This is a genomic window from Streptomyces sp. SDr-06 (assembly GCF_003324565.1).
GTDB lineage: Bacteria > Actinomycetota > Actinomycetes > Streptomycetales > Streptomycetaceae > Streptomyces.
In genome coordinates this window covers 1-115,343 of record NZ_QOLA01000012.1, presented here as the reverse complement: position 1 = coordinate 115,343, position 115,343 = coordinate 1, and the positions used below count along the sequence as shown (strand labels likewise).

The window sequence follows — 115,343 nt, the reverse complement described above, 5'->3', positions numbered from 1 at the left end:
CCCGGCGCCAACCGCGCCGTCCAGGCCGCCCGGGTGCCCGACCACCTCGCCTTCGCCGGCCTCCTGGAGCGCACCCTGCGCCCGCTCTCGCTCGACTGGTACGGCGACGACGCGCTCGGCTCGGCCGACCTCAGCCATGCCGCGTCCGGCGGCCGCGCGGCCCTGCCCGGGCTCCTGGCCAAACGCTTCTGCGGGGTCCCGCTCCTGGTCACCGAGTACGGCGTGCAGCTGCGCGCCCAGTACCTCGCCAATGCCCGGCTCTCCGTCCCCGTCCGGGCGTTGCAGGCGGGCTTCCAGCGCCGTCTCGCGGCCGAGGTGTACGCCCGCGCCGAGCTCGTCACCCCGGGCAACACCCACGCCCGCCGCTGGCAGGAGCGCTGCGGAGCCGACCGCGCCAAGCTGCGCACCGTCTACCCCGGCATGTCCGCCGACCGCTTCCACGCCGTGGGGGAAGGCGCCTACGGCGGGGACCCGCACACCCTGGTCTGGGTCGGGCGGATCGAGCCCGCCAAGGACCTCATCGCGCTGCTGCACGCCTTCGCCGAGGTCCGCAGGGCGGAGCCGCAGGCGCGGCTGCGGCTGATCGCCGCGCCCGCCGAGGGCGCCGAGGCGCTCACCTACCTCGCCCACTGCCGGGCCCTGGCCGCCCAGCTCTTCCCCGACGAGGCCGCCGACGCCCACGCGGTGGGCGACAACCCGGTCTCCTTCGAGGAGCTCGGCGGCCCCGAGGCGCCCGAACTCGCCGACGCGTACGCCGCCGGAAGCGTCGTCGTGCTCTCCAGCGTCGTCGAGGGCTTCCCGATCAGCCTCGTCGAGGCCATGTTCTGCGGCCGGGCCACCGTCTCGACCGACACCGGCGCGGTCGTCGAAGTCATCGGCGGCACGGGGCTGGTGGTACCGCCGCGCAACCCGCGCGCGCTCGCCGACGCCTGTGTGGCGCTCCTGCGCGACCCCGAGCGGCGCTCGCGGCTGGGCGCCGCCGCCCGCGCCCGCGCGCTCGAACTGTTCACCGTCGAGCAGAACCTCGCGGCATTTCGCGGCATTTACCTGGAGCTCATGTCGCACAACCCGGTCCACCGCGAGCAGGCCGGTGACACGGTCGGCCCGCAGCCCTTCGCGCACCCCGCCGAGGCCCATGTGCCCGGACGATGGGCGGCCCCGACCGCGGCCCGCCGTCCCGTTAACCCCGTCCCGGCGAAGCCGAGTTGGGCGGGGAGTCCGATCGCCGTGCTGCTCAAGCAGCGTCTCGACGCCGAGGCGGAAGGGGCGGGCGCGTGACCGACCTTCCCTCCGCCCCGGCCACCGGCGCCGCCTGGGACTCCCGCTCCAAGGACGTCCTCGCCCCGGCGTCCCCGAGCGAGCCGGGCCGCACCGCCCCTCCCCGGCGCGGCCCCGCCGACCCGGTCAAGGCGCTCATGCACCGCCACCGCGAACTGTGCGAGCGGGCCGTCGACCCGCTGGAGATCGCGGCGGGCCTCGAAGCGCACGGCGTCACCGACCGCGCCGCGGCCCGCTTCCGCCACCGCGACGTCTTCTCGCTCGCCGAAGAGCTCTACGCCCGGGTGCCGCGCGACACCGAACCCCCGCCGCCCGCGGCCGAGTCGACGCCCCGCGCCATCGGATGGGCGCCGTGGGCGCCGCTGCCCGGCGTCGTCTGCGCCCTCGCCGTCGCGGGGGTCCAGCTCACCACCGGCGGCGTCCGCCTGGCGGCGGGCGCGGTCGGCGCCCTCGCCTTCGTGGTCGTCCTCACCCTGACCCTGCGCCGCGGTCCCCTGCGCGCCGACCCGCGCACCCGGCCCGCCGCCCGCCTCGGCGCCGGCTGGCTCATGGCGTACGCGATCGGCGGCGACGGGCTGCTCACCGAGGCCGTGCACGGCGGCCCCGACGGGGTCTGGCCGCTCAACCCCGCGGCGGCCACCGGCCTCGCGTTCGCCGTCGCCCCCGCGCTGTGGTGCGCGCACCTCTTCTCCGTACAGGCCCGCAGGAAGCTCGCGTCGAGCCGGGGGCTCGCCGAGTTCTCCGGACGGTCCCGGCCGCTGCTCCTGGCCAGCGCCGCCCTCTTCCTCGGCTGCCTCGCGGGATGCCTGGCGACCGCCCAACTCGCCTACGGGGAAGCCGCGTTCGCGGAGGGTCTGGCGCTCGGAGCGCTGCTCTGGCTGGCGCGGCTGCTGACGGCGCACGGGTTCGCCCGCGCCGCCACGAAGACGCTCGCCGCCGCCGCGGGCGCCGAACTGCTCGCCCTGTCCTGCGTGTTCACCGGACGGCTGCCCGGGTGCGCCTTCGTCGGCCGCCCCGTCGAAGCCGTCGTCCAGACCTGGGGGGCCGGGGCGGTGCCCGCCGCCGTGTGCGGCGCCGCCGCCCTCGCCCTGCTCGCCCGAGCCGCCGCCGTGCTGGCCCGCGCCTCGGCCCACTGTGACCAGTGAGGCGCCCGACGACCGGAGCGCCCACCCCACCGAAGCGCCGTCACCGCCCGACCGCAGTACGCAACGGGCGGGACGGCATTGAAGGAGAACGACACATGACCGCCCTGCCACCGGCCTCCCGCCACCCGCACGGAAGGACCGTGCGATGAGGGTGCTGCTGCTCGGAGCCAACGGATACCTCGGCCGGTTCGTCGCCGACCGCCTGCTCGCCGACCCCGCCGTCCAGCTCACCGCCCTCGGGCGCGGCGACGACGCGGACGTACGGTTCGACCTCGCCACCGGCAGCCCGGGAGCCCTGACCCGCTTCCTGGACGCCGTGCACCCCGGGGTCGTCGTCAACTGCGCCGGGGCCACCCGGGGCGGCGCCCGCGAACTGACCCGGCACAACACCGTCGCCGTCGCCACCGTCTGCGAGGCCCTGCGGCGCAGCGGCTGCGGCGCCCGGCTCGTGCAGATCGGCTGCGCCTCGGAGTACGGGCCCTCGCAGCCCGGCTCCTCCACCGCCGAGGACGCGGTGCCGCGCCCCGGCGGTCCGTACGGCGTCTCCAAGCTCGCCGCGACCGAACTCGTCCTCGGCTCCGGGCTCGACGCGATCGTGCTGCGCGTCTTCTCGCCGGTCGGCCCCGGCACACCGGCCGGGTCGCCGCTCGGCCGGCTCGCCGAGGCGATGCGGCGCGCCATGCAGTCCGGCGACGGTGAACTGAAGCTCGGCGGGCTCGGCGTGCAGCGGGACTTCGTCGACGTGCGCGACGTGGCGCGGGCCGTGCACGCCGCGTCGCTCTCGGCGGCGCAGGGCGTGGTCAACATCGGCACCGGACGCTCGGTGAAGCTCCGCGACGCGGCCGCCGTCCTCGCCCGGGTCGCGGGCTACGCGGGCGCCCTGCACGAACTCGACGGCCCCCCCGGCATGCGCCCCGGCATGATCGGCTCCCCGCGCGTGGGCGAGCCCGGCCTCGAACACCTCGCCGCGCCCGCCCCCTACCCCGACGGCTGCGGCAGCTGGCAGCAGGCCGATGTGCGCACCGCCCGCGACCGGCTCGGCTGGCGGCCCCGCATCAACCTGGAGGAGTCCCTCGCGGACATCTGGATGGAGGCGGCATGCCGAATCTGACCCGGCTCCTCGGACAGCGCGCGGCGACCGGCGCCGACCGGCTCGGGCTCGGCGTCCCCGGTTACGCCCATCCGCTGGTCGCCCCCGTCGAATGGGCCGAACTCACCCGCCCCGGAACGCCGTTGCACTGGGCCGTGCTCAACGTGTCCGGCGGCACGCCGGGCGGCCCCGGCAGCCGGCCCGACCCGCACTGCCTCGAAGCCGTCGGGCGGCTGCGCAACGCCGGGATCCGGGTGCTCGGCCACCTCGACACGGCGTACGGGACGCGCTCCTTCGGCGAGCAGATCTCCGAGGCGCACCGCTACCTCGACTGGTACCGGGTCGACGGCTTCCTGCTCCACCGTTGTCCCACAGAGCGAGACGCGCTTCCCGAAATGCGGCGCACCACGGACACGCTCCGGGCCCTGCGGGACGGCGCCCACCTGGTCTTCGGGCACGGCACACACCCGTACCCCGGCTACGCGGAGGCCGCCGACCAGCTGATCACCTACACCGGACCGTGGGCCGACTACCGCTGGTCGCAGGTGGCGGAATGGACCGCCGACTACCCGCCGGAGCGCTTCTGCCACCTGGTGCACGGGGTGCCGAGGACCCATCTGGAGGAAGCCCTGCGGATCGCCCGCTGGCAGGGCGCGGGCACGATCTACTTCACGGACCGCGACGACCGGCCCCGCAAGGGAAACGGGTATATCAACCCATTCGAGACACTGCCCGGCTACTGGGACGAAATCGTCTCGCGGATCGGACCGGGTATCTCGGAATGAGGGGGAGCGTGGCAGTGTTACGGAGAGAGCAACCGTACTGACTTACCGACCAACTGCGTAAATTGAGGTTCTCGTGTCGCTGCCACCCCTGGTCGAGCCAGCAGCTGAGCTCACCGTAGACGAGGTCCGCAGGTATTCGCGCCACCTGATCATTCCCGACGTCGGGATGGACGGGCAGAAGCGGCTGAAGAACGCGAAGGTGCTCGCCGTGGGCGCCGGCGGTCTCGGCTCCCCGGCCCTGATGTACCTGGCGGCCGCCGGTGTCGGCACGCTCGGCATCGTGGAGTTCGACGAGGTCGACGAGTCGAACCTCCAGCGCCAGATCATCCACAGCCAGGCCGACATCGGCCGCTCCAAGGCGGAGTCCGCGCGGGACTCCGTCCTCGGCATCAACCCGTACGTGAACGTGGTCCTGCACGAAGAGCGGCTCGAGGCCGAGAACGTGATGGACATCTTCAGCCAGTACGACCTGATCGTCGACGGCACGGACAACTTCGCCACTCGCTACCTGGTGAACGACGCCTGCGTGCTGCTCAACAAGCCGTACGTGTGGGGCTCGATCTACCGGTTCGACGGTCAGGCCTCGGTCTTCTGGTCCGAGCACGGTCCCTGCTACCGCTGCCTCTACCCCGAGCCCCCGCCGCCGGGCATGGTCCCGAGCTGCGCCGAGGGCGGCGTGCTCGGTGTGCTGTGCGCCTCGATCGGCTCGATCCAGGTCACCGAGGCGATCAAGGTCCTCGCGGGTGTCGGCGAGCCGCTGGTCGGCCGCCTGATGATCTACGACGCCCTGGAGATGCAGTACCGCCAGGTCAAGGTCCGCAAGGACCCCGACTGCGCGGTCTGCGGACCGAACGCGACGGTCACCGAGCTCATCGACTACGAGGCCTTCTGCGGCGTCGTGTCCGAGGAGGCCCAGGAAGCGGCCATGGGCTCGACGATCACTCCCAAGCAGCTCAAGGAGTGGATCGACGCCGACGAGAAGATCGAGATCATCGACGTCCGCGAGCCGAACGAGTACGAGATCGTCTCGATCCCGGGCGCCAAGCTGATCCCGAAGAACGAGTTCCTGATGGGCACGGCCTTGGAGGCGCTGCCCCAGGACAAGCGGATCGTCCTGCACTGCAAGACGGGTGTCCGCTCGGCGGAGGTCCTCGCGGTCCTCAAGTCCGCGGGCTTCTCGGACGCGGTGCACGTGGGCGGCGGCGTGATCGGCTGGGTCAACCAGATCGAGCCGGAGAAGCCGATCTACTGAGCGCCGGGTACTCCGACCGCGGGCCGTCCGTGGCCGCCCGTCCGGTTCCCCCAGCCCCGCCAGGGGCGCGGGGAACCGCGCGACCAGCCACCGGCGGCCCGCGGTCGCACCTGCCCCCCGGCGGACGGGTTCGAAGCGGCGCCGGTCTACTGGCAGACCGTCCCCGCGGAGGGGACCTTTCCGTCCAGCAGATACGCGTTCACCGCGCCCTGCACGCACGTGTCGCCGCTGTTGTACGCCCCGTGGCCCTGGCCCTTGTACGTGAGCTCCACGCCGACGCCCGGGCCCAGCTTCTCCACCATGTTCCGGGCGCCCGCGTACGGGGTCGCCGGGTCGCCCGTGTTGCCGACGACCACGATGGGGGCGGCGCCCGGCGCGCTCACGTCGGGATTGGTCCACTGTCCGGCGACCGGCCACGCGGAACAGCCCATGAGGCCCCAGCCCATGAAGTCGCCGAAGACCGGAGAGGCGGCGCGGAACTCCGGGAGCTTGGCCTTCGTCTGCTCCAGTGAGTAACGCTGTTTGAAGTCGGCGCAGTTGATGGCCGCGTTGGCGGCCTGGATGTTGCTGTAGGTGCCGCCCTTGCCGCGCCCGTTCATCGCGTCCGACAGGGCGAGCAGCAGCGCGCCCTGGCCGCCCTCCGCCTCGTCGACGCCCTGTTCTAGGAGCCGCCAGTACTCCTTCGAGTACAGGGCCTGGGCGATGCCGTTGGTCGCCTGCGTCCGGGTGAGCTGCCGTCCGCTGTTGCCCGCGGGGATCGGCTTCGTGGCGAGCTGGGCGAGCAGCTTGACGACGACGTCCTCGACCTCCTTGACGTTGGCGCCGCGCAGCAGGCACTTGTCGCCGCGGTTCACGCAGTCCTGGGCGAAGTTGTCGAGGGCGAGCTGGAAGCCCTTGGCCTGGCCGAGCGCGCCCTGCTCGACGTCGTTCGTGGGGTCGACGACGGCGTCGAAGACGGCCCGCCCGACGTTCTTGGGGAACAGATGGGCGTAGACGCCGCCGAGCTCGGTCCCGTACGAAATCCCCATGTAGTGCAGCTTCTGGTCGCCGAGGACCTGGCGCAGGAGGTCCATGTCGCGGGCGGCCTCGGTGGTGCCGACGTGGGGGAGCACCCGGCCGGAGTTGTCCTGGCAGGCGACGGCGAACGACTTGAGGCCCTCGATGTAGGCCTTCTCCTTGGCGGGGTCCTCGGGGGTCGCGTCCTGGGCGAAGTACGCGTCGAGCTGGGTGTCGTTCTCGCAGCGCACCGGCGCGCTGGCGCCGACCCCGCGCGGATCGAAGCTGACCAGGTCGTAGCGGGCGCGCAGGGCCTCGTAGTCGCTCGCAGCCGACGGCAGGGTGGTCACGCCGGAGCCGCCCGGACCGCCGAAGTTGAACACCAGCGAGCCGATGCGCCGGGCCCGGTCGGTGGCCTCGGTCCGGATGAGGGCGAGGTCGAGCGTGCCCGCCTTGGGGTCGGCGTAGTCGAGCGGCACCTTCATGGTGGCGCACTTCCACTGGGCGCCGCCGGGCAGCGGGGAGGGGGCGGAGCCCGCGCCCTCCGCCGCGGTGGGCGCGGAGCACGCCTTCCAGTCCAGCTTCTGCGTGGCGAGCTTGGCCGCGTCGGCCGTGCCGGAGCCGAGCCCGTTGTCGTCCTTGCCGCCGCTCGAACAGCCGGCGGCGGCGATCAGTACGGCGGCGGCGCTGAACGCGGCGGCCCGGGTCCGCTTGCGCGGGGCACGGTGGTGTTCCATCCCCCCATCCTGCGGCGGGCAGGCGGGGGGTGCGCCAGCGGGGCGGCCCATCGGGGTGGCTCCCGGCCCGGTCCCGGCCGCCGGTCAGGCCACGCGGTCCGCCGCCGTGAACCCCGTCGCGACGCAGGCCGCGATGCCCACGCCCGCGTAGGCCGCGCCGCACACTTCGAGGCCCGGCAGGCGGGCGACGTCCTCGTGGACCCGCGCCATACGGGCGGCGTGGCCCACCGTGTACTGGGGCAGGCCCCGCTCCCAGCGGGTGACGCGGGCCGCGACGGGCTCGCCGATCGGACCGGCCGCGTGGTGCAGGTCGGTCAGGGCCGTGCGGATGAGATGGCGGTCGGGCCGCTCCAGGAGGTGCTCCTCGCCGGCCCGGCCGATGGAGGCGCGCAGCAGAAAGAGGTCGGGGGCCGCGTCGGCCTGCCAGCGCCACTTGTTGGAGAGGAACGTCGCCGCCTTCACGGTGTGGCCGTCCACGGGCGGCACGAGGAAGCCGTTGCCGGACGGCAGCCCGCCGAGCCCGGCCCGGTCGCGGGCGAACGCCATCGTCACCACGGCCGTGCTCGCGTACGGGATCGCGGCCAGCTCGCGGGCGGCGGTCGCCGCGTGCGGGCGCAGCAGGGTGGCCGCCGCGAAGGCGGGCAGCGCGAGGACGACCGCGTCGGCGGCCAGCAGCAGCGGGCCGTCGGCGGTGCTCGCCTCGACCCGCCAGGTGCCGGACGCGGTGCGCTCCAGGGCCGCCGCGGTGGTCCCGGTCAGGACGCGGGCGCCGCTCGCCCGCGCCACAGCGAGCGGCAGCTGCCCGGTGCCGCCCGCGATGCCGCGTACGGGGGAGCCCTCCGGGCGGGGGCGGCCGTGCAGTGCGCTCAGCAGCGGCTCGCCGCGCTCGGCGATGCCCGCGACGCCCGGCATCGCCGAGCGAAGCGACAGCTGGTCGGTGCTGCCCGCGTACACGCCGCCGAGCAGCGGTTCCACCAGGCGGTCCACGGCCTCGCGGCCGATGCGGTCCCCCAGATAGGCGGCGATCGACACGTCCTCGGTGACCGGGGCGGCCGGTCGCGCCCCCTCCTCGCGCAGCCGCGCCAGGCCCGCGTCCGACAGGAGGCCGGTCCCGGCCAGCGCCGCCGGGTCGGACGGGATGCCGAGCACATGGCCCGCGGGCATCGGCCGCAGCGCACCCCGCGTCCACACGGTGACCGGGGCGGGCGCAGGGTCGGCCAGGGCCGGGCCGAGGCCGACCGCCTCGGCCAGCTCGACCGCCTCGGGTCGCAGCGCCATCACGGACTCGGCGCCCTCGTCGACCGCGACCCCGGCGAGCGTGCCGGTGCGCAGCTTGCCGCCGACCCGGGCCCCGCTCTCCAGGACCGTGACCTCGGCCCGCCCGCGCAGCCGCCAGGCGGCGGCGAGGCCGCTGATGCCCGCGCCGATGACGACGACCGATCGCTTCGACGTCATGGAACCAGCTCTCGGAGGTCGTCCTGATGGGGGAAGCTGCCGGGCTCGTACGCACACCACGGGTCGGCGGCGAGCACGTCGCCGGTCAGCCCGTACGCCCGTGAACGCGATCCGCCGCAGACGGAGTTGAACTCGCAGCGCCCGCACCTGCCGCGCAGCAGGGCGGGGTCGCGGAGCGTCGCGAACAGGGCCGAGCCGCGGTAGATGTCGGCGAGCGGATGGTGTTTCACATTGCCCGCCGAGACGGGCAGGAAGCCGCTGGGATGGACCTCGCCGGTGTGCGAGACGAAGACGAAGCCCCGGCCCGACGACACGTCCATCGGCGGCCTGCGCACCGGCCGCCCCTCGCCCGCGAAGAGGCCCAACTCCTGGGCGCGCTCGGTGAGTTGCCGGTGCAGAGGGCCCAGTTCCGGCTGTTCGCCGTGCCGGGCCAGGATGGCGCGCTGGAGGGCGACGCGGCGGAAGTGGTGGCCCTCCGTCGTCTTCGTGGCGATGACGGAGCCGCAGTCGTACAGGAAGTGCAGAACGTCCTCGGTCTCGTCCGGGGTGAGGGCGTCGAGTCCCGCGCCGCGTCCGGTCGGCACCAGGACGAACCCCGACCAGAGCATCGCGCCCTCGCGCTTGACCAGGGCCGCGATGTCGGCGAGGTCGGGCAGGGCGGCGCGGGTGACGGTGGTGTTGACCTGAACCTTGAGGCCGAGCTCGCGCGCGGTGCGCCAGCCCTCCAGGGTCCAGTCGAAGACCCCGTCGACGCCCCGGAAGGCGTCGTGCCGGGCGGCGGTCGAGCCGTCGAGCGACAGGGAGAGCGCCACGGCGCCCGCGTCCCGCACCGCCGTGAGGTTGGCGCGGGTCAGGGTGGGGGTGCCGGACGGTGACACCGCCACCCGCAGCCCGAGTGAAGTCCCGTACCGCACCAGGTCGTTGAGGTCGGCGCGCTGGAACGGGTCGCCGCCGGTGATCACGAACAGCGGGCTCGGCTTCCCGAACGCGGCGATCTGGTCCATCAGGCGCCGGGCGTCCACCCCGTCGAGCTCGCCCGGGTCGCGGTCCGGCCGCGCCTCGGCCCGGCAGTGCAGACAGGCCAGCGGACAGGCCCGGGTGGCCTCCCAGATGACGATGAAGGGCCGGTCCGCCACCGCGTGCCGGGGCCTGCGCACCGGCGTCCGCGCGCTCATCGCACCCGCTCCCAGCCGCGCCGCGCCGCCCGGTTGGCGGTGAGCCCCGGATCGCGGCGCCGGTAGACGACGTACGGGCGGAACAGGTACTGCACGGGGGCGCTGAACATGTGGACCAGGCGCGAGTACGGGATCAGCGCGAACAGCGTGAAGCCGAACAGGATGTGCAGCTTGAAGACCAGCGGGGCCGCGCCCATCAAGGTGTAGTCCGGCTGGAAGGTGAACAGCGAGCGGAACCAGAGGGAGACGCCCTCGCGGTAGTTGTAGTCGCCGGTGGCGCCGGCCGAGCTCATCACCGTCGCGGTCAGGCCGAGGAGGAGCGCGCCGAGCAGGAACGTGTACATCAGGTGGTCGCCGCGCAGGGTCGCCCGGCGCACGGCGGTGACGGTGAACCGCCGGTAGACCAGGATCGCGATGCCGCAGGCCGCCGCGAGCCCCGCGACCGCGCCCGTGGACAGGGCCACCAGGTGGTAGGCGTGGTCGCTCACCCCGGCCGCGTCCGTCCAGCTCCGCGGGATCACCAGACCCACCACGTGGCCGAGCACGACGAAGAGCATCCCGAAGTGGAAGAGCGGCGAACCGACGCGGAGCAGCCGCGACTCGTGGACCTGGGTGGATCGCGTGGTCCAGCCGAACCGGTCGTAGCGGGCCCGCCAGACGGTGCCCGCGACCAGCAGGGCGATCGACACATAGGGCAGCACGCCCCACAGGAGCAGGTCCATCAGGACGCCCCCCTCTCGGGGAAGCCGGGCCAGGGGAGTTCGACGCCGGGCCCGAAGGGCTCGATTCCCACCGTCTCGCGCGGCGGGCCCGCCTTGGCCAGCGCCTTCGCCTCGGCCTTCGTGGTGGGCGAGGTCCCGGGCAGCGTCGCGCAGACCGCGTCGAGGACGTCGGCGTACGGGGTGGCCGCCTCGGTCAGGGCGAGGCGCAGCAGTTCGAGGCCCGCGCGGTGCTCCTGGAGCAGCGCGGTGCCGGACTCCTCGTGGCGCCCGGCGAATTCGAGGGCGGCCGGGAGGAAGTCGGGGAGCTCCTCGTGGCTGAACTCCAGGCCGTGGTCGCGGTAGATCCGCTTGAGGCGGACCAGCGAGAGGCCGCGACGCCGGGTGTCGCCGTCGGTCCACCACGTCAGGTACAGGCAGCGGCGGTTGCGGGTGTCGAACGTGGAGGTGTAGTGCGCGGCCAGGTCCAGCGGATCGGTGGCCCCCGCCACGTCGAGGAAGGACCGGAGCCGCTCGGCGGCCGACCCGGGGGATTCGCGCAACGCCGCGTGAAGGAGCGGGAGTTGGGCGAAGAAGACGTCGTCGGGATAGCGCAGGCAGCGGGCCGCGACCAGGCGCGGGACGGCCGGACTCTCGGGGTTCATGCGCTCCTCCGGGTGGTGGAGAGGTTCAGCAGGACACGCCCCGGGGCCGCTTCGCCGACCGGGCAGGCGTCGTCGAGCGGGTGGGCTTCGGCCAGGGCGTCCGCGTCGGCGCGGGCCGCGCTCGGCACCACGTAGCGGTCCTCGTACTTGGCGACGGCGAGCAGCCGGAACAGGTCCTCCATCTCGGCGCCCGTCAGGCCCACGGCGGCGGCGATGGACTCCTCGCGCTCCTCGCCGAGGTTGACCCGCCGCATGTAGGCGCGCATCGCGGCCATCCGGCGCAGGACCGCCTCCACGGGGTAGGTGTCACCGGCCGTGAGCAGCTCGGCCAGGTACTCGACCGGGATCCGCATCGCGTCGATCGCGCCGAACAGGTTCCCGGCGTCCTCGCCGTCGTGGCCGCTCGCCGCGACCGCCTCGACGACCGGCGAGAGCGGCGGCACGTACCAGACCATCGGCATCGTGCGGTACTCCGGGTGCAGCGGAAGCGCGACCTGGTAGGTGGCGATCAGGTCGTACACGGGGGAGCGGCGGGCCGCCTCGATCCACTCGTGGGTGATGCCCGACGCCTTCGCGGCGGCCACGACCGCCGGATCCGACGGGTCGAGGAAGCACTCCAACTGGGCGGGATACAGGTCGTGTTCGTCCTCGACGGCGGCGGCCTCGGCCACCTTGTCGGCGTCGTACAGCATCACGCCGAGGTAGCGCATCCGGCCGACGCAGGTCTCCGAGCAGATCGTCGGCAGGCCCACCTCGATGCGCGGGAAGCAGAAGGTGCACTTCTCGGCCTTGCCGGTGGCGTGGTTGAAGTAGACCTTCTTGTACGGGCAGCCCGTCACGCACATCCGCCAGCCGCGGCAGTCGTCCTGGTCGACCAGGACGATGCCGTCCTCCTCGCGCTTGTACATCGCGCCGGACGGGCACGACGAGACGCACGCCGGGTTCAGGCAGTGCTCGCAGATCCGCGGCAGATAGAACATGAAGCTCTGCTCGAACTCGAAGCGGATCTTCTCGCCGACCTCGTCGCGGATCTTCTGCACGATGGGGTCGAGCGGGGCGTTCTGGGGCGCGCCGCCCAGGTTGTCGTCCCAGTTCGGGCCCCACTCGATGGTGTCGAGCGGCTCACCGGTCAGGCTGGACACGGGCCGCGCCACCGGCAGGTCGTCGCCCGCCGGGGCGTCGATCAGGTTCTTGTACTCGTACGTCCAGGGCTGGTAGTAGTCGTCGATCTCGGGGAGTTCAGGGTTGGCGAAGACCTGGCCGAGCCGCTTGAGGCGGCCGCCGGCGCGCAGGCGCAGCTTGCCGGAGCGGGTGCGCTCCCAGCCGCCCTTCCACTTCTCCTGGTCCTCCCAACGGCGCGGATAGCCCTGGCCGGGGAGGGTCTCGACGTTGTTGAACCAGACGTACTCGGTGCCCTGCCGGTTGGTCCACGCCTGCTTGCAGGTGACCGAGCAGGTGTGGCAGCCGATGCACTTGTCGAGGTTCATGACCATCGCGATCTGTGCCATCACGCGCATCAGTACTGGACCTCCTGGTCGCGGCGGCGGATGACGGTGACCTCGTCGCGCTGGTTGCCGGTCGGGCCGAGGTAGTTGAACGCCCATGTCAACTGGGCGTAGCCGCCGACCAGATGGGTGGGCTTGAGCATGATCCGGGTCAGCGAGTTGTGGATGCCGCCGCGCTTGCCGGTCCGCTGGGTCTTCGGCACGCCGACCGTGCGCTCCTGCGCGTGGTTCATGTAGACCGTGCCGGCGGGCATCTTGTGCGAGACGATGGCGCGCGCGGTGACCACCCCGTTGCGGTTGACCGCCTCGATCCAGTCGTTGTCCGCCACGCCGATCGCGTCGGCGTCCTGCGGCGACATCCAGATGGTCTGGCCGCCCCGGCCCAGCGTCATCATGTGCAGGTTGTCCTGGTACTGGCTGTGGATCGCCCACTTGTTGTGCGGGGTGAGGTAGCGGACGGCGACCTGCTTCCCGTCGGTGGAGCCCAGCTCCGGCTCCCCGTACAGGCGGTGCATGTCGAGCGGCGGCTTGTAGACCGGCAGCGCCTCGCCGACCTCGTGGATCCAGTCGTGGTCCAGGAAGAAGTGCTGGCGGCCCGTCAGGGTGTGCCAGGGCTTGAGGTGCTCGGTGTTGACGGTGAAGGCGGTGTAGCGCCGCCCGCCGGACTCGCTGCCCGACCACTCCGGCGAGGTGATCACCGGGACCGGCCGGGCCTGGGTGTCCGCGAACGTGATCCGCTTGCCCTCGGCCTCGGCGGCGAGGTGCGCCATGTGCTGCCCGGTCCGCCGCTCCAGCGTCTCGAAACCCTGCGTCGCCAGGCGCCCGTTGGAGGTGCCGGACAGCGACAGGATCGCCTCGCAGGCGCGCTGGGCGGTGTCCAGGCGCGGGCGGCCCTCGGCCACCCCCTCGCGCACGAGACCGTTCTTCTCGCCCAGGTACGCCACCTCCTCGGCGACGTCGAAGGTGATCGCCTTCGTGGTGACGCCGAGCCGGTCCACGAGGGGGCCGAGCGCCGCGAACTTCTCGCCGACCGCGCCGTAGTCCCGCTCGACGACCGCCAGGTTGTACATGGTCCGGCCGGGTACGGGCTCGCACTCGCCCTTCGACCAGTCGAGCGCGACCCCGCCGGGCTGGGCCATCTCGCCGCCCGGGGTGTCGTGCTGGAGCGCGGTCGCGACCACGTCCCTGCGCACCCCGAGGTGCTCCTTCGCGAGCTCGCCGAAGCGTACGGCCAGCGCGTGGAAGGCGTCGTAGTCGGAGCGCGCCTGCCACGGCGGGTCCACGGCCGGGGTGAAGGCGTGCAGGAAGGGGTGCATGTCGGTCGAGGACAGGTCGTGCTTCTCGTACCAGGTGGCGGCGGGCAGCACGACATCGCTGAGCAGCGTCGTCGACGTCATGCGGAAGTCCATCGCGAGCAGCAGGTCGAGCTTGCCCTCGACGTCGTCCTGGTGCCAGGCCACGTCGCGCGGGGCGCACCGGGGGCCGTCGTCGGGCAGGTTGGAGTGGGTGCCGAGCAGGTGCTTGAGGAAGTACTCGTTGCCCTTGGAGGAGGAGCCCAGCAGATTGGCGCGCCAGACGTTCAGGACGCGCGGCCAGTTGCGCGGGGCGTCCGGGTCCTCGCCCGCGAAGCCGAGCCGCCCCGCCTTCAACTCGTCCACCACGTGCCGGACGGGGTCCTCCGCCTCGCCGAGTTCGAGCGGGTTGCGGTCGAAGGTCGGGTACGACGGCATCCAGCCCATGCGGGCCGAGGCGGCCAGGCAGTCGGCGCCGGTCATGCCCTCGAAGCGGCCGTCGCCGAGGGGCGAGGCCAGCGTCTCGGTGGGCAGGGTGTCGTAGCGCCACTGGTCGGTGTGGAGGTAGAACCAGCCCGCGCCGATCATGTGCCGGGGCGGCCGGGTCCAGTCGGAGGCGCTCGCGAGGGTGGCCCAGCCGGTGACCGGGCGGCACTTCTCCTGCCCGACGTAGTGCCCCCAGCCACCGCCGTTGCGGCCCTGGCAGCCGGTCAGGGTGAGCAGTGCGAGGAACGCCCGGTAGATCGTCTCGGAGTGGAACCAGTGGTTGGTGCCCGCGCCCATCAGGATCATGCAGCGCCCTTCGGACTGCTCGGCCGTGCGCGCGAACTCCCGTGCCACCCGCGTCACTTGGGCCGCCGGTACCGAGGTGAGGGTCTCCTGCCAGCCCGGGGTGCCGGGGGTGGCCACGTCCTCGTAGGAGGCGGGCCAGGAGCCGGGCAGCCCTTCGCGGCCCACCCCGTACTGGGCGAGCATCAGGTCGTACACGGTGGTGACGGGGCGACCGCCGATGCGCCGGACGGGGACGCCGCGCCGTACGACACCGTCGGCGTCCTCCTCGAAGCGGGGCAGCACGACCTCGGCACTCTCGCCGGAGCCCATCATGCTGAGCCGGGGCACGGTGTCGCCCAGGTCGAGGTTCCACTCGGGTGTCGTGCCCCAGCGGTGGCCCAACGTGCCGTTGGGGACGGTGGTTTCATCCGTGGCGTCGTCGACGAGGACGGGCTTCCACTGGGCGTTCTCGGTGTCCTCGCCGAGATCGGCCGCGGTGACGAACTTGTGCGGGACGAGCCCTTCCCCGGTCTCCTTCAGGGAGACGAGGAACGGCAGATCCGTATAGCTGCGGACGTAATCCGTGAAGAAAGACGTCTGCCGGTCGACGAAGAATTCCTTGAGGATGACATGGCCCATGGCGAGGGCGAGGGCGCCGTCGGTTCCCGGGTGCGGATGCATCCATTCGTCGGCGAACTTGGTGTTGTCCGCGAAATCCGGGGAAACGGTGACGACCTTCTGCCCGCGGTAGCGTGCCTCGGTCATCCAGTGCGCGTCGGGCGTGCGGGTGACGGGGACGTTGGAGCCCCACATCATCAGGTAGGCGGCGTCCCACCAGTCGCCCGACTCCGGCACGTCGGTCTGGTCGCCGAAGACCTGCGGGGAGGCGACCGGCAGGTCCGCGTACCAGTCGTAGAAGGACAGCATCGGGGCGCCGATGAGGGAGTGGAAGCGGGCGCCCGCCGCGTGCGAGGCCATCGACATCGCGGGGATGGGGGAGAAGCCCGCGACCCGGTCCGGTCCGTGCTCCTTGATGGTGTGCACGTGCGCGGCCGCGACGATCTCGAGGGCCTCCTCCCAACTGGCCCGCACCAGGCCGCCCTTGCCGCGCGCCCGCTGGTACCCGCGGCGCCGCTCGGGGTCGCCCTGGATGTCGGCCCAGGCGCGCACGGGGTCGCCGAGCCGCCGCTTCGCCTCCCGGTACATCCGCAGCAGCTCGCCGCGCACGTGCGGGTGGCGGACCCGGGTGGGGGAGTAGCTGTACCAGGAGAAGGAGGCGCCACGGGGGCAGCCGCGGGGCTCGTACTCGGGGCGGTCGGGGCCCACGGAGGGGTAGTCGGTGGCCTGGGTCTCCCAGGTGATGATGCCGTCCTTGACGTACACCTTCCAGCGGCACGAACCGGTGCAGTTCACCCCGTGCGTCGAGTAGACGACCTTGTCGTGGCTCCAGCGGTCCCGGTAGAAGGACTCCGCCTGCCGGTGGCCCGTGCGGTGCACGGTGCGCAGGTCCTCGGAGACCTCGGCGCGGGTGAAGAAGCTGCCCGCCCGCACCAGTGCGTCGGCGACACCGCGAGGGTGCCGCGCCTTTGTCTGCGCCCTGTTCTGCAACGGAAACTCCTCCGGCCCAAAAAAGAATGCGAGCGGGCCTTTCCGGACGGCCTGTCGGGAAATGCGGACGCCTCCGGACGGCCATCAACGACCTTACGCCCGCCGTTTCTTGGAACCCGGGGACTTTGGTCCCATCGGGCGGTGACCTAATTCCGCAAATGTCCCGTCGGGGTGCTGGGAAGCTGGAATGGCCGCCGCATCCATACGGCGTCCAGTACTTTTGGTCATTTCGCGGAAACGGAAAGGCGGGCTGTCGTGAGCCGGAGCGGGTGGCTGCCGAACCAGCACGGGGCGTGGGCGATGCTCGCCGTTCCCTTCGCCGCGGGTACGTTCCTCGGGCACCCCCGCTGGGCGCATCTGCCGCTCCTCGGCGCCTGGCTGCTCGGCTACCTCGCGGCGTACCACGCCCAGCAGTGGCTGCGCCTGAACCGGATCGCGCGCAACCCGAAGGCCCCGCGCCGCCACGTCCGCCCGGCGCTCTGCTTCGCCGCCGGTTCGGCGGCCTGCGGGATCCCGGTCGCGGTGACCCACCCCTGGCTGCTGCTCGCGGCGGCCTGCGCGGCGCCCTTCATCGCCGTCAACACCCTTTACGCGTACCGCAATCGGGAGCGCTCCCTGCTCAACGGTCTCGCCGCCGTGGTCCCGGCCTGCGCGATGCTGCTCGTGGCGCTGCGGCTGGGGGGCGGCGCGTGGGGTACGGGCGTGGCCCCGGCGCTGGCCTGCCTCCTGTACTTCGGGGGGACGGTGCCGTACGTGAAGACGATGATCCGTGAGCGTGACTCCCGGGCCTACTACCGGAGTTCGGTGGCCTACCACGCGGTGGCCGTCGCGCCGGCGGCCTGCCTGAGCCCGTGGCTCGCGATCCCGTTCGCGCTGTACCTGCTACGGGCGGCGGCGCTGCCCGGGCGGGGCCTGACGGTGGGCGTGGTGGGAGCGGTGGAGGTGCTGGGGTCACTGATGCTGCTGGGGACGGTGCTGGCGGCGTTCTAGCGCGCTCCGTCCGCGGGGCGCAGGGGGCTCGGTGCGCAGTTCCCCGCGGCCCTGCGAACCCCGCTTTCGTCTGCGGGCCGCACGTGGCTGCTCGCGCAGTTCCCCGCGCCCCTGAGCGGCATCGGTGCTGGCCAGCAGGAGCATCCTCAGCCCGTCCGGCGATTGAGGACGAGCGGCCTTCAGGCGCGAACGGGGTCTGGGGCGGAGCCCCAGGGCCTTCCACGCGGGGTGGGCTACAACTGGCCCTTGCGGGTCAGGTAGTTGAAGCAGAGCCACCCCGGCAGCACCGGCAGCCAGAACGTCAGCAGCCGGTACAGCAGCACCGCCGACGTCGCCGTCTCCGCGGTCATGCCCGCGATCGTCAACGCCGTGGACAGCGCGAGCTCCACCGCGCCGACACCGCCCGGCGTCGGCGCCGCGGAGCCGAGCGCGTTGGCCGTCAGGAAGACCACCGCCACGCTCGCGTAGCTCAGCGTGTGCTCGCTCCCCGTACCGAAGGCACGGATCGACGCGTCGAGGCACATCACGAACACGCCCGTCAGGAGCAGCATGCCGCCGATCCCGGTGATGAGCTTCTGCGGGCGCTGGAGGACGTCGAGCATGCGCGGCACCACACCGGCGAACAGCGAGCGGACCCGGCTGACCACGAACTTCCGAAGGAACGGGACCGCCGTGACCACCAGGATCAGCACGGCCGCCGTGAGCAGGCCCGCGATCACGGTGCGGGACGGCGACAGTTCCGAGGTCTGCTCGGTACCGGTGACGTACCCGAAGATCAGCAGCAGCGAGATGTGCGAGGCGAGCCCGAAGAGCTGCGACGCGCCGACGCTCGCCACCGCGAGCCCCGGCCGTACCCCCGCGCGCTGGAGGAACCGCGTGTTGAGGGCGACGCCGCCGACCGCGGCCGGCGCCACCAGCTTCACGAAGGAGCCCGCGACCTGTGCGATCACCGCCCGCCAGAACGGCACCCGCTCAGGCACGAAGCCGAGCAGGCTGGCCGCTGCGGCGGGGTAGGACAGCGCCGAGAACAGTACGGCCGCCGCGACCCAGCCCCACTGGGCGTTCGCGATCAGATCGCCGAACTTGATGTTGGTGAGCTGCACCAGGAGGAAGTACGCGGCGAACGCGCCCGCCACGAAACTGATCAGCGTCTTCACCTTGATGCGCTCCAGGCGCACCGGCTCGACGGGGGCCTGCGGGCGGATCAGCAGCACCTGGTGGCGGATCTGGGTGAGCAGATCGTCCTCGTGCGCGTCTTCCAGGGCCTCGTCGATGGCGAGCTTCTCGGCCTTCTTCTCGGCCTTGACCGCCTTGCGGTCGTCGGGGGCGGCGGGCACGGCCTCCGGGTGCGCGGCGGCCTCCTTGGCGGCGGCCGCCTCCGCCGCCTTCGCCTCCTTCGCCGCGTCCGAGGCCTCCAGGACCGCCTCGCGTTCGCGCTGTGCCTGCTCGCGGCCGAGCTTGCGCAGCGTCGCCCGGGTGGAGCGGCTCAGCGCGATGGGCTGGAGCAGCGGGAGGCTGTCGGCGACCGCGTCCGGGCCGAGCACGTCGAGCGCGGAGGCCACCGCGCGCTCGGCGCCGACCCGCAGGCCGAGGGTGGTGAGCAACTGGGCGATGTCCATCCGGAGCACGATGTCGCCGGCCGCGATCTCACCGCCGCGCAGATCGGTCACGATCACCTTGCCGGAACGATCCACCAGGATCGCGTCGCCCGCCAGCCTGCGGTGCGCGATCCGTCGCGACTGGAGCGCCTCCACCTGCCGCCAGGTCTCGCGCAGCAGGTCGTCGGTGATCTCCTTGTCCTCCAGGGAGTCCAGGGAGCGGCCACCGGTGTGCTCGTACACCAGCATCACGGCGTCCGGGCCGAGCTCGGACGTGGCGATCAGTTTGGGCGCGTTGGCCCCGGCCGCGATCGCCGCGTACGCGAGGAGCGCCTCCTGCTCCAGGGCCTGGCGCAGCGACTGGATCGAGCGGCGGGTGGTGATGGAGCGCAGCGTCAGGCGGCGCCAGACGCGGTAGAAGAAGCCCTGGGCCTGCTGTTCGCGGTCGACCACGGTGACGTCGAGGGGCGGCCCGTCCTCCAGCGTGACCAGATAGCGCCGGCCCCGCTCGCCCTGCTCCATCGAGTCGGGCACGTCCTCGGCGCGCAGCGCGCTCACCGGGTTGAAGCCGACGTGGCGAAGGCCCGCGAGCAGGGTCTGCCCGGTGGGCCGCACATTGGGCGAGCCGACCGCGTAGAGCGTGCCGTACGCGACCGTCCAGCCGATCAGGATCGTCACGATGATCGAGAACGGGGTGGTCTGTCTGCCGACGAGCACCGCGAAGGAGTTGAGCAGCAGCACCGCCCACAGCGCCACCCGCCATCTGGGTCTGCGGGCCATGCCGACGGCCGTCATGTAGGCGATCACGGGGGCGAGATAGCCGTGCACGGGGTCGGTGAGGGTGCCCGACGCGGTCTGGCGGGTCAGCGCCTCGGTGATCGAGCCGGGCGCGGACTTCGCGACCCACAGGTCGGTGGCGAGGGCGACACCGTGCGCGAGGACCGCGGCGAGCACGCCGTCCGCGATGCGCAGCCCGTCGCGTTTGATCAGCCGCTCGATGGCGAAGGCGACGGGCAGCACCAGGACGGCGATGCTGGAGGCGAGCCCGGCGAGGCGGATCAGGACGTCGGGGGTGCCGGTGGTGCCCTTGGCGATGTCGTCTTCGAGGCCGGACGTGGTGCCGTGCGCGAACGCGGCGATGGCCAGCACGGCGGCGATGGCGAGCACACCCGTGAGCAGCCGGAGCAGGTCCGAGGGACGGTGCACGCGCGCGGGCAGCAGCGGTTCGTCCACCAGGACGCGCTCGATCGAGCCCGACGGGTCGTCGCACAGGGCCTCGCCGCCCCCGCCGTCCTCCGGGGCGCCGGAGTCCCGGGGGCGGTCGGGGCCTCCGGCGTCCTTCGAGGTGCCGGAGTGCTCGCGGCCCTCGCGGTCCGTGTCGCTGTCGGAGCCTTCCGCCCCGGCGCCGGGAGTTCCCGCCTCGTCCGACGGCTCACCAGCACCGGACGCGGCGGCCTGTCGCCCCGCTCCGGGGGTGCCGCTCGCCGCCGCCTCGGGTGGCTGCACGCCCCGCTCCTTCGCTGACTCGTCCGTCTTGTCTCTGTCTCGTATCACCGCTCACCGCCCGCACGATGGTGGCATGTCCAGAGATCCCAGGGGGGCATCAGGGTGCATTGCCCGGGCGTGCGTGGTGTGAGCCGCGCCCCTCGCGCACTCCGCGGCCGGAGCGCGCCCGGGTACCACCCGGCCCGGGGCGACTGTCGGTGGCGTACGGCAGGATGGAGCGGATGAGCCAGCAGCAGAGGGACCGCCCGGGCGAGCCGCTGCCCGAGATCCCCGCATACGCGGAGCGGGTGCTCGAGGTGACCGAGCACATTCCGCCCGGCCGGGTGATGACGTACGGGGATGTCGCGGAGTGGCTCGGCGAGGGAGGGCCGCGCCAGGTCGGCCGGGTCATGGCGCTCTACGGCGGCGCGGTGCCCTGGTGGCGGGTGGTGCGGTCGGACGGCGCGCTGCTGCCCGGGCACGAGCTGCGCGCCCTGGAGCACTACCGGGACGAGGGCACTCCGCTGCGCGAGGCGGCCCGGTCCGCCGAGGGCCATCTGCCGCGGCTCGACATGGCACGGGCGCGCTGGGACGGCTCCGGCGGCGGCGCGGTCGGCGGCGGGGCGTCTCATACCTGACAGCTTCCGCCATCCGGCGTCGCCCGGGGCGGCCTGAGGACCGTACGGATGACTCGCTGCGTGCCGGGCACGGTTCGGCGTACCGTCGAGGGTCCGCGCCTGCCGCGCAGGCCCCGTCCACACCATCACGACCAGCACACCCACCAGGACCGGCGATCCACGTGAGCTCCTCCTTCTCCACCGGGCGTACGACGTACCAGCAGGCACGTCGGCGGTCCCCGGGCGCGTACCGACTGGTGCGCACACCGCCGGACCCGGTGGATCCCCCTCTCCTTGACGCACCGCAGCGCAGGGTGGTTGACCACGCCTCGGGTCCGCTTCTGGTGCTCGCGGGGCCCGGCACCGGCAAGACCACCACGCTGGTCGAGGCGGTCGCGGCCAGGGTCGCGGCCGGTACGGATCCCGAGCGCGTCCTGGTGCTCACCTTCAGCCGCAAGGCGGCGGTCGAGCTCCGCGACCGCATGGCGCTGCGGCTCGGCGCGGGCGCGAAGAGCCCGCAGGCGACCACGTTCCACTCGTACTGCTACGCGCTGGTCCGGGCGCACCAGGACGCCCAGCTGTTCCGTGAGCCCCTGCGGCTGCTCTCCGGTCCCGAACAGGACGTGGCCGTACGCGACCTGCTGGCCGGCCAGATCGACCTCCAGCGCAGCGGCCTCGCGCACGTGAGCTGGCCCGACGAACTGCGGGCCTGCCTGACCACGCGCGGCTTCGCCGACGAGGTGCGCGCGGTGCTTGCCCGCAGCCGCGAACTCGGCCTCGGCCCCGACGCCCTGGCCCGCTTCGCCCAGCGGGCGGGCCGGCCGGACTGGAAGGCGGCCTCGGCGTTCCTCGCCGAGTACCTCGACGTCCTCGACCTCCAGGGCGTCCTGGACTACGCGGAGCTCGTGCACCGCGCGGTGCTGCTCGCCGAGCGCATCGAGCTGCCCGTCTACGACGCGGTGTTCGTCGACGAGTACCAGGACACCGACCCGGCGCAGGTACGGCTGCTGCGGGCACTCGCGGGCGGCGGACGCACGCTGGTCGCGTTCGGCGACCCCGACCAGTCCATCTACACCTTCCGGGGAGCCGACATCAACGGCATCCTCGACTTCCCCGACACCTTCGCGCGCGTCGACGGAAGCCCGGCGCCGGTCGAGGTGCTCACCACCTCGCGCCGCTCGGGCACCGCGCTCCTGGCCGCCACCCGGCTGCTGACCCGCCGCATGCCGCTGCCGCGCCTTCCCGCCGAGCGGGTCCGCGCGCACCGCGACCTGGCGCCCACCCGCACCGGCGGCCGCGTCGAGACCTACACCTACCCGACGGCCTCCACCGAGCTGGAGAACATCGCGGACCTGCTGCGCCGCGCCCACCTCGAAGAGGGCGTGCCCTGGCAGGAGATGGCCGTCCTGGTCCGCGCGGGCACCCGCACCATCCCGGCGCTGCGCCGCGCCCTGACCACGGCGGGCATCCCCGTCGACACCTCCGGCGCGGACACCCCGCTGCGCGACGAGCCCGCCGCCGCGCCGCTCCTCACCGCGCTGCGGCAGGTGGCGCAGGCGGCGCTCACGAGCGGGGCCGGAGCCCGCGCGACCGGTCGGGTCAGCCTCGTCCACCCGCGCCGCACGCCCCCCGAAGGCCCGGCGGAGCCCCCTTCCTGGCTCGACCCCGAGACCGCGCACACCCTGCTCACCTCGCCGCTGGGCGGCATGGACACGGCCGACCTGCGCCGCCTCGGACGGGCCCTGCGCGACGAGGAGCGGGCCGCGGGCAACCGCGTACCGGCCCCCTCCGACGTGCTGCTCGCCCGCGCCCTCGCCGAACCCGAACGCCTCGTCGCGCACGACCCCTCGTACGCCCGGGGCGCCCAGCGCCTCGCCGCCCTGCTGCGCAAGGCCCGCGAGCTCCTGGAAGGCGGCGGGACGGCCGCCGAGGCGCTGTGGGAGCTGTGGAACGGCACCCCCTGGCCGCAGCGTCTTGAGCGCGCCGCGCTGCGCGGCGGCGCGGGCGGCCGGGCCGCCGACCGCGATCTCGACGCGGTCTGCGCCCTGTTCGACACGGCGGCCCGCGCCGAGGAGCGCACCGGCGGCCGGGGCGCGCTCAACTTCCTCGAAGAGGTCGACGCGCAGGACATAGCGGCCGACACCCTGACCCGCCGGGCCGTCCGCCCGGACGCGGTGCGCGTCATGACCGCCCACCGCTCCAAGGGCCTGGAGTGGAGCCTGGTCGTGGTCGCCGGGGTGCAGGAGGGGCTCTGGCCCGACCTGCGCCGCCGCGGCTCGCTCCTGGAGGCCGACCGCATCGGCCGCGACGGCCTGGCCGAACCGCTCACCCCGGGCGCCCTGCTGGCCGAGGAACGACGCCTCTTCTACGTCGCGGCGACCCGCGCCCGCGACCGCCTGGTGGTGACCGCCGTCAAGGCCCCGGCCGACGACGGCGACCAGCCCTCCCGCTTCCTCACCGAGCTGGGCGTCGAGCCCCGCGACACCACCGGCCGCCCCCGCCGCCCCCTCGCGGTCGCCGCCCTGGTGGCCGAGCTGCGCGCCACCACCGTCGACCCGGAGGCCTCCGACGCGCTGCGCGAAGCGGCCGCCGAACGCCTGGGCCGCCTCGCCGCGCTCACCGACGAGGAGGGCCAGCCGCTGGTCCCGGCCGCCCATCCGCACCGCTGGTGGGGCCTGGAGGAACCGACCCGCTCGCAGGTCCCGCTGCGCGACCGCGCTGTGCCACTCGCGCTGTCCGGCAGCGCCCTGGGCCAGCTCGCCGACACCTGCGCCCTCCAGTGGTTCCTGGGCCGCGAGGTGAAGGCCGACGCGCCCGCCACAGCGGCCCAGGGCTTCGGCAACGTGGTCCACGTACTCGCCGACGAGGTCGCCTCCGGCCGGACGCCCGCCGACCTCGCCGTCCTGATGGAGCGGCTCGACTCGGTCTGGGACGCGCTCGCCTTCGACGCGCCCTGGAAGTCCGTCCAGGAGAAGCAGAACGCGCGTGCCGCCCTGGAACGCTTCCTCCAGTGGCACACCCTGGACCGCGCGGGCCGCACCCCCGTCGCCACGGAGCACGGCTTCGACGTGATCCTGGAGGCGGGCGAGTACGAGGTGCGCATCCGGGGTTCCATGGACCGCGTCGAGCAGGACGTCGAGGGCCGTGCCTACGTGGTCGACTTCAAGACCGGCAAGCAGGCGCCCACCGCCGCCGAGGTCGCCGCCCACCCGCAGCTCGCCGTCTACCAGCTGGCGGTCCGCGAGGGCGCCCTGGACGAGGCCTTCGACGGCCGCCGCCCGGAACCGGGCGGCGCCGAACTGGTCCACCTGCGCCAGCCCGCCCCCCAGCGCGAGGGAGGCGACGCCTACCCCAAGGTGCAGGCCCAGCAGCCCCTGGCGGGCGAGTGGGTGGGTGACCTGCTGGCCACGGCGGCGGGCAAGGTCCTGGACGAACGCTTCACCCCGACCCCGGGGACCCACTGCACCCACTGCACGTTCCGGGCCTCGTGCACGGCCCAGCCGGAGGGACGCCAGGTGGTGGAGTAACCCCCTTGTCAGCGCTCCCCACTACCCTTTCCGACGTGCCCACCCACCTCACCGACCCCGAGCAGCTCAAAGAGCTCCTCGGCATCCCGTTCACCCCGGAGCAGACGGCCTGCATCACCGCCCCGCCCGCCCCGCAGGTCATCGTGGCCGGAGCCGGCTCGGGCAAGACCACCGTCATGGCGGCCCGGGTGGTGTGGCTGGTGGGCACGGGCCAGGTCGCGCCGGAGCAGGTGCTGGGGCTGACCTTCACCAACAAGGCCGCGGGCGAGCTCGCGGAGCGGGTGCGCACCGCGCTGATCAGGGCGGGCATCACCGATCCGGATGCCCCGGAGCCGGAGCAGGGCGAGCCCGGCATCTCCACGTACCACGCCTTCGCGGGACGCCTGCTCACCGACCACGGCCTGCGCATAGGCCTGGAGCCCACCTCGCGGCTGCTCGCCGACGCCACCCGGTTCCAGCTCGCCGCCCGGGTGCTCCGCGAGGCCCCGGGCCCGTACCCGACGCTGACCAAGTCGTTCGCCTCCCTGGTCAGCGACCTGCTCGCGCTCGACGCCGAGCTCGCGGAACACCTCGTACGTCCCGAGCGGCTCGCCGCGTACGACCAGGAGCTGCTGCGCACCCTGGAGGGTGCCAGGCTCAGCAACGCCGAGCTGCGCAAGGTGCCCGAGGCCGCCGCGGCCCGGCTCGAACTGCTCGACCTCACCACGCGCTACCGGGCCGTGAAGAAGAGCCGCGACCTGCTCGACTTCGGCGACCAGATCGCGCTGTCGGCCGAGCTCGCCCTCAGCCACCCCGAGGTCGGCCGGATCCTGCGCGAGGAGTTCAAGGTGGTGCTCCTGGACGAGTACCAGGACACCTCGGTCGCCCAGCGCCGACTGCTCGCCGCGCTGTTCGGCGGCGGCACCGGGCACGCCGTGACCGCCGTCGGCGACCCCTGCCAGGCCATCTACGGCTGGCGCGGCGCGTCGGTCGCCAACCTCGACGACTTCCCCCGCCACTTCCCGTACGCCGACGGTCGCCCCGCCACCCGTCAGGCCCTGTCCGAGAACCGCCGCAGCGGCGGCCGCCTCCTCGATCTCGCCAACTCCCTTGCCGCGCCGCTGCGTTCGATGCACGCCGGGGTGGAGGCACTGCGTCCGGCCCCCGGCGCCGAGCGGGACGGAAGCGTGCGCATCGCCCTGCTCGACACCCACCAGGAGGAGATCGAGTGGCTCGCCGACTCGATCGCCCACCTGGTGCGCACCGGCAAGGCCCCCGGCGAGATCGCCGTCCTGTGCCGCACGGCGGGCGACTTCCCGCAGATCCAGGGCGCGCTGGTGGCCCGCGACGTCCCCGTCGAGGTCGTGGGCCTGTCCGGGCTGCTCCACCTGCCGGAGGTGGCCGACCTGGTGGCGGTCTGCGAGGTCCTCCAGGACCCGGGAGCCAACGCCCCGCTCGTCCGCGTCCTGACCGGCCCGCGCTGGCGCATCGGCCCCCGCGACCTCGCGCTGCTCGGCCGCCGCGCCCGCCAGCTCGTCCGCCGTCCGCCGAGCGACTCCGACGACCCCGACCAGCGCCTCGCCGACGCCGTCGAAGGCGTCGACCCGGCCGAGGTGATCTCGCTCGCCGACGCCCTGGACACCTTCCTCGAAGGCGGCGAGGACGACGGGCTGCCCTTCTCCGCCGAGGCCCGCGTCCGCTTCGCCCGCCTCGCCGCCGAGCTGCGCGACCTGCGCCGCTCGCTGGCCGACCCGCTCATGGACGTCCTGCACCGCGTCCTGACCGTCACCGGTCTCGACGTCGAACTCTCCGCGTCCCCCCACGCGTTGGCGGCCCGCCGCCGCGAGACGCTCTCCGGCTTCCTCGACACCGCGGCGAGCTTCGCCGCGCTCGACGGCGAGGCGTCCCTCCTCGCCTTCCTCGGCTTCCTGCGCACCGCCGCGCAGTACGAGAAGGGCCTGGACAACGCGCTGCCCGGCGGCGAGAACACGGTGAAGGTGCTCACCGCCCACAAGTCCAAGGGCCTGGAGTGGGACGTGGTCGCCGTCCCGGGCCTGGTCACCGGAACGTTCCCGTCCACCCAGGCGCGGGAGGCCTGGACGGCCCAGGCGAAGGTCCTCCCGCACGCGCTGCGCGGCGACGCCCCCACGCTGCCCGTCGTCGAGGAGTGGGACGCGAAGGGCCTCAAGTCCTTCAAGGAGGCGATGAAGGACCACCAGCACACCGAGGAACTGCGCCTGGGATACGTCACGTTCACCCGCCCCCGCTCCCTGCTGCTGGGCTCGGGACACTGGTGGGGCCCGAGCCAGAAGAAGCCCCGGGGGCCCTCCGCGTTCCTGCACGCGCTGTACGACCACTGCGCCGCGGGCCACGGCGAGATCGAGGCCTGGGCGGACGAACCGGCCGAGGGCGCCGAGAACCCGGCCCTCCACGAGTCGGCGACCACCCATGCCTGGCCGCTCCCGCTCGACCCCGAGTCCCTGGCCCGCCGCCGGGCCGCCGCCGAGCGCGTCCTGGCCCATCTGTCGACGGCGGCTCCCCAGGAAGAGGCGCCCCCGCACCCCGAAACGCCCTCCTCTCATGAGGACGCGCCGTACGGGGGCGTGCCCCCGGAGGGCACGCGTCCGGAGGGCGGCCCCTACGAGCACGCCCCGTCCCCGTACGAGCACGCTCCTCACGACGACGAGCCTTTCGCCGGTGAGCCGTACGAGGACGAGCTTTACGGGGGCGAGCCGTACGGGGAGGGCCCCTTCCCTCCGGACGAGGCGTTCCCGCCTCATGAATTCCCCCCTTACGGAGAAGGGGAGTTCGCTCACCCGGCCGACCCCGTTGACGTCGGTTACCCCGCCGACCCCGCCGACTTCGCCGACGACTGGGACCTGCTGACCGGGGAGCGCCCGGCCACCGCGCCGCCCGGCGACGCCCCGACCGGGCCCGCCGAGCACACCCGGAGCGGGCCCGGCAGGGCCCCCCGGGCCCATGAGCACGTTCTCGCTCCCGGCGACATCCCGGCCCCCCGCCTGACCCCCGAGGACCGCCGCACCCTGCACTCCTGGGACCGCGACCTGGAGGCGCTCACCACCGAGCTCCGCCGGGCCCGTGCCACCACCCTCGACGTGCCGGTGCCGGCCTCGCTCACCGCGTCCGAGCTGCTGAGGCTGGCCGCCGACCCCGACGGCTTCGCCCGGGACCTGGCCCGCCCCATGCCGCGCCGCCCGCAGCCCGCCGCGCGCCGGGGCACCCGCTTCCACGCCTGGGTGGAGTCCCGCTTCGAGGAGCTCCCGCTGCCCATGCTCGGCCCCGACGAGCTGCCCGGAGCGGACGACAGCGAGGCCGACATCGCGGACGAGCGCGACCTCGCCGCCCTCAAGGAGGCCTTCGAGCGCACCCCGTACGCGGCCCGCACCCCGTTCCGCACTGAGGCGCCCATCCAGCTGACGCTCGCTGGCCGGGTGATCAGGGGCCGCATCGACGCGGTCTACAAGGAGGGCGAAGGCGCGCTCACCACGTACGAGATCGTCGACTGGAAGACGGGTCGGCAGGCCACCGCGGACCCGCTCCAGCTGGCGGTCTACCGGGTCGCCTGGGCCGAGCAGATGGGCGTGCCGCCGGAGTCGGTCGACGCCGCGTTCGTGTACATACGCACAGGTGAGACGGTCCGCCCGGCCAGCCTGCCGGGCCGGGCCGAGCTGGAGGCGATCCTCCTGGGCCACCGTCCGCAGGGCGGACCGGAGGACCGGCCACCGCCTGCGGCCGGATAGGCTCAAGGGCATGAGCGAGACCCCGGACAGCGCCGTCCAGACCGCCACCGCGACGGTGCGCGCCTACATCGAGCAGCACCGCGCCGCCTTCCTCGACGACCTCGCGGAGTGGCTGCGCATCCCGTCCGTGTCGGCCCAGCCCGGCCACGACGCCGATGTACGGCGCAGCGCCGACTGGCTCGCCGCCAAGCTCCGCGAGACGGGCTTCCCGGTCGCCGAGATCCTGGACACCCCCGGCGCCCCCGCCGTCTACGCCGAGTGGCCCTCGGGCGAGCCGGGCGCGCCCACCGTCCTGGTCTACGGCCACCACGACGTGCAGCCCGCCGCCCGCGAGGACGGCTGGCACACCGACCCCTTCGAGCCGGTGATCACCGACGGCCGGATGTACGGGCGCGGCGCCGCCGACGACAAGGGTCAGGTGTTCTTCCACACCCTCGGCGTCCGCGCGCACCTCGCCGCGACCGGCCGCACCGCGCCCGCCGTCAACCTGAAGCTCCTCATCGAGGGTGAGGAGGAGTCGGGTTCGCCGCACTTCCGGGCCCTGGTCGAGGAGCACGCCGAGCGCCTCGCCGCCGACGCCGTGATCGTGTCCGACACCGGCATGTGGTCCGAGGACACCCCCACCGTGTGCACGGGCATGCGCGGCCTCGCCGAGTGCGAGATCCAGCTGTACGGCCCCGGCCAGGACATCCACTCCGGCTCCTTCGGCGGCGCGGTGCCCAACCCGGCGACCGCCGCGGCCCGCCTCGTCGCGGCCCTGCACGACACCGACGAGCACGTCACCGTCCCGGGCTTCTACGACGGCATCGCCGAGCTGACCGACGCCGAGCGCGAGCTCTTCGCCGAGCTGCCCTTCGACGAGGCGGACTGGCTGGACACCGCCAAGTCGCAGGCGCCGCTGGGCGAGGCCGGTTTCTCCACCCTGGAGCGGATCTGGGCCCGCCCGACCGCCGAGGTCAACGGCATCGGCGGCGGCTACCAGGGCCCCGGCGGCAAGACGATCATCCCGTCCTCGGCGATGGTGAAGCTGTCCTTCCGCCTGGTCGCGGGCCAGGACCCGAAGCACATCGAGAAGCTCGTCACCGACTGGGTCGCCGAGCGGATCCCCGCCGGGATCCGGCACGAGATCGCCTGGAGCGCGGGCACCCGGCCGTGTCTGACCCCGCTCGGCCACCCCGCGCTCCAGTCCGTCGTCCGGGCCATGAGCACGGCCTTCGGCACCAAGGTCCGCTTCACCCGCGAGGGCGGCTCGGGCCCCGCCGCCGACCTCCAGGACGTACTGGCGGCGCCGGTCCTGTTCCTGGGGATCTCGGTCCCCTCCGACGGCTGGCACGCGCCGAACGAGAAGGTCGAACTGGACCTGCTGTTCAAGGGCGTCGAGACCTCCGCCCACCTGTGGAGCGACCTCGCCGCCACGACAGCCTGATCCCTCAGCCCGCGCCACCGGCTGACAGAAATCGCTGAACACACCATCCACCCGGGGGAGTTGGAAGCACCTGTGAGCACCACCAGCAGTGAAGCCGTCACGGACCAGCCGATCGGGCTCGCCACGCCCATCGGTCTCACCGCGCCCAGCGGCATCGACCGGGCCGCGCACCACCGCCTCGACGAGGCCTGGCTCGCGGCTGCCTGGAGCCATCCCACGACCCGGGTCTTCGTGGTCTCCGGGGGACAGGTCCTGATCGACGAACCGGCGGACGGTGGCGACGGGCGCACCGAACTCGTCATGACCCCGGCCTTCGAGGCCCCGGTCACCGAGACCCACCGCTATTTCCTGGGCACCGACGAGGACGGCGTCAGCTACTTCGCCCTGCAGAAGGACGCGCTGCCCGGCCGGATGGACCAGTCGGCCCGGCCCGCCGGGCTGCGCGAGGCCGGCCTGCTCCTGTCGCCGCGCGACGCGAGCCTGATGACGCACGCCGTCGCCCTGGAGAACTGGCAGCGCCTGCACCGCTTCTGCTCCCGCTGCGGCGAGCGCACCGTGATCGCCGCGGCCGGTCACATCCGCCGCTGCCCGGCCTGCGGCGCCGAGCACTACCCGCGCACCGATCCTGCGGTGATCATGCTGGTCACCGACGAGCACGACCGGGCGCTGCTCGGCCGCCAGGTGCACTGGCCCGAGGGCCGCTTCTCCACCCTCGCGGGCTTCGTCGAGCCCGGCGAGTCCATCGAGCAGTCGGTGCGCCGCGAGGTGTTCGAGGAGGCGGGCGTCACGGTCGGCCCGGTCGAGTACGTGGCCAGCCAGCCCTGGCCCTTCCCGTCCAGCCTGATGCTCGGCTTCATGGCCAAGGCCACCTCGTCCGAGATCAACGTGGACGGCGAGGAGATCCACGAGGCCCGCTGGTTCTCCCGCGAGGACCTGGCCGCGGCGTTCGAGTCCGGCGAGGTGCTGCCCCCGTACGGCATCTCGATCGCGGCCCGCCTCATCGAGCTCTGGTACGGCGAGCCGCTGCCGAAGCCGACGCACTGAGCCCGGCCCGCGCCGGGGGGCCGGACCCCGGGCCGGGCACGCGGAAGGCCCCCGTCCACGATCGGACGGGGGCCTTCCGGCTCGGTCGGGCGGATCGCCCGCACGGGCTCGTGCGCGCCGCGCTCAGACGCCGATCTTCTGCTTGACCTGCGCCAGCGAGGGGTTGGTCAGCGTGGACCCGTCGGCGAACAGCACGGTCGGCACCGTCTGGTTGCCGCCGTTGGCCTTCTCCACGAACGCCGCCGAGTCCGGGTCGTGCTCGATGTTCACCTCGTTGTACGCGATGCCCTCGCGGTCCATCTGCTTCTTCAGCCGCTGGCAGTAGCCGCACCAGGTGGTGCTGTACATCGTCACAGTGCCCGGCATGTGTCTCGCGCTCCTCTGTATCGCTGACTGGCGTGCGCGCCCCGCCGAATGCGGTTCCGCAGGGGGTGGAACGTACGGGGGCCGACCACCATTCCCGCGCGGCGCCCCCATGTGACCCAATCGCCACGCCGAGCCTCCGACGACCGCCCGGCCCGGTGTCCCGCGGCCCGCGGGAGGCGGCACGGGCCGCATTAGTACGACTGCGGGCGCCACCTGTGGACAACGCGGCGCACCCGTCCCGGGGGACCTGGCAGCATGGCGGGGTGACATCAGCAACGCACTCCACTCTCTTCCCGCGGGTCCCCGACACGGCCGACGCGGTGCTCGACGGGCTCGACCCCGAGCAGCGCGAGGTCGCCACGGCCCTGCACGGCCCGGTGTGCGTGCTGGCCGGCGCGGGCACCGGCAAGACCCGCGCGATCACCCATCGGATCGCGTACGGGGTGCGGTCCGGGATCCTGCCGCCCGGCGGGGTGCTGGCCGTCACGTTCACCAACCGGGCGGCCGCAGAGATGCGCGGCCGGCTGCGCGAGCTCGGCGTGGGCGGCGTGCAGGCCCGCACCTTCCACTCCGCGGCCCTGCGCCAGCTCCAGTACTTCTGGCCCCGAGCGGTCGGCGGCCAGCACATGCCCCGGCTCGTCGAGCGCAAGGTCCAGCTGGTCGCCGAGGCGGCCGCCCGCTGCCGGCTCCGCCTCGACCGCAACGAGCTGCGCGACGTGACCGGCGAGATCGAGTGGGCGAAGGTCACCCAGACCGTCCCCGGCGACTACCCGGCGGCCGTCGCCAAGTCGCACCGCGAAGCGCCCCGCGACCCGGCCGAGATCGCCCAGGTCTACCGGATGTACGAGCAGCTGAAGCAGGACCGCTCGGTGATCGACTTCGAGGACGTGCTGCTCCTCACGGTCGGCGTGCTCCAGTACCGCGACGACATCGCGCAGGAGGTCCGCCGCCAGTACCAGCACTTCGTGGTGGACGAGTACCAGGACGTCAGCCCCCTCCAGCAGCGCCTGCTCGAACTGTGGCTGGGCGACCGCGACACCCTGTGCGTGGTGGGCGACGCCAGCCAGACCATCTACTCCTTCACCGGCGCCACCCCGGACTACCTGCTCGACTTCCGCACCCGCCACCAGAACGCGACGGTGGTCAAGCTGGTCCGCGACTACCGCTCCACCCCCCAGGTCGTGCACCTGGCCAACGGGCTGCTGAACCAGGCGAGCGGCCGCGCCGCCGAGCACCGGCTCGAACTGGTCTCGCAGCGCGACAAGGGCCCCGACCCGGTCTACACGGAGTACGGCGACGAGCCCGCCGAGGCCGAGGGCGTGGCCCGGCGCATCCGCGACCTCATCCGCTCCGGGGTGCCGGCCGGCGAGATCGCCGTGCTCTACCGCATCAACGCCCAGTCCGAGGTCTACGAGCAGGCTCTCGCGGACGAGGGCGTGCCCTACCAGCTGCGCGGCGCCGAGCGGTTTTTCGAGCGCCCCGAGGTGCTGGAGGCGATGGTCGCCCTCGGCGGCGCCTCCGTGGCGGGCCGCAACGATTCGCTGCTCGACGACGCCGTGGACGTGCCCTCCCAGGTGCGGGCGGTGCTCGGCACCAAGGGCTGGACGGCGCTGCCCCCGACGGGCTCCGGCGCGGTGCGCGACAAGTGGGAGTCGCTGGCCGCGATGGTCCGCCTCGCCGAGGACTACGCACAGGCGAGGCCCGAGGCGAGCCTGGCCGACCTGGTGGCCGAGCTCCACGAGCGCAAGGCCGCCCAGCACGCCCCGACGGTCCAGGGCGTCACCCTCGCCTCGCTGCACGCGGCCAAGGGCCTGGAGTGGGACGCCGTGTTCCTGGTCGGCCTCACCGAGGGCATGCTGCCGATCACGTACGCCAAGACGGACGAGCAGATCGAGGAGGAGCGCCGGCTGCTCTACGTCGGCGTCACCCGGGCCCGGATCCACCTGGGTCTTTCCTGGTCGCTCTCGCGCTCTCCCGGCGGCCGGGCGAGCCGACGCCCCAGCCGCTTCCTGAACGGCCTGCGGCCGGGCTCGGGCTCCCGCGCGGCGCGCCCGGTCGCGGGCGGCTCCGGAGGCGTCGAGCGCGGCCCCGCGGTGCGCAAGCGCGTCCGGCGGGGGCCGGTGCTGTGCCGGGTGTGCGGGAAAACACTCACCGAGGCCGGCGAGATGAAGCTGATGCGCTGCGAGGACTGCCCGTCGGACATGGACGAGGCGCTGTACGAGCGGCTCCGCGACTGGCGCTCCCACCAGGCGAAGGCGCTGGGCATGCCGCCGTACGTCGTCTTCACCGACAAGACGCTGATGGCGATCGCGGAGGCCGTGCCGTCCACCGGGCACGAGCTCGCGGTGATCTCCGGCGTCGGCGCCCGCAAGCTGGACCGCTTCGGCACCGACGTACTGGCCATCTGCGCAGGTGACGAGCCTGGAGGAGTCGACGACGCGGGTTCGTGAAAACTCGTCGAAAAAATAGTTTGCGCCCGCCCCAGGAATCCCCATAGGTTCTTAACCACGGAAACAGGAGCTTCTCCGAAGCCCGGTCTCCGTGCTGTACTTAGCTGTACTTATCCGAATACGCATGGGATCAGGCCGCGAGGCCGAAGTCCCCGAGACGCCGAGAGGAGGCGAGACCAGTGGCCAGCTACATCGAGACCAACACCAGCTTCATCAGCACCAAAGTGACGGACCGCTCGGTCGCCGCCACCTGCACGCTCGGCTCTTCGTTCCAGGGCACCGGTCTGTCCACCGGCGTCTCCGGTCTGGTCGGCTTCTCCGCCGCCGCTCCGGTCTCCCTGGCGAGCCTCCCCGTGCGTGATGAGCGTAATGAGCGACCGATCCAGGCGCCGGGAGCAGCAGTAGCGAAGGGACGGGCCCAGGCCCACGCCTTTGCGGCGACCGGTGCCGGAGCCGAGAAGCAGACGAAGAAGTACCAGCACCACATGATGTGGGCCTTCCGTGGGCTCGAACCCTGGAGTGATCCAGCCTGATCCAGATCAGGCAGGCGCCTTCAGGGCCGCGGAACCCCATCAGGGATCCGCGGCCCTTCTGTTTGTCCCGAACGGGACGGACGGAGTGAAGGGGGCCTCGGTACCAGCCGACGCCCGGCCGACCGGCCGGACCGACACAGCCGAACACACCCGACAAGACGAGGTTGAAACCACCGTGCAACTCGAAGCGCACGCCCCGTCCGTACCGCCCGCCCCGACTCTCCCCCCGCCCGGTCTCACGGAGGACCCCGCCTTGACTCCCCTCACCGCGCTCACCGCGCTCGACGACGCCATCGAGAACCTCGGCGTACCCGTCCCCTGCCGTTCCTTCGACCCGGAGGTCTTCTTCGCCGAGTCGCCGGCCGACGTCGAGTACGCCAAGTCCCTGTGCCAGACCTGCCCCCTGGTGGCCGCCTGCCTCGCGGGCGCCAAGGAGCGGCGCGAGCCGTGGGGCGTCTGGGGCGGCGAGCTCTTCGTCCAGGGTGTGGTCGTGGCCCGCAAGCGGCCGCGTGGCCGTCCGCGCAAGAACCCGGTCGCGGCATGAACCGCCCGGGAACCATCGACCACCCCCGAACGAACGACCCCCAGAAGCAGGCCCCGATGACGACGTCCGCCAGCGAGCCCACCGGCTCCGCGACCCCAGACTTCACCACCACCGGCGCGAACAAGTCGCGCCAGAACAGGACCCTCGAAATGCAACTCATGCCAGAAGCCCTGGCCCGTGCGCATATGCATCAGCGACTGCGGGAAGCCGAGGTGGAGCGCCAGGCCGTACGCATGGTCGCCGCCCGGCGTATGCAGCGGCGCGCCGAGCGCGCGTCGATGCGCGCCCGCCGTGCCCTCGCCATGGCCGTCATGCACTGACAGCCGGCACCGGGCCGGCACGGCCACGGAGCAACAGAAGCACCAGGTAAGACGGCGGGGGCCGGTCCGAACGGACCGGCCCCCGCGGTGCGTTGTGCTCGCGGGTGCCCGGCGCGGCGGTATCGTCGCACGGTGGACGACCAGAATCGGCCCATGGCCGAAACCATCGTGTGCTCCCACTGCGGGACCCCGGCTCCGGCCGAGGGCCCACCGCCGACGTGGACCTACTCGGTCGAGAACGGCACCGGTCACTACTACTGCGAGGCCTGCGCCCGCGCCAACATCAGGGCCATCGAAGGCAGGCTCGACGCCGCCTGGTGGTAGCGCCGCGCCGCCTCAGGCCTCCTCGACCGCCTCCGGCTCGGACTCGTGCGGAACGTCCGCCAGGAAGCCCGGCATCCACTCCTCCAGCTCGTCCCGCATCCGCACCGTCGCGTCCAGCTGGCACAGCACGCCGATGGTGGACAGCGTCACGCGGTGTATCAGCAGATACGACGGCGGCAGATTGAGCTGCTTGCCCAACTGGTGGGCGGGGGAGCGGGGATCGGCGATCCGGGCCGCCTGCCCGCGCATCCAGCCCCGGCTGAAGGTGAACGCGTCGGCCTGGGCCGGCTCGATGATCGGCAGCAGGTAGTCGAGCACCGCGTCCGGATCCAGGTCGATGGACTCCTTGACGAAGCCCTCCCCGCGCAGCACCTCATACACCGCCTCGGCCTCGCCCGCCAGCGTCATCCGCAGGGATTCGCCGATGGTCGCGGGCAGCCCGCCGGGCAGCCGGTCGACCGTGCCGAAGTCCAGGACGCCGAGCCGCCAGACGCCCCCCGGCTTCTCGGGCGGCAGGAGCCGGAAGTTGCCCGGGTGTGGATCCGCGTGGAGCAGGCCGGTCCTGGCCGGGCCGGAGAACAGGAACCGGGTCAGCAGCTGCCCGGCCCGGTCCCGCTGCTCCGGCGTGCCCTCCCTGATCACGTCCGAGAGCGGTATCCCCTCGATCCACTCCGTCACCAGGACCTGGTCGCACTGGTGGACCACATCGGGCACCAGCACATCGGCGTCGCCCGCGAACTCCGCCGCGTGCTCCCGCTGGGCCCGCGCCTCCAGCTCGTAGTCCAGCTCCTCCGAGACCCGGTCGCGCAGCTCGGCGATGAGCGGCTTGATGTCCATGCCCGGAATCAGCGGGCCGAGCAGCCGGGCGAACCGGCTGAGCTGCGTCAGATCCGAGAGAAGTGCGTCGCCGGCGCCCGGATACTGCACCTTGACGGCCACCTCGCGCCCGTCGTGCCAGACCGCGCGGTGGACCTGCCCGATGGAGGCGGCCGCCGCCGGCTTCTCCTCGAACTCCAGGAACAGCTCCCGCCAGTCGGCGCCGATCCGCTCCTCCAGGACGGCGTGGACCGTGCGGGTCGGCATCGGCGGCGCGGCCTCCTGGAGCTTGGTCAGGGCGGCCCGGTAGGGTCCGGCGACCTCCTCCGGCAGGGCCGACTCGAAGACGGACAGCGCCTGCCCGAACTTCATCGCGCCGCCCTTCAGCTCGCCCAGAACCTTGAAGAGCTGTTCGGCGGTGCGCTGCTGGAGCTCGCGGGCCACCAGCTCCGCGGACTTGCCGCCGATCCGCTTGCCCAGGCCCCAGGTGGCCCGGCCCGCGAAGCCAAGTGGCAGCGCGGCCAGCTTGGCGGTCCGGGTGACCGCCTTCCGGGGAAGATCAGACATGCGCCCCTCCAAATCCCAGACAGCAGCGCCCTCGCAGGCGTTACCCGGCCATTGTGTCGTGTGGCCCGACCGCCCCCGAGACCTGCTCCCCCTGAGTGTTCCCGACCGCGCCGCAGAAGCAGTCCCGGTGTGGCTCGATCGGGGTGGAGCGCCAGTCGAGCCGGGGCAGCGAGGCCTCCCAGCGGCTGCCCGTACTGGCCGGGAGATCACCGTCCAGGAACGCCAGGGCGTGGCCCGCCGCGAGACCCGCGACCGCGGTCGCCAGTGCCAGGTCGCAGGCCGGTACGGCGGTGCGCCGGCGCCCCGAGCGCCACTGCGCGAGCAGCCGCGGCCAGCCCGGGTCGCGCTCGGCGCGGCCGAGCGCGAGGCACCCTGCGCATCCGGTGCCGCCGGGTAGCACCAGGGGACCCACCACGCCCGTCGTCTCCACAACTCCCGCGTACAGATGGGGTGTTCCGGACCCGACCCACTCCTCGGCGTCCGCCGTGTCCGGCGCGTACACGTCGAGCGCCTCGCGCGGGGCCACCACGATCAGGGAGAGCGGGGCCTGCTCCTCCTCCCTCCCCTGGCGCGGGGGACCGCCCGGTGCCGTGCGCCGCACCAGCTGGGCCGCCGCCGTCGCGCGCCGCTCGCCCACCGCTCGCTCGGGCAGCCCGCCCGGCGCCACGTCGCCCGGCTGCGCGGTGCCGCCGTCGAGGACGTCGACCCGGCCCACCCCGGAGCCCGAGAGCACCGCGGCGATGGCCGCGCCCACCCGTCCCGCGCCCCGCACTTGAACCCGTATGGCCCTGCGGGCCGCCAGTCGGCGCGCCGCGTCGCCCGGATCCGGATGAATGAGCGAGAGGGACGCCAGATCCGGCCGTAGTCGCTCCAGCGTGTCCGGCCGATTCCGGAGCGCACGGGCCGCCTGGCCGCCCGCCGTCGGATCGTCCACCACGCCCGCCGCCGTCAACCGGGCCACCAGCTCGTCCACTTGGTCCGGCGGCAGGTTCAGGGCCCGGGCCCGCTCGTACAGGATCGGCAGGCCCTGTGTGCCGTCGAGCAGTTCCAGGAAGTGGCCCGTCGCCGGGTCCACCGGCGACACGACGACGGCCTGCGCGGGTGTGATCCCGAACTGCACGGTCTGCCGGTCCCGCCAGGCCCGGCGCAGCGCCGGCTTCAGCATCGGATGCATGGTCGAACCCCCGTTGTCCCACGGCTCCGCGCGTCCCCGGATCCTGCCCGATCGCAGGGCCGTCGCGCGGCATGGGGCCAGAATGCACGGCTGCGTCGGAGGGCGTGAAAAGTTGTCCACAGACGGGGGTTATTAGTCATTCAAATGCTGCACCCCGTCGGATGGATCATGGCTCAACCGTCCCGGAGGCGGGACTTCCCCCACTGACAGCGGGTAACGTCGGGGCGTGCCCGCCGACCCACTGCAGAGTGCCGGAAGCCCGCCGCGCAGCCCGACCAGCCTGCCGCCACGCGGTCCGGCGACGAGCGCGGTCGAGGTCCGCCGCAGCTCCCGGCGCAGCCGAACGGTGTCCGCCTACCGCGAGGGCGACCGCACCATCGTGCTGATCCCCGCCCGGATGTCGGAGGCCGAGGAGCAGCGCTGGGTCACGGTGATGCTGGACAAGCTGGCCGCCCAGGAGAGCAAGCGCATGCTGGGCGACGCGGAGCTCACCGAGCGCGCCGAGCGGCTCTCCGAGCTGTACTTCGAGGGCCGGGCGCGCCCCGCCTCGGTGCGCTGGGTGACCAACCAGAACACCCGCTGGGGCTCCTGCACCCCGGCCGAGGGCAGCATCCGCCTCTCGCACCGGCTCCAGGGCATGCCGGAGTACGTCGTCGACTATGTGCTCGTCCACGAGCTCGCCCACCTCCTGGTGCCCGGTCACGGGCCCCGGTTCTGGGAGCTCCTCGACGCCTATCCGCGCACCGAGCGGGCCCGCGGATACCTCGAAGGCGTGGTGGCCGCCGACCGCCTCCCGCACCTCCCCGCCGCACGCGGAGAGTGACCCTCGACGGTTCTGTACCGAATGTGCAGCGACTTCGCCGATTGTCCGAGGCAGCCGTTAGCCTGGCGCGACGCAATCACCTCGGGATGGGGGACGGTCGGTACGCATGGCCAGGGAATTCCAGCGCGGCCACAAGGCCAAGGTCAGTGATCTCACGGCAGGCACGGATCTGTACGTGGGTGTGCAGGTCGGGGGCCCCGGGCTGACCTTCGACATCAGCTGCTTCGGGCTCGACGCCAACGAGCAGCTGTCCGACGACCGTTACTTCGTCTTCTTCAACCAGCCGAAGTCCCCCGAGGAGTCGATCCAGCTCCTGGGCCCCCAGGCCGGTGACACCGAGTCGTTCCGCGTCACCCTTGACCGCGTCCCGGCCCACATCCACAAGCTCTCCTTCACCGCGACGCTCGACGGCGCCGGCCAGATGTCCCAGGCGGGCCCTGGCTACATCCGGGTCGTGGCCGGAGGCGAGGAAGTGGTCCGGTACTCCTTCACCGGCTCGGAGTTCAGCACCGAGCGGGCCGTCATGCTCGGGGACTTCTACCTGAAGGACGTCTGGCGCTTCGCCGCGGTCGGCCAGGGTTTCGACGGGGGCCTCGAAGCCCTCCTGAAGAACTTCGGCGGCGAGGTCCTGGAGGAGGAGCCCGCAGCGCCGCAGCAGCCGGAGCCGCAGTCGCAGCCGCAGGGTGCCGCCCCCGGCTTCGCCCCGCCGCCCCAAGGCGTCGCGCCCGCCCCGCAGTTCGGCGCCCCGGCGCAGGCCCCACCGCCCGTGCCCTCCTTCGTGACGCCCGCGCCCGCGGCCCAGCACTACGCGCCGCCGCCGCAGGGTTCCACTCCGCCACCGCCCCCCGTGCCCACCCCGCAGATCCACGCGGCCCCGACCATCGCGGCGCCCATGCACCTGGTGCCGGGCACCGTGCCGCCGCCCGCGCCCGCTCCGTACGGACAGCAGCCGCAGCCTCCGTACGGGCAGCAGCCGCCGCAGCCCCGGTTCGGCCAGGTCCCGGGCCAGGTGTCGCCGCCCGGGGCGCCCGCTCCGTACGGACAGCCCGCGCCCCATGGGCAACCCGCGCCCTACGGCCAGCCGCAGGGCGCGCCCCAGGGCGGCGGGCTCCGCGCCGCCATCCAGATGTACAAGGAACTGCCCACCGGCCAGCGCTGGACCTCGCAGAACAAGCAGTTGATCCGGGTCGACCTCGGCGTCGGCGGCCAGCCGGTCCTCGCCCGCCAGGGCAGCATGGTCATGTACCAGGGCAAGGTCGACTTCGGCTACAAGGGCGCCGGTTTCGCGGGCCGGATCGTCGGCAACGCGACCGGCCAGGAGATGCAGTTGATGCGCTGCACCGGCCGCGGCCAGGTCTTCCTCGCCGAGAACAGCGCCTATCTGCACCCCATCGAGCTCCAGGGCGAAGGCATCTGCGTCTCCGCCGACAACGTGCTGGCCTTCGACGAGTCCCTCCAGTACGAAGTCCGTCGCATCGAGGGGCACGGCATCCCCGGCGGCGCCCTGTTCACCATGCTGTTCCAGGGCACCGGCACACTCGTTGTCATGACACACGGCACCCCGGTGGTGCTGCCGGTCACCCCGACCACGTTCGCCGACAGCGACGCGATCGTCGCCTGGTCCGCCGCGTCCCAGGTGATCGTCTCCAGCCAGGTCAGGCTGCGCCGCAATGCCTATCCGGGAGACAGCGGCGAGTCCGTCAATCTCCAGTTCCGGGGCGCCCCCGGCAACTTCATCGTCGTCCAGCCGTACGAGGTCTGAGGGAGCCCGAACCATGAACCAGCAACTTGCGGGCTACGCCCCCACCCCCGTCGCGGCCCGGATGGAGAACCACGGCAGCGCGATGCTCAAGGTGGCCATGTCCACCGGCCAGGACCTGTTCGCGCGGGTCGGTTCGATGGTCGCCTACGAGGGCTTCATCCAGTACGAGCCCAACCCGCCGGCCGTGCGTCAGATGGCCCGGGACTGGATCACCGGCGAGGGCGCGCCGCTCATGAAGTGCACCGGCGACGGCCTGCTCTACCTCGCCGACTACGGGGCCAACGTGGTGATCGTGCACCTCGACAATGACGCGCTCTCCGTCAACGGCACCAATGTGCTGGCCTTCGACGCGAGCCTCCAGTGGGGGGTCGAGCGGGTCAAGGGCCTGGCCAAGTTCGCCGGTCAGGGCCTGTTCAACGTGAAGATCTCCGGCACCGGCTGGGTCGCCCTGACCTCGCGCGGCACCCCGGTCGTCGTCGACTGCGGAAGCGGCGAGGACGAGACGTACGTCGATCCGGACGCGCTGGTGGCCTGGTCCCCGAACCTGAAGGTGAAGGGCAAGCGCAGCTTCAAGGCCTCGGCGCTGATCGGCCGGGGCAGCGGGGAGGCGTTCCAGATGGCCTTCTCGGGCCAGGGCATCGTCGTCGTACAGCCGAGTGAGGACAGCACGGACCGCCTGCGGGCCCGGGGCTGAGGGGGAGAGACACACCATGCAGAGCCCGCTTTTCGGCTACACCGAGCAGCAGTCCCAGGAGCGCTACACGGCGCAGAATCCGCAGTTGCTGCGGGCCGTGCTCACCGGCCATGACGACCTCCTGGCCCGCAAGGGCTCGATGGTCGCCTATCAGGGGCTGATGGAGTTCGACGGCGAGTACCAGTCGAACGGCCAGCAGCGCGCCCGCGCCCACACCGGCGAGGGCCTGGACCTGATGCGCGTCTCGGGCCAGGGCACGGTCTACCTCGCCAACCTGGCCCAGCACGTCCACATCGTGGACGTCGACCGGGACGGGCTGACCGTGGACAGCGGCTACGTCCTGGCGATGGACTCCTCGCTGCACCACGAAGTCATCGCCGTGGACAGCCAGTACGGGGTCTCCGGCACCGGCAAGTACCAGCTCAACATCACCGGCAGCGGCAAGGTCGTCCTGATGACGTCGGGCCAGCCGCTGATGCTCCAGGTCACGCCCGACAAGTACGTGAACGCGGACGCGGACGCGATCGTGGCCTGGTCGACCTCGCTGCGCGTCCAGATGCAGGCGCAGACGCACTCCACCGGCGTGTGGCGGCGGCGCGGCAACACGGGCGAGGGCTGGGAACTGAGCTTCCTGGGCCAGGGTTTCGCCCTCGTCCAGCCCAGCGAGGTGCTGCCGCCGCAGAACGCGTCGATCGGGCAGGGGCTGCGGGCCCAGTACGGCATGGGTCAGCAGGGCGCCCACGCGCAGAACCAGGGCAACGCCTGGAGCTAGCACGGGCCGAAAGCTCGCCCAGAGCATGCGTAAGGGGCGCTCGCTCTGGCGAACGCCCCTTACGCGTACGGCGGTTGAGGCCGTGCGGCGGTCGGGCCCGAGCGGTCGGCTAGAGCCGGGCGCGGGTGGCTTCCAGGAGCCTGACCACCGAGTCGTCGGCGAACTCGGCCACCTCGTCGTAGCCGAACCAGCGCAGGTCGAGGGACTCGTCGCTGATCGCCTCGACCGCGTCGGCCGGGGCGAGGGCCGCGTACTGGACGTCCAGATGCCAGTGGCACGGCGCCGGGATCGGATGCCGGTCGAGGCGGACCGGGCCGCCCGCGAGCAGCGTGAGACCGGCGACACCGGACTCCTCCTCGGCCTCGCGCAGCGCGGCGGCCGCCACCGTGGCATCACCCGGCTCGCAGTGGCCGCCCATCTGGAGCCACATGTTCAGCTTCCTGTGCAGCGTGAGCAGCACCCGCTTCCGCTCCGGGTCGATGACCAGGGCGCTCGCGGTGAGATGCCCGGCCCCGCAGGCCTTCCACATGCCGTCGGGGTGCTCGTCGAGGTGGTCCAGGTAGGCCTGGCGCAGCTCGCTCTGGTCCTCGTACGCCTTCAGTACGAGGACCGCGTCGTCGTGCAGGCTCACTGGTCGGAGCCGTCCTTGCCGTCGGTCTTCGCGTCGCCCTCGTCGCCCTTGTCGCCCGTGTCCTTCTCGAGCGACGGGCCGTTCTGCTCGGCGGCCTCGCCCAGCATCTTGTCCAGCTCCGAGAAGTCCAGGTGCTCGCGGTGCACGAAGCCGTCCGGGTCGTCCAGGTCGGAGGCGGTCGGCAGCATGTCCGGGTGCTCCCACAGGTCGTCCCGGCCGTCCACGCCGCGCGCGTCGGTGAGCGAGGCCCACAGGCGCGAGGCGTCCCGCAGCCGGCGCGGGCGCAGCTCCAGACCGATCAGGGTGGCGAAGGTCTGCTCGGCCGGGCCGCCGGTCGCCCGGCGTCGGCGCAGCATCTCGCGCAGCGCGTCCGCCGAGGTCAGCCGGGGCTTGGCGGCCTCGTGGACCACCGCGTCCACCCACCCCTCGACCAGCGCGAGCGCCGTCTCCAGGCGGGCCAGCGCGGCCTTCTGCTCCGGGGTGTCCTCCGGCTGGAACATGCCCTGCTGGAGGGCCTCCTGCAACTGCTCCGGGTTCGACACGTCGAGCTGGCCGACCGCGTCCTCCAGCTTCGCGGTGTCGACCTTGATGCCGCGCGCGTAGCCCTCGACCGCGCCGAACAGATGCGAGCGCAGCCACGGCACATGGGCGAAGAGCCGCTGGTGGGCGGCCTCGCGCAGGGCAAGGTAGAGCCGGATCTCGTCCTTGGGGACGCCCAGGTCCTTGCCGAACGCCTCGATGTTCAGCGGAAGCAGCGCCGCCTTCCCGGCCGGGCCGAGCGGCAGCCCGATGTCGGTCGAGCCGACCACCTCGCCCGCGAGCACGCCCACGGCCTGCCCGATCTGCTGGCCGAACATGGCGCCGCCCATGGAGCGCATCATGCCGATCAGCGGGCCCGCCATGGCCTGCATCTCCTCGGGCAGGACACCGCCCATGGCCGCGCCGACGCGCTCGGCGACCGGGTCGACCAGTTCCTTCCAGGCGGGCTGGGTGGCCTCGACCCACTCCGCGCGGCTCCAGGCCACGGCGGTGGTGGAGCCCGACGGCAGCGACGTGGCGTCGTCCAGCCACAGATCGGCGAGCCGGACGGCCTCCTGGACGGCGGCGCGCTCGGCGGGGCCGACGCTCTCGTCCTTGGTGCCGTCGGCGGTGCCCTGGGCGACCGTCTGGCGGGCGATCTGCTTGGCCATGTCCCAGTTGACGGGACCGCCCTCGTAGCTGAGCATCTGGCCGAGCTGCTGGAAAGCGGCTCCCAGGTCGTTCGGGTTCATCGAACCGAACATCGCGGCGAACGGGTTGTCCGCGCCGCCCGGGCCCCCGAAACCGAAGGGGTTGCCGCCCTGGCCACCGGCACCCTGACCACCTCCGGCAGGGTCCTTCTTCTTGCCGTCGCCGTTCTCCGGCTCCTCCGGCGGAAGGCCGAATCCGAATGGGGTGTCACTCACGGGTTTCCTCGGCTCGTCAGGCCGCCGGCTGATGCCGACGGCGGCTTCCCCACAACACCACCAGCGTAGACATCCGAACCGGATAAGGGCTCGGTGCTCCGCCGCCTCGTGGCCTGCGGCAGGATGGACGCCACCTGGTCCGTACGCGTCATTAACGTACGTACTGAAGACAACCGCTGGAGACGCCCGGTGAGTTCCCCAGATCCGCAGGTTCGCGCAGCGCGAAACCTCTCAACCTCAACATCGCGCGGTCCCGTCGTCGCCGTGACCGGTGCCGCCTCCGGGATCGGCGCCCTGCTGACCGCGCGGCTCGCCGCGTCCGACGAGGTCAAGCAGGTCGTCGCCATCGACGAGCGCCGGGGCGAGGTCACGGAGGCGACCTGGCACATCCTGGACGTGCGGGACCCGGCGATCGCCGAGAAGCTGCGGGGCGCCGACGTCGTCGTGCACCTGGCGCTCGACCTCGACCTGGAGACCGACCCGGCAGCCCGCACCGCCTACAACGTGCGCGGCACCCAGACCGTGCTGACCGCCGCGGCCGCCGCCGGCGTCCACCGGGTGGTCCTGTGCACCTCGGCCATGGTCTACGGGGCGCTGGCCGACAACGACATCCCGCTCTCCGAGGACGCCGAGCTGCGGGCCACCGCCGAGGCGACCGGCGTCGGCGACCTCCTGGAGATCGAGCGCCTGGGGCGGCGCGCACCCCGCGCCCACCCCGGCCTCAACGTCACGGTGGTGCGACCCGCCGTCCTGGTGGGCGGCACCGACACCGCGCTCACCCGGTACTTCGAGTCGCCGCGCCTCCTGGTGGTCGCCGGATCCCGTCCGACTTGGCAGTTCTGCCACGTCGACGACCTGTGCAGCGCCCTGGAGTACGCCGCTCTGGAGAAGGTCGACGGGGAGTTCGCGGTCGGCTGCGACGGGTGGCTGGAGCAGGAGGAGGTCGAGGAGTTGAGCGGCATCCGCCGCATGGAGCTGCCCTCGGCGGTCGCCCTGGGCGCGGCCGCCCGGCTGCACCGGATCGGCCTGACCCCCTCGCCCGCGGGGGACCTCGCGTACACGATGCACCCGTGGGTCGTCAGCGTCGGGCGGCTGCACGACGCCGGCTGGCGGCCGCGGTGGACCAACGAGGAGGTCCTCGCCGAACTCCTCGAAGAGGTCGCGGGCCGGCGCACCGTCGCGGGCCGCAGGCTCGGCCGCAAGGACGCCACCGCGGCCGGTGCCGCGGGCGCCACCGTCGCGCTCCTCGGCGCCGCCGCCGTGGTCCGCAGGGCCCGCAGGCGCCGGGGCCTGTAGGACCCTCCTACGCGGGCGCGCGCCACCCGGTCGAAAGGGCTATTCCGGGATGCCGGTGCCGTGCGGCACGATGGGACCATGGCACGCACGTACCCCGACCATCCCGGTGAGCAGGCGGCGCAGGACCCGATCCGGCTGCTGGCGATCCGCGACACCCCGCTCTCCGTCGACGAGGTCTTCGCGGCCGCGGGCGACTTCGCGGCGGGCGGCACCGCCCTCTTCGTCGGCACCGTGCGCAACCACGACGGCGGCACCGACGTCGACATGCTGGGGTACTCCTGCCATCCCAGTGCCGAGGCCGAGATGCGCCGGGTCGCCGAGAAGGTCGTTGCCGACCATCCGGTCCGCGCGCTGGCCGCCGTCCACCGGGTGGGCGATCTGGCGGTCGGAGATATCGCGGTCGTCGTCGCGGTGTCCTGTCCGCACCGCGCGGAGGCCTTCGAGGCCTGCCGCAAGCTGATCGACGACCTCAAGCACGAGGTGCCGATCTGGAAGCACCAGAAGTTCTCGGACGGTACGGAGGAGTGGGTCGGAGCCTGCTGACGCGGGCCCCGGATCTGAAACCCCGTCGGATGCCGTGGGCCCCGATTTGCGTAACCGCCCCCCGGGCGTGAGCGTTGGACTGGCGGATGACTAATCTGCTGATCTGTCAGTTGCGGTCGCTCATTGGGGACGGGAGGACGGAATGGCTGCACTCCTGTGGCTGCTGATTCCGCTTTTCGCTGCGGTCGGCGCGGCGATATGGGCGAGCTGGGCCGCCCGCAATCGCACGTCCGGCGATGTGTCCGAACTCGCCGGGTACAGCCGCTTCCGTGAAGCGATGGAGAAGTCCCACTCCGGAACCGACGCCGTCTGAGCGTTCCCGGCCCGCACGCCCGGCCCCCGTTCCGTACGCGTCTGCCAACGCCCCCGTACGGACCGGCCCCACGGGTGGGCGCACAGACCGGTCCCGTACTGTCGTTCCATGCCACGCCGCACCGCGACGATGCTCGCCTCCACCCTCGTGCTGATCGCGCTGCTCTGCGCCGGGGTTCTCATCAAAGTGCCGTACTCCGAGATGTCTCCCGGGCCCACCGTGAACACGCTCGGCGACTCCGGCGGCGAGCCGGTGCTGCGGATCTCCGGCCACAAGACCTACCCGACGACCGGTCACCTCAACATGACGACGGTCCGGGTGACCGGCGCGGACTACCGGATGAACCTCGTCGAGGCCGTCTACGGCTGGCTCGCGCACGACAGCGTGGTCGTCCCGCACGACACGCTGTACCCGGACGGCAAGACCGACGAGCAGTCCAACCAGGAGAACGCCGAGGAGTTCAGCCAGTCCCAGGAGAGCGCCAAGGTGGCGGCCCTGAACGAGCTGGGCATCCCCGTCAAGAGCTGGGTCATCGTCTCCTCGGTGGTCAAGGGCAGCCCGGCCGAGGGCAAGCTGCACGCCGGTGACGCCATCAAGGCCGTCGACGGCACCGCGGTCACCAAGCCGGCCGACGTCGCGGCGCTCGTCACCCAGCACAAGCCCGGCCAGAACGTAGTGTTCACGATCATCCCGGCGAAGGACGCGGAGGCCGCCAAGAAGGCGGGCAAGCAGCCCGAGGGCGGCGAGAAGATCACCATCACCACGGAGAAGGCGCAGGACGGCGACCGGGCCATCGTGGGCATCCAGGCCGGAAACGACCACGCCTTCCCGTTCACGGTCGACATCAAGCTGGCCGACGTCGGCGGGCCCAGCGCGGGGCTCATGTTCTCGCTCGGCATCGTCGACAAGCTGACGCCCGACGACCTGACGGGCGGCAAGTTCGTGGCGGGCACCGGCACGATCGACGACGCCGGCAAGGTCGGCCCGATCGGCGGCATCGAGATGAAGCTGATCGGCGCGCGTCAGGCCGGCGCGCGCTACTTCCTGACGCCCAAGGACAACTGCGCGTCCGCCGCGGCGGACATCCCCTCGGGCCTGACCCTGGTGAAGGTCGACAGCATCCACGACGCCCGGCAGTCCCTGGACAAGATCCGTACGGGGGACACGGCCGGGCTGCCGAGCTGCTCGGCCAAGTGACGCGGGCCGCGTCCCCGCGGACCTAGGCGAAGGTCGCGGCCAGCGCCTCGGCGAGGCCCGGCACCAGGTCGGGGCCGGTCAGGACCTCCGTGGCGGAGTCCTTCTCGCGCAGCCGGATCGCGGACTCGCGGGCGCCGCCGCGCAGCACCGCCACCGTCATCCGCACCTCTTGGCGGTCGGGGTGGGCGGCCACCCACTTGGCGAGCTCCTTGTCGCCGAGGCCCTCGGGCACCGAGGTCTCGGCGGACGGCGGCAGCATCAGGCGCTCCACGGTGATCGCGCAGCCGGCCACCGAGTCGGGCCACTCGATGGTGCCGAGGAACCGGTCCAGCGGCTTGTTCCGCGGGATCTCCTCCTGCTCGATCGGGGTCAGGCCGGAGACCTGGGCGTCGTCGGAGGCGGAGACCAGGCCGGGCGCCTGGGCACGGAGCTTCGCGGTGTCGACGAGCGCGAAGAGGCGGGCCGGCTTGTCCCAGCCCAGACCGGATGCGTACTCGTCGATTTCGAGCACCGCGCGGGTGAGCGGGCTCGCGGCCATCGGGGGACCGGAGGGGGAAACGTTGGACATGGACAACATCCTGCCCTCTTTCACCCCCCGATCGGGAACTGAGTAAAGCCTCAGTAAGTTGCATGAGTGGGCTCTACGATCGCGGGGCCCGCCCATACGACAGCGAACTTCGAGGTGCGCACCTTGGCTTTCCAGATGCCGGACCGCGGCTCAGGCCCGTCCGGGCCACGGATCAGAGTCGGCCGGCCGTCCCGCCGGGCCCGGACCCTGCTGATGACACTGGGCGTTCTGGCCGTGCTGGCCATGGCCTTCGTCATGTTCGCGGGGTTCTGGACCGACTGGCTCTGGTACCGCTCGGTCCACTACTCGTCGGTCTTCACCACGCAGCTGTGGACCAAGATCGGACTGTTCTGCGTCTTCGGGCTGCTGATGGCGGTGGCCGTGGGCCTCAACATCTGGCTGGCGCACCGGCTGCGGCCGCCGCTCAGCGCGATGTCCCTGGAGCAGCAGAGCCTGGACCGCTACCGGATGGGCATCGCCCCGTACAAGAAGTGGATGCTGCTCGGGATCACCGCGATCATCGGGCTCATCGCCGGTGCCTCCGCCTCCGGTCAGTGGCGCACCTGGCTGATGTGGGTCAACGGGGTGCCGTTCGGCCAGAAGGACCCGCAGTTCAAGCTGGACGTGTCGTTCTACGCCTTCGACCTGCCCTGGTACCGCTTCATGCTCGGCTTCGGCTTCGCCGCCGCCGTGCTCTCGCTGATCGCGGCTGCCCTCACGCACTACCTGTACGGCGGTCTGCGCATCACCAGCCCGGGCGCGCGCGCCACGGGCGCGGCCACCGGGCACCTGTCGGTGCTGCTCGGCGTCTTCGTGGTGCTGAAGGCGGTGGCGTACTGGCTGGACCGGTACGGCCTCGCGGTCAAGACCAGTGACTTCAAGGCGACCAACAACTGGACGGGCCTTCGGTACGTCGACGCCAACGCCTACCTCCCGGCGAAGACCATCCTGTTCTGCATCGCGGTCATCTGCGCCGTGCTGTTCTTCGCCACCCTGTGGCGGCGCACCTGGCAGCTGCCCGTCATCGGCTTCGGCCTGATGGTGCTGTCCGCGATCCTGATCGGCGGGCTCTACCCGGCGATCGTGCAGAAGTTCCAGGTCCAGCCCAACGAGCAGGCCAAGGAAGCTCCGTACATCCAGAAGAACATCGACGCCACCCGCAAGGCGTACGGCATCGACAACGCGGACGTGACGGACTACAAGGGCACCACCGACGTCAAGGACGCCCCCAAGCTGCGCGCGGACGCCGACACGGCGGCCAGCTACCGGCTGATCGACCCGAACGTGGTCTCGCCCGCCTTCCAGCAGCTCCAGCAGCAGCGGAAGTACTACCAGTTCCCCTCGACCCTGGACGTGGACCGCTACACGGACAAGGACGGCAAGGAGCAGGACACCGTCATCGGGCTGCGCGAGCTCAACCTCAAGGGCATCGACAAGCGCAACTGGATCAACGACCACTTCACCTACACCCACGGCTTCGGCGCCATCGCGGCCAAGGGCACCAGCGTGGACAACAACGGCGCGCCGGACTTCACCGAGTCGGGCCTGCCCACCAGCGGCCAGCTCGCCTCTGGCTACGAGCAGCGCGTCTACTACGGCGAGAAGACCGACCAGTACTCGATCGTCGGCGGGCCCCAGAAGGAGCTCGACTACGAGAGCGAGGGCAAGGGCCAGGCCACGACGAGCTTCGCGGGCAAGGGCGGGGTGAGCCTGTCCAACCCGTTCAACCGGGCCGCTTACGCCGTCACGTTCAACGAGCCGCAGATCCTCTACTCGGGGGCCATCGGCAAGGGCTCGAAGATCCTCTACAACCGCACCCCGAAGGACCGCGTCGAGGCGGTCGCCCCCTGGCTGACCATCGACGGCGACGCCTACCCGGCGGTCGTCGGCAAGCGCATCCAGTGGGTGGTCGACGCGTACACGACGACCAACGGCTACCCCTACGCCTCGCGCACCACGCTCGGTGAGACGACCACCGATTCGCTGACCGACAACCAGCGCGCGGTGATGGCCCAGCAGAACCAGGTCAACTACATCCGCAACTCGGTGAAGGCGACCGTCGACGCGTACGACGGCACGGTCACGCTGTACCAGTGGGACGACAAGGACCCGGTCCTCAAGACCTGGATGAAGGCGTTCCCCGGCACGGTGAAGGCCAAGTCGCAGATCCCCGGCGAGCTGCTCGCGCACCTGCGCTACCCGCAGGACATGTTCAAGGTCCAGCGCGAGCTGCTGACCCGCTACCACGTGACCAACCCCGCGCAGTTCTACAGCGGCAGTGACGCCTGGCAGGTGCCGGACGACCCGACCAACAAGGACAACAGCGCGGTTCCGCCGTACTACCTGTCCATGAAGGTGCCGGGCGCCGAGGCCGAGGGGAAGAAGTTCTCGCTGACCACGACGTTCACGCCCAACGGCCGGCCCAACCTGGGCGGGTTCATGGCGGTCGACGCGGACGCGGCGAGCAAGGACTACGGCAAGATCAGACTGCTCCGGGTCACCGACAACGTGCAGGGCCCCCAGCAAGTGCAGAGCAAGCTGAACGGTCTGCCGGAGGTCGCCGAGTTCGTACGGAACCTGAGGGGCACCGACTCCGAGATCGACTACGGCAATCTGCTGACCGTGCCGCTCGGCGGGGGCTTCCTCTACATCGAGCCGGTGTACGCCCGGGGCGGCAGCGCCAACTACCCGCTCCTGAAGAAGGTCGGCGTCTCCTACGGCGACAAGACCGTCTTCAAGGACAACCTGGCGGACGCGCTGAGCGCGGTCTTCGGAGCCGACGGGGCCACCCCGCCGCCCACGACGACCCCGCCGACCACACCGCCCACCACCACCCCGCCGGCCCCCGGCAACGCGACGGTGGACCAGGCCATCAAGGATGCCCAGAAGGCGTACGACGACGGCCAGAAGGCGCTCGCCAAGGGTGACTGGAAGACCTACGGCGACGCCCAGAAGGCGCTGCAGGACGCCTTGCAGCGGGCGGCCGACGCGGAGGCGAAGGCGGCGAAGCCCAAGAGCTGACCCGGCGGGAGGAGGCCGGCCCGGACAGCCCGGGCCGGCCGCCGTCCGCTCCGCGCTGGTCCGGGCACCCCTGTGCACCGTGGTAGCGTTCTGTTCACCGACGCGGGGTGGAGCAGCTCGGTAGCTCGCTGGGCTCATAACCCAGAGGTCGCAGGTTCAAATCCTGTCCCCGCTACTCACTGACGAGGGCCCGGATCCTTTCAAGGATCCGGGCCCTCGTCGCGTTCGCGCCGGGTGCCGCGGACTGTCCGATTGCGGTTGGCCGGAACCCGCCGGTGTGAAAGCTGGTCTTGCCAGGGGGAGTTGGGTACAACGGGTTTGGCTTGTCTCTCTGTGGGCATGTCGACAAAACGCTGAAGTGACCTCACTGGCTGCGGTATACCAGGTGTACGCGGGTTGCGGGTGGTGCGACGATGGTATTTATGGGGGACAGGGCAACTCTGTTGGAGACAGGGCGGTTTGTGCAGACACGCTCCGATGAGGACGCTGACACCGCTGACGCCGAGACCGAGGCGCGGCACCGGCGTGCCGCCGACGGCGGCGACGCCGAGTCGATGAGCGTGCTCGGCTCGCTGCTGCTGCGCCGCGGCGACCTCGACAGCGCCGAGCCCTATCTGCGCGGCGCCACCGCCGAGGGCGACCGGGCCGCCGCCAACAACCTGGGTGTCCTGCTCCACCAGCGCGGCTACGCGGACGAGGCGGCCGGATGGTGGCGCATCGCCGCCGTCGCCGGATCCGCCGCCGCCGCGCACGCGCTGGGCCGGCACTACCGCGAGCGCGGCGACGAGCCCGCCGCCGAGTACTGGCTGCGCCAGTCCGCGGAACAGGGCCACGCGCTCGGCGCGTACGCCCTCGCCGACCTCCTGGAGCACCGCAGCGACGTCGGCGCCGAGCGCTGGCTGCGCGCCGCCGCCGAACAGGGCCACCGCGAAGCCGCCTACCGGCTGGCCCGCCTGCTCGACGCGCGCGGTGACGGCGAGGCGGCCGGCGAGGGCCCCGGTGACATCGCTGTCGGCGAGGCGGCCGAGGGCGAGGGCGCGGGCGGGGCCGAGGACGCCGAGCCGTGGTACCGGCAGGCCGCCGCCCGCGGCCACCGCCGGGCCGCCCTGCACCTGGGCGCGATCCTGGAGAAGCGCGGCGAGCTCAAGGAGGCGGGCCGCTGGTACCTGACGTCCGCCAAGGACGGCGAGGCGAGGGCCGCCTGCGCGCTCGGCTTCCTGCTGCGCGACGCGGGCGACGAGGAGAGCGCCGCCGTGTGGTGGCTGCGCGCCGCCCAGGACGGCGACGGCAACGCCGCCAACGCCCTGGGCGCGCTGCACGCGGCACGGGGCGAGCAGCAGACCGCCGAGCGCTGGTACCGGGAGGCGATGAACGCCGGGGACGTGAACGGGGCGTACAACCTGGGGCTGCTCTGCGCCGCCCAGAACCGCACGGCCCAGGCCGAGCAGTGGTACCGCAGAGCCGCCTACTCGGGACACCGCGAGGCCGCCAACGCGCTCGCCATCCTGCTGCTCCAGGCCGGGGACGCGACCGGCGCCGAGCCCTGGTTCTCCAAGGCCGCCGAAGCCGGCAGCGTGGACGCCGCCTTCAACCTCGGCATCCTCTACGCCGGGCGCGACGACGACCGTACGGCCCTGAAGTGGTACGAGCGGGCCGCGGCCGCCGGGCACACCGACGCGGCCCTCCAGGTCGGCATCGCGCTGCTCCGCGACGGCGAGGAGCAGGCCGCCGAGCGCCATCTGCGGTGCGCGGCGGGCGGCGGCAGCGCCGAGGCCGCCTTCCGGCTCGCCACCCTGCTCGACGCGCGCCAGCCCCCGCCGGGCCCGCCCGCGCTCGGCGAGCCGATGGCCGAGAAGACCGAGTGCGAGGAGTGGTACGAGCGGGCCGCGCGGCAGGGCCACCGCCGGGCCCAGGTGCGGGTCGGCATGCTCGCGGCGGCCCGGGGCGACCTGGAGGCGGCCGCGCGCTGGTACGGGGAGGCGGCCGAGGCGGGCAGCCGCAACGGTGCCTTCAACCTCGGGCTGCTGCTCGCCCGTGAGGGGCGCGAGCGCGAGGCGGCCCTGTGGTGGACCCGGGCCGCCCACGCCGGGCACGGGCGGGCCGCGCTGCGCCTCGCGCTGCTCGCCGCCCGCCACGGCGAGCTGACCGAGGGGCAGCGCTGGTGCGCGAAGGCGGTCGAGCTGGGCCCCGCGGAGGTCGCCGAGCGCGCGGCGCGGCTGCGCGAGGCGCTCCACCAGGAGCTCACCGCCTAGTCCTGCGGGGTTTCCCTCGGGCTGGGGAACAGATTTGCGCTGGTCGGCGGCGTCCCGTAAGGTGGTGTTCACCGACGCGGGGTGGAGCAGCTCGGTAGCTCGCTGGGCTCATAACCCAGAGGTCGCAGGTTCAAATCCTGTCCCCGCTACTTGCAGGCTGAGGCCCGAATCCTTTGGGGGATTTGGGCCTCGGTCGTTTTCGGCTCCGGTGGTTCTGGGTGCTGTCCACCCGACACCCGAATCCGCGTGCACGAAGGAGAAGCCCCCGGCCAGTGGCCGGGGGCTTCTCCGTGTTCCGGGGCGGCGGGTCAGGCCGCGGCGCAGTTGGGGCAGGTGCCCCGGTAGGTGACCTCGACGGCGGCGATCGTGAAGCCGAACCGCTCGGCGTCCGGCAGGTCGGCCAGCGGATCGCCCTGCGGGTGGACGTCGCGGATCGCGCCGCACTGGGCACAGACCAGGTGCTGGTGGGGGCGGTGCGCGTTCGGGTCGTAGCGCTTGGCCCGGCGGTCCGTGGAGACCTCCAGGATCTCGCCGAGGGTCACCAGCTCGCCCAGCGTGTTGTACACCGTCGCCCGGGAGATCTCGGGCAGCCGCTCCACCGCTCGCGCGTGCACCTCGTCCGCCGTCAGGTGCACATGGTCGCCGTCGAGGACCTCGGCCACGACGCGCCGCTGTGCGGTCATGCGCCAGCCGCGGCCGCGCAGTCGCTCCAACAGGTCACTCATGACAACCAGCCTAACAGGGGAGGGCCCCCAGTTCCGAACCGGTGTGGCTTTGGATGCTTGCTTGACTTAGACATTGTCCATTGTAGGATCGATTCGGCAGACAACGAGGGACAGGACTTGCAGGACATGACGCAGGAGGCGCACGTGACACAGGGACCGCTCACGACGGAGGCCGGCGCGCCGGTGGCCGACAACCAGAACAGCGAGACCGCGGGCGCCGGCGGTCCGGTCCTGCTCCAGGACCAGGCCCTGCTGGAGAAGCTCGCCCACTTCAACCGCGAGCGCATCCCGGAGCGCATCGTCCACGCGCGTGGCGCGGGCGCCTACGGCACCTTCACGCTCACCCGTGACGTCTCGCAGTGGACGCGCGCCAAGTTCCTCTCGGAGGTCGGCAAGCAGACCGAGGTCTTCCTCCGCTTCTCCACGGTGGCAGGCAACCTCGGCTCCGCCGACGCCGTGCGCGATCCCCGCGGCTTCGCGCTGAAGTTCTACACCGAGGAGGGGAACTACGACCTGGTCGGGAACAACACGCCCGTCTTCTTCATCAAGGACGCCATCAAGTTCCCCGACTTCATCCACACGCAGAAGCGCGACCCCTACACCGGCAGCCAGGAAGCCGACAACGTCTGGGACTTCTGGGGCCTGAGCCCCGAGAGCACCCACCAGGTGACGTGGCTCTTCGGCGACCGCGGCATCCCCGCGACCCTGCGCCACATGGACGGCTTCGGCTCGCACACCTTCCAGTGGAACAACGAGGCCGGCGAGGTCTTCTGGGTCAAGTACCACTTCAAGACCGACCAGGGGATCAAGAACCTCACCCAGGCCGAGGCCAACAAGCTCGCCGGCGAGGACCCCGACAGCCACCAGCGCGACCTGCGCGAGGCCATCGAGCGCGGCGACTTCCCGTCCTGGACCGTGCAGGTGCAGATCATGCCCGCGGCCGAAGCGGCGACCTACCGCTTCAACCCGTTCGACCTCACCAAGGTGTGGCCGCACGCGGACTACCCGCCGATCGAGATCGGCAAGCTGGAGCTCAACCGCAACCCGGAGAACATCTTCGCCGAGGTCGAGCAGTCGATCTTCAGCCCCGCGCACTTCGTCCCCGGCATCGGTCCCTCCCCGGACAAGATGCTCCAGGGCCGCCTCTTCGCCTACGGCGACGCCCACCGCTACCGCGTCGGCATCAACGCCGACCACCTGCCGGTGAACCGCCCGCACGCGACCGAGGCGCGTACCAACTCCCGTGACGGCTACCTGTACGACGGCCGCCACAAGGGGGCCAAGAACTACGAGCCCAACAGCTTCGGCGGTCCCTTCCAGACCGACCGCCCGCTGTGGCAGGGCAGCGCGGTCACCGGGGTCACCGGCAACACCGAGGCGCCGGTGCACGCCGAGGACAACGACTTCGTCCAGGCCGGAAACCTCTACCGGCTGATGTCCGAGGACGAGAAGGTCCGTCTGATCGACAACCTGGCGGGCTTCATCGCCAAGGTGTCGCGCGACGACATCGCCGAGCGCGCGATCAACAACTTCCGCCAGGCGGACGGTGACTTCGGCAAGCGGCTCGAAGCCGCGGTCCAGGCCCTGCGCGGCTGACACGCGGGCCGCTCGCCGAGGATGAACAGAAGGCCGGACTCCCTTCGGGGGCCCGGCCTTCTGGCGTGGTGCGGAGCGTGGGCCCGGTGCTCAGCCGGCCATCGCGGCCTCGCGCCGTGCCGGAGCCCAGCAGCGGATGATGTCGCGGACCGAGACGACGCCGACCGGTCCGTGGTCGTCGAGCACGATCAGATGCCGGAAGCCGCCGTGCGTCATGGCCTCGGCCGCTTCGATGAGGGTCCAGGCCGGCGCCGCGAACACGACGTCGGTGGTGGTGTGCTTGCTCACCGTCTCCTGATCCGGGTCCTGGCCCAGGCCGACGGAGTTGAGGATGTCGCGTTCGGTGAGGATGCCGACGCCGCTGGTGTCGGGGTCGAGGACGATGGCCGCGCCGACCCGGCGTGCGGACATCAGGCGGGCCGCCTGGCGGAGGGTGTGGGCAGGTCCGATGGTGAGGACCATCGTGCTCATGGCGTCACGGACCAGCATGGATGGAGCCACCTCCTTGGTGGATTCGGCTCCCGGCGCGGCCGGACGACACCCGCTCCGGAAGGAATTCACAAATTCACAAGTGGGGGGACTCCTAGAGTCGCATCCGGACCGGCCGTCAACAAGAGGCGGGTAGAGGTCGGCCGAGGGGCGCGTAAAAGTACGACTCACGCCCTTCTGGCGCCTCAGGCGTGGCCCTCGTGGGCCTCCGGAGCCAGAGGAACGGCTCGCCGGGCGGACGTCACGGCTGGGCGGTGTCGCCGAGGTAGCCGAGCAGCTCCTCGTGCAGCAGACCGTTCGACGCCGCCGCGTTGCCGCTGTGCGGGCCGGGCCGGCCGTCGAGACCGGTGAAGACGCCCCCGGCCTCCTGCACCACGATCACGTTCGCCGCCATGTCCCACATCGACAGCTCCGGCTCGGCGCAGAGGTCCACCGCGCCCTCGGCGACCATCATGTAGGGCCAGAAGTCGCCGTACGCCCGGGTGCGCCAGCACTCGCGGGTCAGGTCCAGGAAGTCGTCCAGCTTGCCCCGCTCCTCCCAGCCGCTCAGCGAGGAGTACGAGAACGACGCGTCGGCCAGCTTCGAGACGCTGGAGACCTTCAGCCGCGTCGCCGAGGTCAGGCTGCGGCCGGTGAACGCACCGTGGCCCTTCGCCGCCCACCAGCGCCGGTTGAGGGCGGGCGCCGAGACGACGCCGACCACCGGCTGGAAGCCGTGCTCGCCCGCCTCCATCAGCGAGATCAGGGTCGCCCACACGGGCACGCCCCGGACGTAGTTCTTGGTGCCGTCGATCGGGTCGACCACCCAGCGCCGCGGGCCCGTGCCCTCCAGGCCGTACTCCTCGCCGAGGATCGCGTCGCGTGGCCGCGCCCGTTGCAGATGCCTGCGGATGACCTCCTCGGCCGCCTTGTCGGCCTCGCTCACCGGCGTCATGTCCGGCTTGGTCTCGACCTTCAGGTCGAGGGCCTTGAACCGGTCCATGGTGGCCGCGTCCGCGGCGTCCGCGAGGACGTGGGCGAGACGCAGATCATCGTGATAGTCGGGCATGGTCACCACCGTAGCGATCGCCCGGGGTGCGGACCACAGTGCCCGCACTCCGGACGCCCCGCGCGCCCGCCCCCGGCGCCTATTGACAGTCCCTCCGGGCGCGTCAACTCTGAACTCGGAGCCGCTCGCAAGGCTTCGGGGGCTCGGGAGGCGACCATGCCCACAGCGCGGGAATCCTTGCTGGACGCCGCTGTCTCGGCGCTCGCGGGGCTGCCCTGGTCGGGAGTCCGGATGGTGGACGTGGCGTCCGCGGCCGGAGTCTCGCGGCAGACCCTCTACAACGAGTTCGGAAGCAAAGACGGTCTGGCCCGCGCGCTCGTGCGCCGGGAAGCCGATGTTTATCTGCGCGGCGTCGACAGAGCGCTCGCCGAACACGCCGCCCCCGCCGACCGCCTGGTCCACGTCGCCGAGTGGACGGTCGGCTCGGCCCGCTCCAGCGCCCTGGTGCGGGCCCTGCTCACGGGCTGCTGGGGCGAACGCCTTCCGGCGCCCTCGGTGCGTACCACCGCCGCCGTGTCCGCGGTGCCCGCCCAGCGGCGCGCCGACGCCGGGGTGCCGGGCCCCGCCGAACTCGTGGCCGCGGTACGGGACCGGGCGCTCGCCGCGCTGGAGAGGGAGGTGCCGGGCGCGGACCCGGTCGAGCTCGGCCGGTTCTGCGAGACGGCGGTGCGGCTCGGCCTGTCCTGCGTCGTGGCCCCGCCCGGGCGGCCCGAGGGGCACGCCGGATACATCCGCGCGGTGCTCGCCCGGCTGCCGGTGCGGGCGGTGGGCTGACCGCCCGTGATGTGACGTTCCCTCAACGGGCCGACGGGCGTGGGTCAGTGGGCCGAGCCCGAGATCTGCAGGCCGATCACGCCCACGATCACCAGGGAGATCGACACCAGCTTGAGCGTGGAGACCACGTCGCCGAGGAAGACCATGCCGTAGATCGCCGTGCCGGCCGCCCCGATACCCGTCCACACCGCGTACGCCGGACCGACGTCCAGCTTCTTCAGGGACAGCGTCAGGAGGCCGAACGAGCCGAGCGCGAACGCGGCGAAGGCGATCGTCGGCCAGAGGCGGGTGAAACCGTGCGACAGCTTCAGGCAGACGGCGAAGCCCGTTTCGAGGATTCCCGCCACCACGACCAGCAGCCACGCCATGTCCAGGGCCTCCCACAACGCATCGTCGTCGCTGACTGCATGGTCAACACTTGGTGCGATTATGCAACGGAGGGCATGCACACGCCCCTGGAAACAGGTCAGTCGCCCTCGCGTCGCTCCCGCGTCGCCAGCAGTCGGCGCAACGAGTAGAGCCGCGCGGGATCGGCGTGACCGTCCGCCACCCACTGGTCGAGCGCGCACTCGGCCTCGTCGTGGCTGCACGCGCGCGGACAGTTCTCGGTGCCGGGCACGAGATCGGGGAAGGCCAGGATCACCCGCGAGGGATCCACGTGGTGGAGGCCGAAGGACCGTACGCCGGGAGTGTCGATGACCCAGCCGCCGTCCGCGCTGTCCAGCGGCAGCGCCAGCGCCGAGGTGGTGGTGTGGCGGCCGCGCCCGGTGACCGCGTTGACATGGCCGGTGACGCGCCGCTGCGCCTCCGGGACCAGCGCGTTGACCAGGGTCGTCTTGCCGACGCCGGAGTGGCCGACGAACGCGGTGACCCGGCCGTGCAGTTGCTCGCGCACCCGGTCCGCCGCGTCGCCCTCGTACAGCTCCTCGCGCGAGGTGACCACGTACGGGACGCCCAACGCGCCGTACATCTCCAGGAGTTCGTCGGCCGGGGCCAGGTCCGACTTGGTCAGGACCAGGAGCGGCTCCAGGCCGCCGTCGTACGCCGCCACCAGGCAGCGGTCGATGAGGCGGGGCCGGGGCTCGGGGTCGGCGAGCGCGGTGACGATGGCGAGCTGGTCGGCGTTGGCGACGACCACGCGCTCGTACGGGTCGTCGTCGTCGGCCGTGCGCCGCAGCACCGAGGTGCGCTTGCCGATCCGTACGATCCGGGCGAGCGTGTCCTTCTTGCCGGACAGGTCGCCCACGATGTCCACCCGGTCGCCCACCACGGCCGCCTTGCGGCCCAGCTCGCGGGCCTTCATCGCGGTGATCCTGCGGTCGTCGACCAGGCAGGTCAGCCGCCCGCGGTCGACGGTGAGGACCATGCCTTCGGCGGCGTCCTCGTGCTTGGGGCGGATGCTGGTGCGGGGGCGGTTGCCCTTGGGGTTGGGGCGGACGCGGATGTCGTCCTCGTCCGGGTTCTTGCCGTAGCGGCGCATGATCCTAGGTCCCGCTCAGCTTCCGGACCCTGCCAGCATCGAACGCCACATGTCCGGGAAGTCGGGCAGCGTCTTGGCGGTGGTCGCCACGTTCTCGATCCGCACGCCCTCGACGGCGAGGCCGATGATCGCGCCCGCGGTGGCCATCCGGTGGTCGTCGTAGGTGTGGAAGATCCCGCCGTGCAGCGGGCGCGGCCGGATGTGCAGACCGTCCGCGGTCTCGGTCACGTCGCCGCCGAGCTCGTTGATCTCCTTGGTGAGCGCGGCCAGCCGGTCCGTCTCGTGCAGCCGCAGGTGGGCGACGCCGCGCAGCGTGGACGGCGAGTCGGCGAGCGCCGCGACGGCCGCGATGCCGGGGGTCAGCTCGCCCACCTCGCTCAGGTCCACGTCGATGCCGTGGATGCGACCGGAACCGGTGAACACGAGGCCGCGGTCGGCGAGTTGGCAGGTGCCGCCCATCTCCGTGAAGATCTGGCGCAGCTGGTCGCCGGGCTGGGTGGTGCGCACCGGCCAGTCGGGAATGACGACCGTGCCGCCCGTGACCAGGGCGGCGGCCAGGAACGGCTGCGCGTTGGAGAGGTCGGGCTCGACGGTCAGGTCGCGGCCGAGCAGCGCGGAGTGCGAGACGCGCCACACGTTCGGCTCGCCGCCCGTCTCCGGCTCGTCGACCTGGGCGCCCACGCAGCGCAGCATGTCGACCGTCATCCGGATGTGCGGCAGGGAGGGCAGCCGGCCGCCCACGTGACGCACCTCGACGCCCTGGTTGAAGCGGGGCGCGGAGAGCAGCAGGGCCGAGACGAACTGGGAGCTGGAGGAGGCGTCGATCTCCACCCGGCCGCCTTCCAGGGCGCCGGCGCCGTGCACGGTCATCGGGAGCGCGCCGCGGTTGTCGTCGTCGATGCGGGCGCCGAGCGCGCGCAGGCCGTTGATCACGCCGCCGAGCGGGCGCTCGTAGGAGCGCGGGTCGCCGTCGAAGCGGACCGGGCCGTCGGCGAGGGCCGCGACCGGCGGCAGGAAGCGCATGACGGTGCCGGCGTTGCCGACGTCGACGGTGGCCGGGCCGTGCAGGCCGGCCGGGATCACGCGCCAGGCCTCGCCCGATCCGTCGGGGCCCACGCCCTCCTCGATGCCGACGCCCAGGGTGCGCAGCGCCTCGGCCATGAGCAGGGTGTCGCGGGAGCGCAGGGGGCGGCGCAGCCAGCCGGGCTCGGCGGCCAGCGCGGCCAGGACGAGCCCGCGGTTGGTGACCGATTTCGATCCGGGCACGGTGACCGTCGCGTCGACGGTTTTGCTCGCGAGGGGGGCGGGCCAGAGGGCGGGGTGCACGGGCGTTTCGGTCATGGTCCTCACTTTAGTGGGGCCGTCCGCTAGAGACCGAGCAGCCAGCGGCCGCCGCCGATCAGTGAACAGACAGAAACGGCGTGGAAGAGGAAGAGCCAGAGCGCCGGTGGTACGTGGGTGAGCCGGGCGAGCTGGTCGGCGTCGGAGTCCCCGTCGTTGTACCGACGGCGCTTGCGCTGGAGCTCGAAGGCCGGGCGCACGCCGCCGAGCAGCAGGAACCACACGGCCGTGTAGGCGAAGGCCGACTGGACGTCGGGGTCGGTCAGCCAGGAGATGAGCAGGAAGGCCGCGCCGGTCACCACGACGGTGAGGACGCCGTACGCGTTGCGGATCATCACCAGCATGGCGAGGAGCAGGGCCGTCGCCAGCCAGAGGAGGAGGGTGACGTGGTGGGCGGCGAGCAGCCAGGCGCCGCCGAGCCCGAGGAGCGGGGGAGCGGTGTACCCGGCCGCGGCCGTGAGGATCATGCCGGGGCCGTGCGGCTTGCCGCGGCTCACGGTGAGGCCGCTGGTGTCGGAGTGCAGCCGGATGCCGTCGAGGCGGCGGCCGGTGAGCAGCGCCACCAGGCCGTGGCCGCCCTCGTGGGCGATGGTGATGGCGTTGCGGGACAGCCGCCACAGGCTGTGCGGGACGACGGCGGCGAGCGCGGCTATGCCCGTCGCGACGACCAGCCACGGGGCCGGTGGGCTCTGGGTGCCGAAGAGCTGGAGGTCTTGCAGCGCGGACATTTCTGGGACGGCTCCTCATCGGGTACGGGCGCCGTGGCAGTGTGGCACCCATGTGCGGACGGTATGCAGCGAGTCGCAGGCCCGAGGATCTCGCAGGAGTCTTTGAGGTACAGAAGTGGGATCCGGCCGAGGCCCTGGAGCCCGATTTCAACGTGGCCCCGACCAAGGAGGTCTACGTCGTCCTGGAGCGCCCCCTTAAAGACGCCGAGTCCCCCCGCCCGGTTCGGCAGCTGCGCAAGTTGAAGTGGGGGCTCGTCCCCTCCTGGGCGAAATCGCCCGAGGGTGCGGCCCGGATGATCAACGCGCGGGCCGAGACGATCCACGAGAAGCCGTCGTTCAAGAAGGCCTTCGCCGCCCGCCGCTGCATCATCCCGGCGGACGGCTACTACGAATGGGTCACCGGCGTGGCCGAGCGCGAGCTGGAGGTCGAGGGGAAGAAGAAGCGGCCGCGCAAGCAGCCGTACTTCGTGACCCCCGCGGACGGCTCGGTCTTCGCGATGGCCGGGCTCTACGAGTTCTGGCGCGACCGTACGCTGCCCGACGACCACCCCTCGGCCTGGTGGGTGACCTGCTCGGTGATCACCACCGAGGCCGAGACGGGTCCGCTGGGCGTGGCCCCGGCCGAGGGGCCCGGCTCGCTCGCCGAGATCCACCCCCGGATGCCGCTGATGCTGACGCCGCAGAAGTGGGGCGCCTGGCTCGACCCGTCCCACACGGACCCCGAGTCGCTGCGCGGCCTGCTGGCGCCGCCGCCGGGCGGCCTGATGCGGGCCTACCCGGTGTCGACCGCCGTCAGCAACGTGCGCAACAACGGCCCCGAGCTCCTCAAGGAACTGGAGGGCCCCGAGGAGGGCACCCTGTTCTGACCTGTCTGGTGCGCCGCTCCGGGCGGACCGGCGGCAGGATGGCCCCGTGACCGAGAGCGAGATCGTCGAGACCGGCGCCGGTGCGGCGCGCATCACCTGGCACCCCGCGAGGAAGGCCCGCTGCGTGCTGGCCGTGAGCCACGGCGCTGGCGGCGGCATCGAGGCCCGCGACCTGCGGGCGCTGGCCGGCGCCCTGCCACCGCTCGGGGTGAGCGTGGCCCTGGTGGAGCAGCCCTGGCGGGTGGCGGGCAAGAAGGTGGCCCCGGCGCCGAAGACGCTGGACACCGGCTGGCGCGACCTGTGGCCGGCGGTGGCGAAGAAGGGGCTGCCCGTCGTCGCGGGCGGCCGCAGCGCCGGGGCGCGGGTGGCCTGCCGCACCGCGGCGGAGCTGGGCGCGGCCGCGGTCCTCGCCCTGAGCTTCCCGCTGCACCCGCCGGGCAGGCCGGAGAAGTCCCGGGCGGCGGAGCTGCTGGGGGCGGGCGCGCCCACCCTCGTGGTGCAGGGCGGCGCCGACCCCTTCGGGAAGCCCGCCGAGTTCCCCGAAGGGGCGTACGAGCTGGTGGAAGTGCCCTTCGCCGACCACGGGTTCGCGGTGCCCAAGCGCGCCCCGCTCGGCCAGGAGGAGGCGGTGGAGGTGATCACCGCGGCGGTCGGCACCTGGCTCGGCGCGCTTTCCGTCTGAGGGGCCCCGACGCCGGGAATGCGCGCCGCGGGGCCGCTGTTATGGCCGACGTAAGGCGTACGCAGACCAGATGTGGAGAGGGAGTCCGTCGCATGGGTTCGACCATCTGCCCGAGCCGCGAGGCCGCCGCTGACCTGGAGTGGACGGTGCTTTCCGCGGCCAGGACGGCTCCTATTCGAGCGGCGGGCGGAGTGGATCGTCGTCTATCCTCCGATTCGAGTGGGTCCGCATTCGGGCTCAGCACACCGTTCGAGGAGGTGGGTCCGGTCACAGGGACCGACGACGGCCACGTGGAAGAGACCACCGCCGAGCGCAACGCGCGCTTCGAGCGGGATGCCCTCGGCTACCTCGACCAGATGTACTCGGCCGCCCTGCGCATGACGCGCAATCCGGCCGACGCCGAGGACCTGGTCCAGGAGACGTACGCCAAGGCGTACGGGTCCTTCCACCAGTTCCGCGAGGGCACCAACCTGAAGGCTTGGCTCTACCGGATTCTCACCAACACCTTCATCAACTCCTACCGGAAGAAGCAGCGCGAACCCCAGCGCAGCGCCGCCGAGGAGATCGAGGACTGGCAGCTGGCGCGGGCCGAGTCGCACATGTCGACGGGTCTGCGCTCCGCCGAGTCGCAGGCGCTCGACCACCTGCCGGACTCGGACGTGAAGGCGGCCCTCCAGGCCATTCCGGAAGAGTTCCGCATCGCCGTGTATCTCGCGGACGTAGAGGGCTTTGCGTACAAGGAGATCGCGGACATCATGGGTACACCCATCGGTACAGTGATGTCCCGGTTGCACCGGGGCCGCCGCCAACTGCGCGGAATGCTGGAGGACTACGCCCGTGACCGCGGGCTCGTCCCGGCCGGCGCAGGCGAGTCGGACGAAGCGAAAGGCTCGGGCTCATGAGCTGCGGAGAGCCGCACGAGACGGACTGCTCTGAGGTCCTGGACCATCTCTACGAGTTCCTCGACCACGAGATGCCCCCCACGGACTGCGACAAGTTCGAGGTGCACTTCGAGGAGTGCTCGCCGTGCCTGGAGAAGTACGGGCTGGAGCAGGCCGTGAAGAAGCTGGTGAAGCGCTGCTGCGGCTCGGACGACGTGCCGAGCGACCTGCGCTCCAAGGTGATGGGGCGCATCGACCTCATCCGCTCCGGCCAGGCCGTGCCCGAACAGGACGTCGTCACCGGAGAGGTGCCGACGCTCCGCCCCGAGTGACCGGGACGGCCCGCCGCTGTGACGCGGGCGATCCGGCGCGGATGATCTGAGACGGTGAACTGCCGCCCGCGGCAGGGCGGTTGAGAGCGGCCACGACGACCTGTCGTGGCCGCTCTGCCGTGTCCGCGACCCCAGGGGGCGCCCCACGTCACCCGAAGGTGCTAATCCGGGTGGCTCGAAACCCCCTATTCCGACGATGCGCCTGACCGCCGCCGCGCACGGGCCTATCCTCCCGAAGCTGTACGCAATGGGCTGCCCGGGCGGATGGGGAGGTGGGGGCCATGGCGGAGCCGAGGGGGCTGCGGGACGTTCCGGCGGGGGCGCGCATCGCCGTCCTGGGCGCCGTGGCGAGCGCGGGCGCGTGCGTCCTGCCCGTGCTGCGGCCGGGCGTGCCCTGGGCGGCCGTGTCGCTCCTGGCGGGCCTGTACGCGTTGTGCGAGTGGCCGCCGCGCTGCCCGGTGCTGGCCGGCCGGGTGAGCGTGCCGATCGCCTCCGGCTCCTTCTTCCCGGTGCTGCTCGCCGCCGCCTTCCTGCTCCCGCCCGCCGCCGCGGCCCTCGTCGCGGTGCCGGGCGCGCTGCTCGCGTACGTCGAGGAACAGCCGCGCCGGGTGCGCCGGGCATGGCGGGCCGCCCAGCTGGCCCTCGCGACCTCGGCGGCGGCCTGCGCGCACCAACTGCTGGGCGGGCGCGACGCGTTGGGCGGGCGCGGGACCGCCGCCGCCCCCGACTTCCCGTACGCCCTGCTGCCCGCCGGGGCCGCGGCCCTGGTCTTCTGCCTGGTGCTGACCGCGCTCGACGGCCTCATCCTCGCCACCGCCGAGCGCCGCCCGGCCCGCACGGCCTGGCGCGGGCTGCTGCTGCGCTCACTCGCCCCGCACTGCGTGCACGGGCTCGCGGGCCTGATGATGGCCGTGCTGTGGCGCAGCCGGTTCGGGCCGCCGGCCGCGCTCTTCGTCCTGCTGCCCATGTACATCTCGTGCTGGGTCTTCGCCCAGTACCACCGCGAGCGCGCCGCCCACCAGGCCACCATCCGCGCCCTCGTCCAGGCCGTCGACATCAAGGACCGCTACACCCGCGGCCACAGCGAGCGGGTCGGCCGGGCCTCGGAGATGATCGCGCGCGAACTCGGCATGGCGGAGGGGCGGCTGGAGGTCATCCGGTTCGCCGGGATCCTGCACGACGTCGGGAAGCTCGGGGTGCCCACCCGGGTGCTCCGCAAGGACGGACCGCTCACCCCCGAGGAGCGCGCGGTGATCGAACTGCACCCCGAGTACGGCCACGAGATGGTGCGCGGCATCGGCTTCCTCGGCGAGGCCCGCTCCGCGATCCTGCACCACCACGAGCGGCTCGACGGCAGCGGCTACCCCTACGGGCTCGCGGGCGGCCAGATCCCCGAGGCCGCGCGGGTGGTGGCGGTGGCCGACGCGTTCGACGCGATGACGTCCACCCGCTCCTACCGGCGGGCCCGGCCCGTCGCGGCCGCCGTCGCCGAACTGGAGCGCTGCGCGGGCGCGCAGTTCGATCCGCGGATGGTCGGGGGCCTGGTGCGGGCGCTGGGCCGGTACGGGTGGCACGTGGAGGTCACCGCGGACGAACCGGCATCCACGGCGGCGCGCGGAAACGTGCCTCCACCCCGGCCGGTGCGGGCGCCCGCGGGCGGCCCGTTCCCCGCCGTGCCCCCTCCCGAAGCGGGCCTGCGCCCCTCGAAGTCCCCAGGGGCCTGACATGATCGCCGTCACCCACACGCTCGCCGGGCTGCTGACCGCCTGGGCGCTCGCGGCGACCCTGCGCGACGGGCTCGTCGAACCCGCGACCGCGGCCGCGTTCGGCGCCCTCATCGTGGTGGGGGAGCTCGCCCGCTGGGGGGCCGGGGACGGCGAGCGGGACCCGGCGCCGCTCGCCTCGGCCGGGGCGCTGGGCTACGCGCTGCTCGGCCAGAACGCCGGGCACCCCACCGGACACGGGGTGCTCCAGGTGATCGCCGTGGTCGTGGCGGCGGCCCTGCTCGGCTCCGTACCGCACGTGGCCGCCGGGCGCGGGCCGAGCGCGGACCAGATGGCCCGGCGGGTGCTCACGGTGGCCTTCGCGGCCGTCTGTTTCCAGCCGCTCTACAACTCCGGCCGCCTCGACCACTGGTTCGGGCGCGGGCCGTACTTCGCCCTGGTCCTCCTGCTGCTGCTCGTGCTGACCGCGCTGTGCGACGCGGTGGTGGCCGCCCTGCTCCTGTGCTCCCGCACCCGCTACCCCTTCGGGCCGGTCCTGCGCGACGAGCTGCGCGGGCTGCTCGGCATCGGGTCCGCCGTGTGCGCCACCGGCACCGTGATCGCCCTCGCGGTCGCCGTCGCCGGGCTGTGGGCGCTGCCGGTGTTCTGTGTGCCGCTGCTCCTGACCCAGCTGGCCTTCCGGCGGTACGCGGCCGTGCGGACCACCTACCGCCAGACCATCACCTCGCTGGCCCGCGCCACCGAGGTCGCCGGGTACACGCAGCCGGGCCACGCCCGCAGGGTCGCCGAGCTCAGCCGGGCCGTCGGGCGCGAGCTCGGGCTCAGCGAGAGCGAGCTGACCGTCCTCGAGTACGCGGCGCTCATGCACGACATCGGCCAGCTGTCCCTGCTCGACCCGGTCCCCGCCGGGGCCACCGCCACCCTGCCCGCCGCCGAGCAGCGCCGCATCGCGCTCCTGGGCGGCGCCGTGGTGCGCCAGACCGGGGTGCCGGCCAACGTGGCGGTGATCGTCGAGCGGCAGGCCGACCCCTACCGGGAGCAGCCGCTGCCCGCCGGGATCGTCCGCGCGGTCAACGCGTACGACGATCTCGCGGAGGGCGCCGGGGGCCCCGAAGCGTCACTGAACGCGCTCGAACAGCTGCGCCTGGGCACCGGCCGTGACTACCATCCCCGGGTTGTCGAATCCCTGGCACGCGTGCTGGCCCGGGGCGGTCTGACCCGGGTACCACCTGGGTAACCCAGGAGTAATGAGCGGCCTTCCGGCTGGGCATGGTTGGATGCGAAAAGAACCCAGAAAACTGGGAGACCGTAAGACCGACCCGGTAGTCGGGGCCGGTCTGGGCAGGCGGGAATCGTGAGGATCTTCGGCAAGGGACGGCACCGGCCCTCCGCCTCGTGGCGGCAGGCCACAGACCGTGCGTTCACGCTGATCGGCGACGGTCGGTACGAGGACGCCGGGGCGCTGCTGACGCGCGCCGCGGACCTGGAACCGTGGCTGTCCGAGTCCTGGTTCAACCTGGCGCTGCTGCACAAGTTCCGGCACGACTGGGAGCAGGCGCGGGCCGCGGGGCTGCGCGCCGTGGCCCTGCTGGACAAGGAGACCGGGGCCCCCGACTGGTGGAACGTCGGCATCGCGGCGACCGCGCTGCAGGACTGGCCGCTGGCCCGCCGGGCGTGGCAGGCGTACGGCCTGAAGGTCCCGGGCGAGGCCACCGGCAGCGGCGAGCCCGTCGGTATGGAGCTGGGCAGCGCCGCCGTGCGGCTCTCGCCGGAGGGCGAGGCCGAGGTGGTGTGGGGGCGCCGGCTCGACCCGGCCCGCATGGAGGTCCTCTCCATCCCGCTGCCGTCCTCGGGTCGCCGCTGGGGCGAGGTCGTGCTGCACGACGGCGTCCCGCACGGCGAGCGCACCACCGCGGCGGGCCCGTCCTTCCCGGTCTTCGACGAGATCGAGCTGTGGGCGCCCTCGCCCGTGCCGACCTGGGTGGTCCTCCTGGAGGCCGCCACCGAGGACGACCGGGACGCCCTGGAGCGCCTCGCCGCCGACGCCGGCTTCGCCGCCGAGGACTGGTCCTCCTCCGTACGCCTGCTGTGCCGGGCCTGCTCGGAGTCCCAGATGCCCAGCGACGAGGGCGACGGCGAGCACCTCGACCCGCACGACCACAGCGAGCCCGGCCACCCCGGCCCGCTCGGCCACCGCACCAACGGCGACCTGTGGGTGCCGGAGCGCGAATGCGGCATCGCGGCCCCCGCCGGACTGGTGCGCGGCCTGCTCGACGGCTGGGTGGCCGACAACCCCGACAGCCGGGAGTGGCGGGACCTCGAAGAAGTCTGCTGAGGGCTCATCCTGAGCCGGGGCCCACCAGATCCGCCGGACAGGGCCTAGGCTGTACGGGTTCGGAATCGGGATTTCAGGAAGGCTTACGGCGGACATGGCGCAGCAGGAGACGGACCGGCAGGTCGAGAACGACGGGTTCGTCGTGGACACGGAGGACTGCGAGGCGCGCGAGCTGGCCCACCGCGAGCGCGGCACGGCCCGCCCGATCACGGTCGTCGGCAACCCGGTGCTCCACAAGGAGTGCAAGGACGTCACCGCGTTCGACGGGGAGCTGGCGCAGCTCGTCGACGACATGTTCGCCAGCCAGAAGGCGGCCGAGGGCGTGGGCCTGGCCGCCAACCAGATCGGTGTGGACCTCAAGGTCTTCGTCTACGACTGCATGGACGACGAGGGGGTGCGGCACGTCGGCGTCGTCTGCAACCCGGTCCTCGAAGAGCTCCCGTCCGAGCTGCGCGTCCTGGACGAGTCCAACGAGGGCTGCCTGTCCGTGCCGACCGCGTACGCCGAACTCGCCCGCCCCGACTACGCGGTGGTCACCGGCCAGGACGCCGAGGGCAACCCGATCAAGGTGCGCGGCACCGGCTACTTCGCCCGCTGCCTCCAGCACGAGACGGACCACCTGTACGGGTACCTGTACATCGACCGCCTCTCCAAGCGCGACCGCAAGGACGCGTTGCGTCAGATGGCGGACGGTACCCCGCGATACGAGGTCATCCCGAACGACTGAACCCGGGAGTACGTGGAAAGGGGCCCCGCACCTGCATGGTGCGGGGCCCCTTTCCACGCTTCGGCTGCGGACCGTCGTGGCTGGTCGCGCAGTTCCCCGCGCCCCTTTGGGGAGTGGACCTAGAAGTCCTCGTCGAAGCCCACCGAGCCCTCGACCGCCACCTGGTAGGCGGACGGGCGGCGCTCGAAGAAGTTCGTCAGCTCCTGGACGCCCTGGAGCTCCATGAACGAGAACGGGTTCGACGAGCCGTACACCGGCGGGAAACCGAGCCGGGTCAGGCGCTGGTCGGCGACGCACTCCAGGTACTCGCGCATCGACTCGGTGTTCATGCCGGGCAGGCCGTCACCGCACAGGTCGCGGCCGAACTGGAGCTCGGCGGCGACCGCCTCCTTCAGCATGTCGGTGACCTGCTGCTCCAGCGCGTCGTCGAAGAGGTCCGGCTCCTCCTTGCGGACGGTGTCCACGACCTCGAAGGCGAAGTTCATGTGCATCGTCTCGTCGCGGAACACCCAGTTGGTGCCGGTGGCGAGGCCGTGCAGCAGGCCCCGGCTGCGGAACCAGTAGACGTAGGCGAAGGCGCCGTAGAAGAACAGGCCCTCGATGCACGCCGCGAAGCAGATCAGGTTGAGCAGGAAACGGCGGCGGTCGGCCTTGGTCTCCAGGCGGTCGAGCTTCTCCACCTCGTTGATCCACTTGAAGCAGAACTGCGCCTTCTCGCGGATCGAGGGGATCTCCTCGACCGCGTCGAACGCGGCGGCGCGGTCCTCCGGGTCGGGGAGGTAGGTGTCGAGCAGCGTCAGATAGAACTGGACGTGCACGGCCTCCTCGAAGAGCTGGCGGCTCAAGTAGAGCCGCGCCTCGGGGGAGTTGATGTGCTTGTAGAGGGTGAGCACCAGGTTGTTGGAGACGATCGAGTCGCCCGTCGCGAAGAACGCGACCAGGCGGCCGATCATGTGCTGCTCGGCAGGCGTCAGCTTCGCGAGGTCGGCGACGTCGGAGTGGAGGTCGACCTCCTCCACGGTCCAGGTGTTCTTGATCGCGTCCCGGTAGCGCTCGTAGAAGTCCGGGTAGCGCATGGGACGCAGGGTCAGCTCGAAGCCCGGGTCGAGCAGGTTCTTTTCGCTGTTGCTGGACATTACTGGCAGGCCTCGCAGGACTCGGGGTTTTCCAGGGAGCAGGCGATGGCGTCGGCGTCGGGCGTCGCCTGCTGGACGGGGATGGTGGCCTGGGCGGCGCGGGCGATGCGGGTCGCCGGGCGCGAGCGCAGGTAGTACGTCGTCTTCAGGCCCTGCTTCCAGGCGTACGCGTACATCGACGACAGCTTGCCGATGGTGGGCGTCTCCAGGAACAGGTTGAGCGACTGCGACTGGTCGAGGAAGGGGGTGCGGGCGGCCGCCATGTCGATGAGGCCGCGCTGCGGGATCTCCCACGCCGTGCGGTACAGCGCCCGCACGTCGGCCGGGATCCAGTTGAAGTCCTGCACCGAGCCGCTGGCCTCGCGCAGCGCCTCGCGGGACTGGGCATCCCACACGCCGAGCTTCTTGAGCTCCTCCACCAGGTAGCCGTTGACCTGGAGGAACTCACCGCTGAGCGTCTCGCGCTTGAACAGGTTGGAGACCTGCGGCTCGATGCACTCGTACACGCCCGCGATGGAGGCGATGGTCGCGGTCGGGGCGATCGCGAGGAGCAGCGAGTTGCGCATGCCGACCCGGGCGACGCGCTCGCGCAGGGCCGCCCAGCGCTCCGGCCAGTTCAGCTCGACGTCGTAGTGGTCGGGGTGCAGCACGCCGCGCGCGGTGCGGGTCTTGTCCCAGGCGGGCAGCGGGCCCGACCGCTCGGCGAGGTCGGTGGAGGCCTCGTACGCGGTCAGCATGATCCGCTCGGCGAGCTGCGTGGACAGGGCCTTCGCCTCGGGGGAGTCGAAGGGCAGGCGCAGCTTGAAGAAGACGTCCTGCAGACCCATCGCGCCCAGGCCCACCGGGCGCCACTTGGCGTTGGAGCGGCCCGCCTGCTCGGTCGGGTAGAAGTTGATGTCGACGACCCGGTCGAGGAAGGTGACGGCGGTGCGCACGGTCTGGTCCAGGCGCTCCCAGTCGATGCCGTCGCCGACGACGAACGCGCCGAGGTTGACCGAGCCGAGGTTGCAGACGGCGGTCTCCCCGTCGTCCGTCACCTCCAGGATCTCGGTGCACAGGTTCGAGGAGTGGACCGTGTGGCCGGGCTCCGCGGTCTGGTTGGCGGTGCGGTTGGAGGCGTCCTTGAAGGTCATCCAGCCGTTGCCGGTCTGCGCGAGGGTGCGCATCATGCGGCCGTACAGATCCCGCGCGGGCATGGTCTTGCGGGCGAGCCCGGCGGCCTCGGCCCTGCGGTAGGCGGCGTCGAACTCCTCGCCCCACAGGTCGACGAGCTCGGGCACGTCGGCCGGCGAGAACAGCGACCACGTGCCGTCGGCGTCGACCCGGCGCATGAACTCGTCCGGGATCCAGTGCGCCAGGTTCAGGTTGTGGGTGCGCCGCTGGTCCTCACCGGTGTTGTCGCGCAGCTCCAGGAACTCCTCGATGTCGGAGTGCCACGTCTCCAGGTACACCGCGGCCGCGCCCTTGCGCCGGCCGCCCTGGTTGACCGCGGCCACCGAGGCGTCGAGGGTCTTGAGGAACGGGACGATGCCGTTGGAGTGGCCGTTGGTGCCGCGGATCAGCGAACCGCGGCCGCGGACGCGGGAGTACGAGAGGCCGATGCCGCCGGCGTGCTTGGAGAGCCGGGCCACCTGGTGGTAGCGGTCGTAGATCGAGTCGAGCTCGTCCAGCGGCGAGTCGAGGAGGTAGCAGGACGACATCTGGGGGTGCCGGGTGCCGGAGTTGAAGAGCGTGGGGGAGGACGGCAGGTAGTCCAGGCGGCTCATCAGGCCGTACAGGGAGGCCACTTCGTCCAGGGCGCGCACCGACTCGTCCTCGGCGAGTCCGGCCGCGACGCGCAGCATGAAGTGCTGGGGCGTCTCGATCACCTTGCGGGTGATCGGGTGGCGCAGCAGGTAGCGGGAGTAGAGGGTGCGCAGCCCGAAGTAGCCGAAGCGGTCGTCGGCGCCGTCGGCGAGGGCCGCGTCCACCAGCGCGTCGAGGCGGGCGGCGTGGGCGCGCACGAAGTCGGCGGTGCGGTCGGCGATCAGGCCCTCGCGGTGGCCGACCCCGACCGAGGCGGAGAAGGCGACCGAGCCCTGGGTCGCGGCCTCTTCGGCGATGGTGATCGTCAGGAGCCGGGCGGCGAGGCGGGAGTACGCCGGGTCCTCGGAGATGAGCCCCGCGGCCGCCTCGGTGGCCAGGTCCCGCAACTCCGCCTCGTCCGAGCGGGCGTTGCGGCCCCGCAGCGCGGCGGCGGCGACCCGGCCGGGGTCGGTGTCCGCGAGGTCGGCGGTGAGCCTCGTCAGGGTCCGCAGCAGCGCGGTCCCGGGCGCGTCGACCGGCTCTTCGGTGATCGCTGAAGCGGGATCCGCAGGGGCGATGGTCACGTGGGGGCACTCCCTCGCTCGGCACGGGGCCCTTCGGGGGAGGCGTCGGCGCGCGTGGGGGCAGCCCTCAGCGCGTCGTCCACCGGCCCAACCGCGAGGCCCGGACGTCTGGCACCCGGTTCGGTCGACCCGGATGCGCCGTCGGCAGGTCCTCGGACTCGATCCGTACAAAGCCGTACGGATCACACCGTTGCGGGACAGTTCCGGATTCGAACCGGATTCCCCTGCGGCGACAGCGAGGACGAGCATACATGTGGGGGGCCCGGCGCGCGGCACCCCCCACATGTTGTGTCGCGTGGCGCTCAGTTTCCCGTCGGCACGGGCGTGAACGGCCCCGCGGGCGCACGCGGGAAGGCCGCCGCACCCTGGTGGATGCGGCGGCCCTCAGGTGTCCGGAGGGGCGGGGTCAGTGCGCCGAGCCCGCCGTTGCCGGGGGGAGTTCGGTGGTGACGCCCGGGTCGCCCGCGTCGGCCGTGTAGTCCTCCGGCGAGGTCTCGTCGATGCCGTCGGGGGTCTTCAGGGCGCGCAGGACGACCGTCAGGACCACCGTCACCACGACGTTCAGGACGAACGCGGTGAGACCGATGTAGCCGATCTCGCCGATGCCCGGGATCTCCTTCGAGGAGCCGCCGAAGTGCTTCTGGGTGGGCGAGGCCACTCCGTACGCGGCGAGCGTGCCGTAGGCCATGCCGACCGCCCAGCCCGCGAGCAGCGCCCAGCGGTGGAACCAGCGCGTGAACAGGCCGCCGACCAGGGCCGGGAAGGTCTGCAGGATCCAGATGCCGCCCAGGAGCTGGAAGTTGATGGCGACCGTCTTGTCCATGGTGAGGACGAAGACCAGCGCGCCGATCTTCACCACGAGTGAGACCAGCTTGGAGACCTTGGCCTCCTGCGCGGCCGTCGCGTCCCGCTTGATGAAGTCCTTGTAGATGTTGCGCGTGAACAGGTTCGCCGCCGCGATCGACATGATGGCCGCAGGGACGAGCGCGCCGATGCCGATCGCCGCGAAGGCCACGCCCGCGAACCAGTCCGGGAACATGTCCTCGAAGAGCTGCGGGATCGCCAGCTGGCCGTTGCTGACCTTGACGCCCGCCGCGATGGCCATGAAGCCGAGCAGCGCGAGCAGGCCCAGCATCAGCGAGTACAGCGGCAGGATCGTGGTGTTGCGGCGGATCACGTTGCGGCTGCGCGAGGACAGCGTCGCGGTGATCGAGTGCGGGTACATGAAGAGCGCGAGCGCCGAGCCGAGCGCGAGGGTGGCGTACGTCCACTGGCTCGCCTCGCCGGGCACGAGGGCGCCGGTCGGCTTGCCGCCGGGCGGCCCCTGGAACTTGTGCTGCGCCGCGCTGAAGATGGCCTCGAAGCCGCCCAGCTTGATCGGAATGTAGATGATCGCCACCGCGATGACCAGGTAGATCAGACCGTCCTTGACGAACGCGATCAGCGCGGGGGCCCGCAGCCCGGAGGAGTAGGTGTACGCCGCGAGCACCGCGAACGCGATGAGCAGCGGCAGGTCCTTCACGAACCAGTTGTTGGACTCCCCGCCCACCCCCATGACGTCCAGCACGGCCTGGATGCCGACCAGTTGGAGCGCGATGTAGGGCATCGTGGCGAGGATGCCGGTGATGGCGACCGCGAGGGAGAGGCCCTTGGAGCCGAACCGGCCGCGGACGAAGTCCGAGGTGGTGACGTAGCCGTGCTTGTGCGAGACCGACCACAGGCGCGGCAGGAAGGTGAAGATCAGCGGGTACACGAGGATCGTGTAGGGCACGGCGAAGAAGCCGGCCGCGCCCGCCGCGTAGATCGCGGCCGGGACCGCGACGAAGGTGTACGCGGTGTAGAGGTCGCCGCCGAGCAGGAACCAGGTGACCCAGGTGCCGAACGACCGTCCGCCCAGGCCCCACTCGTCGAGCGTGGCCGCGCTTTCGGCGGTCTCGGCCTTGCGCCAGCGGGCGGCCAGGAAGCCGATGACCGTGACGGCCAGGAAGAAGAAGATGAAGACGCCGAGCGCGACGCCGTTCACGCCGTTCTTCACGCGGACGCACCCCCCTTCTTGTGCTCGGAGGTGTGGCGTGAGCGCTGGTCGTGCTGCCACAGCTTGTACGCGATCATCGTGAGCGCGGTGGAGATCAGCACCCAGAGCATCTGGTACCAGTAGAAGAACGGGATGCCGCCGAGCGCCGGACCGGCCTTGGCGTAGGAGCTCACCCACAGCATCGCCACGAAGGGCGCGATCAGGCAGAGCGCGATGACCACACGCAAGGGCGTGATCACCGGTCTCTTCACTTCCGTCGATTCCGGCATCGGGCGGCTCCGTCCCCTCACGATCACCTGTGCGTTGGATCACTTGGTAATGCGCAGGAAATCTAGGGGAGAGACGGGGTCAAGGGAACCCCCGTCCGGATTCCGGACGGGGCGCGTCGCCTGTCACCCGGTCAGAGCCAGCCCTCCTTGGCCGCGCGGACACCGGCCTCGAACCGGCTGCGGGCGCCCAGCCGGGACATGAGTTCGGAGCTCATCCGGCGGACCGTCCGCAGGGACACCCCGAGCCGCCGGGCGGCGATGTCGTCGGTGCAGCCGATGCCGAGGAGCAGCAGCAACTCCCGCTCCTGCGGGGAGAGGTCGTGCTCGTTGCGGCGCGGGGCCTCGCCGAACGGGGTGCCCGACTCCCACAGATGGTCGAAGAGCACCACCAGCGCGTTGACGAGTCCCCGGCTGCGGACCTCGAGGGCGCCCGCCCGCGCGTCCTCGGGGTCCACCGGGACCAGCGCCGCGCTGCGGTCGACGATCACCATCAGCATCGGGACGATGGGCACCGTGCGTGCCTCGCCGCCCAGTTCGCAGTACCACCGCACGTACTCCAGCGTCGGCGCGTCGTTGCGGAAGCTCTCCTGGTAGATGCTGCGGATGCGCACCCCGCGCTCCAGGGCCAGCTCGTCCAGGGGCTGGCTGGCGTCCATCGTGTCGGGCAGCTGGGCGCCGCCCGGCAGCAGCGAGAGGCACTCCGCGCGGGCGCCCGCGGCCAGGTCCTCCAGGCGTTCGCGCACCGCGTCCACGCCCTGGATGCGGTCGACGACGTCGTGCCGGAAGGTGCCGCCCGCGCTGAACTTGGCCAGGATCGCGGCCACCGCCTGCTCGGCCCGCTCGACCTGGCGCCTGCGCTTGGTCAGTTCGGCCTCGGCCCGCGAGAGCAGGAAGGCGAACCCGACGTCGGGGCTGAAGGGGGCGATGCCGTCGGCCGCGTCGTCCATGAGGACGAGTTTGAGGTCGGCGAGGTGGCCCAGCGCCTCGCGGACCTCGGCTTCGGGCCATCCCAGATGCTCGGCCAACTCCGTTAGGCCGTAGTCGGGTTGCTCCAGCAAAAGCCGGTAGACGGTTTCTGTGGACTGCTGGATTCCGAGTGCCTCGAGCATGCGGGTTCCCCCAGGTTCGCGTATGCCGTTACGTCACTGTCCGTGGCCCGATGGTTCGGCCAGGGGGATGGTATGGCCGCGCGGCAATCTAGGTCTAGACCAATAAGATGGCGGTGGGGTGGCCGGAAGGTCACTTGTGGTGGGCTTGGTGGGCCTTTCGGGTACGCGGGGAAGCGCGGGCTTTCGCAGCGTCGTCAGGGCGTGGAACAGGGCCGGACCCAGCAGGGCCGCGCCGCCGAGCCCCGTGACCAGAACGGCCAGTTCCACTTGCGGACCGAGCCCGATGGCCAAAAGAGGCAGGGCGACGACGAGCCCGCCGCCGCGCGGCGTGGGGCCGCCGGGGCCGGACGCCAGGAGGCACCGGTCGAGCGCGTCGAGGAAACCGAAGGCGCCGACCACCAGCGGGACCCACCCGGTCACCGCCCCCGCCGCGGGCACCTGGAGCAACCAGGAAACCGCGCCGTACTGCCAGAGCGGCACCAGGAGACCGCACGCCGCGACCGCCGGCACCAGCGCGCACAGCACCGCCCGAAGGGCCGTCCCGGCGGACCGCACACGCCCCACCACGAGAAAACCGACCAGCCCCACCGCGACCAGCGCGGCCGGGACGGCGCGGTACACGCCGTGCACCAGATCGGGTTCCGGTACACCCGATCCCCCGACCAGCGCCCCGGTGCCGGCCAGCGCCGACCGTACGTCCGCCATCGTCCGGCGGCCCGCCGGCGTCATCGGCTCCGCGGTGGGCACCACGGCGACCAGCGCGGAGCCGTCGTGCCGCCAGGCCGCGCCGCGCGGGGCGGCGGCCGCCAGCACCCCGGGAACCGTGCGGGCGGCTGCGGCCACGCGGTCGGGCCCGGCGCCCGAAGGGACCTGGACATCAAGGGGGTTGAGCACCCCGGAAGGGATTCCGGCGGCCGTCAGCTGGTCGAGTCCGTCCCGCGCCGGGCCGTGCGCCACCAGCGCCTCGGCGCGCGGGTTCCCGGCGGTCAGCAGCCCGGCCGCGCCGGTGAGCAGCCCCAGCGCCACCAGGACGCCGAACGCGAGCAGCCGGGGGGTGCGGCGGCGCGCCCCGGCCGGCGGGCGGTCCGCCGCACGGCCGGGCAGCCAGGACAGGAGCGCCGGGGCCAGGGTCAGCGCCGCCAGCGCGGCCGTGCCGCAGACCGCCGCTCCCGCGACGCCGATCGACCGCAGGAAGGGGACGGGGAACACCGCGAGCGACGCGAAGGCCGCGCCCCCGGCCAGGGTGCCGAGCGCGGCCGTGCCGGCGGTCGCGGACGCCGCGCGGTGCGCCGCGAGCCGCGGCCCGGACCCCCCGGCGAGCTCCGCCCGCCACGCGCCCACCAGGAGCGCGGCGCGTCGCACCGAGAGCGCGAGCGCCGCGACCGGGATCAGATACACCACCACGAAGCTGAGCTCCGTACTCCCCGCCAGGGCGAGCACCACGAGCAGGGCCGCCACCGACGACACCGCCGTCAGGAGCAGGGCCAGGAGCGAGAGCAGCGGTCGCAGCACCAGGACGAGCAGGGCCACGGCCGCCAACACGCAGGCAGCTCGGGCCAGTTGGAGTGCGAGGCCGGGGCGGGCCGTGGCGCTGTCCTGCTGGAGCGGCAGCACCCCCGTCACATTGACCCGGGCTTCGGGCAGCGCCGCGCGCAGCCCGGTCCGCAGCCGGGTGGTCGCGTCCGCCACGGCCGCGAGCCCGGCCAGGTCCGGTCTCCCCACGCGGGGGTGGACCAGGGCGTACGCGGTGCGGCCGTCGGGCGAGAGGAACGCCGGGTCACCGGTCTCCGCGTACGACAGGACCCGGGTGCCCGGCGGCGTCGAGGCGGCTACGCCCGCGCTCAACCGGGCCGCGGCGGCCGGTGAACGGCCACGGGCGCCGTCCGGCCAGGTGACCACCGCGACCAGCGGGGCGACGCCCGCGCCGGACCCGTACCGCTCGATGATCGCCGCGTTGGCCCGGGAGCCGTCCTGGCCGGAGGCGGTGAAGCTCTGGTCGAGCCGGTCCAGGTGCGCGGCCGACGCGGCCCCGCCCACGAGGAGCACCGCCAGCCACAGCAGGCACACCAGCCCGCGGTGGCCGACGCAGCAGCGGGCGAGCCCGGCGGCGTACCGCTCAACTCTCCGCATCGAGGCCCGCCGCGTCGAGCCGGGCCCTGACCTCGGCGTCAAGGACGAGGTCCACCGCGTCCAGGGACTCCTCCAGCTGGGCCACCGAGCTCGCCCCGATCACCGGCAGGACCGGCAGCTCGCCGCCCATCACCCAGGCCAGCACCACCTGTCCCGGTGTCACCCCGAGCTCCTTGGCGACCTCGCCGAGCACCGCGAGCCGCCGGTCCGTACCGGCGTGGCGGTACTGCTCCGGGATCTCCTTGGCCGGGTTGTTGTAGGCCCCGGTCAGCTGCGTGGTGTAGGCGACGAAGGCGAGTTCGGGACGGGTGCGCAGATAGTCGAGCAGTTCCTCCGAGGCGTGCGGGTTCACCCCGAAGTCGGCGCCCGGGCGCGGCTGGAGGTAGGTGTAGCGCTGCTGGACCGCCGCATAAGCCGGGAATCCCGCGCGCTCGGCGGCGCCGCGCGACTCCTCGATCCGCCAGGCGGCGAAGTTGCTGCATCCCGACAGCGAGATCTTCCCGGCGTCGGCGAGCTCCGCGAACGCGCCCATCGTCTCCTCGACCGGCGTCTTCCGGTCGTCTATGTGCGCGTAGTAGAGGTCGATCCGGTCCGTGCCCAGGTTGCGCAGGCTGGCCTCCACCTGGCGCCGCAGCACCGGCGCGGACAGCCCCTCGGCGGCCTCGGGCCACGGCGCGTCCAGCGGCTCGGGCAGCGCGCCGACCTTGGTGGCCAGCACCATCTCGTCCCGTACGCCCCGGCTGCGCAGCCACTTGCCGATGACGAGTTCGCTCTCGGCGCCGGTGGCGCCCGGCTCCCAGAAGGCGTACGTGTTCGCCGTGTCCAGGAAGGTGCCGCCCGCCTCGTGGAAGCGGTCGAGCACCGCGAACGCGCTCGCCTCGTCGATCCGGGTGCCGAAGGGCAGCGTGCCCAGGCACAGGGTGCTCACCCGCGGGCCGTCCTGGCCGCCCAGCTGTCGGTACTGCATCAACGGTTCATCTCCTCGATATCGGTGGTGGTGATCGTGACGTCCTGCGCCAGGTGGTCGGAGAGACCGCCCGGGTCGCGGAACGCGTACTGCTCGGTGTGCAGCCCGGCGCTGGTGAACACCCAGTCGATGCGCCACAGGCGCGGCTTGCGGCGGGCGTTCCAACTGGCCGGGAAGAGCGAGCGGTTGGCGCCGATGGCGTCGCGCGCGGACCGCGGCATCCGGCGGATGTCGCCGATCGCCGCGCTGGTGTTGAAGTCCCCGGACACCAGGAACGGATGGGGGTTGGCGGCCAGGTCGGCGACCAGCGCGTCGTACTCGCGCAGCCGCGCGCCGTGCCGGCGCCGCATGTCCCGGAAGAAGGCCCGGCTCAGCGGGTTCATCACCGTCAGCTGGACCGGGATGTGCACGTTGTACGTCGAGACGACGCCGCCCGGCATCGAGAGGTCGACCCGGAGCGAGCACGCGCCCACCGGCACCGGGGGCCCGGCCAGGGGGAACCGGGACAGGGTCACCGAGTTGTTGCCGATCGCCAGGTGGTGCCCGGGGAACTCGCGGCGCAGCCGCTCCTCGTCGTCGATGTCCCACACCTCGCCGCCCTCGAACCCGTTCAGATACTCCTGGAGCAGATAGACGTCGGCGGGCAGCGTGTGCAGGAAGGCGTAGAACCGGTCGGGGTCGCGGCCCTGGTTCCAGTGCTGGGTGTTCCACGACACGACCCGTACCCCGTCGGGACTCGCGGCGACCGGCGAACCAGGGCGCAGCGCATGGAAGTTGACGCCTGACTGGCCGAGGCCCCCGACCAGGCAGCCCGTCGCGAGCACCCCCGCCGGGGCGCTGCCGGTGAGCGCCGCCGCCGCGAGCAGGGCGGTCGGCACCGCGGCGAAGAGCGGCGGAGGCAGCAGGGAGACGGCGAGCCAGGGCCACCAGCGGCCGTTCAGGGCCAGATGGGCGCCGAGGAAGGCGCCCCAGACGAGCGCGCAGACCGCGACGGCGCTATCAAGGGACACGCTCGGCTCACCTCCCCCCGGCGCTCGTCGGCGCGGGCGGCACCGACACCCAGAGGTCCTGCACCGCGTGGTCGGACAGCTCCTCGGGCGCGTCGAAGGTGTAGCGGTCCGCGGTCACGCCGTGGCCGGTGAACGCCCAGTCGGTGCGCCAGAACGGCTTCCAGCCGCCCTCCTCCCAGCTCGTCGGGTACAGGTCGTCGTTCGCGCTCACCGCGTCGTCGAGCCGCGAGCGCAGGCCGTCGAGCTCGGACATGGCGGCGGTGGTGTTGAAGTCGCCCGCCACCACGACCGGGTTGGGGTTGTGGGCCACGTCGTCCTCCAGGCCGGCGTACTGCTCCTGGCGGGCTCCGAAGCTGTCCCGCATGTGCCGGTAGAAGGCGCCCGCGAGCGGGCCGTCGGTCATGCTGTTCCAGACCGGCATGTGCAGGTTGTAGAACGACACCGTCCGGCCCTTGATCAACAGGTCGGTGCGCAGCACCTTCGCCTCCCGGTAGCGCGTGGCCCAGTCGGCGTCCGGCGCCAGCGCGCGGGCCGGGCCGACCGCGGGCCGTGCGACGACGGGGAACCGGGAGAGCGTGACCAGCTCGCCGTCGACGGTGATCTCGTACCCGGGGAACTCCGCGCGCAGCCGTGCGAGATCGTCCACCGGCTGCCGGCCCGTGCGGTCCGGTGTGAGGTGCTGGTACTCGTGCAGCAGATACACATCGGCCTTCTTCGACTTCAGAAAGGCGTAGAAGTGGTCCTGGGTGCCGAGCAGTTGGTTCCACGAGTTGGTGTTCCAGGCGACCACGCGCACCGAGTCCGGGCGGGCCGCGTGGCCGGACGACCACAGCGCGCCGAGGTTGAGGCCCGACTGCCCCGCGCCCAGCGCGAGTGCCACGGCCGCGGCGGCCGCGGTGCGCCACCGGTCGGCGCCGCGCGCCAGCGGGACCAGTACGGCCGACAGGAGAGGGAGCGCGACGAACAGGAACGGGGGTACGGCGCCCGCGAGTTCGCCGAACCAGTACCGCCCGTCCACCGCCCACTCCACCACCAGGCACACCAGCCAGCCGAGCGTCGCCCAGCAGACGAGCCGCCCCACCCGGCGCCGGGCACCCCGGCCGGTCGGGGTGTCCGGCACCGGCTCCGTGAGCGTTCCGGCGGGCAGGGTCCGGGAATCAGACACCGGGGACACCGACCGCCGAACCGAGCGCCGCGCTCTGCGAGGGCCGCGGCTGGGGCGCGTACAGCCGGCGGAACCGGGGCGAGAAGAGCCACTGCACGCCCGCCACGCCGATGGCCGCGAACACCGTCAGGTTCACCAGGAAGTTGACGGCCACGAAGTACCCGAGGAACCAGCGCCCCCGGTGCCCGCGCACCACCCGGTACATGTCGAGATCGCCGAGCACGGCCAGGACGAACAGCAGCGCCGGGAGCAGCAGCCACCCGGCGCCCCACAGCGGCGGCGCCGCCAGGGCGGCCACCGCGAGCGGCGCCGCGAGGCTGGCGCCCGCCCGGGGGCCGGTCACGAAGCCGCCCTGGAGGGCGCGCCGGCTCAGGATCAGCGGCACCGCGAGCCGGGCCCGGCTGAACACCTTGTCCAGGACGATCCGCAGGGTGTCGTCGTGGTCGTGGCGGCCGCGCACCTCCAGGGAGCTGAGCACCTTGTACCGCTCGGAGATGCGCCGCCCGTAGTCCTGGTCCTCGGTGTGGCGCAGGAGCGGGTTGAACGGGCCGACCTCGTCGAACACCGCGCGCGGCATCGCCAGGATCGCGGTGTGCACGGTGTCGATGACGCCCTCGGACTTCAGCAGCAGGTAGTACTGCTGGAGCGAGCGGTACTCCTCGATCAGGCTGTCCCTGATCAGCGGCTCGGGCTCGTAAGTGCCGCACACCGCGCCGTACGTGATGCCGTCGGCGCCTTCGGCGAGCAGGGCCACCGACCGCTCGATCGCGTCCGGGTGCATCGCCACGTCGGAGTCGAGGAAGACGAGCACCTCGCCCCGGGCCAGTTCGGCGCCGAGGTTGCGGGCCACCGCGACCCCGCTGTTGCGGCCGGTGCTCACCACGCGGGCGCCGAGGGCGGCGGCGGTCGCGGCGGAGTCGTCGGTGGAGCAGTCGTCGACGACGATGATCTCGACACGGGGGTAGGTCTGGTTCTGCGCGGCCTGTACGCACAGGCCGATCGAGCGGCCGTAGTTGTAGTTGGGGATGATCACGGAGACCAAGGGCTGCTGGTCGCTGGGCACGGTCTTCACTCCTCGGATCTCTTAGAACAGCACCTTGGCCAGGGAGAGGGCTCCCTGCCGCCACGGTTCGACACTGGTGACGCCCTGCCCCTTGGCCGGGGCGGTGCTCGCCCCCTGCCGCGCACGCCACCAGGCGTAGGTGCGCAGGATCGCGTCCTGGTTGGAGTGGCGCGGGCGGAAGCCGAGCTGCTCGCGGGCCCGGTCGGTGCTGACGTACGAGTCGTCGAGCAGCTTGTGCAGCAGGCGCCCGTAGACCGGCGAGAGGCCGGTGCGCTGGAGCGCGCTGAGCGCGGCGAGCGCGGGCCTGGCGGGCAGCGAGCGGACCCGCTTGCCGTGCCCGGCCGCGTCCAGCACCGCCTGGAAGTCCTCGCGCAGGGTGCCGAACTCGGTGGCGCCCAGGTTGAAGGTGCCGTCCGCGCGCTCGGCCGGTGCCTGCATCGCGGCGACGACGGCGTCCACCAGGTCGTCCACGTCGAACATCTGGATACGGACGTCGCCCTTGCCGAGCACCGGGAAGTGGCGCCCCTCCTCGGCCCATTCGAAGAGCATCGCGAACAGGCCCATCCGGCCAGGGCCCAGAAACGTCTTGGGCCGCAGGATCGGCAGGCACATCTCCCCGCCCCGGAACCGCTCGGCCACCTCCTCGGCCTCCGCCTTGGCGGCGCTGTAGGTGTCGACGGGTTCGCGCGGGTACTCCTCGGGGGTGGGCACCACCTTGGGCAGGCCGTACACGGCGGTCGACGATATGTGCACGAAGCGCGGCACGCCGTTGGCCTCCGCCGCGCCGAGCACCGCCTCCGTGCCGCCGACGATCACCGAGCGGATCTGGTCGGCCGGATAGCTGGGCAGCGCGGCGGCGCAGTGCACCACCGTGTCCGCCTCGGCCGTGACCCGCTTCATGGCGACGGTGTCCCGCACGTCCGCGACGGTGTGGGTGAGGCGTTCGTGCCCGGTGCGCGGGGCCCGCAGGTCCACGCAGTGCACATCGTGGCCGTCGGCGAGCAGCCGCTCCACCAGGGTCGAACCGAGCATCCCGGCACCGCCGGTCACCACCGTCCTGGCTACCACAGCGACGACACCTTCTCCTTGACGAAACGGGTGAGCAGACGCGGCAGGCCCTGCGCGAGGGTGGCGTCCAGGGACTCCAGGAAGTACTCGACCTCGTGGTCCTCGGTGATCAGCGAGGGGGCCGCCATCAGCGGGTTGTCGCCGTTGAGCGTGTAGTAGGCGTAGATGCCGTGGTCGCGGTAGAGCGCGTTGACCACCGACGAGGTGATCAGCTTGGTGCGGAAGCGCGGGTCCTTGGTCATCGCGCCCGGCACCAGCTTGGTCGCCAGCTCCAGGACCTTGGGCCCCTTGTGCAGGAACACCCCGTGCAGCGCGCCCGCGCCGCGCACCTCGGACACCACGTCCGGGTGCTCCTTGGCGATCCGCTCCAGGCCCGGCCCCAGGATGCGCTCGATGGCGCGGGCCCGGGCCGGATAGTCGTCCTCCACCGCGATGTTGACCGCCTCGATGGCGGTGATCGCCTCCTCGCCGAAGCCGTAGTAGGTGGTGCTGGTCGACTGGAGCAGGGCGTCGGTGAGGTTGTCGTACGCCTTGCGGAACACCGGCTCGCGGGCGATGAACGCCGAGATGGAGGACTTGCCGCCGCCGAACGACTTGGAGGTGGTGAGGATGTCGGGGACCAGGCCCTCGTACCGCATGAAGTAGAAGAGGCTGCCGGTCTTGCCCCAGCCCGTGTAGATCTCGTCGAAGAGCAGCACGATGTCCTCGCGGGTGCACAGCTCCCGCAGGCCGCGCAGGAACTCCTCCGAGCAGACGTTCATGGTGGAGGCGCTCAGCGGCTCGATCAGGATGCAGTAGACGTCCGAATCGCCCTTCGCCGTACGGGACTTGGCCACCTCCGCCTCGACGGCCGCCAGGTCGCCGTACGGGAAGACACCGACGCCGGGGATGCCCGGGAACTGGAAGGTGGACTGGTTCTGCCCGGTCAGACTGCCCGAGCCGAGCAGCTTGCCGTGGAAGCTGATGTCGGCCCGCAGCACCCGCGAGCGCCGGCCGCCGTGGTACTTGTACGCCAGCTTGACCGCGCCTTCGACCGCCTCCGCACCGGAGTTGGGGAAGAACGACATGGTGAGGTCGCCGGGCAGGAGCTGGGCCAGGTTGTGGCCGAGGGCGGCGATGTAGGGCGAGAAGTACGTCTTGTGGACCTCCATCCGGTGCTCGGCCTGGAAGCGCTGCCGGGCGGCCAGGATGCGGGGGTGGTTGTGCCCGTGGTTGAGCACCCCGACCCCGCCGGTGAAGTCCAGGACGCGGCGGCCGTCGCGCTGGTGGATGTAGGCGCCCTCGGCCCGCTCGACCAGCTCCTGGCCGAAGCCGAAGGAGGTCATGAGCGAGACCTGGCTGCGGTTGACGTGGTCCTTGTACAGACCGTGGACCTGCTTGGTGGTCAGCGACTCGCAGTCGTCGACCGAGTACAGCTGGGGCATGGGATCCCTCTTCGTCGGGCGTACGGTCAGGAGGTTGCGGGGGCGGGTCGGCCGGAGGTCCTGGTGAGGAGCAGCGCGGCCCCGCCGACCAGGACTTCGCTCACGGTGCAGACGACCCGGCTGGCGACGGCCGCGGCCGCGGCGGCCTGCCAGGGCAGCACCGCCGAGAGCGCGAGCATCAGGACGGCCTCGCGGGCCCCCCAGCCGTCGGGCAGCACGACCACCAGGCTGGCGGCGGCGGTGGCCAGCGCGAAGCCGCCCACACACACAGGGAGCGCCTTGGCCGCCGGGGCGCCGAGCATCACCGCGAGCGCCCACAGATGCAGTCCGGACACCGCCCAGGACGCGGTGGCCGAGGCCATCGCCCGCCGCATCCCGGTGTCGCTCGCGGTGGCGGTGGGCGCGGGGCGGCGGGCGAGCCGGGCACCCAGCGCCGCAAGGGAGTTGATCATCGCGGGCCGGGCGGCGCAGGCCAGCGTGACGGCGACCGGGAGCAGCAGCCACCAGGCGTCGCCGCCCAGCGTCCAGGGCGCGGCGACGGGGCCGATGGTGAGCCCGGTGAGCACGGCCACCATCAGGTTGAGCAGGAACACGGCGACCACCACCGGCCCGGGCACGCCCACCGCGCGGCCCATCCGCACCTGGGCGAGCACCCCCCACACCGCTCCCGGCAGGTACTTGCTGAGGAAGGAGGTGAAGAAGATCCGGGTCGCGACCGCGCCGGGCACCTTCGGCCCGAGGTCGGCGAGCAGGGTGCGCCAGGTCGCCATGGAGAGCAGCACGGCGGCCGCGTTGGCGGCGAGGGCGCCGAGCAGATAGGGGACGGCGCCGGGGCGTACGACCAGGTCGGCCAGGTCGCCGATCCGGTCGTGCAGGGCGAAGCCGATGCCGGTCGCCACGGCGAGCGGGAACAGGACGGGGACGGCCCGGCGCGCCGGGCCCCGCGGGGCGGCGGGGGCGAGGTCGGCGGCCGTCATGACGCGGTGTGGACGAACAGCGCGGAGCCGCCGACCAGGCAGGACCACAGCAGCGCGTTGGACACGGTCACGCGGTCGCGGAACAGGGCCCGGGACGGGTTGCCGCCGCCGGAGTCGACCACGAGCAGCTGGAGGTAGCGGGCGAGGCCGAACAGCGCGAACGGCGCCGTGAGCATCGCGACGGCGGTGCCGTGCGAGCCGAACACCGCGCTGCCCTGGACCTGGAGGACGTAGCTGATGGCGGTCAACACCGCTGCGAACACCAGGAGTTGGTCGAGGAAGCCGACGGTGTAGCCGCGCAGCGCGGGGCGGTGCAGCACCCCGCCCACGCTCATCTCGTGGCGCCGCTTGCCGAGGATCAGCATCAGGCACAGCGAGAACACGCACAGCACCAGCCAGTCGGGCACGGGCGAGGAGGCGGCGAGCGCGCCTTGAACCAGCCGGAGGACGAAGCCGAGCGCGACGATGAACACGTCGAGCAGCGGTACGTGCTTCAGGCCCCTGCTGTACGCCGCGTTGAGGCCGAGGTAGGCGGCGACCGGCCACCAGGCGGCGACCGGAGTGACGCCGAGCAGGGTGCAGCCGGCCACGGCGGCGCCGAGCAGGACGAGGAGGACCGCGGCGAACGCGACGGCGACGCCCACCCCGACCCGGCCCGCGGCGATGGGTCTGGTGCGTTTCTGCGGGTGGCTGCGGTCCCGGTCGCGGTCGCTGATGTCGTTGACCAGGTAGACGAGCGCGGAGGCCAGCGTGAAGGCGACGACGGCCGCCGCCGCGCCGCCGAGCAGGCGCGCGGCCGGGCGCTCGGCGCCGAGCAGTCCGAACGGCACCACCACCAGGTTCTTCGACCACTGGCCGGGCCGGACGAGGGAGAGGAGGTCACTGAGGAGGCTGGGGGGCCGGGCCTGCTGGGTGCGGGCCGGCTGCTGGGCGAGCGTGGGGCCGAGAGTGGCCATGGACAGGCTCCAGGTGCGGACGGGGGGTTGCGGGGAACACCGGGCGGCGGCGGGGCGCAGGGCGGGGCCGTGCGTCACCTCCGGCCGGTCGCGGGCACGGGGGCGCGGCGGCGGACGGTGGGCCCGAAGTCCGGTTCGGTGAACCAGCGCACGACCCCGCGCGCCGCGCCGAGCACCAGCGCGAGGTGCAGCACGAAGTGGACGCCGGTGAACCACAGGAGGAACCCGGGCCCCTTGGTGCGCAGCACGAAGCGGCTGAGCCCCGGGTCCGCGCAGGCGAACAGCAGCGCGCACAGGGCGGGCACGAGCAGCAGCCACGGTGACAGGAGGCCGAGCGGCAGGGTGGGCAGGACCAGGGCGGCGGCGAGCACGCCGAGCGGCCGGTTGGCGCTGAGCCCGCCTTCCCGCAGCTGTCCCACGGCCGCGACCAGGAGCTGCGAACGCCGGTACTGCTCCCGCAGCATGGGCACGAGCCGGTCGACGTCGTCGTGCCGACCGGTGACGGTCTCCGACATGCGGATGCGGTACTTCCGCACGAGCCGCCCGCTGTACTCGACGTCCTCGGAGTCGCGCAGGTTCTCGTCGAACGGGCCGGTCTCCTCGAAGACGCGCTTCCAGATGGCGCCGAGCGCGAAGAACGCGGTGCGCACCTCACCGGCGCCGCGGCGGCGCCAGAAGTGGGCGTGCAGGGCGTGGTAGCGCTCGATCGGCCCGTCGTCGAAGAGCGGTTCGGGGTCGAGGACGCCGTGCACGCACCCGAGGCCGGGGTCGTCCAGGAGCTGGTCGACGGCGTTCGCGACGGCGTCGGGGGCGAGCGCGGTGTCCGAGTCGAGGAAGAAGAGGACCTCGCCCCGGGCGGCGGCCGCGCCGAGGTTGCGGGCCGCGGACACGCCCCGGTTGTGCGGGCCAGCGATGAGGACGCAGGGGAATTCGCGGGCGATGTCGCGGGAACGGTCGGTGCTCGCGTCGTCCACGACAATGACGTCCAGGGGCGCGCAGGTCTGGGCGAACACCGATTCCAGACAGGCCCGCAGGGTCTTCTCGTAATTGAAATTGGGGATGATGACGGACACGCTCGGGCGGGCCCTGGGCATGGCGATGCCTCGATTTCTGGGGTGCTGGGAATGTCAGGCCGAGATCACAGGAGCCTGAAGTCCGTGATGTGGAAGCGGGCGAACTCGGGCGACGCGGCGAGCAGCCGCCCGCAGATGTCCAGGGCGCGGCCGACGGCCTCGATCTCATCCGGACTCTGGAGGTAGAGGGCCAGCCGGATCGACTGCCCGAGGACCAGCGCACGGGCCGGCTCCACATGGCCACGGGGCTCGTCGATGCGCCGGAGCGTTTCGATCACCTGCGTTCTCGTCGGGGGTTCGGCACGGTCCCCGGGAGAAGCGGTCATCGAGATGCCGACGAGATAGATGGGTCAGCCCCAGGAGAATCCGTCGCCGCTGTTTCCGGACGGGACGGGGCCGGTCGCCGCGTCGGCGAATTGATGAGCCTGCGCGGGGGTGTTGGCCGGTGCGGCCAGTACGCATACGAGCGAGGCCGCGACCGGAAGGAGGAGAGCCGCGATCGAACGGATCCTGGCACGCATGAGAACCACCTTTTCCTGAGGGGCGGGATGTCCTTCGGCGAGCTCAAGACTGGCGGACGGCATCCGGGGGTGTCACCGGAAAACGGGTGGCCACAACCGCCCGGCAGGACGGTGCCACCCCCGCTGCCCCCGCCCGGCGCCATGATCGCCGGGCTCAGCAGGGGTTCTGCCCCGGCGGGCACCTTGCTGCCAGGCACAACGTGCCGGAGTTCCGCTGGAGTTGGACCGGAGCCCGCAACGCGCGACGGCCACGCCCGGTGCGGGCGTGGCCGTGGGTGGTGACGGGAAGGGGGGGTGCGGGTGCTCAGTCGGCGGGGCGCTTGAGGCGGGCCACGAACTTGTACCGGTCGCCCCGGTAGACCGAGCGCACCCACTCCACCGGCTCGCCCCGGCCGTCCAGCGAGTGCCGCGACAGCATCAGCATCGGCAGGCCCACGTCGGTGCCGAGCAGCCCGGCCTCGCGCGGGGTGGCGAGGGAGGTCTCGATGGTCTCCTCGGCCTCCGCCAGGTGCACCCCGTACACCTCGGCGAGCGCGGTGTAGAGGGAGGTGTACTTGACCAGCGAGCGGCGCAGCGCGGGGAAGCGCTTGGCGGACAGATGGGTGGTCTCGATCGCCATCGGCTCGCCGCTGGCGAGCCTGAGCCGCTCGATGCGCAGCACCCGGCCGCCCGCGGTGATGTCGAGCAGCCCGGCCAGGGTGTCGTCGGCGGTGACGTAGCCGATGTCGAGGAGCTGGGAGGTCGGCTCCAGGCCCTGGGCCCGCATGTCCTCGGTGTACGAGGAGAGTTGGAGCGGCTGGGAGACCTTCGGCTTGGCGACGAACGTGCCCTTGCCCTGGATGCGCTCCAGACGGCCCTCGACGACCAGCTCCTGCAGGGCCTGGCGCACGGTGGTGCGGGAGGTGTCGAACTCGGCGGCGAGCGTCCGCTCGGGCGGCACCGGGGTGCCGGGCGGAAGGGTCTCCGTCATCTCCAGCAGGTGGCGCTTGAGGCGGTAGTACTTGGGCACGCGGGCGGTGCGGGCGCCGGCGCCCGCCTCCGTCTCGCTGCCGCTCCCGTCGGCGGCCATGGTCTGCCTTCCCGAGTGCTGCGCTGCTGCCGTCACCGGCTCCTCCGTCTGTCGCGGCTCACATGGTGGCACGGACCGGTCACGGGTCGTCGCCCTCCGTCAGGGTGTCGGTCCGGTAACGCGATCGACAAGCCCTTCTTATACACCGCCGCGCGGCGGACGTGCGGGGGAGTGTGCAAGTTGGTCTAAACCATTAAAGCCCAGGAGGTGCGTCCGCGGCAGGCCGCCGACGCGTGGAACGGGCCCGTCCGGGCGGTGACGCGGGGGGTTTCGGACGGCGAGGTGTCGGTCCGATAACGGACGGTCTCAGCGTTCTTATCGACTCTTGACACCCCAATAGGTCTAGGCCAAGCTCCCGGTACTGGTCTAAACCATTAAAGACCAGAACCCAGCCCCACGGGCAGTACTCGTCGTATGTGTCATCGCGGTGGGCGGGGGTCAGTCATCCCTGAGGAGAGTGGCGTGAAGCGCAAGCTCATCGCGGCGATCGGCGTCGCGGGCATCATGATCGGCGCCGCGGCCTGCGGCGGCAGTGACAAGAAGGACGGCGCCGCGGGGGGCGACGCCAAGGAGCTCACCGTCTGGCTTACGGTCGACGCGCAGAAGAACTGGCCCGAGCTGGTGAAGGCCGCCGACGACGCGATCGTCGCCAAGCACCCCGGCCTGAAGATCAATCACGAGTACTACGGCTGGCCGGACAAGAACGCCAAGCTCGACGCCGTCCTCGCCACCGACAAGGCGCCGGACGTCGTGGAGATGGGCAACTCCGAGATGCTGCCCTACACGGTCAAGGGAGCCTTCGCGGAGATCGACTCCTCGAAGTTCGACAACTCCGCCGCCTGGCTCGACGCGCTCAAGCAGTCGGTCACGTACAACGGCAAGACCTACGGCGTCCCCTACTACGCCGGTGGCCGCACGGCGACCTGGCGCAAGGACATCGCCACGGACGCGGGCATCACCGCGACGCCGAAGACCTACGCAGAGCTGACCGCCGACCTGGACAAGGTGCAGGCCAAGCAGGGCGACAAGTTCAGCGCCTGGTACCAGCCCACCCGTGACTGGTACGCGGCCATGTCCTTCGTCTATGACGCCGGCGGCTCCATCGCCAAGCAGGACGGCGACAAGTTCAAGGCGAACCTGTCCTCGCCGGAGTCCATCAAGGGCCTCACCGAGTTCAAGAACGTCGTCGACAAGTACATGAAGAACGACAAGACCAAGGACGAGGCGGACCGCCCGATCGTCTACGGCCAGGGCAAGTCCTTCCTCGTCTTCAGCCCGGCCTGGGAGGGCGCCAACGCCGCCCTGCCGGAGAACGACAAGGTGGGCAAGCTCGCCGACAAGATCGAGAGCTTCGTCATGCCGGCCCCGTCCGGCAAGGCCATGCCGGTCTTCCTCGGCGGCTCGGACCTCGCGGTCCCGGTCAAGTCCAAGGCGCAGCCCCTCGCCGCCGAGTGGATCAACGCGTTCACCGGCACCCAGGGCCAGAAGGGCCTGGTCGCCAAGGGCAACCTGCCCAACAACAAGACGGACCTCGCACCGCTGAAGTCGGACCCGAAGACGGCCGTGCCGGCCACCGCGGCCGAGTCCAGCTGGTTCGTCCCGATGGCGCCGGGCTGGGGCCAGGTCGAGAAGGCCAAGACCCTCCAGGACATGCTCCAGGCCATCGGCACCGGGAAGAAGACGGTCGAGGCCGCCGCGAAGGACGCGGACGCCGCGATCGACAAGGTCATCAACACCAAGTGACCTTTGGGCAGGGCCCCGCCACCACGACGGGGCCCTGCCCGGCCAGTTCCAGAGAGGGATCACCAGGAGCGCGCGATGAGTGCCGCAGAGACAACCACCGCCAAGGTGCCGCCGGCGCGGCGCGACCCACTACCGGGTGCTGGATCCGGTCATCCCGGCAAGCCGGGGAAGAAGCGCGGCACAGGCGGGGGAGCGGCGGTGCCCTGGGCACTGCTCGCGCCCTGTCTGATCGTCCTCGCGCTCGTCCTCGGCTATCCGCTGGTACGGCTCGTCACCCTGTCCTTCCAGAAGTTCGGGCAGCCGCAGCTGTGGGGCTTCCAGCCCGCCGAGTCGGTCGGCCTCGACAACTTCACCAACGTCCTCGGCGACGCCGAGTTCTGGCAAGTCGTCGTACGCACCATCCTGTTCGCCGCCACCGCGGTCGTCCTGACCATGGTCATCGGCATGCTGATCGCCCTGCTGCTCCAGCGGGTCTCGGGCTGGGTCAAGACGCTCATCAACATTGCCCTGGTGGCGAGTTGGGGCATGCCCATCGTCGTCGCGATCACCGTCTTCAAGTGGATGTTCGACAGCGACTACGGCGTACTGAACTGGCTGCTCAGCCAGTTGCCCGGGGTCGACGTCACCGGACACAACTGGTTCGTCGACAGCACCCAGGGCCTCGCCGTCATCATGCTGCTCGTGGTCTGGGGCGCGGTGCCGTTCGTCGTCATCACCCTGAGCGCCGGACTCACCCAGGTCCCCAAGGAGCTCGAAGAGGCCGCCCGCCTCGACGGCGCCGGCTCCTGGGGGGTGTTCCGGCACGTCACGATGCCCATCCTCAAGCCCATCATCGTGATGCTCGCGACGCTGTCGGTCATCTGGGACATGGGCGTCTTCCCGCAGGTCTTCGTGATGCGCGGCGGCCACCCCGAGGCCGAGTTCCAGCTGCTCACCACGTACTCGTACGACAAGGCGTTCGTCGTCAACGACTACTCCCAGGGCTCCGCGATCGCCCTGCTCACCGTGATCCTGCTGCTGGGTGTGATCGCGGTGTACATGCGTCAGATGCTCAAGATCGGGGACGTCGAGTGAGCATCGCGAACGGAGATGGGGGCGTGAGCATCGCGAACGGAGATGGGGGCGTGAGCATCGCGAACGGAGATAGGGGCGTGAGCATCGCGAACGGAAACGGGGGCGTGAGCGCCGCGAACGGAGATAGGGGAGTGACGATGGCTGCCTCGACTGCCGCTGTGCGCACCAGGCCCACCCGCAAGAAGACCAAGCTCGGCTGGAACCTGCTCGGCCTGCTCGTCTTCGTCACCGCGGGTTTCCCGGTCTACTGGATGCTGAACACCGCGTTCAAGCCCGCCAAGGACGCGATCGACCCCGATCCGCACCTGTTCCCGACCAACTTCACCCTGGACAACTTCAAGCGGGCGCTCCAGATCGGCGACTTCTGGGGATCGATCGGCCGGTCCGTGACCGTCTCCGTCGTCGTGGTCCTGATCGGCATAGCCGTCGGCCTGCTCGCCGCCCTCGCCATCTCCCGGTTCGCCTTCCGCGGCCGCAAGATCGTGATCGTCGGCATCCTGGCGGTCCAGATGGTGCCGCTCGTCGCCATGATCATCCCGGTCTTCCTGCTCCTGAACGACCTCGGTCAGTACGACAAGCTCTCGGGCCTGATCATCACGTACCTGACCTTCATCCTCCCCTTCACGGTGTGGACGCTGCGCGGTTTCATCGTCAACGTCCCCAAGGAGCTGGAGGAGGCGGCCATGGTCGACGGGTGCAGCCGCACCGGCGCCTTCCTCCGCGTGGTCTTCCCGCTGCTCGCCCCGGGCATGGTGGCGACCTCCGTCTACGGGTTCATCCAGGCGTGGAACGAGTACCTCTACGCCCTCATGCTGATGAGCCAGAACCACCAGACCGCCACCGTGTGGCTGTCCAACTTCACCACCCAGCACGGCACCGAGTACGCCCCGATGATGGCCGGATCGACCATGATGGCCGTGCCCATCGTGATTCTCTTCCTCCTCGTCCAGCGCAAGATGGCCGCGGGTCTGACGGCCGGCGCAGTGAAGGGATAACCCCGCCCCATGACGACTATGACCACGGGTTCCGACACGCTGACCCGCGACGCCCTCGCCGTCCTCCAGCCCGGGTTCGTCGGCACCAGCGCGCCGGACTGGCTGCTGCGCCGCATCGGCGAAGGCCTCGCCTCCGTCGGGCTCTTCGGCCGCAACATCGTCGAGGCCCCCCAAGTGGCCGCGCTCACCGCCCAGTTGAGGGCCGAGCGGGACGATCTGCTGGTGGCCATCGACGAGGAGGGCGGCGACGTCACCCGCATCGAGGTCCGCACCGGCTCGTCCTTCCCGGGCAACCTCGCGCTCGGCGCCGTCGACGACGTGGAGCTGACCCGTGCGGTCGCCCGTGAGCTGGGCCGCCGGCTCGCCGAGTGCGGCGTCAACCTCAACTGGGCGCCGTCCGCCGACGTGAACTCCAACCCGGACAACCCCATCATCGGCGTCCGGGCCTTCGGGGCCGAGACCGATCTGGTGGCGCGGCACACGGCCGCCTACATCGAGGGCCTCCAGTCCGCCGGGGTCGCCGCCTGCACCAAGCACTTCCCCGGCCACGGCGACACCAACGTCGACTCGCACCACGCGATGCCGCGGATCGACGTGGATCTCGACACGCTGCACAGCCGTGAGCTGGTGCCTTTCCGTGCCGCGATCGCCGCGGGTTCCAAGTCGGTCATGAGTGCGCATATCCTGCTTCCCGCGCTCGACCCCGCCCGTCCCGCCACGCTCAGCCCGCGCATCCTCACCGGACTGCTGCGCGAGGAGCTCGGCTACGACGGGCTGATCGTCTCGGACGCGGTGGAGATGCAGGCCATCGCGGGGACGGTCGGCATCGAGCGAGGCTCCGTCCTCGCCATCGCGGCGGGCGCCGACGCCCTGTGCGTCGGCGGCGGCCTGGCCGACGAGGACACCGTGCTGCGCCTGCGCGACGCGTTGGTCAAGGCGGTACGGGACGGCGACCTGGCCGAGGAACGCCTGGCCGACGCCGCCGCACGGGTGCGTGCGCTGGCGGCGTGGACCCAGCGGGCCAGGGGGGACATGACGGCGCCGGGCGCGGCGGAGCAGGAGGGGACCGCGCCCGGCACCGGCGGTGACATCGGACTGGTGGCCGCGCGCCGCGCCGCCCGCGTCACCGCGTCCCCGTCGTGGCGCCCGCTGAAGGCGGCACCGTACGTGGCGACGTTCACGCCCGTCATGAACATCGCGGTGAGCAGCGAGACCCCCTGGAGCATCGGCGGCGAGCTCGCCGCCCTGCTGCCCGGCACCGAGGGCGGCACCTTCGGCACGGACAGCGCCGCCGCCGACGTGCTGGCGGCCGCGGGGGAGCGCCGGATCGTCGCGGTGGTGCGCGACGAGCACCGCCACCCGTGGATGGCGGCGGCCCTGGACGCGCTCCTCGCGGCCCGCCCGGACACGGTCGTGGTCGAGATGGGCGTGCCCCGGGCCACCCCGCGCGGCGCGCTGCACATCGCGACGCACGGCGCGGCGCGGGTGTGCGGCCGGGCGGCGGCGGAGGCCATCGCGGGCGTCTAGGACGCTTCCGAACCACGTGGCGGGGTGACGGCCGGCGGGCCGTCACCCCGCCACGTTTGCATATGCGGACGCCTTCACGTCCCGATGTCCAAAGGGGCCGAGTTTCGGTGTACGCGAGGGCCGACTTGGCGGGCCCTGGCGGAGGGTGCCGCTCCGGTTGCCCCGTCGAAGGGCCCTCAACTCGGCTGCGGACGGCTCTACTTGACAGTACGTATCCCCTCCGTGTCCGGTGCGTGAACCGGCCCGTTTTGCGACGCGCGCCCCGTCAACTTGGGGCTTGACACCGTAAGTTGGTCTAGTCCACCGTGGATGTACGCAAGATCGGTGTGGGTGCCCCCGATCCCGTGAGCGGCACCGAGCGCAAGGAGGTGGCAGACCCGGCCCTGTTCCTGTGGAGACCTCCGCTCTCCACCGGGTGACCGGCCGGCGCGAGGACGCGCCGAGCTCGACCAGTCCGGTCGCCGCGCCTCTGTTTGCCCTCGCAATGCCTGCCTGTGAACCGGTCGGCGCACGCCACGCCGAGGGTCCCGCATCGCCCGGCACCGCGCATGTCCCCGGCCCGGACGGCCGCGAAGGTGCGTGCCGGACGCGAGCACGACCGTATGCCGAAACCACCAGCCGCAGCGCTCCGCCGCCGACCGTGACCTCACCCGGCCGCCGGGCGGACCCGCTCCGGCCACCGCACCCTGCCACCCCTCTCCCGGAGCGCCCGCGCCCGGCCGCCGCCCGGCGCCGCCGGGAGCGGGGACCCCTTTGCCACCGACCGTTTGAACCCTGGAGTGATCGCATGCCGACACCCGACCGCTACCTCTACCGAGCCGCCTCCGACGTCCCCTATTTCAGCTCGGACGGCGGCGAGACCTACCTGGCCAGGACGCCGCTGCGGGACATCGAAAAGTCCCGCCCGCTGCGCGTCCTGTCCGAGGAGGACTTCGCGTTCTGGCAGACGTACGGCTATGTCGTCGTGAAGGAGGCCATCTCGGCCGACGCCGCCCGGCGCCTGCTCGACTTCGCCTGGGACTTCCAGGGCCTCGACCCCGAGCGCCCCGAGACCTGGTACTCCGAGGACCGCGTGTTCGCCTCGGAGCTCGAACAGCATCTGCACGTCTACGGGTTCGTGGAGGCCTACCACCACCAGCTCCTGTGGGACAGCCGGCAGACCCGACGGGTCTACGAGGCGTTCGCCGACGTGTGGGACTGCGAGGAGCTCTGGGTCACCCTCGACCGGCTCAACCTCAACCCGCCCAACGTCAAGGACCGTGACCGCGCGCTGATCGAACCCACCGACACGGGCTTCGACATCGAGCTGCACTGGGACGTGGACACCACGCTCGGTGTGCTGCCGCAGCGGGTCCAGGGGATCATCGCGCTCAACGACACTGCGGACGACCACGGCGGGTTCCAGTGCTCGCCCGAGCTGTTCCGCCGCTTCGAGGAGTGGAAGGTCGCGCAGCCCGCCGACCGGGACCCCATCAGGCCGAACGCCGACCGCGCCGAGTTCCCCGTGATCCGGCCCGAGCTCAAGGCCGGTGACCTGCTGATCTGGAACGGCCTGCTCGCGCACGGCGTGGCCCGCAACACCTCTGACAACGGTGTCCGCGCCGTGCAGTACCTCTCGATGATGCCCGCCCTGGAGTCCGACCACGAGGTGCGCAAGTCCCGCGTCGAGTCCTGGCGCAGCCTCTCCACCCCGGACTGGAACAAGACCCTGGTCGGCGACGCGCGGCGGCACGAGTCCCTCCGGTACCCGACCGCCACCCTCGACGACCTCGGCGCGAAGCTGCTCGGCCTCGAATCCTGGAACACCGCCGGGCCCGCGACCCCGAACGAGGAGCCCGCGTGCGACGCATCTGCCTGACGCTGCCCACCAACCGGCCCTGCGCCGCCACGATCGCCGCGGTGCACGCGGAGGCGCTCCACGCCGCCGCCCACTTCGAGGTCGAGGTCCACCTGCTGGTCCTGGACTCCTCCGACGCCGCTTCCCGAGCCGAACACGCCTCGGTCCTACGGGAGTTGGCGCCGACCGAGCGGGTCGCCGTCCACCACTTCGACGAGGCCCGCCAGCGGGACTTCCTCCAGCGCGTCATCGAGCGGTCCGGGGTCGCCAAGCCCGATCTGATGCTCGACCTCATGCTGCCCGCCGAGGTGTCCTACGGCGCCTGCACCAACCGGGCGTTCCTGCTCGCGAGCGCGCTCGGCTGCACCTCCGTCCACCGCAGGGACTCCGACAGCAGCTACCAGAGCCTGGACGGCGAACCCGTCTTCCCCATCCACCACGAGCTGCTCTCCCTCGGCAGGCGCGCGGTCGACGCGGTGCCCGGCGTCACCCGGACCCGGCTCGACCCGGCGGACGTCTACAAGCCGGTCGCGATGGTGGGCAGCTCGTTCGTGGGCGAGCTCTCCGTGGACATCGGCGAGATCCGGGAGCTGGACCCCGAGATCTACTACGAGGTGGTCGGCCTGTGGGCCGAGGCGGACGCCACGCCCGAGCAGCGGCGGGACCTGGTCGACGACTCGTTCGTCGGAGCGGGCACCGACCCCTTCACCCACGACGAGTCGACGCTGGGCACCCCCGACATCTGGCGGGTCGACATGTGCAACATCGGCCTCGACCACGAGGTGTACGAGCGCGTGCCGCTGCCGCCCGCGACCAGCACCATAGGCAGCGACTACTTCCTGCTGCACCTGGTGCGCGACGCGACGCTGCCCGGTGTGGTGCACAACCGGAACATCGTGAACTACTACACCCCCGAGCGGCGGACCGGCCCCGGGTTCACCGCCTACCAGCTGCGGTTCACCAAGTTCCTCCTGTCGATGCTCTACCTCTACCCGGTCTACACCGCGATGGAGGCGGCACGCGGGGCGCTCCTCGACGAACAGCACCACGTGCGCGCCGCCGAGATCGCCGACCTCGCCGGGCGGAGCGCGGGCACGGACCGCGCCGAGAACGTCCGCAGACTGGAGGTCCTGGACCGCTGCTACCGCCAACTGGGCGGAAAGTACGCCGACTTCGCCGACCATCTGCTACCGCTGCGCGAACGCCTCCTCGACGAGGCGCAGGCCGACATCGAGGACTTCGCGCTGCTCATCGAGGCCTGGGGACCGCTGGTCGCGGCGAGCCGTGCCGAAAGCCCGGCCCGGGGTGTCGACGATGCGTGAGAGCACGGCCATCCGGGCGGCCCTGGCGGCCGCCACTGACGACCGGATCTTCTTCGACCTCGACGGCATCGGCGCCCAGTACGCCGCCCTGCTGCGCGAACTGCCCGGCGTCGCGGTCCGGTTCGCCATGAAGGCGTGCCCGGTGGACGAGGTGCTGGACTGCCTGGCCGGGCACGGCGCGGGCTTCGACGCCGCGAGCCCGCGCGAGATCGAGCAGGCCATCAGGACCGGCGTTCCGCTCGACCGGATCCACTACGGCAACACCATCAAGTCCGACGAGAACATCGCCGACGCGTACCGCATGGGCGTACGCGACTTCGCGACCGACAGCGTCGAGGACGTGGCGGCGATCGCCCAACACGCCCCCGGCGCGCGGGTGTTCTGCCGCCTCGCCACCAGCGGCGAGGGAGCGCTGTGGGGCCTCAGCCAGAAGTTCGGCTGCTCGGCCGACGACGCCGTACGCGTCCTGGAGGCGGCCCGGGCGGCGGGCCTGAGCCCCTCGGGTCTCTCCGTGCACGTGGGCTCGCAGCAGATGACCTCGGAGGGCTGGCAGAGCGCCCTCGACGACCTGACGGATCTGGTGGCGGTCCTGAATGGGCGCGGGATCCTGCTCGACCGCGTCAACCTCGGCGGCGGTCTGCCCGCGCTCGGCTGCCTCGACAAGCGGGGCCGCCCGCTCGACCCGCCGCTCGACAAGATCTTCGCCGTGCTCCGCGAAGGAATGCAGCGCCTGAGCGAGGTGTCGGCCTCGCCGCTGGAGTTCCTCATGGAGCCGGGCCGCCACCTGGTGGCCGACCACGGCGCCATCCGGGCCCGCGTCTCACGGCTCTCGACCCGGCGCGGGCACGACGGCGAGCGCCAGAACTGGCTGTACCTGAGCTGCGGAAAGTTCAACGGGCTCTACGAGATGGACGAGTTGCAGTACCGCCTGGAGTTCCCCGGCCACGCGGGCGGCCGGTACGTACCGGCCGTCGTCGCGGGCCCCACCTGCGACAGCGACGACGCCTACGACCACGAGGCCGGACTCGTCCAGGTTCCCGCGGGCGCGGCGTCCGGTGACCCGGTCTGGATCCACTCCTGCGGCGCGTACGCCGTCGGGTACACGACCCAGGGCTTCAACGGCTTCGGCCCGCTGCCGTACACCTGCATCGGAGGATCACGGTAGATGCCCCTGTTGAAGACCGACCCCCTGCTGGGCACCGGCCTGCTCATCCGCCCGCTGGCCGAGCCCGACTGGGACGCCATCGTGGCCCTGGAGTCGCGCGCCTACGCGCACGACGGCCTGTCGGAGGGCCGCGAAGCCCTCAAGTCCCGTTATTTCGAGGGCACGTGCTTCGTCCTGGACCACGAGGGGCGCGTCGGCGGCTACCTCCTCGCGCTGCCCTACCCGCCGCTGTCCTGCCCGGACCTCAGCCGGGCCGAGGAGACGGGCCACCCTTCCCGCAACCTGCACGCGCACGACCTCGTCATCGCCGAGGAGCTGCGCGGCCGGGGCCTCGGGCCCCGCCTGCTCACCCATCTCCTCGACACCGCACGCGAGTCGGGGTTCGAGCAGATCTCCCTGGTGGCCGTCAGAGGCGCCCACGTCCTGTGGGCCCAACTGGGCTACCGCGCCCACCCCGAGGTCGAACTGCCGTCGAGCTACGGCGCGAACGCGGTGTACATGTCCATGAAAGTAGGCTGAATTCGCATGGTGCGCGTGCGCGATGAATACCGTCGATCCCAAGTGGCGATCGCGGCCCTGTTCTGCTTCCTCGGATTCCAGTACGCCACGTGGGTCTCCCGGATCCCCGCCCTGAAGACCAGGCTCGACCTCTCCGAGGCGGAACTCGGTCTGCTGCTCATGGTCTGCGGGGCGGGCGCGGCGATCTCCTTCCCGCTCGTGGCGGTGCTGACCAGGCGGCTCGGCTCGCGCCGGCTCGCCGTGCTGTCGGCGCTCGGCCTCGGCGCGGTCCTCCTCGCGCTGTCGGTCACGCCGGACTACCCCGTCACGCTGCTCATCGTCTTCTGCGACGGGATCGCGGTCGGCTGTCTGAACGTCGCGATGAACGCGCAGGCGGCCGCCCTTGAGGTCAAGTACCAGCGGACCACCATGGCCAGGATGCACGCGACCTTCAGCGCGGGCTCGCTGTGCGCGGCGCTGCTCGCGTCCGGCGTCACCTCGGTCTCCTCGGCCCTCCCGGCCCACTTCGGAACGGCCACGGCTCTGCTCGTCGTACTGGTCCTGGCGGCGCGGCCGGGTCTGCTCACGGCGGACGAGAGCGCGCCGGAAACCCCGGCTTCGGCCGAGAGCACGGGGAAGAAGCGGGGGCTGCCCCTGCCCACGCGGGTCACGATCTGGATGGGCCTGGCCATGGCGTTCGGCACCGTGACCGAGGGTGCGATGAACGACTGGTCGGCGCTCTACCTCAAGGACAGCGCGGGCGCGGCGGCGGAGCTGGCTCCGCTCGGCATCGCCGTCGTCTCGGTCATGATGGTGCTCGCCCGGCTCTTCGCCGACGGCTGGCGCACCAAGTGGGGCGACGACCGCGTGGTCCGGGTCGGCAGCGTGCTGGCGGGCGCGGGCCTGGCCGTGGCGCTGCTCGCCGGCGGAGTGGTCCCGGCGCTGCTCGGCTTCGCCTGCGTCGGACTCGGCATCGCGGCGGTGACGCCGTGTGTGTACGTGGCCGCCGCCCGCCAGGGCTCGGACGCCCTGGCGCTCGTCGCGGCCATGGGCACGACGGGTCTCCTCGCGGGCCCCGCGGCGATCGGCTTCATCGCCAACGGCACGAGTCTGGCGTGGGGAATGGGAGCAGTGGCGATCGCGGCCCTGGTGGTCTCCCTGTGCAGCACCCGAATAACCTTCCCCACCCTCACCAACACCTAGCCCCCCCTTTCACCCGGGGCACGAGGGGCCCCTTGGGGGCGCGGGGAACTGCGCGAGCAACACGGCACGGTCCGCGGCCGAGGGGGGCCTTTGGGGGCGCGGGGAACTGCGCGAGCAACACGGCACGGTCCGCGGCCGAGGGGGCTTTTGGGGGCGCGGGGAACTGCGCAAAGGCCACCCAGGCACCGGAACCCGCGCCCCGCGCCCCGCAGAGCCTAAAGCCCCTGCCACACCGGCTTGTTGGCAAAGGTGTGCCGAAAGTACGGCGCAAGCTTCAGCTTGGACGCAGCCGCCTCATCGACCACAACCGTCGCATGCTGATGCAACTGCAACGCCGACGCGGGCACCACCGCGGCAACCGGCCCCTCGACGGTCTGCGCGACCGCCTCGGCCTTGCCCTCGCCGGTGGCGAGCAGCACCAGGTGACGCGCCTCCAGGATCGTGCCGATGCCCTGGGTGATCACGTGGTGCGGCACCTGGTCGATGTCGTCGTCGAAGAACCGCGCGTTGTCGACGCGGGTCTGCTCGGTCAGCGTCTTGATCCGGGTGCGCGAGGCGAGCGAGGAGCAGGGCTCGTTGAAGCCGATGTGCCCGTCGGTGCCGATGCCCAGGATCTGGAGGTCCACGCCCCCGGCCGAGGCCAGCGCCAGGTCGTACGCCTCGCACGCGGCCTGCACGTCCTCGGCGGAGCCGTCCGGCCCGATGAAGGAGTCGGGGCCGAGCCCGAGCGGCTCGACGACCTGGCGGATGACGGTGGCCCGGTAGGACTCGGGGTGCCCGGCGGGCAGTCCGACGTACTCGTCGAGCTGGCAGACGCGGGCCGAGGAGACGTCCACGTCACCGGCGGCGACCTTCGCGGTCAGCGCGTCGTAGATCGGGATCGGGGTCGATCCGGTGGCCACGCCGAGCAGTGCGTCGGGCTTGCGACGCCACAGCGCGGCGATCGACTCCGCGATGAGCTCGCCGCCTGCCTTGGCGTCCGGGACGATGACAACTTCCACGTGGGCCTGCCGATCTGGAGACGTGAGTAACGGGCGTGGTATAGACCAATCTAGCAGAGGAGTGGTTTTCCGGCTGGCGGTCGCGCCCGCTCCCATGGTCGACTGAACGGGTTGCCGGAACGCATACGGAGACGGCCATTCGGAGGCACGGGACATGGCGCAGCCGCATTGGACCTCGAGTGAGCAGCCTGGGCGGATGATGTCCGGAGAGATGGCCGCGCAGCCGACCGTCCTGCGGCGCATCCTGGAGGACGGAGCCCCGCCCATCCGCGCGACCGCCGAGGCGATCGCCGCCCGCACACCCCGGTTCGTGCTCCTGACCGCGCGCGGCACCTCCGACAACGCCGCGCTGTACGCCAAGTACCTCCTGGAGATCCTGCTGGGCCTGCCCTGCGGGCTCACCTCGATGTCGACGACGACCGCCTACGGCGCGCGGCCCGACCTCAGGGACGTCCTGGTGGTGACCGTGAGCCAGTCCGGCGGCTCCCCGGACCTGGTGGCCTCGACCCGGGCGGCCCGGCAGGCCGGGGCGATCACCCTGGCCGTCACCAACAACGCGGACTCCCCGCTGGCCGCGGTCTCCGAGCACCACATCGACATCCTGGCCGGACCGGAGAAGGCCCTGCCCGCGACGAAGACGTACACGGCGTCGCTGCTCTCGCTCTACCTGCTCGTCGCGGGGCTCCGCGGCGGCGAGGGTGCCTCGGCCGCGAAGGCGCTGCCCGGTCTGGCCGCGCAGGTGCTGGCCCGCCAGGACGAGGTGCGCGCGCTCGCGGCCCGGTACCGGTTCGCCGAGCGCATGGTCATCACCTCGCGCGGCTACGGCTACCCGACCGCGAAGGAAGCGGCCCTGAAACTGATGGAGACGAGCTACATCCCCGCGCTCGCCTACTCCGGAGCCGATCTGCTGCACGGCCCGCTCGCCATGGTCGACAACATCTCGCCGGTGATCGCGGTGGTCCCCGACGGCCGCGGCGGCGAGGCGCTGCGACCCGTGCTCGACCGGCTGCGCGGCCGGGGCGCCGACCTGTTCGTGGTCGGCCCCGAGCGCCAGGTCGAGGCGGCGTCGGCGGGCTTCGTCCTGCCGACGGGCGGCTTGGCCGAGGAGCTCCAGCCCATCCTGGAGATCCTGCCGCTCCAGCTCCTCGCGTACGAGGTGACCATCGCCCGGGGCCAGGACCCGGACGCGCCCCGGGCCCTGGCCAAGGTGACCGAGACGCACTGACTCCCGGCCGGCTCGGGCGAGCGCGCCGCGAGGGGGCCGCCCGCGCCGAAGCCGAAGCCGTCGCCGGGGCCGCCGTGCTTGGCGTGACCGCCGGTTCTGCCGCAGGATGGACCCCGGGACCGACGTGAGGACTGACCGCAGCGGGCGCACGCGATATTTCGCGGTGCGCGCGGATGGACAGGGCAGAATGGTCTAGTCCACAATGAACACACACCGAACTTCCGCCCACCCCGCACAGGCGGGCGGAACCGAGGCCCCGGCGCTCTCTGCCCTGACCGCGCCGTGACCTCCCTTGAAGGCCGGGGGGACCGCACACCCGCCGGTCGGCAACCGGGCTGCGGTGCCCGGGCGGGCTGAGGGTCCCGTCCAGGCGCCGCGGCCCGCAGTCCTTCGGGCCGGTTCTTCGCGGGTACGCTCACAGCGTGCCCTCCATGAACGACCTCGTACGCCAGCACACCGCTCTGAGTGAGTCCGACCTCGAGTGGCTCCACCTGCTGGTCTCGGAGTGGCAGCTGCTCTCCGACCTGTCCTTCGCCGACCTGGTGCTCTGGGTCCCCACCCTGGACGGCACGCGCTACGTGTCGGTCGCGCAGATGCGGCCCAACACCGGCCCCACCTCCTACCAGGACGACATGGTCGGCCACCTGGTCCCGCGCGGCCGGCGCCCGCTCCTGGACGCCGCGCTGGACGAGGGCCGCATCGTGCGCGAGGGCGACCCGGAGTGGCGCGAGGAGGTCCCGGTCCGCGTCGAGTCCATTCCGGTACGCCGCGAGGGCCGCGTCCTGGGCGTCATCGCCCGGAACACCAACCTGCTCACCGTGCGTACCCCCTCGCGGCTCGAACTCACCTATCTCCAGTCCGCCTCCGACCTCGCCCAGATGATCGCCGCCGGGTCCTTCCCCTTCCCCGGCCAGCAGGTCGACATGGACGCCTCGCCGCGCGCCGGTGACGGCCTGATCAGGCTGGACGCGGACGGCATCGTCCAGTACGCCTCGCCCAACGCGCTCTCCGCGTACCACCGGCTCGGGCTCGCCTCCGACCTCGTCGGGCAGCACCTGGGCCAGCTCACCGCCGAACTCGCGCCGTCGCGCGGCCCGGTGGACGAGGCCATCGCCAAGCTGGCCAGCGGGTACGCGCCCCGGGAGGCCGAGGTGGAGGGCAACGGCGGGGTGATCCAGCTGCGCGCCATCCCGCTCAAGCCGAAGGGGCCGCGCATCGGCTCGCTGGTGCTGCTGCGGGACGTGACCGAACTGCGCCGCCGCGAGCGGGAGTTGATCACCAAGGACGCCACCATCCGGGAGATCCACCACCGGGTGAAGAACAACCTCCAGACGGTGGCGGCGCTGCTCAGGCTCCAGGCCCGCCGGATGGATTCCGACCAGGGCCGCGAGGCGCTCAACGAGGCGGTCCGGCGCGTCGGTTCGATCGCGATCGTGCACGAGACGCTGTCCCAGAACCTGGACGAGCGCGTCGAGTTCGACGAGATCGCCGACCGGGTGCTCGCGATGGTGGCCGAGATCTCGCCCGGCACCATCAGCTGCCGCCGCACCGGCCGCTTCGGCATACTCGACGCCGAGGTCGCGACGCCGCTGTCGATGGTCCTGACCGAGGTGCTGCAGAACGCCCTGGAGCACGCCTTCGCGCCGGGGGAGCAGGGTTCGGTGGAGGTCGCGGCGCTGCGCGGCGGCACCCGCGAGGACGCCCGGCTGCTGATCACGGTGCGGGACGACGGCCGGGGGCTGCCCGACGGCTTCGACCCCCAGCGCACCGGCAATCTGGGCCTGCAGATCGTAAGGACCCTGGTGGAGGGCGAGTTGGGCGGCGCCTTCGACATGGTGCCGGCGCCCGGGCGCGGCACCAAGGTCGTCCTCGACATCCCGGTCCGCGCCCAGAAGTAGCCGGGCGAAGCAGCCGGGCCCCAAGAGCAGCGAGCCCCGAACCGTGAAGAACGGTTCGGGGCTCGAATGCTGTGGGTTACTGCTGCGCGCTGCGGCTCGGGGGGCGGTGAGTGCGTACGCTCTGTACGCGCCGCGCGGTGCTAAGGCAGGAAGTGGGGGCTCAGGCGGTCGCGTTGCGCGCCCGGTTGCGAGCGGCACGGCGCTTCATCGCGCGGCGCTCGTCCTCGCTGAGGCCACCCCAGACGCCGGAGTCCTGGCCGGACTCGAGCGCCCACTGCAGGCACTGCTCCATGACGGGGCAGCGGCGGCAGACGGCCTTGGCTTCCTCGATCTGCAGCAGCGCAGGACCGGTGTTGCCGATGGGGAAGAACAGCTCGGGGTCTTCCTCACGACAAACGGCGTTGTGACGCCAGTCCATGGCTGCTACCTCTCTTGGTGTTACGTGCAGGGGGGTGCTTGTGAATGTGAACGCTTTCACGAATCCCTCAACAAGGGAAGGGCCATCTTCCAGTTGGACTGGTGGTGGTCCGAGTTTGAGGAGGGGTTCTGGCTCTCAGTGGAGGCCGGTGTTGCGGGCCGTCCCGATCGCCATGTAGAGATTCGCAAACCTCGGCGGCGGATACAACCCCTTCAGGAAAGTTTTTTTGGATTCCTCGGTGTCGACTGGGTCACAGTCGTACTTCCATGGGGTGGATGCCAGCCTAAACGTTCGAGTGAAAGGACTTTGGGCCCTTCCACTCACACAATCACACGCAGTGCACGGCGTACGCCTGTGAACGCGACGCTGGTACGCAGGCCCAGGTGGTCGCCGTCCATCTGGAAGGGGAGCGGGGCCTTGGAATGCAAGGTGAAGTCCGTCAGGTCGTGCAGGGATACCGCGTGCTTGCCGTGCGGACCCCGGTCAGGGCTGGAAGTGAGCAGCTGGGTCGCGTAACGCGTCGCGGAGGGCGCGGTCATCTTGGTGAGCGCGAGCACGTCCAGGGCCGCCTCGAAGGAGGCCTCGGGGGAGGCGTACAGCGGACGATTGCCCAGGTAGGTGTAGGGGGAGGTGTTGCAGACTATCGACAGGACCAGGTTCTCGACCGGCTCGCCGTCCGGCCGCTCCAGGGTGATCTGGCCGTGCCTGCGGTGCGGCTCGCCGAAGAACTGCCGGGCCACCTGGCGCAAATAGAGCGAGTGCGTCGAACGCTTTCCGCGCTCCCGCTGCTGTTCGACCCGGCCGACCACACCCGCGTCGAATCCGAACCCGGCACAGAAAGTGAACCAGCGTTCCGGGACGCCCTCGTCGACGGTGCCCGGGGCTCCGGCGGCGAGGCCCAGGCTCACCGTCCGGCTGCGGTTCTCGCGCAGCGCGTCGAGAATGACACCGGTCGACTCCACGGCGTCATTGGGCAGCCCGAGCGCCCGCGCGAACACATTCGTGGAACCGCCGGGAACCACCGCGAATTCGGGAAGCTCCGGGCTCGGCCCGTTGTGCAGCAGACCGTTGACGACCTCGTTGACCGTGCCGTCGCCGCCGAGCGCCACCACGAGGTCGATGTCGTTGCTCTCGGCCGCCCGCCGGCCCAGGTCCTTGGCGTGCCCGCGGTACTCCGTGGTCACCGCCTCCAGCTTCATCTCGCTGGCCAGCGCGTGGATGAGGACGTCACGCGTACGCGCACTGGTGGTGGTAGCCGCCGGATTGACCACGAGAAGTGCACGCATGGGCGCCAGACTACCTACCGGGGGGTATTGGGGCGCACTTGGGCCGGGACGCCCGGTCCGGGGCCGGGCGGTCGCCGCGGGCTACCCTGGCTGGGTGAGTACTGAGCAGACCCCCGAAGCCTCCGCCGAACCGCGCCCCGGCCGGCTGACCGCCGCGGCGGCGCTGTCCGCGCTGGAAGGGCTCGCCCTGGTCGCCGGTGGCCTCTACATGCTCGTGATGGGCCTGACCGGCAAGCCCGACCGGCCCACCCAGGCCGAGACGGGCGGTCTGACCCTGGTGGTCCTCGGCCTGATCCCGCTGATCGCCGCCCGCGGCCTGCTGCGCCGCCGCAGCTGGAGCCGGGGCCCTGCCATGATCACCCAGATCATGGCGCTGCCGGTCGCCTGGATGTTCCTGAACTCCGACGGGGCGCCGTGGATCCCGGCGGGCATCGTGCTCGCGGCGGTCGCCGTCACCGGCCTCGTACTCCTGGTGAACCCGGCCACGACCAAGGCGCTCGGGATTCGCGGGCCGATGCGCGACGCGTGACCGGAAAGGGTCCGGAGGCGCGCCCCCGGACCCCGGCTACTCCTCGACGAGGAGCTTCTCGCGCAGCTGGGCCAGGGTGCGGGCCAGCAGGCGCGACACGTGCATCTGCGAGATGCCGACCTCCTGCGCGATCTGCGACTGGGTCATGTTCCCGAAGAAGCGCAACAGCAGGATCCGCTTCTCCCGCGGCGGAAGGTCCTCCAGGAGCGGCTTGAGGGACTCGCGGTACTCGACGCCCTCCAGCGCCTCGTCCTCCGCGCCCAGGGTGTCCGCCACCGCAGGGGACTCGTCGTCCGTGTCCGGCACGTCGAGGGACAGAGTGGAGTAGGCGTTGGCCGACTCCAGGCCCTCCAGGACCTCTTCCTCCGAGATGCCGAGCCGCTCGGCCAGTTCGTGCACCGTCGGCGAGCGGCCGTGCTGCTGGGACAGCTCGGCGGTCGCCGTGGTGAGGGCGAGCCGCAGCTCCTGGAGCCTGCGCGGCACCCGCACCGCCCAGCCCTTGTCCCGGAAGTGCCGCTTGATCTCGCCCACCACGGTGGGCGTCGCGTACGTCGAGAACTCCACGCCCCGCTCGGGGTCGAACCGGTCCACCGATTTGATCAGGCCGATCGTGGCCACCTGGGTCAGGTCGTCCAGCGGCTCGCCCCGGTTGCGGAAGCGCCGCGCGAGGTGCTCGACCAGCGGCAGGTGCATCCGGACCAGCTGATTGCGCAGCTCGGCCTTCTCCACGGAGCCGTCGGGCAGCTTGCGCAGCTCGATGAACATCGCCCGCGCCCCGCTGCGATCGTGTGGATCGTGGTGCCTGTGCTCGATGTGCTCGCTCATAAGGGCCGCCCGCTCTGCCTGCTCCGCCGCGTACAAAACGCCATCTGGGCCATCCACAGGGCTGTCCACCGGGTGCGGCCGGGCCTGCTGCTCCGGGATGCCCGCGGGGCGCACCGCTTCCGGAATGCGCCTGTCGTCCCGCACCGGACCCTCCCCGCTCACGCCGGTCCGGGTCCCGCGCCGCGCTGTTTGTACAGGCTGATGGAGACCGTGCGGTCCTCGGCCACGGAGGAGTCGACCTTGCCGGCCAGGGCGGAGAGCACCGTCCACGCGAAGGTGTCGCGCTCCGGGGCCCGCCCGTCGGTGGTCGGGGCCGAGACCGTGACCTCCAACGAGTCGTCGACGAGGCGGAAGACGCAACTCAGTACCGAGCCCGGCACCGCCTGCTGGAGCAGGATCGCGCAGGCCTCGTCGACCGCGATGCGCAGGTCCTCGATCTCGTCGAGGGTGAAGTCCAACCGTGCCGCCAGTCCGGCCGTGGCCGTACGCAGCACCGACAGATAGGCACCCGCAGCCGGCAGCCGGACTTCCACGAAGTCCTGATTCCCGGGCTCGCCTGCGATCTGGGACACCCTCACCTCCAAGGTGGCACAAGCTCTTTCAAGGCCCGGGGAGGGGGGAGGTCCCGGGGCCGTGGGTACGGGGTCCGTACCTGGACTGGCGACGCTATCGCGATCCATGGTGCCCTGTCGCCGGAAGCCCTCCCGGCGGCTGTCACTCATGGTAAGCCTATGAGTACGGACAGTGGCTAGAGGTTTGCAGGGCCCAATTGCTGTGAACCGAGACCGGGTTGACGTACCCAGGCGTCAAGGGCTTCGAACCTTTCCTCACGCTCTGGACGAAGAGCGGCGGGCCACCACTCTCACACCAGCAGGCCGTCCACGAAACACCAGCGCCAGCTCTCGCCGGGCTCGAAGGTCCGCATCACGGCGTGCCCCGTCTCCTTGAAGTGGCCCGTCGCGTGCTGGTGCGGCGAGGAGTCGCAGCACCCCACGTGCCCGCAGACCAGACACAGGCGCAGTTGTACGGGGTGCGTGCCGTCCTTCAGGCACTCCGGGCAGGTGTCGCCCAGCGGGGCCGGCTCGGGGCGCGGCAGTTCTGCAACGTGCGGGCACTCGCTCATGATGGCCAGGTTACGACGGAGCGCCCGGTGCGGGTGAGTGCGGGTGAGTGGGGACGGACGGTTCTGATGGATGCATTGCCGCTGGTGGCGCTGATCGCGGCGAGCGCGGCGGTCGCGGGGGCCGCGCGCAGGACGCCGGTGCCCGCGCCGCTGCTCCTGGTGGCGGTGGGACTGATCGGGGCGTACGTGCCCGGCGTCCCCGACTACACCCTGGACCCGCACGTCGTGCTGCCGCTGGTGCTGCCCCCGCTGCTGCACACCGCCGCCCTGGAGAGCTCCTACCTCGACCTGCGGGCGAACCTGCGGCCGGTGGCGCTGCTCTCCGTCGGCTACACGCTGTTCGCGACGGTGGTGGTGGGCTACCTCGCGTATCTGCTCGTGCCCGATCTCCCGCTGACCGCGGCGCTGGTGCTCGGCGCGGTGATCGCCCCGCCGGACGCCGTGGCGGCCACCGCGATCGCCCGCCGGCTGCGCCTGCCGAACCGGATCACCACGATCCTCCAGGGCGAGTCCCTGGTGAACGACGCGACCGCGATCACCGCGTACAAGGTGGCGCTCGCGGCGGCCGTCGGGGCGGGGGCCACGTGGGGCGGCGGGCTGAAGGAGTTCGCGCTCGCGTCGATCGGCGGCATCGGGGTCGGGCTCGTCCTCATGCTGCCGATCCACTGGCTGCGCCGCCATCTTCACGAGGCGCTGCTCCAGAACACGCTGTCGCTGCTCATCCCGTTCGTCGCGTACGCGGCGGCGGAGCAGGTGGGGGCCTCGGGGGTGCTGGCGGTCGTGGTGGTGGCGCTCTATCTGGGCCACCGCTCCTGGCAGGTGGACTTCGCGACCCGGCTCCAGGAGGAGGCGGTGTGGAAGATGGTCGCCTTCGTCCTCGAATCGGCGGTGTTCGCGCTGATCGGACTGCAAATGCCGGTCGTGCTCAAGGGACTTGGGGAGTACGGGGTCGGGGAGGCGGTCTGGTACGCGGTGGGGGTGTTCGCGCTCGTGGTGGTGGTCCGCTTCGTCTGGGTCTTCCCGGCCACGTTCCTGCCGCGCGCCCTGTCCGAGAGGATCCGGCAACGCGAGCCCGGGGTCGAGTGGACGGCGCCGGTCGTCGTGGGGTGGGCCGGGATGCGCGGTGTGGTCTCGCTGGCCATCGCCTTCTCGATCCCGCTGACGATGACGGACGGCTCGGCCTTCCCGGCCCGCAACCTGGTGCTGTTCCTCACCTTCACGACGGTCATCGGCACGCTGGTGGTCCAGGGGCTCACGCTGCCGCCGCTGATCCGGATGCTCCGGCTGCCCGGGCGGGACGCACAGGCCGAGACGCTGGCCGAGGCGCAGGCCCAGAGCGAGGCCTCCCGGGCCGCCGAGGCCCGCCTCGACGAGCTCCTCGCCGACTCGCGCAACGCCCTGCCGCCGCCGCTGGCCGACCGGCTGCGCACGGTCCTCGAACGGCGGCGCAACGCGGTGTGGGAGCGGCTCGGGGCGGTCAACGAGGCGACGGGGGAGTCGGCGGACGACACGTACCGGCGGCTGTCCCGGGAGATGATCGACGCGGAGCGGCGGGTGTTCGTGGCGCTGCGCGATGCCCGTCGCATCGACGACGAGATGATGCGGACGTTGCTGCGGCGGCTGGACCTGGAGGAGGCGGCGGCCTACCGGGAGGGCGAGGCGTAGGGCCCCGGGTCGAGGATGCCGCCGGCCCGCACCGGTACGGCCAGGGGTGCGGGGAACCGCGCGAGGAACCCGCACGGTCCGCGGCCGAAGGCCCGCGCCCGCCCGGCCCCGTGCCCCCGGAGGGTTCAGGGAACGGGCGGGGCGGGGGAGAAGGGGCGGCCCGTCAGGACCGCCGTCACCCGCGTGCCCCGCCCGAACGCCCCCTCCTCCACCAGCGTCACCAGTCCGTACAGCAGCTTCGCCACGTACACCCGCTCCACCCCCACCCCGTGCCACTCCTCGAAATCCCGCGCGAAGGCGTCCAGTTCGGCCGGGACCCGGGCGTAACCGCCGAAGTGGAAGCGGTCGTCCAGGGTCCACGCGCCCCGCACCCCGCCGAACGCCGAGCGTTGCAGAGCCTCTATCTCCTCCGTCAGGAAGCCGCCCTTCAGGACCGGCACCCCGATCGCGCGCTGGCCGGGGGCGAGGCCCGCGGCCAGGCCGGCCAGGGTGCCGCCGGTGCCGCAGGCCACGCCGACCACGTCCGTCAGCCCGCGCAGCTCCTCGCCGAGCGCCGTACACCCCCGCACGGCAAGGGCGTTGCTGCCGCCTTCGGGCACGACGTACGCATCGGGGGAGAGGAGGTCCAGGAGGGCGGCGAGGACCTCGGGGTCGGCCTTGCGGCGGTACGTCGACCGGTCGACGAAGTGGAGCCGCATGCCGTCCGCCGCGCACTGGGCCAGGGACGGGTTGAGCGGGCGGCCGGCCAGTTCGTCGCCCCGGACGACGCCGATCGTGGGGAAGCCGAGCAGGCGCCCGGCGGCGGCGGTCGCGCGGAGGTGGTTGGAGTAGGCGCCGCCGAACGTCAGGACGGGGCGGCCCTCGGCGGCCCGCAGGTTCAGCACCAGCTTGCGCCACTTGTTGCCGACGAGGTCCGGGTGGATCAGGTCGTCCCGCTTGAGCAGCAGACGTACCCCGTGCCGCGCGAAGCGCTCGTCCTCCACTTCCTCCAGGGGAGAGGGGAGGCGGGGGGCGAGCGCTTCGGGGGTCATGTCCTCATTGTCACGTCGGCGGCCGGGTGCCACCTCGTGGACCCGCGCCGACTGGCAGGGCGGGGCCGCCCCGCCGTTCACTTCAGCCGCTCGTGGACCCGCTCGCGCAGCCAGTCCATCGTGAACCCGCGCGGGTCCACCTTGCCGACCTGCCACTCCTTGTGGCCGATGACGGAGCGCTCGGTCCAGCCGTAGTGGCGGCAGACGGCAGCGGCCGCCTTCTCGATGGCGTCGAGCTGGGCCTGCGGCCAGGGGTCCTCGCCGTCGCCCAGGTTCTCGCACTCGAAACCGTAGAAGTGCGTGTTCCCGTCGGTGTCGTTCCGCAGCGGCGGCGGCAGCCGTTTCTCGGCGATCACGGCGCGGAGCACGTCGCCGTCGCCCGCGCCCGCGTGGTTGGCGCGGCCGTTGCCGACGAGGTGCACCGTGCCGTCCTTGGTGATCACGCCGTGGCAGAGCGGGCCCGGCAGGGAGTCGTAGCCGTCGTAGCAGAGACGGACCGTGGCGTCGGCCCCGCTGGTGGCGGTGTGGTGGATGACGACGCCGTTGAGCGGACCCCAGCCGCCGTGGCCGGCCCGGTTGTGGCCGCGCCACTGGCCGACCTCCACGACGGTGAGGCCCTCGGCGCGCAGGGCGGCGAGGAACTGGTCTGCGGACAGGGGAGGGGCCATGGCCGCCTCCTTCCAGAGCGGTGCGGAATATCTCGTACCGCTTGTACCCCAACTTCCGCTATGAGGCGATCTGTTCGGTTTGCCGTGCGAGCCGATCCGGACAGGCGCGGTCCGCGGACCGCGCCTGTCCGGCTCAGTCCTGGGCCAGCCACAGGTCCGGACCGAACACCTCGTAGTGGATGTCCGCCGCCGGTACGCCCTTGGCGAGCAGCTGGGTGCGCACCGCGCGCATGAACGGGAGCGGGCCGCACAGGTAGGCGCGGGTGCCGGGCGGGACCGGGAGCGCTGTCAGGTCGACCAGGCCGGTGCGCTCGGCCGGGTGGCCGGGCTCCGGGTTCTCGTACCAGAAGTGGGCGGCCGCGTCCGGGAGTTTGGCGGTGAGCGCCGCGTGGTCGTCGCGCAGCGGGTGCTCCGCGGGGGAGCGGTCGGCGTGCACCACCGTCACCGGGGCGCGGTGGCCGTCGGCCACCAGCTGCTCCAGCATGGACAGCATCGGGGTGCAGCCGATGCCCGCGGACGCGAGCAGCAGCGGGGCCCCGCTCAGGTCGAGCACGAGGTCGCCGTACGGGGCCGAGACGCGCAGCACGTCGCCCTCGCCGACGTGGGCGTGCAGGTGGCCGGAAACCTCGCCGTCCGGGTCGCCCTGGACGCGCTTGACGGTGATCGAGCGGAGCTCGCCGCCCGGCGCCGAGCTCAGGCTGTACTGGCGTATCTGGCGTGCCCCGTCGGCGAGTTCGACCTGGACCGAGACGTACTGGCCGGGCTTGCAGGCGGGGGCGGGCGCGCCGTCGGCGGGGCGCAGCCGGAAGGTGGCGCAGTCCGCGGTCTCCTCGGTGCGGCCCACCACGGTCCACTCGCGCCAGACGTCCCCGGCGAGCACGCCCTGCTCCTCGTACAGCCGGGCCTCGATGGCGATCAGGGCGTTCGCCATCAGCCAGTACACCTCGTCCCAGGCCTCGGCGACCTCGGGCGTCACGGCCTCCGCGAGCACCTCGGCGATCGCGGCGAAGAGGTGCTCGTGGACGATCGTGTACTGGTCGGCGGTGACGCCCAGCGAGGCGTGCTTGTGGGCGATGCGGCTCAGCATCACGTCCGGGCGGTCCTCGGGGTGGTCCACCAGGTACGTCGCGAACGCCGCTATGGATCCGGCGAGCGCCCGCTTCTGGAGGCCCGCGGCCTGGTTGCCCCGGTTGAACAGGTCGCGCAGCAGCTCGGGGTGGGCGGCGAAGAGCCGCTCGTAGAAGCGCTCGGTGATGGTGCCGATGGCCGCTCCGACGGCGGGGAGGGTGGCGCGGACGGTCGCGGTCGACTTCTCGGACAACATCGAGAGGCTCCTTCGGTGCTGGTGTGCCTGGTGGGCCTTGCCGGGGGCGCGGCAGGGCGCGGGACGGCGGGGTCGGGGGCGGATGAATTTAATCGGTATCTGAGATTCGTATTTAGCGGCGCGGGCCGGTGCGGATCGGCCCGCTGCGATGGTGACCGGGCGGGGTTGGGGTGGCTCAGCGGCTGGTGAGGCCCACCAGGAGCGGGCCGGTCGGCGAGGCCACGAGGTCGTTGACCGTCAGTTCGTCGAGCGACTCGTAGAAGGCCTCCTGTGCGCGGTGCAGCGCCCGCCGCAGGCGGCACGCCGCCGCGAGCGGACACGGCGTCGACCCCTCGCACTCCACGACGTCGCCCGGCCCTTCGAGCTCGCGCACCAGGCCCCCGACGGAGGCGAGGCGACCGGCCGGGGTCAGGGTGAGCCCGCCGCCCCGGCCGCGCCGTGCCTCGACGAGGCCGAGGCGCTGGAGCCGGGCGACGACCTTCGCGGTGTGCGTGTACGGAATGCGCATCGCGTCCGCCACCCCCTGCGTGGTGGGCGGGGCCTGGTCGTCCGCGTTGTCGATGACCGCCAGGCGCATGAGGACGCGCAGCGCCAGGTCGGTGAATCTCGTCAGCCGCATGGCAGCAAGATATGTAACTTGCATCTTCCGTGCAAATTAAGCGTGCGCCGCAGAACGGTCATCGGTTCGGTGCACCGAGGGTGGGGAAGACGGGGGCGCGCGGGGGCCGTTCGAGCGCTTCGCGGCGGCTGCCCGCCCGGCTGGTGTTCTAATCCCACTCATTTGAGTAATGGCGCCGGGACTCTCCGTGCTGGAAGTGTTCTCAGGGCAGTCCGACTTCAAGATCGTAAGAGCTCAGAAGGAGTCACATGTCGGTCGAGGCAGGCCCCGAGAACCGTGCGCAGCAGAGTCTCGGCACAGCCGCCGCGCGCAACTTGGCCACCACTACCAAGTCCGTGCCGCAGATGCAGGAGATCACCTCCCGTTGGCTGCTGCGGATGCTGCCTTGGGTCCAGGTCCAGGGCGGCACGTACCGGGTGAACCGCCGGCTCAGCTATTCGGTGGGGGACGGGAGGATCACCTTCGTCCAGACCGGCGAGCGGGTGGCCGTCATCCCGGCCGAGCTGGGCGAGCTGCCCGCGTTGCGGGACTACGAGGACGAGGCCGCGCTCACCGAGCTGGCCAACCGGTGCGAGCAGCGCGAGTTCGCGGCGGGCGAGACGATCGCCACCGCGGGCGATGTCACCGACCGGGTGTTCCTGCTCGCGCACGGCCGTGTCGAGAAGATCGGCACCGGCCCCTACGGCGACGAGACGGAGCTCGGCTTCCTCGCGGACGGCGCCCACTTCGGCGAGCAGGCGCTGGTCTCCGGCGAGGCCGTCTGGGAGTGCACCTTCCGCGCCACCACGGCCTGCACCGTCCTGGTCCTGTCCCGGGCCGACGTGCTCAACCTCGCGGAGCGCTCCGAGTCGCTGCACGACCACCTCGCGTCGGTCTCGGGCCTGCCGGAGCAGCGGACCAACACCTACGGTGAGGCGGCGATCGACCTCTCGGCGGGGCATGTCGGTGAGGCGGTCATTCCGCATACGTACGTCGACTACGAGGGCTCGCCGCGTGAGTACGAACTCT

At 72.1% G+C, this 115,343-nt stretch carries 99 protein-coding genes, 2 tRNA genes and 1 riboswitch (1 of these 102 running past the window's edge); of the genes, 52 read left to right on the top strand and 49 right to left on the bottom strand.

The features are described 5' to 3' along the window. The 5 genes from DT019_RS23565 to moeZ all read left to right on the top strand — a co-directional run. A protein-coding gene (locus DT019_RS23565; protein WP_114038883.1) for a DUF3492 domain-containing protein crosses the window boundary here: on the top strand, positions 1-1,278 show its 3' portion. 456 nt of this gene lie to the left of the window's left edge; only the last 1,278 of its 1,734 coding nucleotides appear in the window; its start codon lies off the left edge, out of view; the stop codon is at positions 1,276-1,278. Continuing rightward, positions 1,275-2,423 (top strand): hypothetical protein, encoded by a 1,149-nt coding sequence (locus tag DT019_RS23560; protein ID WP_189389864.1) that lies wholly within the window; start codon positions 1,275-1,277, stop codon positions 2,421-2,423. The genes DT019_RS23565 and DT019_RS23560 overlap by 4 nt, the downstream gene beginning before the upstream one ends. Positions 2,424-2,568: 145 nt before the next feature. Then, the gene (locus DT019_RS23555) at positions 2,569-3,534 is read left to right on the top strand and encodes an NAD-dependent epimerase/dehydratase family protein (protein WP_114038881.1); all 966 of its coding nucleotides are present in this window, start codon (positions 2,569-2,571) and stop codon (positions 3,532-3,534) included. Next, a complete protein-coding gene (locus tag DT019_RS23550; RefSeq protein ID WP_114038880.1) occupies positions 3,522-4,298 on the top strand; it encodes a spherulation-specific family 4 protein in 777 nt (258 codons plus the stop codon). The genes DT019_RS23555 and DT019_RS23550 overlap by 13 nt, the downstream gene beginning before the upstream one ends. A 73-nt stretch (positions 4,299-4,371) precedes the next feature. Next, complete coding sequence (moeZ, locus tag DT019_RS23545; protein WP_114038879.1) at positions 4,372-5,550, top strand: adenylyltransferase/sulfurtransferase MoeZ; 1,179 nt, start codon at positions 4,372-4,374, stop codon at positions 5,548-5,550. Positions 5,551-5,696: 146 nt separating this feature from the next. Here the strand turns inward: moeZ and DT019_RS23540 are convergent, their stop codons facing one another. The 7 genes from DT019_RS23540 to DT019_RS23510 form a co-directional block, all read right to left on the bottom strand. Next, complete coding sequence (locus DT019_RS23540; RefSeq protein ID WP_189389862.1) at positions 5,697-7,283, bottom strand: alpha/beta hydrolase; 1,587 nt, start codon at positions 7,281-7,283, stop codon at positions 5,697-5,699. 84 nt (positions 7,284-7,367) lie between these two features. Further along, on the bottom strand, positions 7,368-8,738 hold the full coding sequence (gene hemG, locus DT019_RS23535; protein WP_114038877.1) for a protoporphyrinogen oxidase: 1,371 nt from the start codon (positions 8,736-8,738) through the stop codon (positions 7,368-7,370). Then, positions 8,735-9,913 carry a TIGR04053 family radical SAM/SPASM domain-containing protein gene (locus DT019_RS23530; protein WP_114038876.1) on the bottom strand — a complete coding sequence of 393 codons (1,179 nt, stop codon included), beginning with the start codon at positions 9,911-9,913 and terminating at the stop codon, positions 8,735-8,737. The genes hemG and DT019_RS23530 overlap by 4 nt, the downstream gene beginning before the upstream one ends. Then, positions 9,910-10,635, bottom strand: coding sequence for a respiratory nitrate reductase subunit gamma (narI, locus tag DT019_RS23525; protein ID WP_114038875.1), 726 nt, complete (start codon positions 10,633-10,635; stop codon positions 9,910-9,912). The genes DT019_RS23530 and narI overlap by 4 nt, the downstream gene beginning before the upstream one ends. Continuing rightward, complete coding sequence (narJ, locus tag DT019_RS23520) at positions 10,635-11,276, bottom strand: nitrate reductase molybdenum cofactor assembly chaperone (RefSeq protein WP_114038874.1); 642 nt, start codon at positions 11,274-11,276, stop codon at positions 10,635-10,637. The genes narI and narJ overlap by 1 nt, the downstream gene beginning before the upstream one ends. After that, on the bottom strand, positions 11,273-12,793 hold the full coding sequence (narH, locus tag DT019_RS23515) for a nitrate reductase subunit beta (protein WP_114038873.1): 1,521 nt from the start codon (positions 12,791-12,793) through the stop codon (positions 11,273-11,275). Before narH ends, narJ begins: the two co-directional genes overlap by 4 nt. Continuing rightward, entirely contained in the window at positions 12,793-16,452 is a 3,660-nt protein-coding gene (locus DT019_RS23510; RefSeq protein WP_114038872.1) for a nitrate reductase subunit alpha, read from the bottom strand. The genes narH and DT019_RS23510 overlap by 1 nt, the downstream gene beginning before the upstream one ends. Positions 16,453-16,707: 255 nt before the next feature. Here DT019_RS23510 and DT019_RS23505 point away from each other — a divergent pair, with 255 nt between their 5' ends. Beyond that, a complete protein-coding gene (locus tag DT019_RS23505; protein ID WP_223279725.1) occupies positions 16,708-17,442 on the top strand; it encodes a YwiC-like family protein in 735 nt (244 codons plus the stop codon). Between the two features lie 233 nt (positions 17,443-17,675). On the opposite strand, the gene DT019_RS23500 is transcribed toward DT019_RS23505, so the two are convergent. After that, positions 17,676-20,546 (bottom strand): YbhN family protein, encoded by a 2,871-nt coding sequence (locus tag DT019_RS23500; protein ID WP_223279724.1) that lies wholly within the window; start codon positions 20,544-20,546, stop codon positions 17,676-17,678. Positions 20,547-20,767: 221 nt separating this feature from the next. Here DT019_RS23500 and DT019_RS23495 point away from each other — a divergent pair, with 221 nt between their 5' ends. From DT019_RS23495 to nudC, 5 genes are all read left to right on the top strand, one after another. Next, on the top strand, positions 20,768-21,163 hold the full coding sequence (locus DT019_RS23495) for an MGMT family protein (protein WP_317617794.1): 396 nt from the start codon (positions 20,768-20,770) through the stop codon (positions 21,161-21,163). 161 nt (positions 21,164-21,324) lie between these two features. After that, the gene (locus DT019_RS23490) at positions 21,325-24,669 is read left to right on the top strand and encodes an ATP-dependent helicase (protein ID WP_114038869.1); all 3,345 of its coding nucleotides are present in this window, start codon (positions 21,325-21,327) and stop codon (positions 24,667-24,669) included. A 35-nt stretch (positions 24,670-24,704) separates the two neighbouring features. Then, positions 24,705-28,409, top strand: a complete 3,705-nt coding sequence (locus DT019_RS23485; protein WP_114038984.1) for a UvrD-helicase domain-containing protein — start codon at positions 24,705-24,707, stop codon at positions 28,407-28,409. 10 nt (positions 28,410-28,419) lie between these two features. After that, positions 28,420-29,835: a dipeptidase gene (locus DT019_RS23480; RefSeq protein ID WP_114038868.1), complete on the top strand. Its 1,416-nt coding sequence runs from the start codon at positions 28,420-28,422 to the stop codon at positions 29,833-29,835. A 72-nt stretch (positions 29,836-29,907) separates the two neighbouring features. Continuing rightward, positions 29,908-30,879 (top strand): NAD(+) diphosphatase, encoded by a 972-nt coding sequence (nudC, locus tag DT019_RS23475; RefSeq protein WP_223279723.1) that lies wholly within the window; start codon positions 29,908-29,910, stop codon positions 30,877-30,879. 123 nt (positions 30,880-31,002) lie between these two features. Here nudC and DT019_RS23470 read toward each other — a convergent pair whose 3' ends face one another. Next, complete coding sequence (locus tag DT019_RS23470; protein WP_114038867.1) at positions 31,003-31,245, bottom strand: mycoredoxin; 243 nt, start codon at positions 31,243-31,245, stop codon at positions 31,003-31,005. Between the two features lie 263 nt (positions 31,246-31,508). Here DT019_RS23470 and DT019_RS23465 point away from each other — a divergent pair, with 263 nt between their 5' ends. The 5 genes from DT019_RS23465 to DT019_RS39715 all read left to right on the top strand — a co-directional run bounded on the left by DT019_RS23465 (position 31,509) and on the right by DT019_RS39715 (position 35,416). Beyond that, positions 31,509-33,695 carry an ATP-dependent DNA helicase UvrD2 gene (locus DT019_RS23465; protein ID WP_114038866.1) on the top strand — a complete coding sequence of 729 codons (2,187 nt, stop codon included), beginning with the start codon at positions 31,509-31,511 and terminating at the stop codon, positions 33,693-33,695. A gap of 179 nt (positions 33,696-33,874) precedes the next feature. After that, positions 33,875-34,228, top strand: a complete 354-nt coding sequence (locus tag DT019_RS23460; RefSeq protein WP_189389858.1) for a hypothetical protein — start codon at positions 33,875-33,877, stop codon at positions 34,226-34,228. A gap of 175 nt (positions 34,229-34,403) precedes the next feature. Next, a complete protein-coding gene (locus tag DT019_RS23455; RefSeq protein WP_114038865.1) occupies positions 34,404-34,772 on the top strand; it encodes a WhiB family transcriptional regulator in 369 nt (122 codons plus the stop codon). Then, positions 34,769-35,092 carry a hypothetical protein gene (locus DT019_RS23450; RefSeq protein WP_114038864.1) on the top strand — a complete coding sequence of 108 codons (324 nt, stop codon included), beginning with the start codon at positions 34,769-34,771 and terminating at the stop codon, positions 35,090-35,092. The genes DT019_RS23455 and DT019_RS23450 overlap by 4 nt, the downstream gene beginning before the upstream one ends. A 153-nt stretch (positions 35,093-35,245) precedes the next feature. After that, positions 35,246-35,416, top strand: a complete 171-nt coding sequence (locus tag DT019_RS39715) for a hypothetical protein (RefSeq protein ID WP_189389856.1) — start codon at positions 35,246-35,248, stop codon at positions 35,414-35,416. Between the two features lie 12 nt (positions 35,417-35,428). On the opposite strand, the gene DT019_RS23445 is transcribed toward DT019_RS39715, so the two are convergent. Further along, positions 35,429-36,799, bottom strand: coding sequence for an ABC1 kinase family protein (locus DT019_RS23445; protein ID WP_114038863.1), 1,371 nt, complete (start codon positions 36,797-36,799; stop codon positions 35,429-35,431). Between the two features lie 40 nt (positions 36,800-36,839). Beyond that, the gene (locus DT019_RS23440; protein WP_114038862.1) at positions 36,840-37,973 is read right to left on the bottom strand and encodes a ThiF family adenylyltransferase; all 1,134 of its coding nucleotides are present in this window, start codon (positions 37,971-37,973) and stop codon (positions 36,840-36,842) included. A gap of 226 nt (positions 37,974-38,199) precedes the next feature. On the opposite strand from DT019_RS23440, the gene DT019_RS23435 reads away from it, so the two are divergent. From DT019_RS23435 to DT019_RS23420, 4 genes are all read left to right on the top strand, one after another. Beyond that, positions 38,200-38,796: a M48 family metallopeptidase gene (locus DT019_RS23435; protein WP_114038861.1), complete on the top strand. Its 597-nt coding sequence runs from the start codon at positions 38,200-38,202 to the stop codon at positions 38,794-38,796. Positions 38,797-38,902: 106 nt separating this feature from the next. Next, complete coding sequence (locus DT019_RS23430) at positions 38,903-40,558, top strand: TerD family protein (RefSeq protein ID WP_114038860.1); 1,656 nt, start codon at positions 38,903-38,905, stop codon at positions 40,556-40,558. Positions 40,559-40,571: 13 nt separating this feature from the next. Next, entirely contained in the window at positions 40,572-41,252 is a 681-nt protein-coding gene (locus tag DT019_RS23425; RefSeq protein WP_114038859.1) for an AIM24 family protein, read from the top strand. Positions 41,253-41,268: 16 nt separating this feature from the next. Beyond that, positions 41,269-42,024, top strand: coding sequence for an AIM24 family protein (locus DT019_RS23420; protein WP_114038858.1), 756 nt, complete (start codon positions 41,269-41,271; stop codon positions 42,022-42,024). 109 nt (positions 42,025-42,133) lie between these two features. Here the strand turns inward: DT019_RS23420 and DT019_RS23415 are convergent, their stop codons facing one another. After that, positions 42,134-42,655, bottom strand: coding sequence for an NUDIX hydrolase (locus DT019_RS23415; RefSeq protein WP_114038857.1), 522 nt, complete (start codon positions 42,653-42,655; stop codon positions 42,134-42,136). Beyond that, positions 42,652-44,100 carry a zinc-dependent metalloprotease gene (locus DT019_RS23410; RefSeq protein WP_114038856.1) on the bottom strand — a complete coding sequence of 483 codons (1,449 nt, stop codon included), beginning with the start codon at positions 44,098-44,100 and terminating at the stop codon, positions 42,652-42,654. Before DT019_RS23410 ends, DT019_RS23415 begins: the two co-directional genes overlap by 4 nt. Positions 44,101-44,289: 189 nt before the next feature. Between DT019_RS23410 and DT019_RS23405 the strand changes: the two genes are divergently transcribed. From DT019_RS23405 to DT019_RS23395, 4 genes are all read left to right on the top strand, one after another. Continuing rightward, complete coding sequence (locus DT019_RS23405; RefSeq protein ID WP_114038855.1) at positions 44,290-45,396, top strand: SDR family oxidoreductase; 1,107 nt, start codon at positions 44,290-44,292, stop codon at positions 45,394-45,396. Between the two features lie 78 nt (positions 45,397-45,474). After that, positions 45,475-45,939: a molybdenum cofactor biosynthesis protein MoaE gene (locus DT019_RS23400; protein ID WP_114038854.1), complete on the top strand. Its 465-nt coding sequence runs from the start codon at positions 45,475-45,477 to the stop codon at positions 45,937-45,939. A 142-nt stretch (positions 45,940-46,081) separates the two neighbouring features. Further along, positions 46,082-46,252, top strand: coding sequence for a hypothetical protein (locus DT019_RS39710; protein WP_189389853.1), 171 nt, complete (start codon positions 46,082-46,084; stop codon positions 46,250-46,252). Positions 46,253-46,360: 108 nt separating this feature from the next. After that, positions 46,361-47,449, top strand: coding sequence for a PDZ domain-containing protein (locus tag DT019_RS23395; RefSeq protein ID WP_114038853.1), 1,089 nt, complete (start codon positions 46,361-46,363; stop codon positions 47,447-47,449). Positions 47,450-47,471: 22 nt separating this feature from the next. Here DT019_RS23395 and DT019_RS23390 read toward each other — a convergent pair whose 3' ends face one another. Beyond that, positions 47,472-48,017 (bottom strand): PPA1309 family protein, encoded by a 546-nt coding sequence (locus DT019_RS23390; protein WP_114038852.1) that lies wholly within the window; start codon positions 48,015-48,017, stop codon positions 47,472-47,474. A gap of 135 nt (positions 48,018-48,152) precedes the next feature. Here DT019_RS23390 and DT019_RS23385 point away from each other — a divergent pair, with 135 nt between their 5' ends. From DT019_RS23385 to DT019_RS23370, 4 genes are all read left to right on the top strand, one after another. Then, on the top strand, positions 48,153-51,038 hold the full coding sequence (locus DT019_RS23385) for a UPF0182 family protein (RefSeq protein ID WP_114038982.1): 2,886 nt from the start codon (positions 48,153-48,155) through the stop codon (positions 51,036-51,038). A gap of 101 nt (positions 51,039-51,139) precedes the next feature. Continuing rightward, a tRNA-Met gene (locus tag DT019_RS23380) sits at positions 51,140-51,213 on the top strand. 238 nt (positions 51,214-51,451) lie between these two features. After that, on the top strand, positions 51,452-53,290 hold the full coding sequence (locus tag DT019_RS23375; RefSeq protein ID WP_114038851.1) for a tetratricopeptide repeat protein: 1,839 nt from the start codon (positions 51,452-51,454) through the stop codon (positions 53,288-53,290). A 75-nt stretch (positions 53,291-53,365) separates the two neighbouring features. Next, positions 53,366-53,439 (top strand) — tRNA-Met (locus tag DT019_RS23370). A 159-nt stretch (positions 53,440-53,598) separates the two neighbouring features. Here the strand turns inward: DT019_RS23370 and DT019_RS23365 are convergent. Then, the gene (locus DT019_RS23365) at positions 53,599-54,015 is read right to left on the bottom strand and encodes a Fur family transcriptional regulator (RefSeq protein WP_114038850.1); all 417 of its coding nucleotides are present in this window, start codon (positions 54,013-54,015) and stop codon (positions 53,599-53,601) included. 126 nt (positions 54,016-54,141) lie between these two features. On the opposite strand from DT019_RS23365, the gene DT019_RS23360 reads away from it, so the two are divergent. Next, positions 54,142-55,611 (top strand): catalase, encoded by a 1,470-nt coding sequence (locus DT019_RS23360; RefSeq protein ID WP_114038849.1) that lies wholly within the window; start codon positions 54,142-54,144, stop codon positions 55,609-55,611. 90 nt (positions 55,612-55,701) lie between these two features. Here the strand turns inward: DT019_RS23360 and DT019_RS23355 are convergent, their stop codons facing one another. After that, on the bottom strand, positions 55,702-56,100 hold the full coding sequence (locus DT019_RS23355) for a cyclic nucleotide-binding/CBS domain-containing protein (RefSeq protein ID WP_114038848.1): 399 nt from the start codon (positions 56,098-56,100) through the stop codon (positions 55,702-55,704). A gap of 241 nt (positions 56,101-56,341) precedes the next feature. Further along, on the bottom strand, positions 56,342-57,148 hold the full coding sequence (gene hisN / locus DT019_RS23350; protein ID WP_114038847.1) for a histidinol-phosphatase: 807 nt from the start codon (positions 57,146-57,148) through the stop codon (positions 56,342-56,344). A 156-nt stretch (positions 57,149-57,304) separates the two neighbouring features. On the opposite strand from hisN, the gene DT019_RS23345 reads away from it, so the two are divergent. Next, entirely contained in the window at positions 57,305-57,922 is a 618-nt protein-coding gene (locus tag DT019_RS23345) for a TetR/AcrR family transcriptional regulator (protein ID WP_114038846.1), read from the top strand. Between the two features lie 44 nt (positions 57,923-57,966). Here DT019_RS23345 and DT019_RS23340 read toward each other — a convergent pair whose 3' ends face one another. The 4 genes from DT019_RS23340 to DT019_RS23325 form a co-directional block, all read right to left on the bottom strand. Then, positions 57,967-58,290, bottom strand: coding sequence for a DMT family transporter (locus DT019_RS23340; protein WP_114038981.1), 324 nt, complete (start codon positions 58,288-58,290; stop codon positions 57,967-57,969). A gap of 98 nt (positions 58,291-58,388) precedes the next feature. Then, positions 58,389-59,402, bottom strand: coding sequence for a ribosome small subunit-dependent GTPase A (gene rsgA, locus DT019_RS23335; protein WP_114038845.1), 1,014 nt, complete (start codon positions 59,400-59,402; stop codon positions 58,389-58,391). A gap of 15 nt (positions 59,403-59,417) precedes the next feature. Continuing rightward, positions 59,418-60,743: a 3-phosphoshikimate 1-carboxyvinyltransferase gene (aroA, locus tag DT019_RS23330; RefSeq protein ID WP_114038844.1), complete on the bottom strand. Its 1,326-nt coding sequence runs from the start codon at positions 60,741-60,743 to the stop codon at positions 59,418-59,420. A 26-nt stretch (positions 60,744-60,769) separates the two neighbouring features. Beyond that, the gene (locus DT019_RS23325; protein ID WP_114038843.1) at positions 60,770-61,471 is read right to left on the bottom strand and encodes a M50 family metallopeptidase; all 702 of its coding nucleotides are present in this window, start codon (positions 61,469-61,471) and stop codon (positions 60,770-60,772) included. A 50-nt stretch (positions 61,472-61,521) separates the two neighbouring features. Between DT019_RS23325 and DT019_RS23320 the strand changes: the two genes are divergently transcribed. The 8 genes from DT019_RS23320 (at position 61,522) to def (ending at position 69,018) form a co-directional block, all read left to right on the top strand. Then, positions 61,522-62,337: an SOS response-associated peptidase gene (locus tag DT019_RS23320; protein ID WP_114038842.1), complete on the top strand. Its 816-nt coding sequence runs from the start codon at positions 61,522-61,524 to the stop codon at positions 62,335-62,337. Between the two features lie 46 nt (positions 62,338-62,383). Beyond that, a complete protein-coding gene (locus DT019_RS23315) occupies positions 62,384-63,019 on the top strand; it encodes an alpha/beta family hydrolase (protein ID WP_114038841.1) in 636 nt (211 codons plus the stop codon). Between the two features lie 257 nt (positions 63,020-63,276). Continuing rightward, entirely contained in the window at positions 63,277-63,921 is a 645-nt protein-coding gene (locus tag DT019_RS23310; protein ID WP_167157084.1) for a sigma-70 family RNA polymerase sigma factor, read from the top strand. Further along, positions 63,918-64,232 (top strand): mycothiol system anti-sigma-R factor, encoded by a 315-nt coding sequence (rsrA, locus tag DT019_RS23305; RefSeq protein WP_100575009.1) that lies wholly within the window; start codon positions 63,918-63,920, stop codon positions 64,230-64,232. The genes DT019_RS23310 and rsrA overlap by 4 nt, the downstream gene beginning before the upstream one ends. A gap of 299 nt (positions 64,233-64,531) precedes the next feature. After that, the gene (locus DT019_RS23300; RefSeq protein ID WP_114038980.1) at positions 64,532-65,956 is read left to right on the top strand and encodes an HD-GYP domain-containing protein; all 1,425 of its coding nucleotides are present in this window, start codon (positions 64,532-64,534) and stop codon (positions 65,954-65,956) included. A 1-nt stretch (position 65,957) separates the two neighbouring features. Then, positions 65,958-67,193 (top strand): HD-GYP domain-containing protein, encoded by a 1,236-nt coding sequence (locus DT019_RS23295; protein WP_114038839.1) that lies wholly within the window; start codon positions 65,958-65,960, stop codon positions 67,191-67,193. 117 nt (positions 67,194-67,310) lie between these two features. Then, the gene (locus DT019_RS23290; RefSeq protein WP_114038838.1) at positions 67,311-68,291 is read left to right on the top strand and encodes a tetratricopeptide repeat protein; all 981 of its coding nucleotides are present in this window, start codon (positions 67,311-67,313) and stop codon (positions 68,289-68,291) included. 94 nt (positions 68,292-68,385) lie between these two features. Then, positions 68,386-69,018, top strand: a complete 633-nt coding sequence (gene def, locus DT019_RS23285) for a peptide deformylase (protein ID WP_114038837.1) — start codon at positions 68,386-68,388, stop codon at positions 69,016-69,018. 119 nt (positions 69,019-69,137) lie between these two features. Here def and DT019_RS23280 read toward each other — a convergent pair whose 3' ends face one another. The 18 genes from DT019_RS23280 to DT019_RS23200 all read right to left on the bottom strand — a co-directional run bounded on the left by DT019_RS23280 (position 69,138) and on the right by DT019_RS23200 (position 89,359). Then, positions 69,138-70,154, bottom strand: a complete 1,017-nt coding sequence (locus DT019_RS23280) for a ribonucleotide-diphosphate reductase subunit beta (RefSeq protein ID WP_114038836.1) — start codon at positions 70,152-70,154, stop codon at positions 69,138-69,140. Further along, entirely contained in the window at positions 70,154-72,523 is a 2,370-nt protein-coding gene (locus DT019_RS23275; RefSeq protein WP_114038835.1) for a ribonucleoside-diphosphate reductase subunit alpha, read from the bottom strand. Before DT019_RS23275 ends, DT019_RS23280 begins: the two co-directional genes overlap by 1 nt. 125 nt (positions 72,524-72,648) lie before the next feature. After that, positions 72,649-72,789, bottom strand: a riboswitch (cobalamin riboswitch). Between the two features lie 140 nt (positions 72,790-72,929). Next, entirely contained in the window at positions 72,930-74,558 is a 1,629-nt protein-coding gene (mctP, locus tag DT019_RS23270) for a monocarboxylate uptake permease MctP (protein WP_114038834.1), read from the bottom strand. Next, a complete protein-coding gene (locus tag DT019_RS23265; RefSeq protein ID WP_114038833.1) occupies positions 74,555-74,827 on the bottom strand; it encodes a DUF3311 domain-containing protein in 273 nt (90 codons plus the stop codon). The genes mctP and DT019_RS23265 overlap by 4 nt, the downstream gene beginning before the upstream one ends. 131 nt (positions 74,828-74,958) lie before the next feature. After that, positions 74,959-75,936, bottom strand: a complete 978-nt coding sequence (locus DT019_RS23260; protein ID WP_114038832.1) for a helix-turn-helix domain-containing protein — start codon at positions 75,934-75,936, stop codon at positions 74,959-74,961. A gap of 33 nt (positions 75,937-75,969) precedes the next feature. Continuing rightward, entirely contained in the window at positions 75,970-78,066 is a 2,097-nt protein-coding gene (locus tag DT019_RS23255) for an MMPL family transporter (protein WP_114038831.1), read from the bottom strand. Continuing rightward, the gene (locus tag DT019_RS23250) at positions 78,053-79,033 is read right to left on the bottom strand and encodes an aldo/keto reductase (protein WP_114038830.1); all 981 of its coding nucleotides are present in this window, start codon (positions 79,031-79,033) and stop codon (positions 78,053-78,055) included. Before DT019_RS23250 ends, DT019_RS23255 begins: the two co-directional genes overlap by 14 nt. Beyond that, on the bottom strand, positions 79,033-80,043 hold the full coding sequence (locus tag DT019_RS23245; protein ID WP_114038829.1) for an endonuclease/exonuclease/phosphatase family protein: 1,011 nt from the start codon (positions 80,041-80,043) through the stop codon (positions 79,033-79,035). The genes DT019_RS23250 and DT019_RS23245 overlap by 1 nt, the downstream gene beginning before the upstream one ends. A gap of 7 nt (positions 80,044-80,050) precedes the next feature. Next, a complete protein-coding gene (locus DT019_RS23240; RefSeq protein WP_147267346.1) occupies positions 80,051-81,208 on the bottom strand; it encodes an endonuclease/exonuclease/phosphatase family protein in 1,158 nt (385 codons plus the stop codon). After that, on the bottom strand, positions 81,201-82,271 hold the full coding sequence (locus DT019_RS23235) for a glycosyltransferase family 2 protein (RefSeq protein ID WP_114038979.1): 1,071 nt from the start codon (positions 82,269-82,271) through the stop codon (positions 81,201-81,203). The genes DT019_RS23240 and DT019_RS23235 overlap by 8 nt, the downstream gene beginning before the upstream one ends. A gap of 21 nt (positions 82,272-82,292) precedes the next feature. Then, positions 82,293-83,339: an NAD-dependent epimerase/dehydratase family protein gene (locus tag DT019_RS23230; RefSeq protein WP_114038827.1), complete on the bottom strand. Its 1,047-nt coding sequence runs from the start codon at positions 83,337-83,339 to the stop codon at positions 82,293-82,295. Beyond that, positions 83,333-84,763 carry an aspartate aminotransferase family protein gene (locus DT019_RS23225; RefSeq protein WP_114038826.1) on the bottom strand — a complete coding sequence of 477 codons (1,431 nt, stop codon included), beginning with the start codon at positions 84,761-84,763 and terminating at the stop codon, positions 83,333-83,335. Before DT019_RS23225 ends, DT019_RS23230 begins: the two co-directional genes overlap by 7 nt. 26 nt (positions 84,764-84,789) lie before the next feature. Next, positions 84,790-85,740 (bottom strand): lysylphosphatidylglycerol synthase domain-containing protein, encoded by a 951-nt coding sequence (locus tag DT019_RS23220; protein ID WP_114038825.1) that lies wholly within the window; start codon positions 85,738-85,740, stop codon positions 84,790-84,792. After that, positions 85,737-86,696: a UbiA prenyltransferase family protein gene (locus DT019_RS23215; RefSeq protein ID WP_114038824.1), complete on the bottom strand. Its 960-nt coding sequence runs from the start codon at positions 86,694-86,696 to the stop codon at positions 85,737-85,739. The genes DT019_RS23220 and DT019_RS23215 overlap by 4 nt, the downstream gene beginning before the upstream one ends. A 74-nt stretch (positions 86,697-86,770) precedes the next feature. Continuing rightward, complete coding sequence (locus tag DT019_RS23210) at positions 86,771-87,790, bottom strand: glycosyltransferase family 2 protein (RefSeq protein WP_114038823.1); 1,020 nt, start codon at positions 87,788-87,790, stop codon at positions 86,771-86,773. A gap of 44 nt (positions 87,791-87,834) precedes the next feature. After that, a complete protein-coding gene (locus DT019_RS23205; RefSeq protein WP_114038822.1) occupies positions 87,835-88,047 on the bottom strand; it encodes a hypothetical protein in 213 nt (70 codons plus the stop codon). Positions 88,048-88,119: 72 nt separating this feature from the next. Next, positions 88,120-88,290, bottom strand: a complete 171-nt coding sequence (locus DT019_RS39705) for a hypothetical protein (protein ID WP_189389849.1) — start codon at positions 88,288-88,290, stop codon at positions 88,120-88,122. A gap of 304 nt (positions 88,291-88,594) precedes the next feature. Then, positions 88,595-89,359: a GntR family transcriptional regulator gene (locus tag DT019_RS23200; protein WP_114038821.1), complete on the bottom strand. Its 765-nt coding sequence runs from the start codon at positions 89,357-89,359 to the stop codon at positions 88,595-88,597. Between the two features lie 462 nt (positions 89,360-89,821). Here DT019_RS23200 and DT019_RS23195 point away from each other — a divergent pair, with 462 nt between their 5' ends. The 9 genes from DT019_RS23195 (at position 89,822) to DT019_RS23155 (ending at position 100,723) form a co-directional block, all read left to right on the top strand. Further along, positions 89,822-91,102: an extracellular solute-binding protein gene (locus tag DT019_RS23195; protein WP_114038820.1), complete on the top strand. Its 1,281-nt coding sequence runs from the start codon at positions 89,822-89,824 to the stop codon at positions 91,100-91,102. 75 nt (positions 91,103-91,177) lie between these two features. Next, the gene (locus tag DT019_RS23190; RefSeq protein ID WP_114038819.1) at positions 91,178-92,176 is read left to right on the top strand and encodes a carbohydrate ABC transporter permease; all 999 of its coding nucleotides are present in this window, start codon (positions 91,178-91,180) and stop codon (positions 92,174-92,176) included. A gap of 137 nt (positions 92,177-92,313) precedes the next feature. Next, on the top strand, positions 92,314-93,171 hold the full coding sequence (locus tag DT019_RS23185) for a carbohydrate ABC transporter permease (protein ID WP_114038978.1): 858 nt from the start codon (positions 92,314-92,316) through the stop codon (positions 93,169-93,171). A gap of 9 nt (positions 93,172-93,180) precedes the next feature. Then, positions 93,181-94,698 (top strand): glycoside hydrolase family 3 protein, encoded by a 1,518-nt coding sequence (locus DT019_RS23180; protein ID WP_114038818.1) that lies wholly within the window; start codon positions 93,181-93,183, stop codon positions 94,696-94,698. Positions 94,699-95,485: 787 nt separating this feature from the next. Beyond that, positions 95,486-96,556, top strand: coding sequence for a phytanoyl-CoA dioxygenase family protein (locus tag DT019_RS23175; RefSeq protein WP_114038817.1), 1,071 nt, complete (start codon positions 95,486-95,488; stop codon positions 96,554-96,556). Then, a complete protein-coding gene (locus DT019_RS23170; protein WP_114038816.1) occupies positions 96,538-97,857 on the top strand; it encodes a DUF6271 family protein in 1,320 nt (439 codons plus the stop codon). Before DT019_RS23175 ends, DT019_RS23170 begins: the two co-directional genes overlap by 19 nt. Continuing rightward, positions 97,850-99,022 carry a type III PLP-dependent enzyme gene (locus DT019_RS23165; RefSeq protein ID WP_114038815.1) on the top strand — a complete coding sequence of 391 codons (1,173 nt, stop codon included), beginning with the start codon at positions 97,850-97,852 and terminating at the stop codon, positions 99,020-99,022. The genes DT019_RS23170 and DT019_RS23165 overlap by 8 nt, the downstream gene beginning before the upstream one ends. Further along, on the top strand, positions 99,023-99,541 hold the full coding sequence (locus DT019_RS23160) for a GNAT family N-acetyltransferase (protein ID WP_114038814.1): 519 nt from the start codon (positions 99,023-99,025) through the stop codon (positions 99,539-99,541). Between the two features lie 6 nt (positions 99,542-99,547). Next, positions 99,548-100,723 carry an MFS transporter gene (locus tag DT019_RS23155; RefSeq protein ID WP_114038813.1) on the top strand — a complete coding sequence of 392 codons (1,176 nt, stop codon included), beginning with the start codon at positions 99,548-99,550 and terminating at the stop codon, positions 100,721-100,723. 215 nt (positions 100,724-100,938) lie between these two features. Here the strand turns inward: DT019_RS23155 and nagB are convergent, their stop codons facing one another. Then, positions 100,939-101,724 (bottom strand): glucosamine-6-phosphate deaminase, encoded by a 786-nt coding sequence (gene nagB / locus DT019_RS23150; protein WP_114038812.1) that lies wholly within the window; start codon positions 101,722-101,724, stop codon positions 100,939-100,941. A 154-nt stretch (positions 101,725-101,878) separates the two neighbouring features. On the opposite strand from nagB, the gene DT019_RS23145 reads away from it, so the two are divergent. Next, positions 101,879-102,949, top strand: coding sequence for an SIS domain-containing protein (locus tag DT019_RS23145; protein WP_114038811.1), 1,071 nt, complete (start codon positions 101,879-101,881; stop codon positions 102,947-102,949). A 431-nt stretch (positions 102,950-103,380) separates the two neighbouring features. Continuing rightward, entirely contained in the window at positions 103,381-104,847 is a 1,467-nt protein-coding gene (locus DT019_RS23140) for a sensor histidine kinase (protein WP_114038810.1), read from the top strand. 160 nt (positions 104,848-105,007) lie between these two features. On the opposite strand, the gene DT019_RS23135 is transcribed toward DT019_RS23140, so the two are convergent. Beyond that, positions 105,008-105,265 carry a WhiB family transcriptional regulator gene (locus tag DT019_RS23135; RefSeq protein ID WP_004937597.1) on the bottom strand — a complete coding sequence of 86 codons (258 nt, stop codon included), beginning with the start codon at positions 105,263-105,265 and terminating at the stop codon, positions 105,008-105,010. 320 nt (positions 105,266-105,585) lie between these two features. Continuing rightward, complete coding sequence (locus DT019_RS23130; protein ID WP_114038809.1) at positions 105,586-106,551, bottom strand: diacylglycerol/lipid kinase family protein; 966 nt, start codon at positions 106,549-106,551, stop codon at positions 105,586-105,588. 94 nt (positions 106,552-106,645) lie between these two features. On the opposite strand from DT019_RS23130, the gene DT019_RS23125 reads away from it, so the two are divergent. Next, complete coding sequence (locus DT019_RS23125; protein ID WP_114038808.1) at positions 106,646-107,080, top strand: hypothetical protein; 435 nt, start codon at positions 106,646-106,648, stop codon at positions 107,078-107,080. 36 nt (positions 107,081-107,116) lie between these two features. Here DT019_RS23125 and DT019_RS23120 read toward each other — a convergent pair whose 3' ends face one another. The 3 genes from DT019_RS23120 to DT019_RS23110 form a co-directional block, all read right to left on the bottom strand. Beyond that, a complete protein-coding gene (locus DT019_RS23120) occupies positions 107,117-108,067 on the bottom strand; it encodes an RNA polymerase sigma factor SigF (protein ID WP_114038807.1) in 951 nt (316 codons plus the stop codon). Next, complete coding sequence (locus DT019_RS23115) at positions 108,064-108,477, bottom strand: anti-sigma regulatory factor (RefSeq protein ID WP_053729847.1); 414 nt, start codon at positions 108,475-108,477, stop codon at positions 108,064-108,066. Before DT019_RS23115 ends, DT019_RS23120 begins: the two co-directional genes overlap by 4 nt. Before the next feature lie 290 nt (positions 108,478-108,767). Further along, on the bottom strand, positions 108,768-109,028 hold the full coding sequence (locus DT019_RS23110; RefSeq protein ID WP_114038806.1) for a UBP-type zinc finger domain-containing protein: 261 nt from the start codon (positions 109,026-109,028) through the stop codon (positions 108,768-108,770). Positions 109,029-109,094: 66 nt separating this feature from the next. On the opposite strand from DT019_RS23110, the gene DT019_RS23105 reads away from it, so the two are divergent. Then, the gene (locus DT019_RS23105) at positions 109,095-110,693 is read left to right on the top strand and encodes a Na+/H+ antiporter (RefSeq protein ID WP_114038805.1); all 1,599 of its coding nucleotides are present in this window, start codon (positions 109,095-109,097) and stop codon (positions 110,691-110,693) included. A 125-nt stretch (positions 110,694-110,818) separates the two neighbouring features. Here the strand turns inward: DT019_RS23105 and DT019_RS23100 are convergent, their stop codons facing one another. The 4 genes from DT019_RS23100 to DT019_RS23085 form a co-directional block, all read right to left on the bottom strand. Beyond that, positions 110,819-111,724, bottom strand: coding sequence for a 1-aminocyclopropane-1-carboxylate deaminase/D-cysteine desulfhydrase (locus DT019_RS23100; RefSeq protein ID WP_114038804.1), 906 nt, complete (start codon positions 111,722-111,724; stop codon positions 110,819-110,821). Between the two features lie 77 nt (positions 111,725-111,801). Further along, the gene (locus tag DT019_RS23095; protein ID WP_114038803.1) at positions 111,802-112,392 is read right to left on the bottom strand and encodes an N-acetylmuramoyl-L-alanine amidase; all 591 of its coding nucleotides are present in this window, start codon (positions 112,390-112,392) and stop codon (positions 111,802-111,804) included. 133 nt (positions 112,393-112,525) lie between these two features. Beyond that, positions 112,526-113,716, bottom strand: a complete 1,191-nt coding sequence (locus tag DT019_RS23090) for a globin domain-containing protein (protein WP_114038802.1) — start codon at positions 113,714-113,716, stop codon at positions 112,526-112,528. 175 nt (positions 113,717-113,891) lie between these two features. Then, positions 113,892-114,335: an RrF2 family transcriptional regulator gene (locus DT019_RS23085; RefSeq protein WP_114038801.1), complete on the bottom strand. Its 444-nt coding sequence runs from the start codon at positions 114,333-114,335 to the stop codon at positions 113,892-113,894. Between the two features lie 248 nt (positions 114,336-114,583). Here DT019_RS23085 and DT019_RS23080 point away from each other — a divergent pair. Next, positions 114,584-115,343, top strand: a 760-nt coding sequence (locus tag DT019_RS23080) for a cyclic nucleotide-binding domain-containing protein (RefSeq protein WP_147267345.1), incomplete at its 3' end; no start/stop codon positions are given.

Coding starts and splice junctions, on each gene's coding strand:
- DT019_RS23175 (WP_114038817.1), top strand. CDS start 95,486: ATGCCGACACCCGACCGCTACCTCTACCGAGCCGCCTCCGACGTCCCC.
- DT019_RS23200 (WP_114038821.1), bottom strand. CDS start 89,359: ATGGCCGCCGACGGGAGCGGCAGCGAGACGGAGGCGGGCGCCGGCGCC.
- DT019_RS23225 (WP_114038826.1), bottom strand. CDS start 84,763: ATGCCCCAGCTGTACTCGGTCGACGACTGCGAGTCGCTGACCACCAAG.
- DT019_RS23375 (WP_114038851.1), top strand. CDS start 51,452: ATGGTATTTATGGGGGACAGGGCAACTCTGTTGGAGACAGGGCGGTTT.
- DT019_RS23540 (WP_189389862.1), bottom strand. CDS start 7,283: ATGGAACACCACCGTGCCCCGCGCAAGCGGACCCGGGCCGCCGCGTTC.
- DT019_RS23400 (WP_114038854.1), top strand. CDS start 45,475: ATGGCACGCACGTACCCCGACCATCCCGGTGAGCAGGCGGCGCAGGAC.
- rsgA (WP_114038845.1), bottom strand. CDS start 59,402: ATGCGCCGCTACGGCAAGAACCCGGACGAGGACGACATCCGCGTCCGC.
- DT019_RS23215 (WP_114038824.1), bottom strand. CDS start 86,696: ATGGCCACTCTCGGCCCCACGCTCGCCCAGCAGCCGGCCCGCACCCAG.
- DT019_RS23140 (WP_114038810.1), top strand. CDS start 103,381: ATGAACGACCTCGTACGCCAGCACACCGCTCTGAGTGAGTCCGACCTC.
- DT019_RS23295 (WP_114038839.1), top strand. CDS start 65,958: ATGATCGCCGTCACCCACACGCTCGCCGGGCTGCTGACCGCCTGGGCG.
- DT019_RS23190 (WP_114038819.1), top strand. CDS start 91,178: ATGAGTGCCGCAGAGACAACCACCGCCAAGGTGCCGCCGGCGCGGCGC.
- DT019_RS23355 (WP_114038848.1), bottom strand. CDS start 56,100: ATGCTGGTCCGTGACGCCATGAGCACGATGGTCCTCACCATCGGACCT.
- DT019_RS23110 (WP_114038806.1), bottom strand. CDS start 109,028: ATGAGCGAGTGCCCGCACGTTGCAGAACTGCCGCGCCCCGAGCCGGCC.
- DT019_RS23385 (WP_114038982.1), top strand. CDS start 48,153: ATGCCGGACCGCGGCTCAGGCCCGTCCGGGCCACGGATCAGAGTCGGC.
- DT019_RS23135 (WP_004937597.1), bottom strand. CDS start 105,265: ATGGACTGGCGTCACAACGCCGTTTGTCGTGAGGAAGACCCCGAGCTG.
- DT019_RS23425 (WP_114038859.1), top strand. CDS start 40,572: ATGAACCAGCAACTTGCGGGCTACGCCCCCACCCCCGTCGCGGCCCGG.
- narJ (WP_114038874.1), bottom strand. CDS start 11,276: ATGAACCCCGAGAGTCCGGCCGTCCCGCGCCTGGTCGCGGCCCGCTGC.
- DT019_RS23530 (WP_114038876.1), bottom strand. CDS start 9,913: ATGAGCGCGCGGACGCCGGTGCGCAGGCCCCGGCACGCGGTGGCGGAC.
- DT019_RS23155 (WP_114038813.1), top strand. CDS start 99,548: ATGGTGCGCGTGCGCGATGAATACCGTCGATCCCAAGTGGCGATCGCG.
- DT019_RS23265 (WP_114038833.1), bottom strand. CDS start 74,827: ATGCCGGAATCGACGGAAGTGAAGAGACCGGTGATCACGCCCTTGCGT.
- DT019_RS23555 (WP_114038881.1), top strand. CDS start 2,569: ATGAGGGTGCTGCTGCTCGGAGCCAACGGATACCTCGGCCGGTTCGTC.
- DT019_RS23395 (WP_114038853.1), top strand. CDS start 46,361: ATGCCACGCCGCACCGCGACGATGCTCGCCTCCACCCTCGTGCTGATC.
- DT019_RS23095 (WP_114038803.1), bottom strand. CDS start 112,392: ATGGCCCCTCCCCTGTCCGCAGACCAGTTCCTCGCCGCCCTGCGCGCC.
- DT019_RS23090 (WP_114038802.1), bottom strand. CDS start 113,716: ATGTTGTCCGAGAAGTCGACCGCGACCGTCCGCGCCACCCTCCCCGCC.
- rsrA (WP_100575009.1), top strand. CDS start 63,918: ATGAGCTGCGGAGAGCCGCACGAGACGGACTGCTCTGAGGTCCTGGAC.
- DT019_RS23185 (WP_114038978.1), top strand. CDS start 92,314: ATGGCTGCCTCGACTGCCGCTGTGCGCACCAGGCCCACCCGCAAGAAG.
- DT019_RS23160 (WP_114038814.1), top strand. CDS start 99,023: ATGCCCCTGTTGAAGACCGACCCCCTGCTGGGCACCGGCCTGCTCATC.
- DT019_RS23255 (WP_114038831.1), bottom strand. CDS start 78,066: ATGCGGAGAGTTGAGCGGTACGCCGCCGGGCTCGCCCGCTGCTGCGTC.
- DT019_RS23345 (WP_114038846.1), top strand. CDS start 57,305: ATGCCCACAGCGCGGGAATCCTTGCTGGACGCCGCTGTCTCGGCGCTC.
- DT019_RS23320 (WP_114038842.1), top strand. CDS start 61,522: ATGTGCGGACGGTATGCAGCGAGTCGCAGGCCCGAGGATCTCGCAGGA.
- DT019_RS23220 (WP_114038825.1), bottom strand. CDS start 85,740: ATGACGGCCGCCGACCTCGCCCCCGCCGCCCCGCGGGGCCCGGCGCGC.
- DT019_RS23145 (WP_114038811.1), top strand. CDS start 101,879: ATGGCGCAGCCGCATTGGACCTCGAGTGAGCAGCCTGGGCGGATGATG.
- DT019_RS23085 (WP_114038801.1), bottom strand. CDS start 114,335: ATGCGGCTGACGAGATTCACCGACCTGGCGCTGCGCGTCCTCATGCGC.
- DT019_RS23495 (WP_317617794.1), top strand. CDS start 20,768: ATGAGCCAGCAGCAGAGGGACCGCCCGGGCGAGCCGCTGCCCGAGATC.
- DT019_RS23210 (WP_114038823.1), bottom strand. CDS start 87,790: ATGCCCAGGGCCCGCCCGAGCGTGTCCGTCATCATCCCCAATTTCAAT.
- DT019_RS23105 (WP_114038805.1), top strand. CDS start 109,095: ATGGATGCATTGCCGCTGGTGGCGCTGATCGCGGCGAGCGCGGCGGTC.
- DT019_RS23470 (WP_114038867.1), bottom strand. CDS start 31,245: ATGCCGGGCACTGTGACGATGTACAGCACCACCTGGTGCGGCTACTGC.
- DT019_RS23390 (WP_114038852.1), bottom strand. CDS start 48,017: ATGTCCAACGTTTCCCCCTCCGGTCCCCCGATGGCCGCGAGCCCGCTC.
- DT019_RS23550 (WP_114038880.1), top strand. CDS start 3,522: ATGCCGAATCTGACCCGGCTCCTCGGACAGCGCGCGGCGACCGGCGCC.
- hemG (WP_114038877.1), bottom strand. CDS start 8,738: ATGACGTCGAAGCGATCGGTCGTCGTCATCGGCGCGGGCATCAGCGGC.
- DT019_RS23430 (WP_114038860.1), top strand. CDS start 38,903: ATGGCCAGGGAATTCCAGCGCGGCCACAAGGCCAAGGTCAGTGATCTC.
- DT019_RS23180 (WP_114038818.1), top strand. CDS start 93,181: ATGACGACTATGACCACGGGTTCCGACACGCTGACCCGCGACGCCCTC.
- DT019_RS23250 (WP_114038830.1), bottom strand. CDS start 79,033: ATGCAGTACCGACAGCTGGGCGGCCAGGACGGCCCGCGGGTGAGCACC.
- DT019_RS23360 (WP_114038849.1), top strand. CDS start 54,142: ATGACGCAGGAGGCGCACGTGACACAGGGACCGCTCACGACGGAGGCC.
- DT019_RS23165 (WP_114038815.1), top strand. CDS start 97,850: ATGCGTGAGAGCACGGCCATCCGGGCGGCCCTGGCGGCCGCCACTGAC.
- aroA (WP_114038844.1), bottom strand. CDS start 60,743: ATGACCGAAACGCCCGTGCACCCCGCCCTCTGGCCCGCCCCCCTCGCG.
- DT019_RS39715 (WP_189389856.1), top strand. CDS start 35,246: ATGGCCGAAACCATCGTGTGCTCCCACTGCGGGACCCCGGCTCCGGCC.
- narI (WP_114038875.1), bottom strand. CDS start 10,635: ATGGACCTGCTCCTGTGGGGCGTGCTGCCCTATGTGTCGATCGCCCTG.
- DT019_RS23340 (WP_114038981.1), bottom strand. CDS start 58,290: ATGGCGTGGCTGCTGGTCGTGGTGGCGGGAATCCTCGAAACGGGCTTC.
- DT019_RS23260 (WP_114038832.1), bottom strand. CDS start 75,936: ATGCTCGAGGCACTCGGAATCCAGCAGTCCACAGAAACCGTCTACCGG.
- DT019_RS23440 (WP_114038862.1), bottom strand. CDS start 37,973: ATGCATCCGATGCTGAAGCCGGCGCTGCGCCGGGCCTGGCGGGACCGG.
- DT019_RS23280 (WP_114038836.1), bottom strand. CDS start 70,154: ATGTCCAGCAACAGCGAAAAGAACCTGCTCGACCCGGGCTTCGAGCTG.
- DT019_RS23130 (WP_114038809.1), bottom strand. CDS start 106,551: ATGCGTGCACTTCTCGTGGTCAATCCGGCGGCTACCACCACCAGTGCG.
- DT019_RS39705 (WP_189389849.1), bottom strand. CDS start 88,290: ATGCGTGCCAGGATCCGTTCGATCGCGGCTCTCCTCCTTCCGGTCGCG.
- DT019_RS23445 (WP_114038863.1), bottom strand. CDS start 36,799: ATGTCTGATCTTCCCCGGAAGGCGGTCACCCGGACCGCCAAGCTGGCC.
- DT019_RS23480 (WP_114038868.1), top strand. CDS start 28,420: ATGAGCGAGACCCCGGACAGCGCCGTCCAGACCGCCACCGCGACGGTG.
- hisN (WP_114038847.1), bottom strand. CDS start 57,148: ATGCCCGACTATCACGATGATCTGCGTCTCGCCCACGTCCTCGCGGAC.
- DT019_RS23100 (WP_114038804.1), bottom strand. CDS start 111,724: ATGACCCCCGAAGCGCTCGCCCCCCGCCTCCCCTCTCCCCTGGAGGAA.
- DT019_RS23420 (WP_114038858.1), top strand. CDS start 41,269: ATGCAGAGCCCGCTTTTCGGCTACACCGAGCAGCAGTCCCAGGAGCGC.
- DT019_RS23325 (WP_114038843.1), bottom strand. CDS start 61,471: ATGTCCGCGCTGCAAGACCTCCAGCTCTTCGGCACCCAGAGCCCACCG.
- narH (WP_114038873.1), bottom strand. CDS start 12,793: ATGCGCGTGATGGCACAGATCGCGATGGTCATGAACCTCGACAAGTGC.
- DT019_RS23365 (WP_114038850.1), bottom strand. CDS start 54,015: ATGAGTGACCTGTTGGAGCGACTGCGCGGCCGCGGCTGGCGCATGACC.
- DT019_RS39710 (WP_189389853.1), top strand. CDS start 46,082: ATGGCTGCACTCCTGTGGCTGCTGATTCCGCTTTTCGCTGCGGTCGGC.
- def (WP_114038837.1), top strand. CDS start 68,386: ATGGCGCAGCAGGAGACGGACCGGCAGGTCGAGAACGACGGGTTCGTC.
- DT019_RS23450 (WP_114038864.1), top strand. CDS start 34,769: ATGAACCGCCCGGGAACCATCGACCACCCCCGAACGAACGACCCCCAG.